This window comes from Xanthomonas euroxanthea (genome assembly GCF_900476395.1).
GTDB classification, from domain to species: domain Bacteria; phylum Pseudomonadota; class Gammaproteobacteria; order Xanthomonadales; family Xanthomonadaceae; genus Xanthomonas; species Xanthomonas euroxanthea.
In genome coordinates this window covers 921627-1036969 of record NZ_UIHB01000001.1, presented here as the reverse complement: position 1 = coordinate 1036969, position 115343 = coordinate 921627, and the positions used below count along the sequence as shown (strand labels likewise).

The following is a 115343-nucleotide window of genomic DNA, read 5'->3' as shown; positions in this document are numbered from 1 at the left end:
GCGCGGTGTATTCGGCGCCGCAGCTCAAGGGCATGCAGGAGGTGATCACGCTGCTGGTGTTCGCGGGCTTCTCCACGTTCTACCTGGGCCAGTCGTTGAAGTGGAATCACTGGGCCGCGTTCGGCTTGATCCTGGTCGCGGCGTTTTTGATGTTCAAGGAATAACGACCAAGCGCCGTCTCGCCGGTAGGAGCGCACCAGGGCGCGACCTCGCAGCAGCGTCCCGGGGCGCGGCGTGATGGGCGTGTCGGGCACGATGGGCATGTTGGGACATGTCGGGCGTGTCGGGAATGCCACGTCGCGCCCTGGTGCGCTCCTACAACCGAGGTGGCTAGTTCGCGGGCTCGACCCACTGCGCGAACACCGCGTCCAGCTGCGCGTCCTTGACCCGCTTGCCGTCCTGCACCGCCTCGGCCTGCTGGAACATCGGCATGATCATCGCCATGCCGTCCGGCTTGGTCTTCAGATGCACGCCTGGCGGCGTGTCAAGGAACCTGGCCCAGCGCGTGCGCACCTTGGCCCAGTAGCCCTGGGTGCCCTTCCAGTACGCATAGGCCGGGGCGAAGTCGACCTCGGTGGTCTTGCGGTAATCGTTGAAGCCGAACTCGCGCGCGATCGCCTCCTGGCTGCCGTCGGGCTTGCGCAGCACCTTGGTGTTGAACTGTTCGTGGGTCCAGCCGTTGGGCGTGAGGGTATGGCGATTGATCACCGCGAGCGCGTTGTAGTCGCTGCGCTTGGTGTACTCGCGGCGCGGCAACGGGCGCCAGCTCAGATCGCTGGTCCAGGTGGGATGGCCGTCGGCATAGTCCCAGCGACCGGTGCCGCAATAGCGCGGCGCGTCGCTGACCTCGTAGACGCACTGGGTCCAGGCGCCGGTGGTCACTGCCGGCGGCAGCGCATGCACCATCCAGGTCTGATCGGCGCTGAACTCGAACCGCTGCGGCGCTTCGTAGATCCAGTCCTGCCGCCAGTGCTTGGTCACATGCTTGCTTTTTTCATCCACCAGCAAATGCTGCAGCACCAGCTTGCGCGGTGAATCCTCCACCACGATCACCACTTCGCTGGCGCCGCTGCGCATGGCCGACGCACGCTCGTAGCCGGGCTTGAGCAGCACCGTTTCGTCGAAGGCAAAGTCCACCGCGTATTCGCCCTGCATCGCCAGGATGCTCTGGCGGTCGCGCTGGACGTCGGCGGCGGCGATCAACGGCAAAAGGCTCAGCGTCACTGCGATGCAACGGGGAAACAGTCGGCTCATTCGGAACTCTCGGGAGTGTTGGAGACCGTCAGCGGCGCAGGCGCACCAGCGCCGTCGTCATGTCGGATGGGTTGGTGTTGGCGGATGTGGCGGGGGCCGTGCGCAAGGCGGCAGCGCGTGCGCAGCAGCAATCGTCCACCGCCACGCGTCCGTCGATGCCCTCCTCGCGTGCCAGGCGTGCGGCAACCTCGGCGCCCAGCGCCGACACGCTCGCCAGGCTGGCGACAAACGGTTGCTCGCCGGTGGCGGCGGTCTGCAGCTGCAGCGCGCTCAATCGCCACGCCTGCCCCCGCATGCGTCCGGCCAGGCGACGCCACAGCCGCTCCCCGACGCCCAGCTCATGGGTTTCCACCGGCAGCGGCGGCAGGCGCGAGACCAGGCGATCCCAGACCAGGAAGTCGCTGTCAGGCAACAGGCAGATCCGCCAGCAGCACTGCCCTTCGGCATCGAAGAACCAGATGCTTTCGCGCACGCCATCGCTGTCGACCTGCCGGCACGCCGCCGCATCCACCGCGTGCTGCCAGCCGTCCAGTTCGTTGCCCAAGGCAGGCCGATACAGACACAGCACCGTGCCCAGCGCGGCCAGCTGCTGCGGCCGCGGCAACGCAGCGCGGGTGGCACGTGCATGCGACAACGACGGCAGCGGGCGGGCGATGGGCATGGCCGCTACCAGCTCACTGCCAGGCTGACCGAGGCAGTACGCCCGGCGCCGGTGAAGCGGTCGAGCACCGTGCTGCTGGCCAGCGTGCCGTTGGGCAGTGCGTTCCAGTCCACGTAGCGGCGGTCGGCGAGATTGAAGATGCCGGCGGTGACCTTGGCACCGGGTGCGAACTCCCAATGCCCCATCAGGTCCAGCGTGGCGTAGCCGGCCGGGGTGTAATAGCTGTCCAGCTGTGGGCGACGCTTGCGTGCGACGAAGGTGCCGATCAGCTCCGCGCCCCAGCCATCGCTGTCGAAGGCCACGCCGAGCGTGCCGCGCAGCGGGTCGACCGAGTTGAGCGGGGTGCCGTCGGTGAGGTTGTCGCCTTCCGAATACGCCACGGCGCTGTTGAGCGACCAGCCCTGCCAACCGGCCAGGGCGCCCAGATCGATTCCGCCGCGCGCTTCGGCGCCCTTGATCACCACATCGTCCACGTTGCGCGACTGGAACAGCATCAGCCCGTCGGCGTTGAAGCCGGCCGGCGCATAGGATTCGATGAAGTTGCGGTAGTCGGTGTAGTACACGCTGACGCCCAGATAGCCGATGGCATCATTGAAGCGCAGCCCCAGCTCGCCACCGCGGCTGGTTTCCGATTTCAGGTCCGGATTGGCGATGGCGGTGTAGCGCGCCTGCAGGTTGGTGAAGCCGATATTGACGTCGTTGTACGGCGGTGCGCGGAAGCCGTGCGCGTAATTGGCATAGGCCGACCAGGCGTCCGAAAACCGCCACAGTGCACCGAACTTGGGAGAGACCTGGGTCTGGTCGATGGTCTCGGCGGCAACGCCGGGATTGTCTTCGCGGAAGATGTCGTCCACCTGCGGCGACAGCCGGAAATAATCCACGCGCACGCCCGGCGTCAGCGACAGCTTGCCATCGAACAGGCCGATCTCGTCCTGCGCATACAACCCGAGCTTGGTGGTCTGGCTCTTGGGGAAGTCGCGCACCGGAAACACATCCTGCCCCACGCGATTGGTGATGGCGCCATTGGCCAGATTGACCGAGTAGCCATCGCGCTTGGCGCGGGTGTCGGTCCAGGTACCGTCCAGGCCATAGGTGATGGCATGACTGAGCGTGCCGGTGTCGATGGCCTTGTGTGCGTTGACCAGCAGGCCGTACACGCGCTGATCGAAGTTGTGTTCGTTATGCCGGCGGGTGTTGTTGCCACGCAACTCGTCGGTGCGCTGCAGGCTCTCGCTGTCCTGGCGATACAGCTGCCACTGCAGGTCGTCGGCCAGCGCCCAATCCAGTGCATCCAATTCGTGACGCAGCGAAACGCGCGCACGGGTCTGATGGTCGCGTCCGTCCTGCGACAGGATGCGCAACGATGGGGTGGTCACGCGCGGGTCGATGCCGGTCAATGCCTCGATGCTGCCGTAGTCTTCGTTGCCTTCCACGGTGAGCTTGAAGCGCTGCTGCGCGCTGGGTGCATACACCAGCTTGGCCAGCACGCTGCGGCCATCGATGCGCTGCGGGTTGGCCGCGGTACGGCTGAAATCGCGGCTGCGGTTGTCGCCCTGGTTCTGTGCTTCCTGGCCCTGGCGATGGCTCACCGCCACCATCCCGCTCCAGCGTTCGCCGCCGAACGCACCGGTGGCACCGGCGAACAGGCCGTTCCAGTCGCCTTCATAGCCGAACTTCAGGCCGACATAGCTGTGCCTGTCGGCGCGCAGGTAATCGGAGGGGTCCTTGGTGACGAAGGCCACCACGCCGCCCAGGGCGTCGGAGCCGTACAGGGAGCTGGCCGGCCCGCGCACCACTTCGACGCGCTTGAGCGTTTCCAGATCGACAAAGTTGCGGTTGGCGTTGAGGTAGCTGCCGAAACTGAAGGTGTCCGACACCGGCACGTTGTCGACCAGGATCGCCACGCGGTTGCCGTCCAGCCCGCGGATGCGGATGCCGTTGGCGCCGCTGAAGCGGCCGCTGGTGCTGGTGACCGACACGCCCGGCGTGTAGCGGAACAGATCCTTGAGCTCGCGCGCCAGTTGGTTGTCCAGCTGCTCGCGGTCGATCACATCCACCGTGCTCGGCACATCGACCAGGGCGCGCTGGGTACGGGTGGCGGTGACCTGCAACCGGCCGAAGTCGTGGACCTCGCGCGCGCCGTCATCCGCGGCAGCGAGGTCGGCAGCGTGGGCACACGACGAAACGGCAGGCAGCGCAAGCGATAGCGCGACCACCAGCGGATGCAGGCGACTCATCGGGAACCCTTGAAAGGACGTTCCCGGCAGCGTGTGCTGCAGACAAGGCCGCGGCCGGCCGCCGGGGAACAGCGTGGGGTGCGCGGACGGCGGCGGCAACGCCCGCGACAGACGGTCCGACCCTGCGCAAGGCGCGGATCGGAGCAAGGCGCTTACTTGGTCAGGATGAGCTTGTCGTTGCTGGTATGGCGCAGGCGATAGACGCGGTCGCCATGCTGGATCAGCACTTCGCGACGGCCCTTGAGCAGCGCCTCGCTGCTGATGAGGTCTTCTGCTGGGACGACACGCGGTGCAGCGCGGTCGCGCAGGTTGACCGGTTCGGAGCGGAGCAGCACGGGATGAGCGGTCATGATCTGGATCTCCAGTCGGTTGGCCAGACAAATAATAACCATTCTCATTTAATGATCAAGAGCCATTCTCATCTTCGCCACACGATCTTTGCATGGACTGAAAATTTTCGATTCACCAAATCTATCGAAATATTCCAGCCAGGCCATCCAGCGCTGTCTTCTGCGCGATGATCGCGGCTCGATCACATCGCTCTGGCATGCGTTTCTGGCCGAACGAGAAGCAGCCAGCGCCTGACGCCACAGCGACCTGGCTGGCGTGCACGACAGGGAGGACGCAGCCTCGCCGGCTCGGTCGACTAGCACGACAAAGCCCACAACCTTGCAGCCGCACCACCCCCAGTGCGTGGCGTGCTCTTAGCGCGTTACCGCCTCCACCTGCGCCCAGCCGGCGGCATCGACCTGGGTCAAGGTGTCCAGCGCGCCGAGATTTTCTTCCAGCTGGGCCACCCGGCTGGCCCCCAGGATCACCGTGGACACGTGCGGGTTGCGCAGGCACCAGGCGATGGCCAGGCGTGCGGGCGACTGGCCCAGCTCGGCGGCCAGTGCACAGAACGCGCGGGCGCGTTCCAGGCGGCGCGCTTCCGGCGCGCCCAGCACTTCGTCCTGCAGCCAGTGATTGTCCGGTTGGCCGAGGCGGCTATCGGCGTCTACACCGGCGTTGTACTTGCCGGTCAGCAGGCCCGAGGCCAGCGGCGACCAGATCGTGGTGCCCAGCCCGCCCTCGCACAGCGGCGCGTATTCGCGCTCCAGCCGGTCGCGGTGCAGCAGGTTGTACTGCGGTTGCTCCATCGACGGAGCGTGCAGGTGTTCCTGCTCGGCGATGGTGATGGCCTCGCGCACCTGCTCGGCGCTCCACTCGGAGGTGCCCCAGTACAGCACCTTACCCTGGCGGATCAGGGCATCCATGCTGCGCACGGTCTCCCGGATCGGCGTGTCCGGATCGGGCCGATGGCAGAAGTACAGGTCCAGATAGTCCACCCGCAGGCGCTTGAGTGCGGCATGGCAGGCGTCGGTGACATGCTTGCGCGACAGCCCGCGCTGGGTCGGGCGCGGGCTGTCCACCGCGCCGAAAAACACCTTGCTCGACACGCAGTACCCGTCGCGCGGCAGGCGCAGGTCGGCGATCACATCGCCCATCACCTCTTCGGCGCGGCCGCGTGCGTAGACCTCGGCGTTGTCGAAGAAAGTGACGCCGTTGTCCCAGGCGGCGGCAATCAGGTTGCGCGCTTCGCTGCGCCCGATCTGCTTGCCGAAGGTGACCCAGGCCCCGAACGACAGGGCCGACAGCTGCAGCCCGGTGGACCCCAGACGACGGTAATGCATTGGCAGACTCCTACAACCTCCGCGGCGCCCTGCCCCGGATCGGCGTGCGCAGTGTAGGACGTGGTGCTGCCGGCAAGACAGGGTTGCGCGGCATCCATGCCGCTCAAGGTCCCACGCCGACACCCGCGCAAGCACCACCAGTTATTGTCGGTTGCGGAAAGAAAATGCCGAGGGCCCGGTGGTCTGCAAGTCTTTGGGAGCGTCACCATCGCTGGCGACATGACTGTAGATGGATGGCTCACTGATTACATCGGCCACCAAGTCCACGGGCATCAACACCTGCTTGACGCATTGCTTGCCGATCAGCGGTGGCAATGTTGGGAGCGTGGTGCCGCGTCCGGGGGCGGGACCGTGTGCCGGCATGAATGCCGCCACCGAATCTCCAGGGACGGATTTACGGCGTGTCCCGACACCGGATGCGACGCCGCGACGCCGACCGACCCTGCGCATGAGGTCTGCCGGTGCTACGTGGAAGCTTCGGTTTACGGCGGGCGCTTGCACGCGTACCGGCGTGGGACACGCCGCAAGTACGTCCATGTAGGCTCTGGCGCGGCATCCATGCCGCTCAAGGTCCCACACCGGCACGCGCGCAAGCACCACCGGTTGCTGTCGGTTGCGGAAGGAAAAGCACTGCTTGGTTGAGTGGTCGTGGCTCGGATCGTGTTTTTAGCTGCCACTGCAAAGATCAAATGTTGAGGCGGTCTCAACGACATGAAGCGCCAACTCCGCAGGCACGATGAATGCCTGAAAGCAGTGCTCGCCGATCAGCACTAGCCATATTGGGAGCGTGGTGCCGCGCCTGGGGGCGGGACCGTGTGGCGGCATGGATGCCGCCACCGAGCCTCCAGGGACGGATTTACGGCGTGTCCCGACACCGGGTGCGGCGCCGCGCCGCCGACCGACTCCGCATACTGATCATTCTTGTGCACCACATCTAGAGTTCCACGCGAATGCTTCGGTCTGCTGCCGGCGATTGCCCGCGTACCGGCGTGGGACACGCCGCAAGTACGTCCATGTAGGCGCTGGCGCGGCATCCATGCCGGTCAAGGTCCCACACCGGTATGCGCGCAAGCACCACCGGTTTTCATCGATGGCTGAGGGGAAAAGCGGCGGCCGGTCGGGTGATCGCGCTTCGGGGCGCGGTCTTTGCGGGCGACGCACGGGCAGCGAATCAATGCCCCCCGATCCATGACCTTGCGCAAGCGCGGCTCGCCCGCCCGCGCGCAGGGAACTGCCCGCGCCCGCCCTGGCTCGCCTGCGGGTCAACGGGCGGGGCCTGAATGCTGCTCGCCTTGCCCGCGGTCACCCCCTGCTCTAGGCTTCTCGTTTTGCCGTCAGCAGCCCCGGGGATTGGAATGGTCGAAGGTTTGGGAAGGATCGGTTTCGGCCTGTTCGGTCTGGCGGTGCTCATCGGCATCACCTGGCTGTTTTCGAGCAACCGCCGCGCGATCGACTGGAGGCTGGTCGCCACCGGCCTGGCGCTGCAGATTTCGTTCGCCGCGCTGGTGCTGCTGGTGCCGGGCGGACGCGATGTGTTCGATTCGCTGGGCAAGGGCTTCGTCAAGGTGCTGAGCTTCGTCAATGAAGGGTCCACCTTCATTTTCGGCAACCTGATGAACATCGACAGCTACGGCTTCATTTTCGCGTTCCAGGTGCTGCCCACCATCATCTTCTTCTCGGCGCTGATGGGCGTGCTCTACCACCTGGGCGTGATGCAGGTGGTGGTCCGCGCGATGGCCTGGGCGATCACCAAGGTGATGCGCGTGTCCGGCGCGGAAACCACCAGCGTGTGCGCCAGCGTGTTCATCGGCCAGACCGAGGCGCCGCTGACGGTGCGCCCGTACATCCCCAAGATGACCCAGTCCGAGCTGCTGACGATGATGATCGGCGGCATGGCGCATATCGCCGGCGGCGTGCTGGCCGCCTACGTCGGCATGCTCGGTGGCAGCGATCCCGCGCAGCAGGCGTTCTACGCCAAGCATCTGCTGGCCGCCAGCATCATGGCCGCGCCCGCCACCCTGGTGGTGGCCAAGCTGCTGGTGCCGGAAACCGGTACCCCGCTGACGCGTGGCACGGTCAAGATGGAAGTGGAAAAGACCACCAGCAATGTCATCGATGCGGCCGCGGCCGGCGCCGGCGACGGCTTGCGGCTGGCGCTGAACATCGGCGCGATGCTGCTGGCCTTCATTGCGCTGATCGCCCTGATCAACGCACCGCTGACCTGGCTGGGCGAGATCACCGGCGCTGCCGCGCTGCTGGGCCGGCCGACCAACCTGTCGACGATCTTCGGCTACGTGCTGGCGCCGATCGCCTGGGTGATCGGTACCCCGTGGGTGGACGCGACCACGGTCGGCTCGCTGATCGGGCAGAAAGTGGTGATCAACGAGTTCGTCGCCTACAGCGAACTGTCGCGTATCGTGAAGGGCGAAGTGCCGGGCGTGGGCCTGAGCGCGGAGGGTCGGCTGATTGCCACGTATGCGTTGTGCGGCTTTGCCAACTTCAGCTCGATTGCGATCCAGATCGGTGGCATCGGCGGGCTGGCACCGGAACGCCGTCACGATCTGGCCAAGTTCGGGCTGCGCGCGGTGCTGGGCGGTTCGATCGCCACGTTCATGACCGCTACCATTGCCGGTGTGCTCTCGCATTTCGGTTGAGGGGCGCGGGTTCATCGGTGTGCCGGTCTAATCGCCGCACGCCACGTTTCATTCAGTCATTCAAGTCAAGGGTATTTATGAGTTCGGTCGTCGTTGTCGGGTCCTTCAATGTCGATCACGTGTGGCGCTGCGACGTGCTGCCTGCGCCGGGCGCCACCATCGCCGGTCGCTACAGCACCGGCCCGGGGGGCAAGGGCTTCAACCAGGCGGTCGCGGCTGCACGTGCCGGCGCCAGGACGCACTTCCTGTGCGCGCTGGGCGACGATGCCGGCGGTGCGCTGGCGCGCTCGCTGGCGGCGCACGACGGCTTCGCACTGATCGCCGAGCCCAGCAACGAGCCGACTGGCACCGGCGGGATCTACGTCGACGCGCACGGCCGCAACACCATCGTGATCGGTGCCGGCGCCAATTCGGTGCTGAGCGCTGCATTCGTGGACAACCAACGCGCACTGGTGGCCTCGTCCAGCGTGTTGCTGGCGCAGCTGGAATCGCCGGCGGAAACCATCGAGTCGGCGCTGGCACTGGCACGCGAGTGCGGCGTGCTGACCGTGCTCAACGCCGCACCGGCCAATGCACCGACCTCGATCGGCCTGCTCAAGCTGTCGGATGTGCTGACGCCCAACGAAACCGAGTTTGCCGCCCTGCTCGGCCGCCACGTCGGCGAACGCATCAATGCCGACGATGTGGCGGCGCTGGACGGCAACACGCTGCATTCGCTGTGCCGCAAGCTGTTGCCGGGCGGTACCGTGGTGGTGACGCTGGGATCGGTGGGCGCCTTCATCTCGCACGCGGAAGAACAGCTGCGCGGCGACACGGCCGCGCATTACCGGGTGGGCGCGGAAAGCGCGCAGACCGTGGACACCACCGGTGCCGGTGACGCCTTCAACGGCGCGCTGGTGGCCTCGCTGGCACAAGCGCCGACTGCCAGCTTCATCACCCACGTGCGTTTTGCCACCCGCTACGCCGCGCGCTCCACCGAAGTGGAAGGCGCCGCCACCTCGATGCCGCGCATGGCCCCCGAACCGGCCGTGTGATCCGCGCGCTTCAGGCAAACAACGAAGGCGACCGCAGCGATGCGGTCGCCTTCTGCGTTCAGGGCGTCCGCTATACCCATCAGACTGATTTGATCCGCGACCGGCATGTCGAGGCCTGTCCATCGACGGAGGCTGCGAGCCCCGCTGTGCCGGCGCTTCGATCTTCTTCATCTGATAGCAGGCTAGGCGGCGGCACCAGGCGTGATGCAGCGTCGGGCGCCCTACCCTCATCCGGCGCTGACGCGCCACCTTCTCCCGGCGGGAGAAGGAATAGAAGCCCCTCTCCCGTCGGGAGAGGGGTTGGGGTGAGGGGACGGTCAACCAGCAATCTTGCCACTGCCCTCGCTCTACCAGTCACGCGACCCGCGCAGCAACCGCGCAAGACCGAAAGCCGAAAACGCTCTTCCGACTCCCGACTCCCGATTCCCGATTCCCGATTCCCGATTCCCGATCCCCGATTCCCGATTCCCGATTCCCGATCCCCGATTCCCGACTCCCGATCCCCGATTCCCGACTCCCGACTCCCGACTCCCGAATCCCCCATTCCCCATTCCCCATTCCCCATTCCCGATTCCCCACCCAGCTACAATGCCGCCATGCAGATCGGCCCCTACTCCATCGACCCCAAGGTGATCCTGGCCCCGATGGCCGGCGTCACCGACAAGCCGTTCCGGCTGCTGTGCAAGCGGCTGGGCGCCGGGCTGGCGGTGTCGGAGATGACCATCTCCGATCCGCGTTTCTGGGGCACGCGCAAATCGCTGCACCGCATGGACCATGCCGGCGAGCCGGATCCGGTCAGCGTGCAGATTGCCGGCACCGAGCCGCAGCAACTGGCCGAGGCGGCGCGCTACAACGTCGACCACGGTGCGCAACTGATCGACATCAACATGGGCTGCCCGGCCAAGAAGGTCTGCAACGCCTGGGCCGGCTCGGCGCTGATGCGCGACGAAGCCCTGGTGGCACGCATCCTGCGCGCAGTGGTGCAGGCGGTGGATGTGCCGGTGACCCTGAAGATCCGCACCGGCTGGGATTGCGATCACCGCAACGGTCCGACCATCGCGCGCATCGCGCAAGACTGCGGCATTGCCGCGCTGGCGGTGCACGGGCGCACCCGCGACCAGCACTACACCGGCACTGCCGAGTACGCCACGATTGCGCAGATCAAGGCGGCGCTGCAGATTCCGGTGATCGCCAATGGCGATATCGATTCGCCGCAGAAGGCGGCGCAGGTGTTGCACGCCACCGGCGTGGATGCGGTGATGATCGGGCGTGCGGCGCAGGGGCGCCCGTGGATCTTCGGCGAGGTGGCGCACTATCTGGCCACCGGCGAGCTGTTGCCGCCGCCGTCGTTGGCGTTCGTGCGCGACACCCTGCTCGGCCACCTGGAAGCCTTGCATGCGTTCTATGGGCAGCCGCAGGGCGTGCGCATCGCGCGCAAGCATCTGGGCTGGTACGCCAAGGATCACCCGCAAAGCGCCGACTTCCGCGCGGTGGTCAATCGCGCCGAAACACCGGAAGCGCAGCTGGAACTGACCGGCGCGTATTTCGATGCCCTGATCGCCGGCGTGCCACCCGCGCTGTCGGTTGCCGCCTGAGTTTTCCTGCGTTGTTGGAGCTGCAGCGATGAGCGCACCGAGCGACACCCCGACCTATCTGCATGGGTTTTCGTCCACCGAACAGGCACGCCTGCTCAAACAGGCGCGCCTGCTGGAAGCCACGCTGTTCAACCAGATCGACTACAGCGGCGCACGCCGGCTGCTGGAGGTGGGCAGCGGCGTGGGCGCGCAGATCGAAATCCTGCTGCGCCGCTTTCCCGACCTGCATGTCACCAGCGTGGACCTGAGCGAGGCCCAGTTGGACGCGGCACGCGCCAATCTCGAACGGTTGGCATGGTGCCGCGAGCGCTACACGCTGCAGCAGGCCGATGCGAGCGACCTGCCGTTCGAGGCGCGGCAGTTCGATGCGGCATTCCTGTGCTGGGTGCTCGAGCATGTGCCCTCGCCTGCGCGCGTGCTCAACGAGGTACGGCGCGTGCTGCTGCCGGGCTCGCCGGTGTATGTCACCGAGGTGATGAACGCCTCGTTCCTGCTGCATCCGTATTCGCCCAACCTATGGCGCTACTGGATGGCCTTCAACGATTTCCAGTACGACCAGGGCGGCGACCCGTTTGTCGGCGCCAAGCTGGGCAACCTGCTGCTGGCCGGCGGCTTTCGCGATGTGCATACCGAGATCAAGACGCTGCATCTGGACAACCGCGAGCCGGGCCGGCGCAAGACCATGATCGGATTCTGGGAAGAAGTGCTGCTGTCGGCGGCCGACCAATTGCTTGCGGCCGGTGCGGTGAACGCAGACACCGTGGACGGCATGCGCCGCGAACTGGCACAGGTGCACAGCGACCCGGACGCGGTGTTCTTCTACTCGTTCGTGCAGGCACGCGCGACGGTGTATTGAGCCGGCGTGCTGCACGGAGCTGCGGCAGGCGCATTGCTGGCCAACCGCCTGGGCACGCCTACCTGGCCGCCGGTGCAGGCATCGCGGCGTGTTCCAGATCACCGGTCAGCACCGTCCCGGTGGGCTCGTGCCAGATGCGGCGCCACATCTGCGCCAGCACCTGGCCGATCTGATCGCGCGCCACCGGCGCGCGGTAGGCGGCCTGGATCTGTCGCGGCGCGATCGGCTGCCATTGCCCGTCTTCGCGGTGGGCCACCACGAAATTGAAGTTGTAGTCCGGCTCCAGGCCCATGCGCAGGTCGCTGAGCATCAGCTCGTCATCGACCAGGCGTGCGCGCATGAAACCGCGATTGAACCAGGTCAACCGGCGCACTGAATCGAACCGGGCCACTTCGCCCAGCGCCTGGGTGTTGCTGGAATAGCCACGAAACTGCATCGGGCCCTTGTCGGCCACCAGCGAGCGCTCGCCGATCACATAGCCGTTGGGCGTCATCGCCACCACGCGCCACAGCAGGGTATTGAGCGGCATCGGCACCGAGAAGCGCGGTGCATCCTTCAACCCGAGTGCGGCCAGCGCACGGTCCGCTTCCTGGTCGACCAGGTGCTTGGCCAGCAACGACCAACCCAGATAGGCGGAGCTGAGCGCCAGCCCGATCACCAGTGCGTGCTGCGCGATGGGCCGCGCGCGTGCAAACCATGCCACCGCGCAGGCGAGCAACAGCCATAGCGTGTAAGCCGGGTCGATGATGAAGACGCTCGACCACATCGCCGGATGCGGCTGCAGCGGCCACCACAGCTGGGTGCCGTAGACGGTGAAGGCATCCAGCAAGGGATGGGTGATCAAGGCCAGCTGGATCGCCCAGAACCAGCGCTTGGGCGCACTGGCCACGCGGCCGTTGCCGTAGCGGCGAAACAGCCACCAGATCAGCCAGCCCAGCAACGGCAGCACCAACAACGAATGGCTGGCGCTGCGATGCACCGTCATCAACGTGACCGGATCGTCGGTCAGCGGCAGCAACACCAGCGCATCGAGATCGGGCAAGGTGCCCAGTGCGGCGCCGGCCAACAGGGCCGCACGGCGCTGTCCAGCCGGTGCGATGGCAGCGGCGACGGCGCCGCCGAGAACGATCTGGGTCAATGAATCCATCGGCCGATGCTAGCAGGCCAGGCATCGTTCAGTGCCATCGCGTGCGTTACGACCGCGGGGCAGTCAGCCAGCAGGTGCGTTGCCCGCATCGCGCTGCGGTTCGCTGACAAAAAACGAGGCCGCTGCCGACGTCTGGATGCCCTGCACCAGGATGGCGGACGCTGCAGCCCGATGGCGGCTCCCGGCAGCCGCGGCCTGCCGACATGGGCTACGCATGACGACCTCACGCCGCGCGCTGCTGCGCGGCGTGGGGTTGCGGCGCCAGCTCGGCCAGCACCTCGCCGTGATGGTTGACCAGTTGCAGCACGCCGCACTGCGTCTCGCGCAGCGCCGTCAGGCTCTCCACCCAGTCGCCGGTGTTGGCGTACAGATGGCCGGCCTGCATGCGCAGTGCGGCGCGATGGATATGCCCACAGACGATGCCGTCCAGATCGCGGCGCACCACATCGGCCAGGCCGGCCGCCACGAAGCGGCCGATGTAACGCTCGGCTGCATCGCTGCGTCGCTTGAGAAACTCGGCCAGCGACCAGTAGCGCATGCCCAGCCGACGCCGCAGACGATTGGTCAGCTGATTACCGGTGAGGATGCGGTAGTAAAGCCAGTCGCCGAATCGTTCCTGCAGGCCGCCGAAATGGGTCTGCGCCTCGTAGTCGTCGCCATGGGTGACCAGCAGCCGGCGCCCGTCCAGCAAGGTGTGGACGCTGCGTCGGCGCACCTGCATGGCCGGCATCACCAGGCCGCAGAAGCGGCGGATGGCACGGTCGTGGTTGCCGGGCACGTAGATGATCTCGGTGCCGCGCCGGGCCTGCGCATGCAGGGCCGCGATCACCTGCTGATGCGCCGCATCCCAGACCGCGCGCCGCTGCGAAATCCACCACAGGTCGATGATGTCGCCCACCAGATACAGCCTCTGGCACCGCTGGCGGCCAATGAAGGCGGCGATCTCGGCGGCATGGCAATGCCGCGAGCCCAGGTGCAGGTCGGACAGGAACAAGGCACGGACCGGTGGATGCAACGTGGACAAGTGCATGCGGGCGTCTCCGGGGCAGGAATCTCGGCGCTGCGATCGGGCGCGGCGCAGGCAGGGTGCGTGCGCCGCCCGCAGGCGCCGGCAGCGCACTCACGCAGATGCGCGCCTCGCCGCAAGCCGCGACGCGCTGCCTCGGACACCGCATCGCGGGTCGTGGGCGCCATGGCAGCCATGCGCCCTCGCCCCGGCACGCTGTCCAACGGCATCGCTTATTCCCCTGCGGCGCCCCGGCCGCAAGCAGCCAAGGCGCCAGGTACGCGCGCATGCTGACCGCTCGATACGACCACTGCATGGCAAGCTGACGACACCCCGATGACCGTGCAAACCCGTGCCACGACACGGGTTTAACGCCACACCGGGCTGTTCAGGCGCACAATGCACAGGGTTGTCGGACGGTGTATCATCCGCACCCATCTTTTCATCCGAATCAAGGGATATAAGCCTGATGTCCAGCTACCTGTTCACCTCCGAATCGGTCTCCGAAGGCCATCCGGACAAGATCGCCGACCAGATCTCCGACGCAGTGCTGGATGCCATCCTGGCCCAGGACAAGCGCGCCCGCGTGGCATGCGAGACGATGGTCAAGACGGGCGTGGCGATCGTTGCCGGCGAAGTGACCACCAGTGCCTGGATCGACCTGGAAGCGCTGACCCGCAAGGTCATTCTGGACATCGGCTACAACAGCTCCGACGTCGGCTTCGACGGCGAGACCTGTGGCGTGCTCAACCTGATCGGCAAGCAGTCGCCGGACATCAACCAGGGCGTGGATCGCAAGAACCCGGAACAGCAGGGCGCCGGCGACCAGGGCCTGATGTTCGGCTATGCGACCAACGAGACCGACAGCCACATGCCGGCTGCGATCCATCTGGCGCACCGCCTGGTCGAGCAGCAGGCCAAGATCCGCAAGAAGAAGAACTCGGCGCTGTCCTGGCTGCGTCCGGACGCCAAGTCGCAGGTCACCCTGCGCTACGAAGACGGCGTTGCGACCGCGATCGACGCGGTGGTGTTGTCGACCCAGCACGATCCGGGCATCAAGCAGAAGGACCTGGTCGAGGCCGTGCGCGAGGAAATCCTCAAGCCGGTGCTGCCGGCCAAGTGGCTGCACAAGGGCACCAAGTTCCACATCAACCCGACCGGCAAGTTCGTGATCGGCGGGCCGGTGGGCGATTGCGGCCTGACCGGCCGCAAGATCATCGTCGACACCTACGGCGGCTGGGCGCGCCACGGTGGCGGCGCGTTCTCCGGCAAGGATCCGTCCAAGGTCGATCGCTCGGCAGCCTACGCCGCGCGCTATGTGGCCAAGAACGTGGTGGCTGCCGGCCTGGCCGACCGTTGCGAAGTGCAGGTTTCCTACGCCATCGGCGTGGCCGAGCCGACCTCGATTTCGGTCACCACCTTCGGCACCGGCAAGATCGCCGACGAACAGATCGAAAAGCTGATCCGCAAGCATTTCGACCTGCGTCCGTTCGGCATCATCCAGATGCTCGACCTGATCCACCCGATGTATCAGCAGACCGCCTCCTACGGCCACTTCGGCCGCAAGCCGAAGGACTTCTCCTACACCGACGCAACCGGGGAGCAGCACAACGCCACCGCGTTCTCGTGGGAAAAGACCGACCGCGCCGACGCGCTGCGCGCCGACGCCAAGCTGAAGTAAGCAGACTGCTCCTGCGGGAGCGGATGCAGTGAATTGCACATGGGCCGCTGATGCGGCCCATGTGCGTTTTGGTGGAATGGATGCTTCCAACCGAACCCCACGGCTGGATTCACTGCGGTCCGATTTTTGATGCGGCCACCGCTTACTGACGAAGCTGCGCGTTGGACATCTAGTGGGTTTGTGCGAATGCTCCAGTCACTGACGCTCTGTGACTGAAGGCTTCGGCCACTGAAGGCGCTTGCAAGCGTAATCGCCTGCCGATCAGCAGTGGCAACGCTGAGAGCGCGGTGCCGCGTCCAGGGGCGGGACCGTGTGGCGGCATGGATGCCGCCACCGAGCCTCCAGGGACGGATTCACGGCATGTCCCGACACTGGATGCGGCGCCGCGCTGCCGACCAACTCCGCACACCGACCACCCCTGCGCATGAGATCTGCTGGTGCTCTGTAGAAGCTTCGGTCTGCTGCGGGTGCTTGCGCGCGTACCGGCGTGGGACACGCCGCAAGTACGTCCTTGTAGGCTCTGGCGCGGCATCCATGCCGCTCAAGGCCCCACACCGGCACGCGCGCAAGCACCGCCGATCATCGTCGGCGGCTGAAAAAAGAAAAGCCCCTCTCCTGCGGGAGAGGGGTTGGGGTGAGGGTACGGGGCGTAGCCTCTTTGCATATTCGATGACACCAGGCGTCGCGCGTACCCTCATCCGCTTCTGCGGGGCACCTTCTCCCAGTGGGAGAAGGAACAACAGGTGGTCGCCTTTTCCAGATCAGGATTGCTGCTGCACGGTTACCGATCGAGCTGCAGCTGCTTCTCAAGCGCGTGTATAAACTCCGGCAACGGGCATGCCATGCGTTGCCCAGCTGTGCAAATGCCAAGCGCCAACGTCTGCTGCAACGGCGGGTGCGCCAGATCCAACGGCGCCAGCGTCCGCAGTTGATCCAGCGATTGCGCCAGATACTGCGCACGCACTACCTGCTGCCCGTTCGGCTCGCGCCATAGGCCCAGCACCAGCGCGCCACCTGGCGGCGGATCGTCGGCGCCGTAGCCGGGCAGATGGAAGTGCAGGCCCAGCAAACTGCTCAACGCGGCGATATGCGTATCGCTGCCGATGAAAACAGAGACCGTTGGCGCCTGCATATTGCCGAAGCGCTGCAGCACGTTGCGCGCCAGCGGTGCGCCCGAGCGTGAGGCCATGTAATGCGGACGTGCGTAGATATCAAACAACAAGGCATGCAGTCGGGACACCTGCGCCAGCCGCTCGGGTGTGGCACGGCCCCAGCCGACCTGCGCCAGCGGCAGGCCTTCGGCGTATTGCAGCAGCAACACCTCGCCGGTGCCGGAGGTCAGATCGATCGGCCCACCCAGCGCCAGGCCGCGCCCGTTGGCCGACGGCCTCAGCGTGGACGGCATCTGCGCAAAGTCGCAGGGCGTGCGCGTGCAGCCCAGGATCTGCTGCATCGCCTGCAACTCGGCCGCGTGCTCCCGCAACACTGCGGCTGGGCCACCGGTTTCTCTCTCGATCGCCGCAACTGCCGCCGCGCCATCGAACGGCACTGCGCCGGCTTCGATCGGTCGGAACAACGGATCGTTGCTGCCGGCCTGGCGATGCCCGGCGACGATCCCGCAGCCCGGTGCCAGCGCCGCGGCCAGCAAGGCGCCGCTGTCGATGGTGCGCTGGTCGGTATTGGCCCAGACCGACACGCTGCCTGGTACCGGGCACCCGCTCGGTGGCAACACGCCCTGCTGCACCAGCCACTGGCGCAGATAGTCGCCGCTCAATTGCACGCCGATGCGCCCACGCGGCGTCAGCAGGCTGGCCGCTGTGGACCATTGCGGCCATGGCGCGTCGGCGTAGTGCGCCGCGGCGGCTTCGCCCTGCAGCGGTGCGCGCACGCCGTGCCGAAAGACAACCACCACGCGTTCCAGTTGCGCGGCCTGCGCGGTCTTTGCGACTGCGGGCGATCCGGGCGGACGCGGCGTGCAGCCGATCAGCAACAGCGCGCCGAAGCTGAGCGCCGGCACCAGCCATCGCAGCCAAGACGCTGTCGTCGATGCCGGCCTGATACCTGCGCGCAACGGCGCGACGCCTCTGCAGGATGGCAACAACGCAAGCCAAATCGCGTCGCTGCCGTCATCGCCTGCAGGCGTCGGGTCACTACCCTGCGCCGTTGTCATCGCGTGCCCAGAACACATGCTTGGTGGTCATCCCGTTGGTCATGGCGGAATCTACGTTGCCAATGTGCAAGGCAGACGACATCCGGCGGAACTTCGCGAACATGTCCGGGCAAGCACCACGCGCCGATATGCTGCGCATCAGCCGCACGGCCACGGTAACGGGCGCGGCAGGCGTCCTTACGAATCGCACCGCGCCGCATGGTGCGCCACCTTGCGCGGATAGCCTTCGCACCGGCCGTCAGGACGCCCTGCACAGGGCCGCGGCACGATGACTTGCGATGGGCCGGCATCAACGCATCGGCACATCTGCCCGCAGCACGCGCATGCTGCGCCACCTGCACGGGATCGTCGTTGTCCTGCGTGCTTATGCAATCACGATCGACGGGACGGCTGGGAATCCGGGTAACGCTTGATCGGTCACGGGTGGCGCTGCGGATGAAGGCGCTGCGGTCTGTGCTGGCGGCGGCGTGGTGCCCGCGGGACCGGCCGCCTGCCGTTGGCCTTCGTCGCGGCCGCGGCCGGCCAATAGCAGGGGCACCCGGATCACTGCCGACCGCATCGTGCGCATTGCCTCTTCCCTGCTTCAGGCGTCTTCGGGAAACCGCCTGATAGCACGGGCCAGATAAACAATGCGCTAGTGCGGGACGCGCATCGGATGGCAGCGCGCATTGCCGGCCGCTGGCAAATTCCACATCCGCAGTGCGTGCCCTGTAAGCCACGCCTTTCGGCAGTGCGCTGCAGCGCGATCAGAATGTCGCGGGCGTTGCGGCCGCTGGCTTGCCCTGCGCATCCGTTGCGCCCGCCGCCTCGGAGCGCAATTGCTCGTGCAGGATGCGGCGGATCTCCAGAATCGCCTGCGGCGTTTCCTGCACGCTGTGCCAGGAGGTCACCACCAGTTCGGACTCGGCACCGTCCAGGTGCGCGCTGCGATATGGCACCAGGCCATCGTCGGAGTCGGCCAGCGGCACCTGCGGTTTTTCGCGTCCGACGATGGTGTGGTAATGCACCTGCGGGGAAATCGGCAGGTCCATGCTGGCGCGCACGAACGGATCGGTATCGCGCAGGTTGTCGATGCTGGTCGGCGGCAGCAGGCGCCGCTTGCGGCGCGGGTCGCCGCCCTGCCCGCCACGCTCGCTGCTGGCCAGGTCCTGAAACACATCGCCGAAGCGATCCAGCAAGGCGATCGGCAAACGCACCAGGCGGCCGACGAAACGCCCCAGCCCACCCTCGGCCAGGGGCGTGCCGCGATGCGGCGCGGCGATGAAGATGGCACGGTCGATCTGCGGCATTGGCGAAAAATGCAGCAGCGGCGACAACTTCGCGCGGATGCGTGCACCGCGCTCGCCGTCCAGGCGGTAGTTTTCCAGCAGGGAATTCCACAGGCGCTCGCCGGACGAGGACACCAGCAGGCGGCCGATCACCCCGCCCATGCTGTGGCCGATCAACACCATGTCCTGCGATGCGATCGCCGTACCGGCCGGATCGAAGTGCTGCAGGCTGCGCTCCACCAGGGCCTGGATTTCGGCGCGGTTGACCGCCACCGGCGCATTGGTGGGGTAGTACACCTGCCAGATCTGGTAGCGCTGGCGCAGCGCTTCATCGCCCATCACTTCGTTGGCGACATTGACCCAGGCTTCCGGGCTGCTGGCCAGCCCGTGCAGCATCAGCAGCACGCGCCGGTCCGGGTCGTAGGGCTGCATCAGATACAGATGCGGGCGGTCGATGCCGCGCGCGCGGCCCAGCATCGACCGCAGCGACTGCGCGGCAAACCCGGACCTGGCCAGCCACAGCCCATAGGCGGCGGTGAAATTGGCCGCCAGCGGCACGCGCTGGCCATGCAGCACCACCTCGTTCTGGCGATACGGATCGTAGGGCACCACGGTGGCGGCATGGCCACGCAGCACCGCATCCAGCGTCTGTCCATCGAAACGCAGCAGCAGCGTTGCCGGTGCGTACGGCATCTCGCTGAAGGTCGGCAGCGGACGCTCCGGTGCTGCGACGGCGGCGGTTGGTTGCAAGGCCAGCCCGGCGGGGTCGCCGACCACTTGCGGGTCCACCTCGGCCACCAGTTCGGCCCCGAAGCCGTCGCGTCGATACGTGCTGCGCAGTCCATCGAAGCGCAACGCCGAGGCGGCGAAGATCGCGCGCGGCGTGTTGCCACCGCCCGGCAAGCGATACGCAGACATGTCGATCCTGACCTGCCAGCGACCCAGTGTGGTGGGTTCGCGCTCGGTCTGGCCGGTCTGCTGCGCGCGCGCGAACAGGCGTTCGATCACCTGCTGCACGGCATAGTTGTAGTAGTCGCGTACCTGCGTCTGGCGATTCTCGAACGCACGCGCACTGGGCGCCCGATCGGTGAAGAACAGGTAGGCGTAGGCATGCCGCGCCGCTTCCAGCCAGGCGTCGACTGCCGCATCGCTCATCGTTGCCGGGTCGCGCCCGCCCAGGGCAATCGCCTGCGCCGTCCATAGCTCGGCCTGCGTCGCCAGCCGGCGCTCGTTGCCGATGCCTGCGAGGGTGGTGAGCTGCTGCAGGCAGGGCAGCGGGTCGCTGCGGCAGGCCTTGGGCTGCAGACCGGCCACCTGCACCGTCTCGCTGCTGGCCTGGCTCAATGCGCCGGTACTGAGCACATCGCCGCGCGTGCGCGCGATGTAGTCGCCGCTGCTGTGCGATTGCACCGTGACCATCGCGCAGCCGCTCAGCCACAGGCTCGCCAGCAGTCCTGCCAGCACGGCAGCGGCGCGGCATCCACGCAGCCGCGGCGTCATCGCACTGCGCTCCCGGCTGATGCTGGTGCTGGTGCTGGCGCCTGCGGCATGCCGGCACGGATGCGCTCGGAGAAATCCGCGGCCTTGTCGGCGGCGATCGCACGTGCGGTGAAATGCCCGCGCTGCTTCAGGGTGGCGAAGTCGTAGCCGGGCATCAGCCCATCGTGATCGTAGGCGTATTCGTCGACGTAGCCGGACAGCAACAGGCGATGATCCAGCGGCAAGGTGGGCTGCAACTGCCGCGCCAACGCAAACACGATCGTGGTGCAGTTGCTGGTGAGCGTGTTGTAGAACGCCGGCGCGCGATTCAGGTCGTTGGCCAGGCCCACGTAGCCCATGAACATGCGGCGCAGCCCGGCCTTGGGAAGCGCCAGCCGGTACAGGTACATGTCCTCGCCGCGCACGTTGGTGCGCACGCGCAGGATGTCGCGCTCGTCGGCGGCCACCAGGGTTTCTTCGAAACTGCGGAAGAACCCGCCCAATGCCGAGAACGATTCGCCACGCTCCTTGCGGATTTCCAGCGAGAACACCACGTGCGAGCCGTCGTCGAAACCGAACGACACCAACGTGTGCGCGATCGCCGGGCCCATCCAGTACGACAGCGCCAGGTCGGCGCTGACCAGGCGATCCAGGTCGTACTGGCGGGTTTCCCAGCGCGGCTGGTAGTCGGTTTCGCCATGCCAGTCGAAATTGCGCACGTTGTGCAGCGTGACGATGTTGCCGTGCACCTCCGGCTGCAGGCGCTGGGCGACATCGTCGGCCCAGTCGCGCTCCTGGCTGGGCTGCATCATCCACCACGACAGCGCCAGCACCGCGAAGGCGGCACTGAAGATGCCCACCAAGGCCCAGTTCTCGCGGCCACGCCGCAACCCCCACAACGCCGCGATTGCCATCGCGCACCACGAGCCCACCCACGCCGCGCGCACGAACGCATTGCCGGTCAGCGCGAAGTAGATCGCCAGCCCGCCCCAGAGCGCGGCCAGCACCAGCGCCCCCCGCAGCGCCCAGCGCCCGATGCGCGAACGCGTGGCCGGTTTCATCGGGTGCCGCCTTCCGGCACCTGCATGCCCAGTGCGTGCATCAACAGGTCGGCCGAGCGATGGGCAAGCCGTTTGCGTTCGGATTCGTCGTTGCCGCGCAGGCAGCTGCCCAGCATGTCGATCACCAGCAGCAGTTGCTCGTCATCGACATCGGCACGGCACAGGCCGGCGTCGCGGGCGCGATGCACGAACGGCAGGAAGATGTGCACCACACGCCGGTCGGCAGCGTCCACGGCCGGGTGCGCGCGTTCGATCGAACGCCAGAAATCCACCAGCGGCGCGGACTGGGCGATGTGCTCGGCCACATCGTGCAGCAGCACGGCCAGCCCGTCCGGGCGCTCGGCCAGATCGGCGGCCAGCCGTTCCAGGCCATCCAGGCCACGGGTCATCAGCGCCGTCATCAGCGCGAGCCGGTCGGGGAAATTGCGGTACAGCGTGGCGCGGCCAAGGCCGGCACGCTCGACCACCAGTTCCAGCGGGGCGTTGACGCCGTGTTCGCTGAACACTTCGTCGGCAGCATCGAGTATCTGCCGGCGGCGCAGCGCGGCATCAGGGCGGGAAGTCGTCATCGCGGCATTATCGGACAGATTTGTCCGGTAACACCAGAGCCCGCTTCACCAATCCGCGCCCTCTCCGACCAACGGTCTGCTCCGGCAGTCTGCTCCGGCAGCCGCCTCCGACGGCCGGAGCAGCGAACGGATCAGCCGGTGTTCTGCACGCCCTGCGAGACACCGTTGACGCAGGCCACCAGCGCGCGCAGCAATTCGTCGTCTTCGCCATCGGTGGCGCGCCAGCGTTGCAGCAGGTCCACCTGCAGCACGCTGATCGGGTCGATGTAGGGGTTGCGCAGGCGGATCGACAAGGCCAGCCGCGGGTCGTGCTGCAGCAGCGACTGCTGGCCGGTCAACGCCTTCACCCAGCCCTTGGTCAGCGCCAGCTCGGCGCCGATGCCCGGGAAGAACCGCGCGTGCAGGTCGCCCGACAAGCGCGAAAACAGCTCGGCGATGGTGAGGTCGCCCTTGGACAGCACCATCGCCACGTCGTCGAGGAAGGTGCGGAAGAATGGCCAGTCCTGCGCCATCTCGCGCAAGGTCTCCTCGTGCCCCGCATCCACTGCCGCCTGCAGGCCGCTGCCCACGCCGTACCAGCCCGGGATCACCGCACGCGCCTGGCTCCAGGCGAACACCCACGGAATCGCGCGCAGGTTGGACAAGGCCGCGTCCTGGCCGAGCCGGCGCGACGGACGCGAGCCCAGCGTCATGCGTTCGATCACATCGATCGGCGTGGCCAGGCGGAAGTACTGCATGAAATCCGGCGCGCCAACGAAGGCGCGATACGCCACGGTGCTGCGCTCGGCGACCAGATCCATCACCGGGCGCCAGCGCTCCTCGCGTGGCTCCGGCGCACGCGGACGCAGGCTGGACAGCAGCACCGCGCCGGTCATCTGTTCCAGCGAGCGCAGCGCCAGGGCACGGATGCCGTACTTGCGATGGATCACCTCGCCCTGCTCGGTCACGCGCAGCCGGCCATCGACACTGCCGCGCGGCGCGGCATCCAGCGCGCGGCTGGTCTTGCCGCCGCCACGCGCGATCGAGCCACCGCGGCCGTGGAAGAAGGTCAGCCGCACGCCGAGTTCGGCGGCAGCCTCCAGCAGTTCGACCTGCGCGCGTTGCAGCCCCCACCGCGAGGCGGTGATGCCGCCGTCCTTGCCGCTGTCCGAATACCCCAGCATCACCATCTGCGTATCGCCGCGCGCAGCCAGGTGCTGGCGGTAGACCGGGTCGGCGAGCAGGTCCTGCACGGTGCCGGTACCGCCGCGCAGATCGTCCACGGTTTCGAACAGCGGCACGATATCCAGCGGCACCGTGCCGGCGTCGTCGACCAGACCGCCGCGGCGCGCAAGCGCCAGCACGGTAAGTACATCAGCGCGGTTGTGCGCCATCGAGATGATGTAGCTGCCCAGCGCATCGGCGCCATGGCGGCTGCGCGCATCGGCGAGCGCGGCGAACACCGCATCCAGCCGCGCATTGCCTTCGTCATCCACGCGCGGCAATGCCTGTTCGCCAGATGCATACGGACCGAGCAATGCGGCGCGCTGGGTGGCGTCCTGTTCGTCCCAGTCCGCCTGACCCAATGCGTCGGCCACCGCGCGCGCATGCACGCTCGATTCCTGGCGCACGTCCAGACGCGCCAGGTGGAAGCCGAAGCTGCGCACGCGCCACAACAGGCGGCGCACCGCGAACCAACCGGCGTGCAGGCCCTTGTTGGCCTGCAGGCTGTCCAGGATCAATTGCAGATCGTGCTCCAGCTCGGACGGACTGGTGTAGGCGCCCTCGGCATCGTCCAGCGTGGCCTGCAGGCGAGCGCGCATCAGATCGTTGAGCAGCCGGTACGGCATGTCGCCATGGCGCGGACGCGAGCGTGTGGCGTCCTCCGGCAACAACGCGCGGTAGCGCTGCAGTTGCTCGCTCAACGCCGGGCTCACCGCCACCAGCGTGGTCGACTGGCTGAGCAGGCTGGCCAGTTGCCAGAGTTCCTTCTGATACCGGTCCAGCACCGCACGCCGTTGCGCATCCAGCGTGCCGGCAATGGTGGTGGCATCCACATTGGGGTTGCCGTCCATGTCGCCGCCGACCCAGGTGCCGAAGCGCAGCAGCCGCGGCAGGGTCGGCACACTGCCGTAGGTCTCTTCGATGGCGTGTTCGAGGGTTTCGTACATCACCGGCACCACGCGATAGAGCACCTGGGTGAGGTAGAACCCCACATGCTCGCGCTCGTCCTCCACAGTGGGACGCACTGGCGAGGAGTCGGCGGTCTGCCAGGAGGCGGTCAGGGCCATGCGGAAGCGCGCCGCGTCGGTGGCGCGCTCGTTGGGCGTGCGCATGCCGTCCAGGTTGTCGACCAGGCTGGCGACCATCAACTGCTCTTTTTCCAGCAGCGCGCGGCGCACCGCTTCGGTGGGATGGGCGGTGAACACCGGCTCCACGTCGATGCGCGGCAACCACGCGCTGAGTTCGTCCAGGCTCACGCCCTGTGCCTTGAGCCGACGCAATGCGTCGTGCAGGCCATCGGGCTGCGGCGTGTCAGTGCCGCTGCGCTGGTACTCGCGGCGGCGGCGGATGCGGTGCACGCGCTCGGCGATGTTGACCACCTGGAAATAGGTGCTGAAGGCACGCACCAGCGACTCGGCCTGGCGCGGTTCGCGCCCGGCCAGTTGCGCGCTCAGCGTGGACGGCGGCGCATCGCCCTCGCGCCGAGCAATCGCGGTGGTGCGAACGCGTTCGACTTCCTCGAGGAATTCCGCAGAGACCTGCTCGGCGAGCAGGTCACCGACCAGGGCGCCGAGCCGACGCACGTCGTCGCGCAAGGGCAGGTCGGGGGTAGCGAACACAAGACTGCTGCGGTACTCGTTCATCGGAAACGCACACCCTCTCAAGCGCAAAGTCGTCGAAGACTAACCCAAAAGGATTAGATGATCGCGACCGGCACGACGGTTTCATCATCAACCATCGTGTGGGCCTACCGACGACTCCGTAGGAGCGCGCTGGCGCGCGACGAGAGTTTGCAGGTCGGGCAAGCCGCGCCTACGAGGTGGGGCTGGCCTGGTCATGCCCATCGCGGGCAAGCCCGCTCCTGCGGGGTGGGGTTGTCCGGGTAACGCCCATCGCGGACAAGCCGCGCCTGCGGAGTGGGGCTGTCCTGTCATGCCCCCGTCGCGCCCGGGTGCGCTCCTACGGGTGATCGCGGCAATCGCGTGGGCGGCGCGGCGATGCGTCCCGGGACGCGCGGGCCGCATCCACGTAGGAGCGCACCCGGGCGCGACGACACTTCACCGCTAACCCCGCATCGCGCGCAAGCGCGCTCCTATCGGTGCCGGCCCACCATCGATCAACGCGTACGGGTCGCGCCGGTCTCCTTCATCGGTTCGCCGAGATGGGTCTTCAACCACTGCTCGCTCTCGGCCAGCATCTGCAGGATCGACTGCCGTGCGCGATACGCATGCGATTCGTTGGGCAGCAGTACCAGCCGCGCGGTGCCACCCAGACCCTTGATCGCGGCGAACATGCGCTCGCTCTGGATCGGGAAGGTGCCGGTGTTGTTGTCGTCCTGGCCGTGGATCAGCAGCAGCGGGTCCTTGATCCTGTCGGCGTAGTTGAACGGCGACATCGCCTGGTACACCGATTGCGCCTGCCAGTAGTTGCGCTCCTCGGCCTGGAAGCCGAACGGCGTCAGCGAGCGGTTGTAGGCGCCGCTGCGCGCGATGCCGGCCTTGAACAGCCGCGTGTGCGCAAGCAGGTTGGCGGTCATGAAGGCGCCATAGGAATGCCCGCCGATGGCGATGTGTTCGCGGTCGGTGACCCCGCGCCGCACCACTTCGTCCACCGCGGCCTGCGCATCGGCGACCAGCTGCGGCACGTAGGTGTCGTTGGGCTCGGCATCGCCCTCGCCGACGATCGGCATGGTCGGGTTGTTGAGCACCACATAGCCGATCGCCAGGAACGCCTGCGGGCCCCAGTAGCTGATCGCGTTGAAACGGTACGGCGAGTCGGTGACCTGGCTGGCGGTATCGGCACTCTTGAACTCGCCCGGGTAGGCCCACATCAGCAGCGGCCGCGGGCCGTCGCGCTTGGGGTCGTAACCGGGCGGCAGCAGCAGCGTGGCGGTGAGGTCCACGCCATCGGCGCGCTTGTAGCGGATCTGCTCCTTCTGCACGCCGCGCAACTGCGGCAGCGGGTGGGCGAAATGCGTCAACGCCCGCGGTGCAGGCGCTGCGTCGCCCAACGTCTGCACGACGTAGTTGGCCGGCTCCTCGGGCGATTCGCGGCTGAGCAGCAACTGCGTGCCCTGCGCGTCCAGCAACGCCAGCGGCGCGGAATAGCTCGGCGCCTGCGAATGGAACAGACGCGTGGCACGCTTGCTGCGCAGATCGAAGCGATCCACGAACGGGCGATCACCTTCCGGCGAAGCGCCCTTGCCGAGCAGGAACAGGCTGTTGCCGTCGGCGCCGGTCTGCAGCAGCGTGCGGCCCTTGCCGTCGGCCACGGTCGCCGGCGTGCCGGGATCGTTGTAGCGGTCCTGCGAGGAGCGGTCCCAGAGCAATTCGGGTGCGCGCTGTGGCTGGTCCGGTGCGATGCGCCACTGTTTGGTGCGGCGGGTCTTCCACCAGCTTTCGCTGAGGATGGCCAGATCGCCGCGGCCCCACTGGATGCCTTCATACCGGCTACCCAACCGTGCCAGCGTCACCGGCGCGCGCGCGAACGGCGCGGCCTGCATCAGCACCGCATCGCGGACCGTGCTCGCGCGGGCCGGATCACCGCCGTCCTGCGCCTCGGCCCAGACCAGCGTGGCCGGCGCATCGGCGCGCCAGGCGATGTCGCGCACGCCGGTGGGCACCGCGTCGTTGCCGGTCGGCAGGCCTTCGACCAACGGCAGCTGGGCGATCTGCCGCACCAGCTTGCCCTGCAGGTCCAGCACCTCGATGCGGCGGGCGAAGTTGTCCACCGGCACCACATATGAAAACGGCCGCTCGGCGCGTTCGCTCAGGAGGTAGCGGCCATCCGGCGATACCGACAGGTTGAGATAGATGCCGGGCGTGGCGATCGGGCGCACCTGCCCGGTCACGCCGACGATGATCGGCTGGCCGGTAGCGTAGTACTCGAACACGCGTGCGTCGGCCTCGTTGCGCAGCAGGTCCTGGTAGGTCGGCAGCGAGCGCACGCCGGCCGCGGCACTGGTCTGCTGGATCGCCGGGCCGGCCGGGTTCGCGTCGCGCGCCGGTGGCGTGCCCTGCCCGGCCACCTGCTGTTGCAGCAACAGGCCGCTGCCATCGGGCAACCAGTGCAAGGCGTCGTCGACGCTGGTGTTCAAGCCGGCGACCAGGCGCCTGGCCTGCCCGGCCGCCACGTCCACCAGCCACAGTTCGTTGGCCCCGCTGGCCGCGTCCTCGCGGCGGAACGCCAGATAACGCTGATCCGGCGACCAGCTCACCGTAGCCAGCGCCAACGGCGTCGGCAGACCGGTGATCTGCCGCTCGCTGCCATCGGCCACCGACAGCAGCCACAGCTTGTCGGCAAAGGCAAACCGGCTGCTGGCAACCGTCTTGGGATGGATGCGCAGGCCGGCCAGCTTGAGCTCGGGCTGGGCCACTTCGGCGATGTCCGGCAATGCCGGCAACTGCACCATCGCGCCCAGGTCGCGTTTGGGCGACAGGTGCAGCAGCGGTGCGCGCGGGGCATCCACCACCGCCTGCAGCGCCTTGGAGGGCAGCTGGTAGCCGGTGCTTGCCGCGGCAGCGGGCTGGGCGACCGGTGCGACGGCTGCCGCTGCAGCCAGTGGTGTTGCGCTCAGCGCCAGCGCGCCGACTAGGACCCATCGCTGCCGCCGCCTGCCGTGCCGTGCATCGGGTATCGCCTGCATTGTCCATCCCCAGTGTCGATCGACTCCGGACCATAGCAGCCGCCCGCGCACCGCTCCCCCTGCCGTTGGTTGGGTGCACACCAATTCATGCCGGAGGGGGGTGCTGCCGATATAATCGATGCTCTCGTCGAGGGGCGCTGCGACCGGTATGGCGGACTGATCTGCCTACTGCACCACAGGTGCAGGAAACTACGGCCAGGCTCGACCAGCATTCATCGTTCAACGGCGCCCGGAACTGCAGACATTTGTTTGCCTACCGGAGCTATTGCATGAACGCTGTCGCAAAAACCGTCGCGCAGACGGACTACAAGATCGCCGATCTTTCCCTGGCCGATTGGGGCCGCAAGGAACTGGACATCGCCGAGCACGAGATGCCGGGCCTGATGTCGATCCGCCGCAAGCATGCGCAGACCAAGCCGCTGAAGGATGTCCGCATCACCGGCTCGCTGCACATGACCATCCAGACCGCAGTGCTGATCGAAACGCTCAAGGACATCGGTGCCAACGTGCGCTGGGCCTCGTGCAACATCTTCTCCACGCAGGACCACGCGGCCGCCGCGATCGCCGCCTCCGGCACGCCGGTGTTCGCCTGGAAGGGCGAGACGCTGGAAGAGTACTGGGACTGCACCCTGGACGCGCTGACCTTCACCCTGCCCGACGGCACCCAGACCGGCCCGGAGCTGGTGGTGGACGACGGCGGCGACGTCACCCTGCTGATCCACAAGGGCTATGAGCTCGAAAACGGCAGCACCTGGGTCGACGAGCCGGCCTCCTCGCACGAGGAAGGCGTGATCAAGGCGCTGCTCAAGCGCGTGGCCGTCGAGCGTCCGGGTTACTGGACCCGTGTGGTCAAGGACTGGAAGGGCGTCTCCGAAGAGACCACCACCGGCGTGCACCGTCTGTACCAGATCGCCGAAGCCGGCAAGCTGCTGATCCCGGCCATCAACGTCAACGACTCGGTCACCAAGAGCAAGTTCGACAACCTCTACGGCTGCCGCGAGTCGCTGGCCGATGGCCTCAAGCGCGCGATGGACGTGATGCTGGCCGGCAAGGTTGCGGTGGTCTGCGGCTATGGCGACGTCGGCAAGGGCAGTGCCGCCTCGCTGCGTGCCTACGGTGCCCGCGTGATCGTCACCGAGATCGACCCGATCTGCGCCTTGCAGGCGTCGATGGAAGGCTTCGAGGTCAACACCATCGAATCCACCCTGGGCCGCGGTGACATCTATGTCACCACCACCGGCAACAAGGACATCATCACCGTCGAGCACCTGCAGGCGATGAAGGACCAGGCCATCGTCTGCAACATCGGCCACTTCGACAACGAGATCCAGGTCGATGCGCTGAATGCGTTGAAGGGCGTGGAGAAGATCAACATCAAGCCGCAGGTCGACAAGTACGTGTTCGCCAACGGCAACGCGATCTTCCTGCTGGCCGACGGCCGCCTGGTCAACCTGGGCTGCGCCACCGGCCACCCGAGCTTCGTGATGTCCAACTCGTTTGCCAACCAGACCCTGGCGCAGATCGACCTGTGGGAAAAGCGCGACAGCTACGAGAAGAAGGTCTACATCCTGCCCAAGCACCTGGACGAGGAAGTGGCACGTCTGCACCTGGAAAAGATCGGCGTCAAGCTGACCACCCTGACCAAGGACCAGGCCGAGTATCTCGGCGTGGACGTGGCCGGCCCGTACAAGCCGGATCATTACCGCTACTGATCAGCCGGGCGGTTGATTGCCCGGATGTCACCGCTTGAACAGGACGGGCGCCGCAAGGCGCCCGTTTTCTTTGCAGGATGCCGGATGGTGATGGCCATGCGTGGAAGCGGCCCCACACGGCGATCGACCTCCGCTCGCCGCATGCGGCGACATCGACAGGCCCGAGTTAAGCAGCAGCGCTCTTTTCCCTGCCGCGCGAAAAGTCGCACAATACGCTGCAGCTGGCGGCCTGCTACGGCCGCCAGTTCGCATTGCGTTCCCAGAACGCAACGCTGCGCCGGTACGCGTCGCGGTCCAGTGCCACACCGGAGCCGCCCTCGTCCACGCCCAGTGCATTGCGCAGCATGGTGATGGGCGCCATCGGAATTTCTTCCGGCTCGGTGGTGTAGAGGCAACCGACCACGCCCCAATCGGCGTCGATCGGCGCGCCTTCCCTGGCCAGTTGATCGCGGCTGTAGAGGATCGGCAGCAAGTACGTCGCCACCGGGGGCTCCACCCCTTCGAACCAGCGCACCAGCACCGGCAACTCCTGCGTGCTGCGTGCCTCATAGCCGGAACGCAACTGATGGCGGTTGTCATCGGTGATCGGCACAGTGAGGCAGCGCGTCGAGGTCCAGTTGCGGTGCACATGCAGCTGGCAGAACGGCGCATAGCCTGCGATCACGCGTACCGGCGTTTCTTCGTTGAGCCGCTGGATGAACTGCTCGGGCGTGCAATCCTGGATGGCGTTGCGACGACCATCGCGGGGAAACAGACGGGTGCGGGCAAACGGTGTGAGAACGATGGACATGACGGTGGTAAGTGGCAAAGAACGCCAGGGTAGCCTGCAGCCCTGCCATGCGACCACTTACCAGATCAGATCGTCCGGTACCTTGAACTGGCTGTAATAGTCGTCGTCGCTGTCCGGCGCCGATGGCGTGCTGCTACGGCCATGATCCAGCACCACAACGTCCGCATCGCGGCTGTAGACCTTGTCGGCAGCGGCGCGCGGAATCAGCTCAAAGCCATCGCCATGCCGCACGATCACCAGCGCGCCGCTGGCCAGCTGGCTGCGGAGCGCAGTGTTGACCAGCACGCTGCGGATGACGCTGCCGTCGTTGAAGCGGTAGTCGATCTCGCCCTCACGCTTGACCTTGTTGGTCTCCACGATCTGCCGGACCTGGGCCAGCAGTTCCTGCCGCCGCAGCTGCACCTTGCGCTCCTCGGCCAGTGCGCGATCACGCTCGGCGCGCTCGGCCTGCAGGCGCGCTGCATCCACCTTGTCGGCATCTGCGGGCAATGCCGCCCCGCCCTTGGCATGACGTTGCTTGACCTGCTCACGCGCCACCTTGTCCACCTGGGCCTTCTTGACCAGCCCGGCCTTGAGCAGTTGTTCTTGCAATGGATTACGCATGGGAAGGATCGGCAATGAACTGGCCGCTAGTTTAGCGCGCCCGGCACCCGGCTTCCGCGAGCTCCCGGCCGAAACCAAGCGCGGCGCCGTTCGCCGCTGCGCTGCATTGTGCGACCGGCCACCCTGTTGCCGCCGAACGCCGTGCGCAGTTCCGCGGTCCATTGCATTGAATACGTATGCACAACACCGATGTTGCGTCGCGATGCACGCTTAGCATCACCGCGCGCTGCACGCCGTGCGCGCGCTCTCCGGAACAGGGGCCGGAGGCCTTGCCGCGGGCAGCGTGATGCACACGCCGGCCTGCGCCTACCACTGGAGAACCACCCGATGCGCACCACACCTGCCCACTCTCCAACCTCGGCCCTGCAGCGCGGCGCCCGCGCATTGCTCACCGCGCTGGCCTTGCTGCTGGTGACAGCCAACGTCCAGGCCGATGTCATCCTGCATGCCTTCAACTGGCCGTATGCCACCGTGGAAGCGCGCGCCAGGCAGATTGCCGATGCCGGGTATCGCAAGGTCCTGGTTGCGCCGGCGTACCGCTCCGAAGGCAGCGCCTGGTGGGCGCGTTACCAGCCGCAGGACATCCGCCTGATCGACAACCCGCTCGGCGACACCATCGCCTTCAGGCGCATGGTGCAGGCATTGGCCAACAACGGCGTGGAAACCTATGCCGATGTCGTGCTCAACCACATGGCCAACGAGGCGGCGACACGTTCGGACCTCGATTACCCCGGCAGCGCCGTGCTCGCGCAATATGCTGCAGATTCGGGCCGTTACGATACGTTGCGCCTGTTCGGCACCCTGCAATCGAACTTGCTGAGCGCCAGCGATTTCGGCCCGGCACAGTGCATCACCAACTACAACGACACCTATCAGGTGCGCACCTATCGTATCTGCGGTGGCGGCAGCGATCCGGGCCTGCCGGATCTGGTCGGCAATGAGTGGGTGGTGCAACAGCAGCGCGCCTATCTGCAGGCACTCAAGGGCCTGGGCGTCACCGGCTTCCGGGTCGACGCGGCCAAGCACATGTCCTTCGACCACCTCAACCGCGTGTTCGATGCCGGCATCCGCTCCGGCGTGTATGTGTTCGGCGAAGTCATCACCGGCGGCGGCACCGGTAACGGCGATTACGATCAATTCCTGGCACCGTATCTGCAATCCACACCGCATGCGGCCTACGACTTCCCGCTGTTCAACGCGGTCCGCAATGCATTCGCCATTGGCGCGAGCCTGCAGCAGCTGGTGGATCCGGCATCCACCGGGCAGGCCTTGCCAGGCAATCGCGCGGTGACCTTCGCCGTCACCCACGACATCCCCAACAATGCCGGCTTCCGTTACGCCATCCTCGACCCGGTCGATGAGACGCTGGCGTACGCGTATCTGATCGGCCGCAACGGCGGCATGCCGATGATCTACACCGACAACAACGAAAGCGGCGACAACCGCTGGGTCAATGCCTATCGACGCGAGGATCTGCGTCGCATGATCGGCTTCCACAACGGCATGCAGGGCACCGACATGCAGGTACTGTCGTCCAGCGCCTGCCATATCCTGTTCCGTCGTGGCAGCCTGGGCATCGTTGGCATCAACAAGTGCGGCAATCCGGTCACCACCACGGTGGGCATGAACAACAGCGTGTTGTACTGGAATGCCGACTACACCGATGCGCTGGGCTCCGGCAACGTGGTCCGCATCACCGGCAGCTCCCACACCTTTACGCTGCCGGCGCGTGGCGCGCGCATGTGGCGTCGCTGAGCGATCGCCACGGTTGTTGAATCGGCCGCACGCAGGTGACCGTTGACCGGGCAGGTAAGCATTCGCACGCCTGTGCAGCACCGCGTCACCAGCCGCTCGATACGCGGCCTGCGCCGCAGCATGCGCGCGCAGGCCGCGTGCTTTCAGGCATCCGCATGCGGCCATGGCGGGCAGTCGTGCCGCGGCTGCCGCCTTTGTATCCAGTGGCCATCAACACAAACTTGGACAGGCGCTGAATCAAACCGGCACGGAGAGTCTGTTGATGCAACGAATCCTGCTGCGTCCCGGACCTATGTGGCAGCCCGATGCACGCCGTTGTCGTCTGCAGGCAGGCGTGCCGAGTGCAGCGAAGGGCGTTGCCCGGTCATCGGACAACGTTCTCGACCGCCGAACAATCGAGCAACCGGAGCAAGCCGATGCCTCTGTACTTCGTCCGCCATGGCGAGTCGCTCGCCAACGAGCAGAACTATTTTGCCGGTGCGCAGGATTCGCCGCTGACGCCACTGGGCCGCCGACAGGCCCGGCAGGCAGCCGACTTCGTTCGAGAACGCGGGCTGCGTTTCGACCAGGTGCATGTCTCGACGCTCGAACGCGCCCAGGCCACCGCGGCGATCATCCTGGAAGGCGTCCGCGACGCACCGCAGGTGCTGTACAGCGATGCGCTGAATGAGCGCGACTTCGGCATTTTCGCCGGCAAGAACAAGACGCTGATCAAGAAGTCGATCGGCCATGGCCTCTTCGATGCCTGTTTTCACGATGCCGATGGCGCACCGCCTGACGGCGAGCACTGGATGGACATGTACGCGCGTTGCAAGCACTACTACGACACGGTGCTGGCACCGCTGGACCGCCAGGGCAAGCAGGTGCTGGTGGTGGCGCACAAGTACATCGTCGAAGTGTTCGCATTGATCGCCTCGGGCCTGCCGCCCGCCGAGTACATGGACTTCCGGCTGCCCAATTCGCGCCCGTTGTCGTGGGAGGAGCTCAAGCGCATGACCGCGCGCAGTTCCTCAGGTCTGAACTACCTGGGCGAGCAGACCGAAATCCATTTGCTGCAATGGATGCTGATCGCCGCCGTGGCCGGCTTTGCGTTGTCGTGCGTGGGCCTCGCAGTGCCGCACGGGCTCACCTCCACCGCCATCGTGGCGCTGCTGGCGGTGAATGCGTTCTTCCTGTCGGTGCGTATCGAACCGGGTGCATTGCGCCTGACCGGAGGACCGGAGAACCTCGCATTGAGCGTGGTCAGTCTTGCACGCGCCGGGCTGGCCATGGTGCTGCTCACGCAGTCGCATAACGAGTGGGTGCATGTCCTCGGCTTGCTGCTGATCGTGCCACCAGCGCTGTCGGTGCCCACCTTCTCGCTTGCGCGCGGCGGCGATTACTTCTTTGCGGCGCGCTACACCCTGGTGCTGTCGATCGTGCTGCCGGCTGCATTGCTGTTGCTGTTCCTGGATCACCACGAGGTGCTGGGCAGTGCGCATGCACTGGAGCGCTTCTTCGTGGTGTTGCTGATCGCGCTGGCGGTGCCATCCCTGCTGGCACAGGGCTGGCGACGTGCGCGGCCGATCGCAGCCGGCAAACTGGCCACCAACTGGGGCTGGGCGGGCTCGCTGACGATGGTGCCGCTGGCCTTGCTGGTGGGGCTGCAAGCGGGTGGCAGGCCGTTGGCAGACGCCCTGGGGCATGGGGGTTGGCAGGCATGGGCCGCCTTGCTGCTGCCGTTTGCGCTGCTGCTGGCCTGCCGCCTGGGCAGCGCAGCGTATCTGTCCGCCTACCAGCGCGTGACGGGCAAGGCCGTGTCCGCGGCGATCGCCTCGGACATCCACCTGCTGCAGACCTCGCCGAACATCTTCCTGTGGCTGAGCCTGTTGCTGCCCGGCACGTTCGCACATGCACCCACGCTGGTTGCCGGCACGTTGCTGGGCTTTTTCGCCTTTGCGCTACTGGACGAGACATGGGTGGTACGGCGCTTCCGTGCGCAGATCACTCCCGCGCTGCACCAGCACGCTGCGCGCACTGCGACGCGCGCCAGGCCGCTGGATGCGAGCGGCGTGGCAGCTGGCACCGTGGCGCTGGACAGCAGGTAGGAGCGCAGGCACCATGCACATCGCTGCATGCGCCTGGTGCCGTGTCATTGCCCGGGTCGTCGAGACCTCAGTCGGGGTGTTGCGCACAGCGCACTTCCATTCCACGCCATGCTGGAACGCGAGCGATACCGCGCCGATTTACCAGGCAAATGGCGCGGTGACCTTGCGCGCGCCGAGCATGAACGCATCGGCCACATGCACGAACGGGGTGACGTCCACCTCCGACTCGCCGGCACGCACCAACTGTACGAAACGGCGGTACAAACCGTCGTACTCGCCGGCTGCCACCACTGGCTGCGGCTGGCCATTGATGCTCAGCCTGGCACCGCCCTCGCTGAGCATGAGCAGGCCATCGGTGGTGTCCACTTCGATATCCCAGCGCTGATGGCCGGTCTGCAGGAAGTCGAATTCTGCCGTCACCGGCACACCCGCGGTATCGACAAAGCCGAGCCTGGCGTACAGCGGTGCCTGACGGTTCTCCGGTGTGTGCAGCTCCGCCTCGCGCAGCGCGAAGGGGCGCGGCAACAGATGCGTGACGATGGACAGCGCGTTGATGCCGGGATCGAACACGCCCATGCCACCCGGCTCCAGGATCCAGTCCTGGCCCGGATGCCAATGGCGGATGTCTTCCTTCCAGGTGATATGCGCGCGCAGGATCTGCTTGTCGGCCAGCCACGCCCGCGCAGGCGCCACTGCGGCGGCGCAGCGCGAATGCCAGCTGGTGAACAGGCTGCGTTGCGCGCGCTGCGCCAATGCGCGCAGGTCGTGGATCTCGGCCAGGGTGGCGGCCGGGGGTTTTTCCAGGAACACATGGCGCCCGGCAGCCAGCGCGGCCTGTGCCTGCGTATGCCGCCCCACCGGTGGCGTGCACAGCGCGACCGCTTCAATCTGCGGATGCGCCGCGAAGGCCTCTTCCAGGGTGTGATAGGCCGGCACGCCGTCGACCGTGCCATGCCGGCTCACGGTGGCCACCAGCTGCACATCGGCGCGCGCGGCGATGGTGGGCACGTGCTGGTCGCGGGCGATCTTGCCGATGCCGACAAGGGCAATGCGCAATGCGTCTGGATGCTTCATCGAAACCTTCGGGCTGATGGTGAAGTGGCGGGACCCGCGATCGCCCGTTTCAGGCGCTTGTACGCGGACACTGCGGCAGCGGCGCGATGCACAAGCGCACGCAACGGCGCAGTGTACGGTCAGGCCGCGGTTCGCTGCGAGACATCGCTCCTGCTTGTTTTGCTATACCTGCGGCACCCGGCGGCCGTGCAAGGGCGGCCATTGCGGCAACAAGCGCAGCTGCAACGGCGCACCCGGCCTGCGACCGGATTACGGCGACGATTACTACGCCGCGTTCGTCATCGATCCCGATGGGCACCACCTCGAAGCGGTGGTCGACACGCCTGCATGACCTGCCGTGGCAGCCACGCCGACTGCAGACAGCTGCCTGGATGCGATGCGCTGGCCGGCAACCTCACGCTGCGACGGTCCGCGCCACCTGCCCGACACGCACGCGTCAGGCAGGCCGCCGCATGCACTCACATCTCCAGCACGACCTTGCCCAGGTGGCTGCCCTGCTCCAGATAGCGGTGCGCTGCAGCGGCTTCGCTGAGCGGGAAGCGCTTGTCGAGCAGCACGCGCAGCTTGCCCTGCGCGATCCACGGCCACACCACGCGCTCCACTTCCGCAGCCAGGCGCGCCTTCTCGTCGGCACTGCGCGGGCGCAGCGTCGAGCCGGTGAGGATGGCCTGCTTGCGCATCAGCAACGGAATCGGTACCTCGATGGTCGAGCCGGCCTGGGAGGCGATGTAGACGATACGTCCGCGCGGATTGAGCGCTTCCAGGGTGTCGGCGAATACTGCAGCGCCCACCATGTCCAGCGATACGTCCACCCCGCCGTGCGCCTTGGCCACGGTGACAAAGGATTCGGTGGTGGAGTCGATCGCCACATCGGCGCCCAGCTCGCGTGCCTGCGCCGCCTTGCCCGCCGAACGCGCGGTGGCCAGCACATGCGCACCGGCGGCCTTGGCCATCTGGATCGCCGTCACCCCGATCCCGGAGGTGGCGCCGTGCAGCAGCAGCCATTCCCCGGCGGCGAGCCGGCCATGCTCGAACAGGTTGGCGTACGCGGTAAAGACGGTTTCCGGCAGCGCCGCGGCATGCGCCATCTCCATGCCGGCCGGAATCGGCAGCACATGCCGCGCATCGACCGCTGCGTACTGCGCGTAACCGCCACCGCCCAGCAGTGCACATACCCGATCACCCACCTTCCAGCGGCCGGCCGGCTCCACGATCTCCCCGGCGATTTCCAGCCCGAGCGTCTGCGGTGCGCCGGGCGGCGGCGGATAGTGGCCGGCACGCTGGAGCAGATCGGGACGATTGATGCCGGCCGCATGCACGCGGATCAGCACCTGCCCCGGCGCGGGGCGGGGACGCGGCTGCTCGTCGGGGTAAAGCGCATCCGCATCGCCCTTGCCATCGCGGATGGCGATTGCGGTCATCGTGGTATCGCTCATGCGCAGCACTCCGTAGAAAGTGCGCCCAGTGTAGGGATCCCTGCGTCAAGGCATGGCGCACGCCCGGTCGCGACACCTCACCCACGCGCGGCGCGACCCCACTCTCAACCAACGCAGGGCGAGCGACTACGCGATGGCCGGCGCACGCGTTGAAGCGGTGTTGCAACGGACGCACGCCACCGCTGATGCCAGTCCGGGTGCGCCGCTGTGCGGCGACTGCCCGCAGGCCCGCAGGCCGGGCCGTCATCCGTTGCCGGCAAGCGCATCGCAAGACCACACCGCATCAGCACGCGCGCCTGCATTGCAGACGCACGTGGCAACGCATCACTGCGCGCTGGGCGCGGCGTCCTGGTCGATGTACTGGCGAATCGCCTCGAACACCTTGGAGGTGCCGTCATCCTGATCCGACGGCAGGCGGGCGGCGAAGTCCCTCAGCAACTTGTCGCCATCCACGCCGGGTTGCTCGGCCAGGGCAAGCGCCAGATCACCGACGCTGCGTGCCAACGCAACCCAGATGCGGCCCAGCGATTCGGCGATGACATCCATTTCCTGCTCTTGCATGTCGCGCTCCGATCAAGTGGCCTGGGGACTGGAGCTTACTGTGCACGCCGCACCCCGAGACTGGCGCCCGAAGCGGCCCCAACCCTGTCGCACATTGCGCAGGCATGCACGAGTTCCCCGAGGCAGCCGCATCCAGGACACCCGCAACCAAATATGCATTCATCGCGATGAAGCGATATTATGCCGGCACGATCCGCCGGACCCGCCGCGATGACGCCTCTCAGTTTCGAGTTCTACCCGCCCAAGACCGACGACCAGCGCGCACAGCTGGACCGCACGGCGGCCAGGTTGAAGGGCTACGCGCCGGAATACGTCTCGTGCACCTTCGGCGCCGGCGGCTCCACGCTCAGCTACACCTCCGAGACGGTGCGCCACCTCAAGCAGAAGCACGGTTTCGAGGCCGCCCCGCACCTGTCCTGCGTCGGCGGCAGCCGCCAGGAGATCCGCGAGCTGCTCAAGCTGTATCGCGCGATCGGCTGTACCCGCATCGTCGCCCTGCGCGGCGACCTGCCCTCGGGCATGGGCCATCCGGGCGACCTGCGCTATGCCTCGGACCTGATCGCCTTCATCCGCGCCGAGCATGGCGATGCGTTCCGGATCGAGGTCGGTGCGTATCCGGAAACCCATCCGCAGGCGACCGACGCACTGAGCGATCTGCGTTACTTCAAGGCCAAGGTGGATGCCGGCGCCGATGCCGCAATCACCCAGTATTTCTACAACGCCGATGCGTACTTTCATTTCCGAGACGCGGTGCAGCGCATGGGCGTGGAGATCCCGATCATCCCCGGCATCATGCCGATCTCCAATTTCTCGCAGCTGCGGCGCTTTTCCGAGCAATGCGGTGCAGAAATTCCGCGCTGGATCAGCAAGAAGATGCAGTCCTACGGCGACGATGCCGATGCGGTGCGCGCCTTCGGTGCGGAAGTGGTGGCCACCGTGTGCGAGCGCCTGATCGCCGGCGGCGCGCCTGCGCTGCACTTCTACACGCTCAACCTGGCCAAGCCGACCACGCAGGTGCTGCAGCTGCTCGGGCGCTGAGCCACGCCAGCGATGCCATGCCGTTGCTGGCTGTCTGTGCGGGCACGGCACCGGCAGGCGCGCGTGATGCGCAAGCGCCGTATAGGCTACCGCTGTCTCGGCGCGTTGCGCGCCGGCTCACGCACGGCCCGTTACGCTGCGTCGATGCCCCGCCTCCTGCTGCCGTTGCTGCTGCTGTCCTGCCTTTGCCCGGCCATGCGCGGGCAGGCGCAGGAGATCCGCCGATGCGTGACAGCGGACGGGCAGACCATGTTCACCGACCGCCGCTGCGAAGATGTCGGCGCCGCGGCGCGCCCGCCGCCGGCCACGCGCACGCAGGGCACTACCGGCCTGTCTGGCTACGGCTGCCCGCGCCGGCTGAGCGAACTGGTGTCGTTGCTGCAACTGGCGGTGGACAGCCGCGACGTCAACCGGCTCTCCAGCCTGTACCTGTGGAGCGGCCAGTCCGACGCGGCCGCCAGCCAGGTACTGAGCCGGCTGGAAGCCATCGTGCAACGCCCGTTGCTGGATATCGTCCCGATGTACCCGCAACGCGATCCGCCGACCTGGCAAGCCGATGCAGACACGTCGGCGGCGGCTCCATCACTGGACGGCAGTGCGACCGACACCCCACTCCCGGCACCCCCGGGCCGCCCACGCCCCTGGGGCCTGCGCCTGGAGCAGAATCTCGCCAGCGGCACGCCCGCGCGCAGCGTGTTGCGGCTGCGTCGGCAGTACAACTGCTTCTGGGTGACGTTCTAGCGCAGCGCCCGCCTTGACGGACGCCGGCGGATCGCAGTGGCGAAGTATCTGCGTCGGTGGAGCGTATCGGCTCCGAGAGTCCGTTGGACCCCGTGCCTCAGGTGGTGAGGCCTGCAGGCTACGCGGCGAGCCGGTCCATGATCTGCCCAGCCGCCTGCTGCGGGTCCAGCGCGGCGCTGTCGATCATCCAATGCGGCTCGGTCCACGCCACGTAGTCATGCGCGAGCACGGAGGACCAATCCGGCATGCGCAATCCGGGCACCTCGCTCTGCCGCGATTCCACGCGCTGCCGATGCATCTTGCGATCGCTGCACACTACTTCGATCTCCAACAGGCGGCTGCGTGTGCGGCGCGCCACATCACGCCACGCCTCACGGGTGACCGGCAGTGGGTTCACGCAATCGGCGACCACCACGTGACCCTGGTGCAGATTGGCCGCGGCAAGCGCATAGGCGGTCATGTAGCCGGCTGGTCCGACGTCGTTGGCGAGTGCACCACTTTCGCGCAGTGACTGCTCGATCGTATCGATACGCAAATAAAACGCAGTGCAGTGCGTCAGCAGCGCCTGGGCGATGGAACTCTTGCCGACGCCGGGCAATCCGCCGAACACCACCAAGGTCGCTGACGGCGCAGTCACTGCGGCCACAGTGCGCGAATCGCCGCGATGCCCTGCGCGCCATGCGCACGTGCCTCGCGCAGGTCGTCGACCTGCATGCCCCCGAGTGCGTAGATCGGCAAGGAGACCTGCTCGCGCAAGCGTTCGAACCCCTCCCATCCCAGGGGTGTCGCACCCGGATGCGATGCAGTCGCCTGCACCGGCCCCAGCACCGCGAAATCGCAGCCCAGACGCTGGGCGTGGCGCAGATCCTCCAACCCATGACACGAGGCGGCAACCGGCTGTTCGGCCGGCAACGGGCGCTCCTGCAGGCTGGCCAACTGCTCCGCGCCCAGGTGCACGCCGATGCCGAGTTCGCCGGCCAGTGCGATGTCGCGGTTGAGCAGCAGCTGCGCGCGCGTACGGCCGCGCAGGCGCAGCACCTGTTGCAGCAAGGCCTGCCAGCGTGCCGGTTCGGCCTGCCGCGCACGTAGCTGGATGCGCGTGATGCCGTCCTGCAGTGCACGCTCCAGGCCTTCCAGCCACAGCGCGTCATCGTCCGGCTCGGGCGTGATCAGATAGCGGTCGGGCTGGCGCAGCACGCCGACCACCGGCACGTCGGCCGGCGGCATCGAATACCGGGTCAGCTTGTCCGCGGCCACCCAGGTCATTGCCTGGCCTTCGCGGCCGCGCGGGCTGCCCTTCCAGGCGGTGATGTGGCGCACTTCCAGGCGCAGCCGCTTGTCCGGGTACAGCTGCGGCACGTCCATCAACCACTCGCCGACCTGCGCCTCGATACCGAGCTCTTCGTTGAGTTCGCGCACCAGGGCCTGTTCGGAGGTTTCGCCAGGTTCGCGCTTGCCGCCCGGAAATTCCCACAGGCCGGGCATGTCGCGGGTCTCGGTGCGGCGGGTCAGCAGGATGCGGCCGCGGGCGTCGGTGATCACGCCGGCGACGACGTGGATGGATCTCAGAGAATCGGGCATGGGCACAAGAGTGCCGCGAGTGAGCGGTTCAGCGCAATCGCTTGAGGGCGGGGAATGGAGATTCGGGAATCGGGAATCGTTTGAAGCACGCACCATGCCCGCCTTTGCAATTCCCCGTTCCCGATTCCCGATTCACGTCTACAGTGGATGGCCGATGCCAGAGCACTCCGCTGGGATCGTGCAGGGTGAAATCGCGTGCGCCCCATGGACGGTCTTCCGGCACGCTGCAGGTCACTGCAAACTGCGCGTCCAGGCCGGCATCGTGCACGTGCTGCCACCAGCTGTCGGCATCGTCCACCCACAGGTGCAGCATCAGGTTCTCGGCCAGCTCGCGCAGGTAGAAATCCTGCAGCAGGAACGCACAATGCGTGCCATGCCGGAAGCAGGTCACATTGCCCACCTCGTCCTCCTGCACGAAGCCCAGCGCGCGATAGAACCGCTGCGACAGCGCGTAGTCGCGCGCAGGCACGAACACCTTCAGTTGCTGGCTGGACAGCTGCGACATGACGCACTCCCCCGCAGGACGTGGATCGAGCATACGCCCCGCAGTGTCGCAGGCGGAAAAGCCTGCGTGCAGCAGGCATGGTTGCCACCGGCGCGCGATGGACAAGCGTGGGGCGAACCGCGCCAAGCCCAGGCTCACCAGGACAGCGCCCATCAAGCTGGTCGAACGCTTCTGGAGTCTATGCCACGGGTTGCAGACGTTGCCTGGCAACCACGCAAGCCAAGCCGTTGGCAGGGACTAGGCGGAGAGTTGGAAAAAGCGTGAGATTCAGTGGGGTCATTGCACCCCGCCGCCCACATTCCACGCCTGAGTATCAGCAGCTCCAACGAATCCCTCCGTCAGCAGAGCCCCCTTGGTAAGGGGGCGCGCCAACGGCGCGGGGATCGGAAGCAAGGACCGTGCACCAGGCGTCCGCGACGCGGATGCCTGGTGTGCAGCCCGCCAGGCGGGCTGCACCACGGTCAACTCAGCTCAGCTGAGCTGACCGTGGCAGTGCTTGTACTTCTTGCCACTGCCGCAGGGGCATGGATCGTTACGGCCTACCTTGGGCTCGTCGCGGGTCACCTGCGACACTGGCACCGGGGCGTTGCCGCCCTGCATCTGTTCCACTTCCTCGTCGGCACCGTAGCCGCCGGCGTCCTGATGCTGGAACTGCGAGGCCATCAGCCGCGCCTGCGCCTGCAGGCGTTCCTGCTCTTCCAGCTCGGCCACTTCCTCCTCGCTGCGGATGCGCACGCGCGCCAGCAGGTTGATCACTTCGCGCTTGACGTTCTCCAGCATCTCGGAGAACAGCTCGAAGGCTTCCTTCTTGTATTCCTGCTTGGGCTGCTTCTGCGCATACCCGCGCAGATAGATGCCCTGGCGCAGGTAATCCATCTTGGCCAGATGCTCCTTCCAGCCCTGGTCCAGCACGGTCAGCATCACGTGCTTCTCCAAGGCACGCATGGTGTCGCTGCCCACCGCCACTTCCTTCTCGGCAAAGTGCGCATCCACCGCCGCCTGCACCTTGGCCGCAATCTGCTCGGCGTCCAGTTCTTCCTGCGTGCGTGCCATCTCGCTCAGCGCCAGCGGCATGCCCAGCTCCGATTCCAGCGTGGCTTCCAGCCCCTTCAGGTCCCACTGCTCGTCGACCGAATTGGGCGGCACGAAGCGCGCGACCAGGTCGTAGATCACATCGCCACGGATGCCGTCGACGTTGTCTTTGACCGATTCGGCATCCAGCAATTCATCGCGCTGGGCGTAGATCACCTTGCGCTGATCATTGTTGACGTCGTCGAAATCCAGCAGGTTCTTGCGGATGTCGAAGTTGTGCGCTTCCACCTTGCGCTGGGCCTTTTCGATCTGCCGGCTGACCAGGCGGTCTTCGATGACGTCGTCTTCCTTCATTCCCATCATGCGCATCGCCTTCTGGACCCAGTCCGAGGCGAAGATGCGCATCAGGTTGTCTTCCAGCGACAGGTAGAAGCGCGAGGAACCCGGGTCGCCCTGACGACCGGCACGGCCGCGCAGCTGGTTGTCGATACGCCGCGACTCGTGCCGCTCGGTACCGATGATGTGCAGGCCGCCGGCCGCCTTGACCGCGTCGTGGCGACGCTGCCATTCGGTCTTGGCCGCAAGGCGCTGCTCGTCGCTGATGTCCTCGCCCAGGCCATGCAGCTCGGTTTCCAGCGAACCGCCCAGCACGATGTCGGTACCGCGACCGGCCATGTTGGTGGCGATGGTCACCGCGCCCGGCTGGCCGGCGTTGGCCACGATGGTGGCTTCGCGCTCGTGCTGCTTGGCGTTGAGCACTTCGTGCTTGACCCCGGCCTTGCGCAGGTGCTCGGACAGCATCTCCGAGGTCTCGATCGAAGTGGTTCCCACCAGCACCGGCTGGCCACGCTTGGCGCAGTCTTCGATGTCGGCCAGCACCGCGTTGAACTTGCCCTTGCGGTTGAGGAACACCTGGTCCGGATGGTCCTTGCGCACGGTCGGGCGGTTGGTCGGGATCACCACCACTTCCAGGCCGTAGATGCTCTGGAATTCGTAGGCTTCGGTATCGGCCGTACCGGTCATGCCGGACAGCTTCTTGTACATGCGGAACAGGTTCTGGAAGGTGATGCTGGCCAGCGTCTGGTTCTCGCGCTGCACCGGCACGCCTTCCTTGGCCTCGACCGCCTGATGCAGGCCATCGGACCAGCGACGCCCGGACAGGGTGCGGCCGGTGAATTCGTCGACGATGACCACTTCGCCATCGCGCACGATGTAGTCCACGTCGCGCTGGTAGATCGCATGCGCGCGCAGCGCGGCATTGAGGTGATGCACCACGCTCAGGTTCTGCGCGGCATACAGGCCGTCCTCGGCATTCTCGAGAATGCCGGCCTGCATCAGCAGTTCTTCGGCGTGGCCCATGCCCGCCTCGGACAGATGCACCTGCTTGCCCTTCTCGTCGATCCAGTAATCGCCCTCGCCCTCTTCGCTTTCCTGCCGGGTCAGCTGCGGCACGATGCGGTTGACGCGGATGTACAGCTCCGGCGATTCGTCGGCCGGGCCGGAGATGATCAGCGGGGTGCGCGCCTCATCGATCAGGATCGAGTCGACTTCGTCGACGATCGCGTAATGCAGGTTTCGCTGGTAGCGGTCGGCCCTGGACAGCGCCATGTTGTCGCGCAGGTAATCGAAGCCGAACTCGTTGTTGGTGCCGTAGGTGATGTCGCTGCCATAGGCCTCGCGCTTGTCGCTGTGCGGCATGCCCGGATACACCACGCCCACGCTCAGGCCCAGCCAGTTGTACAACTTGCCCATCTGCGCGGCGTCGCGTCGGGCCAGGTAGTCGTTGACCGTGACCACATGCACGCCCTCGCCCTGCAGCGCGTTGAGGTACACCGGCAGCGTGGCCACCAGGGTCTTGCCTTCACCGGTGCGCATCTCGGCGATCTTGCCCAGGTGCAGCACCATGCCGCCGATCAGCTGCACGTCGTAATGGCGCATGCCGAGCACGCGGCGGCTGGCCTCGCGGCACACCGCAAAGGCTTCGGGAAGAATCTTGTCCAGGGACTCGCCGGCGGCAAGTCGCTGCTTGAACTCCGGGGTCTTGGCTTGCAGCTCGGCGTCGGAGAGCTTCTCGATCGTCGGCTCCAGCGCATTGATCTGGGTGACGAGGCGGTTGAGCTGGCGCAGCTGGCGTTCGTTACGACTGCCAAAGACACGGGTAAGCAGACTGTTGATCATTGAAGAAACCGGTTGAAAAGGAACGGTTTGACCGACGCCGGTCCCCAAGACCCGGCCGCCGTAAACGAAACAGGGCGCACTGCGCCCTGTCGATGGCAACACCCTATTGTAGCTTGGGGCGGGCCTTCACGAATCAAGCACCACCCGCGCCGTCGTCAACCGCGCCCGCGGCGGCCCACCGGCGTATTGGTATCGCCGAGGAACTTGCGCGGATTGACCACCCGCCCGTCCGCCCACACTTCGAAATGCACGTGCGCGCCGGTGGAGCGGCCGCTGGATCCGGCCCTGGCCACCTGCTGGCCGGCGCGGACCAGATCGCCCACCTTCACCACCAGGCGAGAGTTGTGTGCATAGCGGGTCACGTAGCCGTTGCCGTGGTCCACTTCCACCACGTTGCCGTAGCCGCCGCGCACGCCGGCGTAGCTGACCACGCCATCGGCGACCGACATCACCGGGTCGCCCACGTTGGCGTGGAAGTCCACCCCCTTGTGGAAGGCCGAGCCGCCGTCGAACGGATCGGCGCGGCCGCCGAAGCCGGAGGTGATGTAGGTGTTGCGGATCGGCATCCGCGAGGGCACCGAATTCTGTTCGAGCTGATGATCGAACATCAGCGTGGCCAGCACGTTTAGTTGCTGGCCGGAGGCGGAGAACTGCTGTTCGACCTGCCCTAGCGTCTGTTTGAGCGATTCGACCGGCATGTCGCTGACCGGCTCATCGCCGCCACCGACGCCGACCGGCGCGTCGAAGTCGAACTCGCCGTCCTTCAGCTTGCCCATTTCGGTCAGCCGCTCGCCCAATGCATTGAGACGGGTGGCCTGCGCCTGCAGCTCGCCCATGCGCGCGGCCAGTGCGTTGACCTGCGCCTGCGAGGCGCGCTGCGCCTGGGCCAGCTCGGCCTGCTGCCGGGCAACCTTGGCCTGCAACGCGGAATTGGTCACCATGCCGGTGGCGGTGCTGGCACCGATGCCGATCAACATGCCCAGCCCAAGCACGGCACCGAGGACTACCATCGGTCGATCCGCAGCGAAGCCCTGGAACTGCCGGGCCAACCGTTGCGCCCGGGTTTCGCGAGATTTGATTACAACTTTCTTCAACGCCATATGAGTGTCATGTCCAAGCCCAAGTCCAACGCACGCAACCCTTCCGTCCCACAACCGGCCATCGAGGCCGCGTTGGGTGAAAAGGCTGGCGACCCCTTGCGCCGCGCCTTGTGGCTCGATGCGCTGGACCGGCAGTTGCGCCCCCTGTTACCGCCTCATCTGGCCACCCGTTGCCGGCTGGCCAATGTCAGAGACGAACAGCTGGTTTTTCTGGTTGATTCACCTGTCTGGCATGCCAAGTTGCGACTTGCCGAGACCCAATTACTGGATGCCGCCCGATCCATCGGACTGAAGGCCACCGCAGTGACCATCAAGACCACCACCACCCCGCTGCATTCCCCAACGCAGCAGAATCGCGAGCGTCCACGTGCTGTGTCGGAGGCCACGCACCGAGGTCTGCGCGATGCGCTGGCCTCCCTGCAGGACGTTCCACCCACCAAACGGTGAGTCGGTGTCGCCTGTTACGCGACGGCCATCGCGGCGTGAAAGAGTTGCGAAGGCCGCGCACGACCCGACGCATCCTAGCGGGCCTGGGCCGCGCAGGAGTTAGAGAAGTCTTAAATAAAAGTTAAGAACGGGCCGTAAATCCGACGCAGTTCACACTTCGAACGCCGATTACGGCATTCCCCGACATCAGGCGTAGACGGGGCTGGCGTAGGTGACCGGTGGCTGCACGCTGCCCTCGGGGAAGCTGACCCATTCCCAGGCGGCCTGATCCGCCAGCAGCGCGCGCACCAACTTGTTGTTGAGTGCGTGGCCGGATTTGAAGCCTTCGTAGGCGCCCAGGATGGCGCCGCCGGCCAGATACAGGTCGCCGATCGCGTCCAGGATCTTGTGCCGCACGAATTCGTTGGTGTAGCGCAGGCCGTCCTCGTTGAGCACGCGGAACTCGTCCAGCACGATGGCATTGTCCATCGACCCGCCCAGGCCCAGATTGCGCTCGCGCATATATTCGAGATCACGCATGAAACCGAAGGTCCGGGCGCGCGAGATTTCCTTGACGTAGGCCGAGGTGGAGAACTCGATTTCCTGGCGCGACTGCTTGGCCGGGATCATCGGGTGATTGAATTCGATGGTGAAGCCGAGTTTGTAGCCTTCGTACGGCTCGAAGCGCGCGACCTTGTCGCCCTCGCGCACTTCCACCGTCTGCTTGATGCGGATGAAGCGCTTGGCCTTGTTTTGCTCGACGATGCCTGCCGATTGCAGCAGGAACACGAACGGGCCGGACGAACCGTCCATGATCGGCAACTCGGCCGAGGACAGTTCGACGATGACGTTGTCCACACCCAGGCCGGCCAGCGCCGACATCAGGTGCTCGACGGTCTGGATCTTGGCGCCATTGCAGGTCAGGCCGGTGCACAGCGTGGTCTCGGTGACCAGCTCGGCATCGGCAGGAACTTCGACGATCGGCTCCAGGTCCACACGCCGGAACACCACGCCATGATCGACCGGGGCCGGTCGCAGCGTCATGTACACCTTGTCGCCACTGTGCAGGCCGACGCCGGTGGCGCGAATGGTGTTCTTGAGAGTGCGTTGCTGGGTCATATGCGAAGTCTGGATGAACAATGCAGACAGACGCTGAACCGGCTGTCTAATCCGTAGAGATTATCCGAATTTTAACAAGTCGCGCGTGACGGGAACTGTAATTCCCGGGTCACGCAACTGCAAAAGCTGCCGGATCGTGGCCGATCCGGCAGAAAGGACATGGCACAGCATCCCTGGGGCGAACCCCGGGGCGGGACGGACCGCGCCGCCGTAGCGACGCGGCCGACGCTCCTCAGTCGGCCTGGCGGCGCAGGAACGCCGGGATATCCAGGTAGTCGTTGGGCAGGTCTGCAGCCGGCGCAGCGGAGCCGCCACCGTTGTTGCTACCGCTGCCGCTGCCGACCGAGTCGCTGCTCGGACGACGCAGGCCCAGGCCCATGCTGCCGCCGACGGCCTTGGACACCGCATCGCCGCCGCTGGTGTCGAAATCGCCGAACTCCGGCTGGCCGGTGGTGGCGTTGCGTACCAGCTTGATCGGCGCGCGCTGGTCCGGACGCTGGGTCTGGCGGGCAACCGCACGGTTCAGGCCAGTGGCCACCACGGTGACGCGCACTTCGTCCTGCATGTCCGGGTCAAGCACGGTGCCGACGACCACGGTCGCATCTTCCGAGGCGAACGCTTCGATGGTGCGGCCGATCTCGTCGAACTCGGACATGGTGAAGTCCGGGCCGGCGGTGATGTTGACCAGGATGCCGTTGGCACCGGCCAGGTTGACGTCGTCCAGCAGCGGGTTCTGGATGGCGGCTTCGGCAGCGGCCTGCGCGCGATCGTCGCCGCGTGCCGAACCGGTACCCATCATGGCCAGGCCCATTTCCGACATCACGGTGCGCACGTCGGCGAAGTCGACGTTGATCAGGCCCGGACGCACGATCAGGTCGGCGATGCCCTGCACGGCGCCCTGCAGCACGTCGTTGGCAGCGCGGAAGGCCTGGATCATGGTGGCGTTGCGGCCGAGCACGGTGATCAGCTTTTCATTGGGGATGGTGATCAGCGAGTCGCAATGCTGGCTCAGTTCCTCGATGCCCTTCAGCGCGACCTGCATGCGGCGACGGCCTTCGAACGGGAACGGCTTGGTGACCACGGCCACGGTCAGGATGCCCATTTCCTTGGCCAGCTGTGCAACGACTGGCGCCGCGCCGGTGCCGGTGCCGCCGCCCATGCCGGCGGTGATGAACACCATGTCCGCACCCTGCAGTGCGTCCATGATGCGCTCGCGATCTTCCAGCGCAGCCTGGCGGCCGACTTCCGGATTGGCGCCGGCGCCCAGGCCCTTGGTCACGTTGGTGCCGAGCTGCAGCTGCAGCTTGGCGCCGCAGTTCTTGATCGCCTGCGAGTCGGTGTTGGCGGTGATGAACTCCACGCCATCGACATTGGTGTTGACCATGTGCGCGACCGCGTTGCCGCCGCCGCCGCCCACGCCAACGACCTTGATGACCGCGTTGGGAGCCATTTTTTCAATCAGTTCGAAATGTGCCATGTCAGTGTCCTCTTTAGATGCCGTGAATGGGGAATCGGGAATGGGGAATCGGATTGCTCCGTTCGCCAGCCCAACACCCGCATGTCGGCGAATGTTGTTGTTTGAATGCCGGGAATGGGGAGTTGGGAATGGGGAATCGCAACTGCGAGCGATCTCCACACCAACTTCACTTTCTCAGCGGAACCACAAAAGTATTTACGCCCTGCCCGCTCTCACCGCTCTCCACTCAAATCTGCCGCAACCGCTTTGCCTTTGCTTCAACCAATTCTCGAATCCCGATTCCCGATTCTTCAGAATTCCCCGCGATACCAATTCTTCAATTTCTTGAACAAACTGCCGGCCCGTCCGGTCGGGATCGACGGGCGGCGCGGGTGTTCGATCTGGCTGCCCATCAGCAACAGGCCCACGCCGGAGGCGTGCACCGGGTTACCGACGACTTCGCCCAGGCCGGTGACGTGCTGGGGAATGCCCACGCGCACCGGCATCTGCAACATTTCTTCGGCCAGTTCGACCACGCCTTCCATCTTCGACGCGCCACCGGTGAGCACCATGCCGGCGCGCACCATTTCCTCGAAACCGGAGCGGCGCAATTCGGCCTGCACCATCTCGAAGATTTCCTCGTAACGGCCCTGCACCGCCTGCGCCAGCGCATGCCGCGGCATGCGGCGCGGCGGGCGATCACCCACCGACGGCACCTGGATGCTTTCCTCGGCGGTAGCCAGCTGCGCCAGCGCGCAGGCGTAGCGCACCTTGATCTGCTCGGCTTCCGGGGTCGGCGTGCGCAACATGTGCGCGATGTCGTTGGTGACGTGGTCGCCGGCGATCGGCAGCGAGGCGGTGTGGCAGATCGCGCCCTGCACGTAGACCGCCAGGTCGGTGGTGCCGGCGCCGATATCCACCAGCACCACGCCCAGTTCGCGCTCGTCGGCGGTCAATACCGCCACGCTGGAAGCCAGCGACGACAGCACCAGGTCGTCCACCTGCAGGCCGCACTTCTGCACGCACTTGGTGATGTTGGCCGCGGCCGACTGTGCGCACACCACCAGATGCGCGTGCACCTCCAGGCGCACGCCGGTCATGCCGACCGGATTGCGGATGCCTTCCTGCGAATCGTCCAGCACGTATTCGCGCGGGATCGCATGCAGGATGCGCTGGTCGGCGGGAATGGCCACGGCCTTGGCCGCATCCAGCACGCGCTCCAGATCGCTCCAGGTCACTTCGCCGTCGCGGATCGGCACGATGCCGGGCGAGTTCTTGCACTGCACGTGGTTGCCGGAAATCGACGCATACACCGAACGGATCTCGCAGCCGGCCATCAGCTCGGCCTCTTCGACCGCGCGCTGGATCGACTGCACGGTGGATTCGATGTCCACCACCACGCCGCGCTTGAGACCGCGCGATTCATGCGAACCGATGCCGATCACTTCGATCGGATTGCCGGGCGAGTACTCGCCGACCAGCGCGACGACCTTGGAGGTGCCGATGTCCAGTCCAACGATGAGGGATTTGTCGCCTTTGCGGTTCATGTCTTAAAGCCGGGAATAGGGAATAGCGAATGGGGAATGGTCAACAGCGGTGCACGGATGCGGGGAGAGTTCAGGACAAGCGTGTGCGGCGCAGCGGGCGACACTGGCTTTGGCTTTTTGCCCATTCCCGACTCCCCATTCTCCATTCGCCGTTCCACCGTGAAGCCGTTGGTATAGCGCAGGTCGGCGCGGGCGATCGGGCGTTGCGGGTCGGCCAGTTGCGGCAGCACGCGGGCGAAGCGTTGCAGGCGGGCGCGGGCGTCGTCGCGGCCGATCACGATCTGCACGCCGTTGCTCAGGCCCAGCGACCAGCTGCCGCGTGCGTCCATTTCCAGACGTTCCACATCCAGCCCGGTCGGCGCGAACAGCGCGCGCGACTCGTTGTAGAGCGCCACCACGTCCTGGGTCTTGCTGTCCGGGCCGCCGAGCTGCGGCAGCTTGAAGTCCTTCAACAACGGCGGGGTGCGGAACAACCGGCCCTGCTCGGACAACATGCGGTCGGTGCCCCAGCGCGCGAACGGCTTGTGCTCGGTGACGTGCACTTCCAGCACGTCCGGCCAGCGCTTGCGCACCTGCGCACTTTCCACCCACGGCAGGCGCGCGATGGCGTCCTGCGCGTTCTGCAACTTCACCGCGAAAAAGCCCGCGCGCGCATACGGCAGGACCACCGCACGCAACTGCTCGGCCGGCACCCGCTTGAAGTCGCCCGACACCCGCAGCCGCGCCAACGGCCAGCGCTCGGCGCCGACCCAGCCATTGAGCACGGCCACCACCGGCAACGCGACCAGCGCCACCGCGAGCAACCACGCCAGGATGCGCAGGGTGGCGTTCATGCGCGCGCTCCGCGCGCGGGAATGGGGAATCGGGAATAGGGAATCGCAACGGCAACAGCGCAGCCGCTGTTCACGATTCCAGATTCCCCATTCCCCATTCCCGGCCTCACAGCGTCTGCTCCAGCACGCGCCAGACCAGTTCTTCGAAATCGATGCCGAGCTGGCGCGCGGCCTTGGGCACCAGCGAGTGACTGGTCATGCCCGGGGCCGTGTTGACTTCCAGCAGATACAACTGGCCGCTGGCGCGGTCGCGCATCACGTCCACGCGGCCCCAGCCGCGCGCGCCGGCGGCGCGGAAGGCATCGAGCGCGAGCTGGCGAATCTGTGTCTCGGCATCGCCGTCCAGGCCCGGGCACAGGTACTGGGTGTCGTCGGCCACGTATTTGGCGTCGTAGTCGTACCACTGGCCCTTGGGCACGATGCGGATCGACGGCAACGCGACCTCGCCGAGCACGGCCACGGTGAGTTCGTCGCCTTCGATCAGCTGCTCCATCAGCAGCGCGCCGTCGTAGCGCGCCGCCAGCACCACCGCCTCTTCGAGCTGGGACTGGTCGAACACGCGGCTGATGCCGACGCTGGAGCCTTCGTTGGCCGGCTTGACGATGACCGGCAGGCCGATCTGCCGCGCGGCGGCATGGATGTCATCGGCATGGGCACCGGCAGCCAGGCGCGCATAGCGCGGCGTGGGCAGGCCCAGCGACAGCCACACCTGCTTGGTACGGATCTTGTCCATGCTCAACGCCGAGCCCAGCACGTTGGAACCGGTGTACGGCACCTTGAAGGCTTCCATCAGGCCTTGCACGATGCCGTCTTCGCCGCCGCCGTTATGGCCGTGCAGCACATTGAAGACGCGATCAAAACGCTGCTCGACCAGGGCCTGCGCCAGGGCCTGAATGCCGTCGACCGGCTGCGCATCGACGCCGCGCGCACGCAATGCCTCGAGCACGTTGCTGCCGGAGTTAAACGACACCTCGCGCTCGGACGAGGTACCGCCGAGCAGTACGGCGACGCGGCCGAACGCGGCCGGATCGCTGATGCGTGCATTGGGAATCACCGCGCTCATGCGGTCGCTCCGGTGAAGCCGTTGTTGATGATGTGCTGTGCGACATAGCCGATATCGCCGGCCCCCATCATCAGCAATAGATCGCCATCCTGCAGCACGTCCGGCAACACTTCGGCCAGGCCGGAAATCTGCCCGACCACCACCGGTTCGCTGCGGCCGCGCGCACGGATCGCACGCGCCAGCGCGCGCGCATCGGCGCCCGGAATCGGCGCCTCGCCGGCCGGATAGACCTCGCTCAGCACCAGCGCATCGACAGTGCTCAGCACCGCGGCAAAGGCGTCGAACTGATCGCGGGTACGGCTGTAGCGATGGGGCTGGAACGCCACCACCAGGCGCTTGTCCGGCCAGCCACCGCGGGCGGCGGCGAACACCGCTTCCAGCTCGCGCGGATGGTGGCCGTAGTCGTCGACCACACGCACGCGCGCACCGGTGCTGGTGGTGACTTCGCCCAGGTCGTTGAAGCGGCGGCCGATGCCGGCGAAGTTTTCCAGCGCACGCGCAATGGTCTCCGGTGCCACGCCCAGCTGCCAGCCGATCGCGGCAGCGGCCAGTGCGTTGAGCACGTTGTGACGGCCCGGCAATGCCAGCGTCACCGGCGTGGTGGTGCCTTCGGGCAGACGCAGCGTGAAGCGCATGCGCGGGCCGTCCTGCACCACGTCCTCGGCGCGCACGTCGGCGTTCTCGCTCATGCCGTAGCTCATCACATGGCGCGGCGTCTTGCCGGCCAGCGCGGCCACTTCCGGGTCGTCGATGCACAGCAACGCCAGCCCGTAGAACGGCAGGCGCTGCAGGAACTCGGCGAATGCGGCCTGGATGCGTGCGAAATCGTTGCCGTAGTTTTCCAGGTGATCGGCATCGATGTTGGTGATCACCGCCATCAACGGATTCAGGCGCAGGAAGCTGCCATCGCTCTCGTCGGCCTCGGCCACCAGCCATTGGCCACCGCCGAGCTTGGCGTTGGCACCGGCGGCCAGCAACTGCCCGCCGATGACGAAGGTCGGATCCAGCCCGCCTTCGCTCAGCACGGCCGCCGCCAGGCTGGTGGTGGTGGTCTTGCCATGCGTGCCGGCCACCGCGATGCCGCGACGGAAGCGCATCAGCTCGGCCAGCATCGCCGCACGCGGCATGATCGGAATGCGCTGGCTGCGCGCCTCCATCAGCTCGGGGTTGTCTTCGCGGATCGCACTGGACACCACCACGCAATCGGTGCCGAGCACGTTGGCCGCCGAATGCCCGCGCATCACCCGCGCGCCCAGCTTGGCCAGCCGCCGTGTCGCCACGTTATCGGAGTTGTCCGAACCGGAGACTTCATAGCCCAGCGTCAGCATCACTTCGGCAATGCCGCTCATGCCGGTGCCGCCGATACCGACGAAATGCACGCGCGGGAATGCACGCACCAGATCGCCACTGTCCTGCAGGCGGCGGATCACGCGGCACCTCCTGTGGAGGTGCGAATCGGGAATCGGGAATCGGGAATCGTGTGGAGCGGAGCGCCTGCAGCGACGGATACTTGGTCGGTGCGCTTGTCTGCGTGCATCAATGTGTGTTCCTGCAATTGTTCTGAGCTTTGCCCATTCCCCATTCCCGATTCACCACTCCCGGCTTCCTGCAGAATGATGTCGGCGATGCGTTCGGCTGCATCCGGTTTGGCCAGGGTGCGGGCGGCCTGTGCCATCGACAGGCGGCGTGCGGGGTCGGCGAGCAGGGTCTGCAAGACCTGCTGCAGGCGCACGGCCAGGGTGTCGTCCTGCTTGAGCAGCACCGCGGCGTCGGCCCCGACCAGGTATTCGGCATTGCGGGTCTGGTGGTCGTCCACCGCTGCGGCAAAGGGCACCAGCACGCTGCCGATGCCGGCGGCGCACAGTTCGGCCAGCGTCGATGCACCGGCGCGGCACACGACCAGGTCGGCCCAGGCGTAAGCGGCGGCCATGTCGGCGATGAACGGTTCGACGCTGGCGTTGACGCCCGCCTGCGCGTACGCCGCCTCGGCTTCGGCGCGCAGCTTCTCGCCGCACTGGTGGCGCACGTCCACATCCGGGTGGCCGAGCGCGGCCAGTGCCGCTGGCACGGCCTGATTCAATGCGCGCGCGCCCTGGCTGCCACCGAGCACCAGCACACGCACGGCACCGCCACGGCCGACCAGACGCGTGGCCGGCGCCGGAAGCGCTGCGATTTCCGCGCGCACCGGATTGCCCACCGCTTCCTCGCCAGTGAAGCTGCCCGGGAAACCGGTCAGCACGCGGCGCGCAAACCGCGACAACACCTTGTTGGTCATGCCGGGCGCGCGGTTCTGTTCGTGCACCAGCAACGGCACGCCGAGCAGCCGCGCCGCCAGGCCACCCGGGCCGGCCGCGAAGCCGCCGAAACTGATCACCGCACGCGGCTGGCGCTTGCGCAGCACGAAACCGGCGGCGCGCACTGCGCGCATCACCCGCACCGGTGCACCGAGCAATTTCACCAGCCCCTTACCGCGCAGGCCGCTGATGGCCAGCGTGTCCAGTGGAATGGCGTGCTGCGGCACCAGCCGGGTTTCCATCGCGCCATCGGCGCCCAGCCAGGTCACCGGCACGCCACGCGCGCGCAGCACCTTGGCCACGGCCAGACCCGGGAAGATGTGCCCGCCGGTGCCGCCAGCCAGAATCATCACTGGTCGACCCCCCGCACCTGGATGTGCGGGCGTTTGCGAGGGATTCGCATGGGCACTCATGCAATCCTCCCGAAGGTCGGTTCCACACGCGGCTGCATGCGGCTGGTGCCGCGCAGGATGGCCGACGCCGGTGCCACCGATGCGGCAGCGACCGGTGCGGCTGCGGCTGCGGGTGCGGCGGCAACCGGGTCACGCTGCGGCTTGTGCGCCGGCGCATAGGCTGGCGCGACCGATTCGACCACCGGTTCGGCCGGCTCGGCCGACGGCGCGCCCGCGCCCTGCGGCGACAATTTGCTGCGCAGGCGCTCGGCACGATCCATCTCGTAGGACACGCGCAGCAGCAGGCCCATCGCCACGCAGGTCATCAGCACCGACGAACCGCCGGAGGAAATCAGCGGCAGGGTCAGGCCCTTGGTCGGCAGGATGCCCAGGTTCACGCCCACCGAGACGAAGCTCTGCAGGCTGATCCACAAGCCGATGCCGAAGGCGATGTAGCCGGAGAAGTGACGCTTCATTTCCACGCAGCGCATGCCCAGCCAGAACGCGCGGCCGACCAGCAGCGCGTACAGCGCGATCACCCCGCACACGCCGACAAAGCCGAGTTCTTCGGCAATGACCGAGAAAATGAAGTCGGTATGCGCTTCGGGCAGGTAGTTGAGCTTCTGCACCGAGGCGCCCAGGCCCACGCCGGTCCACTGGCCGCGGCCCACCGCCATCAAGGCGTTGGACAGCTGGTAGCCGGAGCCGAGCTGGTCGGCCCACGGGTCCAGGAACGAGGTGATGCGGCGCAGCCGGTACGGCTCCAGGATCGCGATGAAGGCGAACACCGGCAGGCCGAACACGATCGGCATCGACATGCGCGGCAGGTTCACCCCGCCCAGCACCAGCATGCCGGCGGTGATCGCCAGCAGCAGCGTGGACGAGCCGAAGTCCGGCTGCATCAGCAGCAGGCCGACCAGGGCGATCGCCACGCCCAGCGGCTTGAGCATCGCCGGCCAGGTCGCGTTGACCTCGTCGCGAAAGCGCACCAGATAGCTGGACAGCCACACGATGTAGAGCACCTTGACCGCTTCGACGGTCTGGAACTTCGACACGCCCAGGTTGATCCAGCGTTTGGCGCCGTTGACGCTGCTGCCCAGGCCGGGCACGAACACCACCATCAGCAGGCCGAAGCAGGCCAGCAGCAGCACCTGGTTGTACTGCTCGATGGTCTTGAGCTCGGTACGCATCGCCCAGAACGCCAGGCCCACGCCAATGCCCAGGAACAGCAGGTGGCGGGTCAGGTAATAGAACGGGTTGTCGGACAGCTCGATCGAGCTGGACGCCACCATCACCACGCCCAGCGAGGCGAGCGTGGCCGCGGCCCCGAGCAGCCACGGGTCGTAGCGGCCGCCGATGGCGTCCAGTCGCGTGGCCTGGCGGGACATGTCGTTCATCAGCGCACCTTCAACGTGGCAAGGCCGATCAGCACCAGCACCACCGAAATGATCCAGAAGCGCACGATCACGCGCGGCTCCGGCCAGCCCTTGAGTTCGAAGTGGTGATGGATCGGCGCCATGCGGAACACACGCTTGCCGGTCAGCTTGAAGCTGGCGACCTGGATCATCACCGACAGCGTCTCGATCACGAACACGCCGCCCATGATCACCAGCACCAGTTCCTGGCGCACGATCACCGCGATGGTGCCGAGCACCGCGCCCAGCGACAGCGCGCCGATGTCGCCCATGAACACCATGGCCGGATAGGTGTTGAACCACAGAAAGCCCAGGCCTGCGCCGGCGATCGCCGAGCAGATGATGATCAGCTCGCCAGCCCCCGGAATCAGCGGGATTTTCAGGTATTCGGCAAACACCACGTTGCCCGAGGCATAGGCGAACACGCCAAGCGCGCAGGCCACCAGCACGGTCGGCATGATCGCCAGGCCGTCCAGGCCATCGGTGAGGTTCACCGCATTGGAGAAGCCGACGATCCAGAAATAGGCGATCACCACAAAGCTCACGCCGGCCAACGGCAGCGCGATCGACTTGAACATCGGAATGTAGAAGGTGATCGCGGCCGGCACGTCGGCGGTGTAGTACAGGAACAGCCCCGCTGCCAGGCCGAAGATCGACTGCAGCAGGTACTTCCAGCGCGACTTCAGGCCGTTGGGATCGCGGCGCACGATCTTGATCCAGTCGTCGTACCAGCCGATGGCGCCGAAACAGATCATCACCGCCAGCACCAGCCACACGTAGCGGTTGCGCAGGTCGCCCCACAGCAGCACCGACAGGGTCACCGTCAGCAGGATCAGCGAGCCGCCCATGGTCGGCGTGCCGGCCTTGGAGAAATGCGTCTGCGGGCCGTCCTGGCGGATCGGCTGGCCACCCTTGAACTGGGCCAGCTTGCGGATCACCGCCGGGCCCATCCACAACGACAGGAACAGCGCGGTCAGCGCCGCCAGGATGCCGCGGAAGGTCAGATAGTTGAACAGCCCGAACAGGCTCTCCAGTTGCTGCAGCCAACGCGCCAGCTCAAGCAGCATGGGATGCGTCCTCCGCCGGGGCCAGCAGCGCGGTGACGATGCGGTCCATGGCGCTGCCACGGGAGCCTTTCACCAGCAGCGTGGGCGGGGTGTGCGCCGTGGTGGCGGCAGTTTGCGCCGCCGCACCGGTGTGTTCGTACATCGAAGAAGATTCCTGCGTTTGAGTCGGCGAAACGGCGAGCTGCGCCAGATCCGCCTGCAAGGCCGCGATCAATGCGGCATGGGTGGCGAACACGCGGCCGCCCTCGCCGAACGCCTGCGCGGCGGCGGCACTGAGCTCGCCCAGCGCGTATAGGCGCTGCAGCTTGGCCGCGCGCGCGCGACGGCCGGCGGCCGCATGCAAGGCCACGCCTTCCGGGCCGAGTTCACGCATGTCGCCGAGCACCAGCCAGCCCTGGCCAGATGCCGCGGCCAGCGTGTCGATGGCCGCGTCCAGCGAACCGGGATTGGCGTTGTAGCTGTCGTCGATCAGCACAGCGCCGCCGGGCAGGGTGTGGGTGATCTGACGACCGGCCACCGGGCGCGCCTGCGCCAGACCGGCGGCGATGACCGGCAGGGCGATGCCCGCACCCAACGCCAGGCCGGCCGCAGCCAGCGCGTTGAGCACGTTGTGGCGGCCCGGCAACGGCAGCGCGATCTGCGCCTGGCCTTGCGGGGTCACCAGCGTGAACTGCGCCCCGCCCGCCTGCAGCCGCAGGCCATGCGCGGTGATCTCGGCACTGGCCTGCAGGCCGTAGCGCAACACGCGGCGGCCCTGCACCGGCTGCGCCTGCAGTTGCTGCTCGAACCAGGCACCGAAGGCATCGTCGGCATTGATCACCGCCACGCCATCGGCCGGCAATGCGGCGTAGATGGCGCCCTTTGTGCGGGCGACGCCGAGCAGGCTGCCCAGGCGTTCCAGATGCGCGGGTGCGATGTTGTTGACCAGGGCCACGTGCGGCTGCGCGATCTCGGTGAGATAGGCGATATCACCCGGCTTGCCGGCGCCCATTTCATAGATCGCCAGATCCGCATCGTCTGGGGCGGCGATCACCGCCAGCGGCAGGCCGATTTCGTTGTTGCGGTTGCCCGGCGTGGCGTACACGGTGATGCCGTCGACACGCCCGGCCTCGCTCAGGATGGCCAGCAGCAGGGCCTTGACGCTGGTCTTGCCGTTGGAGCCGGTCAAGGCGATCACCCGCGTGGCGCGGTCGCGCTGCATGCCGGCGGCGATACGCGCCAACGCCAGTTCGGTATTGCCCACCAGCACCTGCGGCACGCTCAGCGCCGGCAGCAGCCGATCGACCAGCAGGCCGCTGGCGCCATGTGCCACCGCGTCTGCGGCAAAGTCGTGGCCGTCGAAACGCTCGCCGCGCAGTGCCACATACAGGCTGCCGTTGGCCAGCGTGCGGGTGTCGTTGCCGACGGTGTCGATCATGGCGTCCTCGCCATGCAGCTCGCCACCGGCCCAGTGGGCGATCAACGACAATGGAGTGAGCTTCATGCGCGCACTCCCAGCCCGGTCCGCGGCAACAAGGCCTGCGCCGCCACGATGGCGTCGTCGAAGGCATGCCGCACACCGGCCACTTCCTGATATGGCTCGTGGCCCTTGCCGGCGATCAGCACGATGTCGGAGGCACCGGCCATGCTGATGGCCTGATGGATCGCCGCGGCGCGGTCGCGCTGCACGATCGCCGCATCCGGACGCGCGAAGCCGCGCAGGATGTCGGCCACGATCACATCGCCATCTTCGCCCCGCGGGTTGTCGTCGGTGACGATCGCCACGTCGGCGTTGACCTCGGCAATGGCCGCCATCTGCGGGCGCTTGCCGGTATCGCGCTCGCCACCGCAACCGAACACGCAGATCAACCGGTCCTGCGCATGCGCGCGCAGGCTGGCCAGTGCCTGTTGCAGCGCATCGGGCGTGTGTGCGTAGTCGACGACCACCAGCGGTGCGCCATGCGCGCCACCGAGGCGGTTCATGCGCCCGTGGATCGGCTGCAGCCGACCGAGCACCTCGGCGATCCGTGCCGGCGCGATGTCCAGCGCAGACAACGCGCCGGCCACGGCCAGCAGGTTGTCCACGTTGAAACGGCCCAGCAGCGGCGAGTGCACCGGATGCACGTGACCGTCGATATGCAGCGCGAAATTGATCCCGTTGTGATCCAGCTGCAGCGCCTGTGCACGCACGCTTGCCTGGGCCTGCGCGCGCGAACTCACGCCGATCGCGCGCAGCGCGGGGTCGAGCGAGGCCAGCAGCGTGCGGCCGAAGTCATCGTCCAGGTTGACCACGGCGGCCTTCAATCCGGCGCGCGCGAACAGCCTGGCCTTGGCCGCGCCGTACTGCGCCATGTCGCCGTGGTAATCGAGATGGTCGCGGGTGAGATTGGTGAACACCGCCACGTCGAAATGCACCGCATCCACGCGGCCCTGGTCCAGCGCATGCGAGCTGACTTCCATCGCCACGGCCTGCGCGCCCTCGTCGCGCAGTTGCGCCAGCAAGGCATGCGTCTGCAGCACCAGCGGTGTGGTGAACCCGGTCGGCACGGCGCTGCCGTACAGGCCCACGCCCAGGGTACCGAGCGTGCCGGCGGGCGTGCCGAGCAGTGTCAGGGCCTGTGCCAGCAATTGCACCGTCGAGGTCTTGCCGTTGGTGCCGGTGACGCCGACCATGCGCATCGCCTGCGAAGGCTGGCCGTGGAACTGATCGGCCATCGCGCCCAGGCGCGCACGCAGACCGGGCACGGCGATCGCATCGACCGGTACCGGCAGATCGGCCGGCGCCGGCGGCTCGAACAACACCGCCACCGCGCCATTGGCGCGCGCCTGGTCGACAAAGCCCAGGCCGTGCGCGCCGAAACCGGCGATCGCCACGAAGGCATCGCCTGCACGCACCACACGGCTGTCCATCACCAGGCCCGACACCTGCACGTCGTGCGCAAGCCGCACGTCCGGCAACAGCTGCGACAGCGGCATGGCGCGGCTCACTGGCGGCTCTCCTGCAACGGCGCGGGCTGGGCGGTGGTGGGCGCGGCCGGCGGTGCGATCGCGGTCGGGATGCCGGCGGACACTTCGTCCACCGGATCCGGCACCAATGCCGGGTCCAGGTCGGCCGGCTGCGGCTTGACCACCGGCTGCCCGGTCTTGCCGGCAGCCTGCGCGGCCAGCCACGACTGGATGTCGTCCGGCGGCACGTCCATCAGCCGCAGCGCGCCTTCCATCACCCGATGGAACACCGGTGCCGACACCAGGCCGCCGTAATACACCTTGCCCTGCGGATCGTTGATCACGATGACGGTGGCAAAGCGCGGACGCGTGGCCGGCACCAGGCCGGCGAACAGCGCGTTGTAATGCCCGCGCTCGTATCCGTTGGCGCCGTTCTTGCGCGCGGTACCGGTCTTGCCGGCCACGTGGTAGCCCAGGATCGCCGCGCCCTTGGCGCCACCCTGGGTGACCACGGTTTCCATCATGTCGATGACCTGGCGCGCCACTTCGGGGGTGACCACCTGGCGGGTTTCGTTGTGCTGGCCGCGCACGAAGGTCGGCGGGGTCAGCTTGCCGCCATTGCCCAGCGTGGCGTACGCCTGCGCGATCTGCAGCGGCGTCACCGACAGGCCGTAGCCGTAGGACATCGTGGTCTTGGACGGGCCGCTCCAGCGCGCCGGCTGCAGCACCACACCGGCCGATTCGCCGGGAAACCCGCTATGCGGCGCAGCGCCGTAACCGAAGTTGCGGATCGACTGATAGAAGGTCTGGTCCGGCACCTTGGCCGCGATCTTGGCCGCGCCGATGTTGGAGCTGCGCGTGATCACGCCGGTGACGTTGAGCACGCCGTTGTTGCGCGGCACATCGCGGATGGTGAAGCGCCCCACCGACATGTAGCCGGGGTTGGTGTCGATGACGGTGTCCTTGGTCACCACGCCGGCGGTCAGCGCGGTGGCCACGGTCAGCGGCTTCATCGTCGAGCCCGGCTCGACCAGATCGGTGACCGCACGGTTGCGGCGCGCCGAGGGGTTGATGCCGGTGACCGCGTTGGGGTTGTAGGTCGGCAGGTTGACCATCGCCAGCACTTCGCCGGTGGCCACATCCATCACCACCATCGAACCGCCGGCAGCGTTGTTTTCGACCAGCGCGTTACGCAGCTCCTTGTAGGCCAGGAACTGGATGCGGCGATCGATGCTCAGCGTCAGGTCCTTGCCCGGCTGCGCCGGACGCACCAGATCCACGCTCTCCACGATCGCGCCGCGCGCATCGCGCACCACCTTCTTGGAGCCCGGCTTGCCGCGCAGCCATTCGTCGAAGGCCAGCTCCAGGCCTTCCTGGCCGCGGTCGTCGATATTGGTGAAGCCCAGCACGTGGGCCATCGCCTCGCCTTGCGGATAGAAGCGCCGGAACTCGCGCTGCGAGAACACGCCGGGAATCTTCAGATCGACAATCGCATGCGCCTTGTCCGGGTTGATCCGGCGCTGCAGGTACATGAATTCCTTGCCGGCCTTCTGCGCCAGCTTGGCGTTCAATTCGTCCAGCGGCTGGCCGAGCGCCTTGGCCAGCTCGGGAATGCGGTCCGGATTGCGCAACAGCTCCTGCGGATTGACCCAGATCGATTCCACCGGCGTGGACACCGCCAGCGGCTCGCCGTTGCGGTCGGTGATCATGCCGCGCGAGGTGGCGATCGGCAGCTCGCGCAGGTAGCGCGCTTCGCCCTGGCGCTGGTAGAAGTCACGGTTGACCAGCTGCACGAACGCCGCGCGGCCGATCAGCGTCACCGAGCACAGGCCCAGCGCGATGCCGACCAGCGTCAGGCGGCCACGCAGGTTGAAGTTGCTGCGTGCGCGGTTGCGGCCGGCCTTCATGGCGCACCTCCGTGTGCGCCACCCAGTGCGCCACCCTGCGGGCGGCTTCGCCGTGCAAAACGGTTGTCCTGCCGCACCGTCATGGGCGCACCACCACGATGTCGTTGGTCTCCGGGAACTTCATCCCGATGCGCGCACGCGCGACCTGATCCACGCGGTTGCTTTCCGCCCAGGTGGCCTGCTCCAGCTGCAGCCGGCCGAATTCGATATTCAATTCATCGCGCGTGTGTTCGAGCTTGGACAACTGCACGAACAGCTTGCGATGCATGTGGCGCATGTACACCACACCGATCGCCGAGGCGATGCTGCAGGCCAGCAGCACGATGAGCAGCAGGCGGCTCATGCGGCGTCTCCGTTCGGAGACGCCGGGAATCGGGAATCGGGATTCGGGAATCGGGAAGCAGCGCCGCTGTTGCCTTTGCCCATTCCCGATTCCCCATTTCCCATTCCCAGCTTTTCGGCCACCCGCAACACCGCGCTGCGGGCGCGCGGGTTGACGCTCAGTTCGGCGTCGTCGGCCTTGATGGCGCCGCTGATCAGCTGCAGCGTCGGCACGAAAGGCTGGGCTTCGGGCAGGCGGCGGTTGCTCGGCGGCGCCTTGGCGTAGCGGGCCATGAACTGCTTGACGATGCGGTCTTCCAGCGAGTGGAAGCTGATCACCGCCAGGCGGCCGCCGGGCTTGAGCGCACCCAGGGCGGCATCCAGGCCGGCTTCCAGGTCGTCCAGCTCGCGGTTGATATAGATGCGGATCGCCTGAAAGCTGCGCGTGGCCGGATGGGTCTTGCTGTCGCCGCGCGGCATCACCGAGGCGATCAGCTCGGCCAGTTGCGCAGTGCGCAGCAGCGGCTGTTCGGCGCGGCGCGCCACGATGGCGCGCGCGATGCGGCGGCTCTGGCGCTCTTCGCCATAGGTCCACAGCACGTCGGCGATGTCGCGCTCGCTGGCCTGCGCCAGCCACTCGGCCGCGCTCTGGCCGGCATCCGGGTCCATGCGCATGTCCAGCGGGCCGTCCTTGCCGAAACTGAAACCGCGCCCGGCCACATCCAGCTGCGGCGAGGACACGCCCAGATCCAGCAGGATGCCGTCGACGGTTGCCGCAGCGACCACCTGGCCGAGGCCGGCAAAGCTACCGCGATGGATGGACACGCGCGCATCGCCACCGAACGACTGTTCGGCCACGGCGATCGCGTCGGGGTCCTTGTCCATCACCAGCAGTCGACCTCCCGGGCCAAGGTGTTGCAGCACGCCACGGGCGTGTCCGCCACGTCCAAACGTGCCATCGAGATAAGTTCCGTTTTCGATCACCTGCAGGCCGTCCAGAACCTGCGTGTACAGCACCGGCACATGGGCCGCCGGCGGCTGCGACACCGGGTGACCGGGCTGCGCTTCACCGCGCATCCGGGCACCCCGGCTCACAACCTGAGATCGAGCAATTCATCGCCCAGATCCCCGTCAGACAATGTCTGCTGGATCAGTGCGCGATGTGCCTGCTCGCTCCAGAGTTCGAATTTGTCGCCCATGCCCAACAGCACGGCCTTCTTCTCGATGCCGACCGCGTTGCGGTGGCTGGCCGGGATGCTCAGACGGCCATTGGCGTCCAGCTCCAGCACTGCGGAAGAACCCACCAGTTTCTGCTGCAGCGTGCGGACCACGCGCTGGGTGTTGGGCTTGGACATCACATCGTCACGCACCCGCTCCCACTCCTTTTCCGCATACAGCCACAGGCAGCCGGCTTCGAACGGGTTGTAGGTGAGCACCAGGCGATTGCCGCTCACGCGCGTGACCAGGTCGCGGTACGCGGTTGGCACCGCCATACGCCCCTTGTCGTCCACCGTGATGGCAGTCTCGCCCTGAAACACCGAATACAACCTCGAATACCCGCTGGGGGATCATTGAACCACGAAAAACCACAAAACACCTGGTTTTCCCTCCGTTGCCCACCTTAGCAGCGCGTCAAAGGTTGTCAACAACTTTGAGGGCCACAAATCGCCAGTCGCATCAATGAGTTGCGGCACTCTTTAGAGACTTGTTCAAAGGTTATCCACAAGTTGCTGTTTCATCTCAGATTTTGAGATTGAACGAAAATTCAGGGGCGTGAAGGCCATGTAAACCCGACCGCAGTCTCACTTCACACTGCGCCAGCTGCACATGGTCAATGCGCAAACAGGCGACAATCGGCGGCATGTGCCTGGTCGCTCTTGCCTGGAAAACCCACCCGCGCTGGCGCCTGCTGCTGGTGGGCAACCGCGATGAATTCCACGAGCGCCCGACCGCTGCGCTGGCGCGCTGGCCAGCACCCGCCGACGGGGTGCTGGCGGGCCGCGACCTGCGCTCGGGCGGCAGCTGGGTGGGCCTGGGCAGTGACGGCCGCGCCGCGGTGGTGACCAACGTGCGTGACCCGCTCGCCAGCGCGTCCGGCCGCTCGCGCGGTCACCTGATTGCCGATTACCTGGCCGGCAGCCTGGACGCGGCCGTCTACGCCGGCGACCTGGCGGCCGCCGCGCACGAGTTCCCGCCGTTCAACCTGGTGGTGTGCGACGCCGAGCGCTGCGAACACCTCAGTAACCACCCGCCCCTGGCACGCACGCTGGCGCCTGGCATCCACGGCATGTCCAACGGCCCGCTGGACGCGCACTGGCCCAAGACCGCTGCGTTGACCGCGGCCTTGCACGACTGGTGCGCCGCAGGCAGCGACGACCTGCAACCGCTGTGGACCGCCCTGGGCAACCACGCCATCGCGCCGGACCACGCCCTGCCCCACACCGGCGTGGACCTGCCCACCGAACGCCTGCTGTCGGCCGCCTTCATCAGCGGCGCCAGCTACGGCACCCGCGCCAGCACCATCGTCGCGGTGGACCACCACGGCAACGGCTTCATCCACGAACGGCGCTTCGGCCCGAACGGCATCTTCCAGGGCGAGACGCGGCTGGAGATTTAGAGACACCGGTACTGCGTGGCGGGACGATGAGGCGAGAAACAAAGGGTCTGGCCCACGCATCGCTCCCCGTAGGCCGGACAAATGCAGATCGCCCAGCCCTCCTTCTCCCCGCCTGCGGGAGAAGGGGGCGCGCAGCGCCGGATGAGGGAATGGGTACCCCGTCCCCACGGCGCCCCCATCCGCCCTTCGGGCACCTTCCCCCGCAAGCGGTGGAAGGCAAAGATCTCCGGGACCGCTCTTCCCCTTCCCGCAAGCCGGGAGGAAGCAGACCGCATCGCTCTCCTTCTCCCGCCCGCGGGAGAAGGTGGCGCGCAGCGCCGGATGAGGGTGGGATCCGCCACGCATTCCCGCGCTGCCCCCATCCGCCCTTCGGGCACCTTCCCCCGCAAGCGGTGGAAGGCAAAAAAGGTCTGGACCCGCCCGCCCCCCTCCGTAAGCCGGGAGAACAAAGCAGCAGTCATTACCAAGCAATTCCATCGACAGCAGTTCCATCGATGGCGGACGACCCGACGCTCCAGCAGTGCACCCGAGTGCAAGCCCCCTTGAGTCAAGGGGGCGCGGCGACAGCCGCAGGGGTGTGGCATGCCCGGAGCGGGGCCCGCGGTTCGTACCGCCACCGGCGGTACGAAGCGTGGGTGTCTTCTTTGGGCGAACGCCCGAAGAAGGCAGCGAACAGCCGCAGGGATTTGGAATGCCCGGAGCGGGGCCCGCGTTTTGTACCGCCAACGGCGGTACAAAGCGTGGGCACCTTCGAGAAGGGCGAACGCCCGAACGAAGGTGGCGGAGCCGGCCGGTAAGCCGGGTTCTGTCGTGGACAGTCATTCGTCTAGGCGCTACGTCACCGCAGCGCTCAAGCAACCTACCCGGATCCAGCGCGGGCCACGCCAATGGATCCCTATTTGGTCTTGCTCCAGGTGGGGTTTGCCGTGCCGGTCCGTTACCGGACTCGCGGTGCGCTCTTACCGCACCATTTCACCCTTACCGGCCCCTCGCCACCCCTCTGCAGCCTCTAAACGCACTTGGCGATGCTGCGCATCGCCGACACGCTTCAGTGGCGGCAGAGGGGTGACGAGGGACGTAGGCGGTATCTTTCTGTTGCACTTTCCGTCGGCTCGCGCCGCCCAGGCGTTACCTGGCACCTTGCCCTATGGAGCCCGGACTTTCCTCGGCACTCTTGCGAGTGACGCGACTGTCTGGCCGACTCCGCCGGGGCGCACTATACGCTATCGCCACCTTTCAGAACGGCGCCGCGAGCCGGCCCCTCCATCGCCGGCAGGCCCGCAATTGCCCGTAGGAGCGCACCCGGGCGCGAGAGGCCTTACCGAGAAAAATCCCACTACAGGTCAACGTGCTCCTGCAACAACACACCTAGCCGCCATACAAGGCCTTGCGCGGCGCACCGGTCAGCTCGGCGGCCAGCTTGGCGGCGGTGGACGGCGGCAGGTGTTCGGCCAGCTTGGCGTAGACGCGGCGGCCTTCGGCCAGCTGGCCTTCGGCGGCGTCGGCGGCGCCCTGCACCATCACCACGAACTCGCCCTTGCGCTGGTTGTCGTCGGCTTCGACCCTGGCCTGCAGCTCGGCCAGGGTGCCGTCGAGTACGGTTTCGAACAGCTTGGTCAGCTCGCGCGCGATCACCGCCGGGCGCTCGTCGCCGAAGGCCAGGCGCAGGTCGGCCAGCGATTCGACGATGCGGTGCGAGGACTCGTAAAACACCAGGGTGCGGGTTTCGCCGGCCAGGTGCGCCAGGCGCTCGCGACGCGCGGCGCTCTTGGCCGGCAAAAAGCCCTCGAAGCCGAAGCGGTCGCTGGGCAGGCCGGCCACGCTGAGCGCGGCGATCGCCGCGCAGGCGCCGGGAACCGGGCTGACCCGGATCCCGGCGGCGCGGGCGGCGCGCACCAGCTTGAAGCCAGGATCGCTGACCAGCGGGGTGCCGGCATCGCTGACGATGGCCAGCGACTCGCCCTCGCGCAGGCGCGCGACGATGCGCTCGGACATGGCGTCTTCGTTGTGGTCGTGCAGGGCCAGCAGCGGGCGGTCGATGCCGAAGTGGCCGAGCAGCTGGCGGGTGTGGCGGGTGTCTTCGGCGCAGATCGCGGCCACGCCACGCAGCACCTCCTGCGCACGCGGCGACAGGTCGGCCAGGTTGCCGATCGGCGTGGCGACCACGTGCAGGGTTCCAGGGGAGGTCATCGACGGTATTCCGTAGGGCAAAGGGTAGAATCGTAGCGTTTTTAACGGTCCGCCCCGGCGGGCCCCGTCCAATGGATCTGAAATGAACAAGCGTGTTGCAAGGATCTCCGCCCTGTCGCTGATGGTGATGCTGGCCGCCGGTTGCGCCACCAGCAGCGTCACCCAGACCGCCTCGCCGACCCAGAGCGCGGCGCTGGCGTTGCTGGACCAGGGCAAGCCGCGCGAGGCGGCGCAGCAACTGGAAGCCGAGGCCGCCGGCGCCAGCGGTGCGCAGCGCAGCCGCCTGCTGGCCGCGTCCGCGTTCGGCTGGCACGACGCCGGCGATGACGCACGTGCGCGCACGCTGCTGGCGCAGGTCACCGCGCGGCATCTCGGCGGCGAAGACCGCGCCCGCTTCGCGCTGCTGACCGGCGAGCTGGCGGTGATCGACAAGCAGGCCGCGCAGGCGCTGCAGGCCCTGGGCGACAGCCCGCAAGGCCTGCCCCAGCCGCTGCAGACCCGCTGGCTGCTGGCACGCGCCGCCGCACTGGAAGGCACCGGCGACCTGTTCGGCGCCGCCGCCGACCGCGCACGCGCCGATGCCAGCCTGACCGGCACCCCGCGCAGCGAGAACCAGCGCGCGATCGTGCGCCTGCTGGCCGCACTCGACGACGCCACGCTGAAGGGCCGCACCGCGGCGCTGCCGGCGGGCGATCCGCTGTACAACTTCGCCGGCCGCGCCCTGATCAGCCGCGGCCTGGCGCTGCCGCGCGCGTTCGACCGCGACGCGCAATGGGGCTTTGACACCAGCAAGCGCCCGCCGGCCGAACGCGATGGCTATCGCCCGCCGATCAAGCTGGGCGTGCTGCTGCCGCTCAGCGGCAACCTGGCCACCGCCTCGGCGCCGGTGCGCGATGGTCTGCTGGCCGGCTACTACGCCGAAACCCGCCGCCGCCCGGAACTGCGCTTCTTCGACACCGCCGGCACTGCCGCCGGCGCCAATGCCGCCTACGACAAGGCAGTGAGCGCCGGGGTGGATTACGTGGTCGGCCCGCTGGGGCGCGACGAAGTCAGCGCCGTGTTCGCACGCGGCCAGCTGGCGGTGCCGGTGCTGGCGCTCAACCGCCCCACCGACAACAAGGCACCGCCCAGCGGCAGCGCCGGCTTCTCGCTGGCGCCGGAAGACGACGGCATCATGGCCGCCGAATACCTGCTCTCGCGCGAACGTCGCAACGTGCTGATCGTCGGCACCAGCGACGACAACGGCAAGCGCACCATCAAGGCCTTCCGCGACCGCTTCAGCGAACGCGGCGGCACCATCGCCGGCAGCATCAGCGTGGCCGAGGTGCCGGGCGACATCGGTGCGCAGCTGCGCAACTACGGCACCGCCGATGCGGTGTTCCTGGCAGTGCGTGGCAACACCGCGCGCGCGCTGGCGCCGCAACTGGCCTTGAGCGGGTTCGCCGGCAAGTCGCGCGTGGGCACCTCGCAGCTGGTGGCCGGCACCGGCAAGGTCGAAGACGACCTGGCCCTGGACGGCATCGTCTACCCGAGCGAGACCTGGACCGCCCTGGGCGTGTCCGGGCTGCCGGCCTCCACCCAGGTCGCCAGCACGTTGCCCAGCGCACGCGGACCGGGTGCGCGCCTGTTCGCGTTCGGCTACGACGCCTGGAAGATCAGCGCGTACCTGGAAAAGCTCGCCACCGGCACCGATGGCGGCCTGCGCGGCGCCACCGGCACCCTGCATCTGGACGGCTTCGGCAATGTGCTGCGCACCCCGGCCTGGTCCACCTTCAACGGTGGCCGCCCGGTGCCGATCGCCGACGGCCGCTGACACCATGCCGGCGGCGCGTCAGCAACGTGGTGCGGCGGTGGAAGCGGCCGCCCGCGCGCTGCTGGAGCAGGCCGGGCTGCGGTTGGTGGTGGGCAATGCCAGCTACCGCGGCGGCGAACTGGATCTGGTGATGCGCGACGGGCAGGCGCTGGTGTTCGTGGAGGTGCGTTATCGCCGCGACAACCGCTTCGGCGGTGGCGCGGCATCGGTGGATGCGCGCAAGCGCCGCAAGCTGGTGCTGGCCGCGCAACTGTTCCTTGCCTATCACCCGGCACTGGCGACACTGCCGTGCCGCTTCGACGTGGTGGAAGCCAGCGGCGAGCCGCCGGTGCTGAACTGGATCCGTGACGCCTTCCGCGCCGACGACTGCTGACAACGACCCACGCGCGATGCCCACCATCATCACCCACGCCGCCGTGCCGCTGGCGCTCTGGTGCGCCAGTGAACGCGGCCGCCTCTCGCCACGCCTGCTCGCTGCCGGCATCGTCGCGGCGATGTTGCCGGATGCCGATGTGCTGGCGTTCGCGTTGCATGTTCCGTACGCCGATGCGTTCGGCCATCGCGGCGCCAGCCACTCGTTGCTGTTCGCCGGGCTGATCGCGCTGCTGGGCGGTGTTGCACATCGCCTGTTGCGTGCGGACGCGCTGCAGGCAGCAACGTTCTTGTGCGTCTGTGCCGCCTCGCATCCGCTGCTGGATGCGATGACCTCCGGCGGATTGGGCGTTGCGCTGGCCTGGCCATGGAGCGAGGCACGCTGGTTCGCACCGTGGCGGCCGATCCGCGTGTCGCCCTTCGTCAATGGTTTCTTCAATGCGCGCGGCCTGGCCACGCTGCTCTCCGAGCTGCGCTGGGTCTGGCTGCCGCTCACCGCCGCCGCGCTGGGATGGAGATGCATCCAGCGCGCGGCACCACAGGATCACCTGTCATGACCGATGTGCTTCCCACTGCCCTGGCCGACTTGCTGGCCGCGCGGCTTGGCCCCGATGGCTGGCTGACCGGCGCCGACGCGCGGCGCCGCCATGGCGAAGACGATTCGCGCCGCTGGGCCTTGCCCGCCGCCGTCGCGCTGCCGCGCGATACCGAGGAGGTGGTGGCGATCGTGCAGGCCTGTCGCGCCCATGGCGTGCCGATCGTGGCGCGTGGCGCGGGCACCGGCACCACCGGCGCGGCGGTGCCGTTTGCCGGCGGCGTGGTGGTGTCGATGGCGCGCATGAATCGCATCGTGGCCTTGCGCCCGGAAGACCGCTGCGCCGTGGTGCAACCGGGCCTGCTCAACGGCGAACTGCAGCAGGCCCTGCAGCCGCACGGCCTGTTCTGGCCGCCGGACCCGTCCAGCGCGGACATCTGCAGCGTCGGCGGCAACCTGGCCACCAATGCCGGCGGCCCGCGCGCGGTGAAATACGGCGCCACCCGCGACAACGTGCTCGGCCTGGTCGCAGTGACCGGCACCGGCGAGGTGATCCGCTGCGGCGGTGCATATACGAAAAATTCCACCGGCTACGACCTGACGCATCTGCTGGTCGGCAGTGAAGGCACCCTGGCGATCATCGTCGAGGCGACCTTGAAGCTGACACCGCGTGCGATCGCACAAGCCGGTTTGCGCGCGCTGTATCGCGACGCGGCCAGCGCCGCGGCAGCGGTGTCGCGCATCATGGCGCAACCGACCACGCCGACAATGCTGGAATTCATGGATGCCAGTGCGATTGCGCTATTGCGCCGCAACGGCAGCGATGTCCCCGAGGCCGGCGCGATGCTGCTGATCGAAGCCGATGGCGATCACGACACCCTGCCCTACGCACTGCAGGCCTTGCACGCTGCAACCGATGGCGAGGGCGTGGTGAGCCTGGACGTGGCCGCCGATGGCAGCGCGCGCGACAAGCTGTGGGCGGCACGCCGCGCACTGTCGCCGGCGCTGCGCACGATCAAGCCCGGCAAGATCAACGAAGACGTGGTGGTGCCGGTCTCGCGCATCCCCGACCTGGTGGCCGGCGTGGAAGCGCTTGCGGCCGAATTCGCCTTGCCCATCGTCGCTTTCGGCCATGCCGGCAATGGCAACCTGCACGTCAACATCATGTACGACCCGGCCGATGCCGACGAAGACGCACGCGCCCATGCCGCATTGCCGCGCCTGTTTGCGCTGGTGCTGGCGCTGGAAGGCACGCTCTCCGGCGAGCACGGCATCGGCGTGGCCAAGCGCGATTTCATGGCCCAGGCCTTCAGCGCACCGACGCTGGCGGCGATGCGTGCGATCAAGGCCGCGCTGGATCCGGACGGGATCCTGAATCCGGGCAAGGTGTTGCCACCGCTCGAGTGACGCTGCCGCCTCAGCGCGTCACCCCGATGAAGCGCAGCCCCACGCCCGGTTCGGTGACGATGTAATGCGGGGCGGCGGCATCGTCGTGCAGTTTCTGGCGCAGCTTGCCGACCAGGATGCGCAGGTAATGGGTGTCGTCTTCATGGGTGGGGCCCCACACCTCGCGCAGCAGCTGCGGCTGGGTGACCACGCGGCCGGCGTGCTTGAACAGCAGCGCGAGCAGGGCGTATTCCTTGCGACTCAAGGGCACCGCCTCGCCATCGAGGGTGACCTCGCGCAGGCCCAGGTGGATGTGCAGGCGGCCGTCGTCGAACACGCTCTCCTCCACCGTGCTGCCGGCGCCGGCCTGGCGCAGCAACGCGCGGATGCGCGCCATCAGTTCCTGCACGCCGAACGGCTTGGTGACGTAGTCGTTGGCGCCGGCATCGAGCGCGGCGACCTTTTCGGTTTCGCCGGCGCGCACGGTGAGCATGATCACCGGCACGCTGGACCACTGGCGGATTTCGCGCAGCACCTCGTGGCCGTCGCGATCGGGCAGGCCGATGTCCAGCACCACCAGTTCGGCGCCCTGCCCGGCCAGCATGGCCAGGCCTTCCTCGGCGGTGCCGGCCTGCAGCACGCGATACCCCTGTGCGCGCAGGCTGATGTCGAGAAAGCGGCGGATCTGCGGCTCGTCGTCGACGATCAGCACGCGGGCAGGCGGGATGGCAGTGGGGTCAGTCGGCATCGTGGCGAGGTGGCGCGGCGGGAACGAGCAACGGCAGCGTAATGCGGATCGTGGTGCCGTGACCATCGGCGCCGGCCAGCGCCTCCACGCTGCCGCCATGCGCGCCGATCATGCCCTGGCAGATGGTCAGGCCCAGCCCGGTGCCATGGCGGCCGCGGTCGCCACGCTCCACGCTGTAGAACATGTCGAAGATGCGCGCGCGCTCGTCCTCGGGAATGCCGGGGCCCTGGTCGCCGATATCGATCTGCAGGGCGCCGGCCTGCAGCCGCGCCTGCACGGTGACGGCCACGTCGGCTGGCGAGAATTTCGCCGCATTCTCCAGCACGTTGAAGATCGCCTGCTCCACCAGTGCCGGGTGCACCCAGATCGCCGGCAGGTCGACAGCCAGCTCCAGGTGCAGGCGCACCGCCGGCTGGTAGCGCTGCAGCCGCCGCGTGGCCGAGCCGATCAACTCGTCCACGCCGATCCAGTCACGCTTCAAGGTCAGCCCGGTATGGCCGAGCCGGGTCATGTCGAGCAGGTTCTGGATGTAGCGATCCAGCCGCTCGCCTTCCAGCTGGATGGTATCGAGCAGGCTGTGGCGGTCCTGCGCGTCCATCGCATCGCCGTAGCTGGCCAGGCTGCTGGCCGAGCCGATCATCGAGGCCAGCGGCGAGCGCAGATCGTGCGAGACCGAGGACAGCAATGCCGAACGCAGGCGCTCGGTTTCGCCACTGACGCGCGCGCCCTCCAGATCGGCGACCAGGCGCGTGCGCAGCGCTGCCTGGCCGATGTCCTCCACCATCGCTTCGGCCAGCCGACGTTGCTCCAGGCCGGGCCGCTGCACGCTCTGACGAAAGCGCAGCGCGGCCACGCCCAGGCTGCCACGTTCGTGCCGCACCGGCAGGCACCACCACTGCGCGCCGGCCAGCGTATCGGTGAAGTGGCCGGCCGGCTGCCCGTGGCGCTGGGTCCACTCCGCCGCGCTGCGATCGAGTGCGCCGAAGCTGGCCGGCGCATCGCTCTCGCGTTGCTCCAGCCGCAACCAGGCCTCGGCATCCAGTGCAGTGGCCAGCGCACGGCGGCCGGCTTCCAGCACCTGCCCCAGGTCGGCGGCGGTGCTGAGCTCGCGGGCCAGCGCCTGCAGTGCATTGGCATGCGCGTTGGCGGCGCGCAGGGCCAGCACCTGGCTGCGCAGGCGCGAGGCCAGGCGGCCGGCGACCAGCGCGGCGATCAGGAACAGGCATACCGTCACCACGCCCTGGCGCGCGCTGATGTGCAGGGTGAAGCGTGGTTCGATGAAGAAGAAGTTGTAGGCGACAAAACTCAGCAGCGCGGCGATCACCGCCGCGGCCATGCGTGTGCGCGAGGCCACCAGCACCACTGCGACGATGAACACCATCGACAGGTCGTCGATGTCGGTCCAGCGCTGGATCACCCACGCCACCGCGACCGCTGCAGCGGCGGCGATCGCCGCGAACGCCAGGTCGTAGCGCTGCAGCCACTGGCGCGGATTGCGCCAACGCTGGCGCGCGCGTGCACGCGCATCGGCGGAGCTGACGATGACCAGCTCGTAATGCGCGCCACGCTGCAGCAGTTGCTGGGTCAGCGTGCGGTTGAACATGCGCGCCAGCGGGCGTTCGCGCGTACGCCCCAGCACCAGCGTGGACACGCCGTTTTGCGCAGCGAAATCCAGCAATGCCTGCGCGACGTTGGCGCCGTGCAGCAGCGCGGTATCGCCCCCCAGGCGGCGTGTCAGTGCGAACGCGCGGTCGATCTCCAGCTGCCAGGCGGCATCGGCCACGGTGCGCGTCTGCACGGTGACCACCGTCCACGGCGCATCGCGCCGCTCGGACAGCCGCCGCGCCACCCGCACCAGATAATCCGAGCCGCCACGCCCATCGATGGCCACCACCACGCGGCGACGCAAGGCGGCGGTGCCGGGCAGGCCGCGCGCGGCCTGGGTGTCGCGCAGATCGCTGTCGACGCGGTCGGCCGCGGTCTGCATCGCCAGCTCGCGCAGGGCGGTGAGGTTGGAGGGCGAGAAGAATGCCTGCAAGGCCTGCGTGGCCTGTTCGGGCAGATACACCTTGCCCTGCTGCAGGCGTTCGATCAGTTCGCGTGGCGGCAGATCCACCAGCACGATGTCGCGCAGGCGATCGAACACCGCATCGGGCACGGTCTCGGACACGCGCACCCCGGTGATGCGCAGCACGATGTCGTTGAGGCTTTCCAGATGCTGGATGTTGACCGTGGTGTAGACATCGATGCCGGCATCGAGCAGTTCGACGATGTCCTGCCAGCGCCGCTCGTGCCGGCTGCCCGGTATATTGCGATGCGCAAGCTCGTCGATCAGGGCCAGCTTCGGCTTGCGCGCGAGCAAGGCATCCAGGTCGAGCTCTTCCAGCTGCCGGCCCTGGTAGCTGATGCGGGTACGCGCCAGCAACGGCAGGCCATCCAGCAGTGCGGCGGTCTCGCTGCGGCCGTGCGTTTCCACCACTCCGGCCACCACGTCCATGCCCTGGCGCAGGCGCTCGCGCGCGCGCGACAACATGGCGTAGGTCTTGCCCACGCCCGGCGCGGCGCCCAGAAAAACGGTCAGACGCCCGCCGTGTTCGCGCTGCAGTTCGCCGATCAGCGCGTCGGCTTGTTGGGTGCGGGCGTCGATCATCGGGAATGGGGAATAGGGAATGGGGAATCGCAAAGCCTACAGCTGCCCGCTGATCCTAGTGCTTTTGCTTCATCCCATTCCCGATTCCCGACTCCCCATTCCCGGCGCGATCCAGCGCCAGGTTCAGCGCCAGCACATTCACCCGCGGCTGCCCGAACAGGCCGAACTGTGGCTGTTCGGTGGCGGCCTGGACCAGCGCGGCGACGCGCCGTTCCGGCCAGCCGCGCGCGGTGGCGACGCGGCGCAGTTGCACCTGCACCGCGGCCGGGCTCAGGTGCGGGTCCAGGCCACTGCCGGACTGGGTCAGCAATTCGCCGGGAACTGCCTCCGGCGCGATGCCGTCGCGTGCCGCCACCTCGGCGCGCGTGGCGGCAATGCGGGTCTGCAGGTCGGGATTGGAACGCGCCTGGTTGCTGCCGGCCGCCGCGGTCGGGTCGTACTTGGCGGCCGAGGGGCGTGGCTGGAAATAGCGCGCATCGGCAAACGGCTGGGCCACCAGGGCCGAGCCGACCACCCGCGCGTCATCGCGCAGCAGCGAGCCATGCGCCTGCACCGGGAACAGCGCGCCGGTGATGCCGGTGGCGACCAGCGAATAGCTCAGGCCCAGACCCAGCAGGATGAACAGCGCCAGCATTACTGCCCCGCGCAGGGCGCCGTCGTCGCGCAACGGCAGCGCAGCGGGTGTACCGGTTTTCGAAGAAATCGTCATGACTCAGTTCCCCAGGGTGGCGACAAGCGCCAGGTCGATCAACTTGATGGCGGCAAACGGCAGCAACACGCCGCCCACGCCGTACATCAGCATGTTCCGGCGCAGCAGGGCCGTGGCGCTGGACGGACGAAAGCGCACGCCGCGCAAGGCCAGCGGGATCAATGCCGGGATGATCAACGCATTGAAGATCAAGGCCGCCAGCACCGCATGCCGCGGGTTGGACAGCTGCATCACGTTGAGCGCGGCCATCGACGGAATTGCCGCGGCAAACAATGCCGGCAGGATCGCGAAATACTTGGACACGTCGTTGGCCAGCGAGAACGTGGTCAGCGCACCGCGCGTGATCAGCTGCTGCTTGCCCACTTCGACCACCGCCAGCAGCTTGGCCGGATCCGAATCCAGGTCCACCATGTTGCCGGCCTCCTTGGCGGCCTGCGTGCCGGAGTTCATCGCCAGGCCCACATCGGCCTGGGCCAGCGCCGGCGCATCGTTGGTGCCGTCGCCCACCATCGCCACCAGCCGCCCGCCGGCCTGCTCGGCGCGGATGCGGGCCAGCTTGTCTTCCGGGCGCGCCTGGGCGATGTAGTCGTCCACGCCGGCTTCGGCGGCAATCGCGGCGGCGGTGAGCGGGTTGTCGCCGGTGATCATCACCGTCTTGATGCCCATCGCACGCAGCTGCGCGAACTTCTCCTTGATGCCTTGCTTGACCACGTCGCTCAGCTCGACCACGCCCAGCACATGCCGGCCTTCGGCCACCACCAGCGGAGTGGCGCCACCGCGTGCGACCTCTTCGATACGTCCCTGCAGTTCCGGCGACACCGTCGCGCCCATGCCCTGCACATACGCCACGATCGAATCGCCAGCGCCCTTGCGGATGCTGCGCCCGGCCAGATCGACGCCGGACATGCGGGTCTGCGCGGTGAAGGCGATGAAATGCGCGCCCTCCGGCTCGACAGCCACGGCACCCTGCTGGCGCGCCAGCTTGACGATGGACTTGCCTTCCGGCGTCGGGTCGGCCAGCGAGGCGAGCATGGCCGCATCGCGCAGCTGCGCACGGTCGATACCGGCCAGCGGATGGAACGCGGTGGCCTGGCGGTCGCCGTAGGTGATGGTGCCGGTCTTGTCGAGCAACAGCACGTCCACGTCGCCGGCCACTTCCACCGCCTTGCCGGATTTGGCCAGCACATTGGCCGACAGCGCGCGGTTCATGCCGGCGATGCCGATGGCCGGCAACAGCCCGCCGATGGTGGTTGGAATCAGGCATACCAGCAGCGCGATCAACAACAGCGGATCCAGCGTGACCCCGACGAAACCGGCAATTGCCGGCAACGAGGCAACCACGATCAGGAAGGTCAGCGTCATCGCCGCCAGCAACAAGGTGAGCGCGATTTCGTTCGGCGTCTTCTGCCGGTTGGCGCCTTCCACCAGGGCGATCATGCGATCGAGAAAACTCTGCCCCGGTTCGGCGGTGACCTTGAACACGATCTCGTCGGAAAGCACGCGCGTACCGCCGATCACGCCACTGCGATCGGTGCCGGCCTCGCGCAGCACCGGTGCCGATTCACCGGTCACCGCCGCTTCGTTGATCGTTGCAACACCGCGCACGATTTCGCCATCGGCCGGGACGAATTCGCCTTCGGACACCATCACGTAGTCGCCCGGGCGCAGTTCGGCCGCCGGCACGCGGGTCTCGCGGCCACCGAGTGCGGTTTCCACCCGGCGCGCGACCAGATCCTTGCGCGCACGGCGCAGCGATGCGGCCTGCCCACGCCCGCGCGCTTCGGCGATGGCCTCGGCAAAGTTGCCGAACAGCACGGTCACGAACAGGATCGCCGTCACCGCCCAGCCGAACCCGGCATTGCCATGCCCACTGGCGGTGATCACCGCCGCCAGCACCGTGCCGCCCATCACCACCGCCATCACCGGGCTGCGCAGCAGATGCCGCGGCGCCAACTTGCGGAAGGCTGCGCGTATCGCCGCCACCAGCACGGCGGCGTCGAACAACGCTGCGTCACCGCGCTCGCGTTTTTCAGTCGTATCGATCGTAGACATTGCTCAAACTCTCAGGACGCCGCCAGGGCGAGGTGTTCAGCGATAGGACCCAGCACCAGTGCCGGCATGAACTGCAGCACGGTGAGTACCAGCACGATCGCCATCAGGGTCAGCGCAAAGGTCGGTGTTTCGACCTGCAGGCTGCCGGCCGACTCGGGCGCACGCCGCTTCACGGCCATGCGCGCGGCCACCATCAGCGGCAGGATCAATGCCGGATAGCGCCCCAGTGCCAACACCACCGAGCAACTCAGGTTCCACCAGTACGTGGCATCACCCAGCCCCTCGAAACCGGAGCCATTGTTGGCAAAGGCAGAGGTGTACTCGTAGAACACCTGGCTGATCGCATGGAAGCCGGGATTGGAATTGGCCGTCCATGCAGGCACCGCCAGCGCCACCGCGGTGAAGCCCAGCACCACCAACGGCTGCAGCAGAATCAGCAGCGCAAGCAGCTGCACCTCGCGCGCTTCGATCTTGCGGCCGAACAGCTCCGGCGTACGCCCGGTTATCAAACCGGCCAGAAACACGCTCAGCAGCAGATACACCACGAACTGCTGCAAACCGCAGCCGACGCCGCCCCAGATCGCGTTGATCAGCATGTCCACCAGCGTGACCAGGCCGCTCAACGGCGCCAGCGAATCGTGCATCGCGTTGACCGAGCCGTTGGAGGTCTGTGTGGTCAACGCCGCCCATAACGCGGACGCATCCGCGCCGATGCGCACCTCCTTGCCTTCCATCAGGGCAGGCGAGCTGGCGCTGGCCGAATGCGCTTCGGACCACACCAACAGCGCGGTGGACGCGGCCGACATCGTCAGCATGGTGCCGAATACCAGGGCGGTGAGACGTTTGCGCCCGGTCAGGTAGCCGACCATGAACACCACGCTCATCGGCAACAGCACCAGCGCCAGCGTCTCCAGCAGATTGCTCAGCGGCGTGGGATTTTCCAGCGCCACCGAACTGTTGGGGCCGTACCAGCCGCCGCCATTGGTGCCGAGCTGCTTGACCGCGACCATCGCCGCAACCGGCCCGACCGGTATGGTCTGCTTGGGCATGCCGGCACTGCTGTCCAGCGGTACGGCAGTGGCCGCACCCTGCAACGTGGAGGGCACGCCCTGCCAGCCAAGCAGCACCGTCCACAGCAGGCACAACGGCAGCAGGACGCGCACGCTGGCGCGGATCACATCGGCCCAGTAATTGCCGACATCCGCGTCCGGCAGGTCCTCCACGCCGGAACCTGACGGCTGCCGTCCCTGGCGCGGCATGCCCAGCTCCGGCTCGTCCGGCCCAGCCGCCAGTGACTTGGCGCCCGCCGCCGCATGAGGCAGCAGCGAGGCATCGGACACCGTTGCGGCAACTCGCCCACCGAACAATGCACGCAAGGTCGCCACCGCCAACGCCAGGCCCATCATCGGCGTCACCACCTGCAGGCCGACGATGCCGGTCATCTGCGCCAGATACGACAACTGCGCCTGGCCCGAGTAATGCTGCTGGTTGGTGTTGGTGACGAACGACACCATGGTGTGCAGCGCGGTATCCCAGCGCATGTTCGGGACGGCGTCCGGGTTGAACGGCAGCCACGCCTGGGTCATGAACACTGCCCAGGTGAGCAGGCCGACCACCAGGTTGCTGAGCAAAAACGCCACCGCATAGCCGCGCCACGACATGCCCTGCTGCGGGCGGGTGCCGAGCAGTGCATACAGCGGCCGTTCGATCCAGCCGAACAGCGCATCGCCACGCATCGGGGCGCCGCGCATCACCGCCGCCAGATAGCGGCCAAGCGGCCAGGCCAGCACGATGGCCAGCGCATAGACAAGGAGAGTTTCAATCATTGGAGCGCACTCGCATCAGAAGTCTTCGGGGCGCAGGACCACGTACAACAGGTACGCAGCGGCAACGAGCACGGCCACGCCGCACAACAGGGACAACCAGGCAGGCATGTCGGCTACTCCTAGAGACGCGCGCAACGCGGCGCGATGGAGACGGTGTGCGGCGGCGCATGCAGCATCTGCGGGCCGACGAGGCAAAGCGCTGCCGCACCGCGCGCGCAGCGGCGATGGAGCAGACAGGTCAAGGGATGCATCGGAATCGTCCAGGGCGGAACCGCTCCGCCAACCTGCGCAGTGTCTTCCCCGGCTACGTAAAGTCGCTATGGACCTGCGACAGCCCTCGCGTAAATTCCGCATAAATGCTGCGCAGCGACGGTGTGCAGTCGGGTATCCCGACCATGCAGCCGTTCCAGGCAACCACGACTTCTGGCTCATCCACACCCTCCGGCGCCAACTCAGGACGACCAGCTTTTGAGTCAGGGGCGTTATGAAGCTGTAGCAACGCTCTGCCGGTCGAGGGCGCGGCGCTCATCTGAAAAGCTGTCTGTCGTGCGGTGTGCATCAGATCCGGAGCCGATGCTTCATGATCGAGCAAGGCACACCCAGCACTGCTCTTGCCATGCACACCGACCAACTCGCTTGGTCCTTGCCCGCTCACCATCGCGGGACCTTACGCGGCATGGATGCCGCGTAAGAGCCTACAGGGACGTACTTGCGGCGTGTCCCGCGACGGTGGGCGGGCAAGGGCCCCGCAGCAAACTCGCAGCATCGAGGGCGCGGCGCCCTCACCGCTTGCGGGACACGCCGTGAACCCATCCCTGGGGGCTCGGTGGCGGCATCCATGCCGCCACACGGTCCCGCAACCGGCAAGGACACCGCACCAGACAAGTGGTCGGCGCTCATCTAAAAAAGCTGTCTCTCATGCGGTGTGCATCAGACCTGTAGCCGATGCTTCAATGATCGAACAAGGCGCATCCAGCACTGCTCTTCCATGCACACCGACCAACTCGATAGGTCCTTGCCCGCCCACCGTCGCGGGACCTTACGCGGCATGGATGCCGCGTAAGAGCCTACATGGACGTACTTGCGGCGTGTCCTGCGATGGTGGGCGGGCAAGGGCCCCGCAGCAAACCCGCAGCGTCGAGGGCGCGGCGCCCTAGCTACTGGCGGAGCAGGCCGTAACTGCGCACCTGGAGGCTCCCACGTGTGCGGCCTGTCGACGGAACGCTCACTGCCGCTGCACTAACGTGCCGGCGTCATCCATCAGAGTCCTTGCACATGCCTGTCAGCTACTCGATCAGCCTGCCCGACCCCAAGCTCGCCCGTGGCGGCGATGCGAGCGTGAGCTTCACCGCCCATGGTGCCGAGGCCTTTGCCGAACAGTTGCAGGCCGCCTTGCGTGATCCGGCCTGGTTCGATCGCTGGCGCCTGCTGCAGGCCGACCCGGATGCGGTGGACCCCAGCCTGGGCGTCACCGATCCCTCGGCGACGGTGACCGGCAAGCAGGGCGACCTGCGGATCGACCTGGTCGCCACCACCAGCATCCCCGGCGACCTGCTCAAGCAGCGCATGCAGGCCCTGGCCGGGCACCACTGGGAACTGCGCGACGTGCGTTGACTGTATTGCCGCCGTGCGTACAGCGCGGCGGCAACATCCTCAGGTCGGTGCACTGTGTGCCACCCGCCGCGGCCAGCGCCATTTCAGATTCACCGCCAGCGTGCCGACCACGATCAGCGCCAGGCCCAACCACTGCACCGGCACCAATGCGTGGCCGTAGAGCAGATAGTCCAGCAATAGCGTCACCAGCGGATACACGAACGCCAGCACCGCGATCGTGGCCACATGCAGATGGCGATAGGACGAATAGAACAGCACATAGACGATGCCGCTATGGATCACGCCCAGGCCCACCAGCCACAGCCAATGCAGGCCCGGATGCAATACGGCGCCGCTGGAAAACCCGGCCAGCAGGAACGTGCCGACCCAGCACTGCACGGTCACCACCGCCAGCGGCCGCTCACGGCTGATGCGACGCGACATCAGCAACGAGGCACCGCATAGCAACGCTGCCAACAGCGTGAGCGCAATGCCGATCAGGTAGCCACGATCCGCCGCCTGCCACAAGCGTGCCGGATTTGCCGAGCAGGCCACGCCGACGAATGCCAGCAGCGTCCAGCCCAGATCGGCACGCCGCGTGCGCTCGCCCTGCAACAATGCGGCCAGGAGCAGCATCACGAACGGGAACACGTGGTAGACCATGGTCGCCACGCCGATCGACGAGCGCGCCATCCCCGCGAACAATGCCACCCAGTTCAACACCAGCAGCACGCCGCTGATGGTGGCATCACGCAACAGCGCACGCTCGCGCCATAGTCCTCGCAGCTGCCCACCGATCACCCCGCACACGCTGAGAAACAGCGCGCCGAACAGGCAGCGATAGAACACCGCCGTCACCGGATCCTGCCCGCTTTCGTGCACGAATACGCCGACCGATCCGATCAACACTTCGGCAACCAGCAATTGCCAGATCGCACGTCGCCCAGCGCCGGCCGATGCCGCTTGCACAGGCACGGGCGTGCTCATGGCGCAATGGTTCCCTGCAGATACTGGACGGCACTGCCGCGCACGTTGACGTGCCGCGGTGCGACCCGGCACTGCAGTTCGCCGCCCCGCGCAAGGCCCTGCAGCGCAGTGAGCCACGTGCTGACCAGCCGCTGTGCCCAGCGTGGTGCATGCGCGGCATCGATCGATTGGGTGAGCGGACCCTCGCCACCGCCATCGGAAGGGCGGAAATAGCGGGCAACAACAAACGCAGCAAGCAGCACGGCCAACCTCACAGAAGGGAACACACACCCGACGTACTCACCGGGCACACCCAGTCTGCAACGTGCCACACGACCATGACAGATTCAGATACGCTGCAAATCGACCAATACAGATGGGAGGTATCCTGCAGATGCTGCTGTATGAATCGCTGGCCACGCAGCTGCGGCAGCAGATCGAAGGCGGCACCCTGCGTGCCGGCGAGCGCCTGCCCTCGATCCGGCAACTGGCTGCCAACCACGGCATCAGCACCGCCACCGCCGTGCAGGCCTGCCTGCAACTCGAACGCGAAGGCCGCGTGCAGGCGCGCCCGCGCTCGGGCTACTTCGTGCGCGGCACGGCATCTGCATTGCCGGCCGCAGCCCTCCTCCCGCGTCGGCGCAAACCGGGCATGGTCGACAACCCGGCCTTGCAGCGCGTGCTCCAAACCCTGGCGCGTACCGACCTGGTGCCGCTGCACACCGCCACGCCCGCGCCTGCGCTGTTGCCCACCGCGCACCTGGCCGCAGCCCTGGCGCGGCAGTTGCGTCGCCAGCGCACGGCTGCGTTGGATTACGCACCGCCGCAGGGCCACGCCGCATTGCGCCGCCAGATCGCACAGCGGTATGCACACTGCGCAACCACCGTCGATGCCGACGAAGTGGTGATCACCGCCGGCGCGATGGAAGCGATCAGCCTTGCGCTGCGCACGCTCACCGCGCCAGGCGATGTGGTGCTGGTGGAAACACCCACCTATCACGGCATCCTGCAGGCGGTGGCTGCACTGCGCCTCAAGGTGCTGGAGGTACCCAATCGCCCCGGCCACGGTATCGATGTCGCACGTGTGGATGCGCTGCTGCAGCGCACCCCGGTGCGTGCGGCAGTGCTGATCCCCAACTTCAACAATCCAAACGGCAGCCTCACTCCCGACAGCGCCAAGTGCGCATTGCTCGACAGCTGCGCCCGCCATGGCACGGTGGTGATCGAAGACGACATCTATGGCGAACTGGATTGGTCGGGCCAGCGCCCGCGGCCGCTGCGCCACTTCGACACCCATGCCAACGTGATCACCTGCGGCTCGTTCTCCAAGGTGCTGTCGCCCGGCTTGCGTGTGGGCTGGTTGCTCGGTGGCGACTGGACCGACGCCCTGGTGCGCGCCAAGTATTTTTCCACTGTCGGCAGCGCCAGCCTGCCGCAACTGGCACTGGCCGATTATCTGGCGCAACACGATCTGGAACGGCACCTGCGCAAGCTGCGCCGCACGCTGGCCGACAACGGGCAGCGGCTGCGCGATGCGATCGTGCGGCATTGGCCGCAGGACACACGCGTGGGCGACCCGGCCGGCGGATTATCGCTATGGCTGCAATTGCCCGACGCCGGCAGCGGGCAAGCCCTGTTCGAAGCCGCGCTGGCAGAACGCATCGGCACCTCGCCCGGCCATCTGTACTCCAGCCGTGGCGACTACGCAGATCACCTGCGCCTGACCTGTGGCCAGCCGTGGAGCGATACGCTGGAGCGCGCGATGCGGCGACTGGGCAGGCTTGCGGCGCAGGTGGCGCGTTAGCCGTTCTTGGTGGTTCGCATCAACCTGCGCGCTGGCTGGACGCGCGGTCATCCAGGCAACGCCGTCATGCCCTGCTTGCACCATGCACAGCGACCATCCTGACTGGTCCTTGCCCGCCCACCCTCGCGGGACCTTACGCGGCATGGATGCCGCGTAAGAGCCTACACGGACGTACTTGCGGCGTGTCCCGCGAGGGTGGGCGGGCAAGGGCCCCGCAGCCACGCGCAGATCGGCTGCTCTGCAAGGCCAGCTACCCGCTCCACCGGGCGTCGCCCGTCCCTCATCCGCCCCTGCGGGGCACCTTCTCCCCAGGGGAGAAGGGAGCCAGGCCGCACGTCAGCCGTTTTACCAGCTGGCCTCCCCTCCGCCGGGCTTCGGCCCTCCCCTCATCCGCCCCTGCGGGGCTCCTTCTCTGGGGGGGGAGAAGGGAGTTCAGCTCGACACCTTACTCATGCCACGGCGCGCGCAATACGGCAGCGCGGCAACGCAACGCGATGCGCACCACCGCCATGCGCCGTCTCATGGCACGCAGCACCACCCGCTTGCCCAAAACGATCAACCACGCAACGCCGCGGTATGGTGTGCGATGTGCTCGCCGATAAAGCTGGCGATGAAGTAATAGCTGTGGTCGTAACCGGGCTGCAGCCGCACCGTGACCGGATAACCGGCGGCCTTGGCGGCCTGTTCAAACAGCGACGTCTTCAGCTGGTTCTCGAGAAATTCATCGCCATCGCCCTGGTCGATCAACAACGGCAGGCGCTCCTGTGCCTGTGCGATCAACGCAGTGGCGTCGTACGCTTTCCACGCTGCGCGGTCCGGCCCCAGATACTGGCCAAACGCTTTCTCGCCCCATGGCACCAGGCTGGGCGCGACGATCGGCGAGAACGCCGACACGCTGCGATAGCGGCCCGGATTCTTCAATGCGATGGTCAGGGCGCCATGGCCGCCCATCGAGTGGCCGCTGATCGCGCGCGCACCGGTGGTGGCAAAGTGCGCTTCGATCAACGCCGGCAATTCGTTCACCACATAGTCGTACATGCGGTAATGCGCCGCCCACGGTTGCTCGGTGGCATCGACGTAGAAGCCGGCGCCCTTGCCGATGTCGTAGCCGTCCGCGTCGGCCACATCGTCGCCACGCGGGCTGGTGTCGGGGGCGACCAGGATCACGCCATGCTCGGCCGCGTAGCGCTGCGCGCCGGCCTTGCTGATGAAGTTCTGTTCGGTGCAGGTCAGGCCGCTGAGCCAGTACAGCACCGGTAGCGGGCCATCGGCGGCCTGCGGCGGCAGATAGACGCCCACCTGCATGCTGCAGTTCAAGCTCTGCGATTGATGCCGATAGACATCTTGCCAGCCGCCGAAGCAGGCATGGTGTTCGATACGTTCCATGAGATTCCTTCGATAAGAACCTGCGGCCGGCATGCGTGCCGGCCGCGGGGTGGGGCGATCAGTGCAGCAGGCCCTTCTTGCGTGCCACGTTGGCAGCCAGTGCATCCATCAATCCCGGCGACAGGCAGTCGTACGGGGTAAGCCCGAGCTCGTTGAGACGGGCGCGCACGCCGTCCATGGCAGCCGGCGGCGTGCCGGTTTCGATGATGGAGGACACGAACGCCGCAAAGCCCGGCGGCGACCAGCCCGACTGCTGCGACAACTCGGTATGGATGAAGTCCAGACCGTAAAACGCGTGCTCCTTGTCTTCGATGCGACCGAACATGTGCACGCCGCAGCCGGTGCATGCATGCCGCTGGATCGCCGCAGTTTCGTCGACGACCTTGAGCTTTTCCGCATGCGCGGTCACCGTGACCTTGTCGCGCGGCACCACTGCAATCACCGAAAATGTCGCGCCTTCCGGCTTCCAGCATTTACTGCAGCCGCAGGCGTGGTTGTGCGCGGTCTGCGCAGCCACGTCCACGGTCACCTTGTCGCTGGCGCAGTGGCACGCAAGGGTTCCGCCCTGAAAACTTTCCGCACCTCCACGCGCTATACCACTGTCTACCGAAGGATGAATCGAGACGCTGGTCATCATGCACCTCCCGGAGTATCGGGTACCACGTGCGCGGAAGCGGCCGCGCGCCGATTCTGGCCGTACGGTCAGAAATGAATCACGGTGCGGATCGACTTGCCTTCGTGCATCAGGTGGAAGGCCTCGTTGATCTCTTCCAGCGGCATGGTGTGGGTGATGAACGGATCGAGATCGATCTCGCCCGTCATCGACTGCTCCACCATGCCCGGCAACTGGGTACGCCCCTTGACACCGCCGAAGGCCGAGCCGCGCCACACGCGGCCGGTCACCAGCTGGAACGGACGGGTGCTGATTTCCTGGCCTGCACCGGCCACGCCGATGATGACGCTCTCGCCCCAGCCCTTGTGGCAGCACTCCAGCGCCGACCGCATCACATTGACGTTGCCGATGCACTCGAAGCTGAAGTCCACGCCGCCATCGGTCAATTCGACGATGACCTCCTGGATCGGCTTGTCGTAGTCCTTGGGGTTGATGCAGTCGGTGGCGCCCATGCTGCGCGCCAGGTCGAACTTGCCCGGGTTGGTGTCGATGGCCAGGATGCGCCCGGCCTTGGCCTGCACCGCGCCCTGGATCACCGCCAGACCGATGCCGCCCAGGCCGAACACCGCCACGCTTTCGCCCGGCTTGACCTTGGCGGTGTTGTGCACCGCACCGATGCCGGTGGTGACGCCGCAACCGAGCAGGCAGACCTTTTCCAGCGGCGCGTCCGGGTTCACCACGGCCAGCGAAATCTCCGGCACCACGGTGTACTCGCTGAAGGTGCTGCAGCCCATGTAGTGGTAGATCGGCTCGCCGTTGTAGGAGAAGCGCGTGGTGCCGTCGGGCATCAGGCCCTTGCCCTGGGTGGCGCGCACCGCCTGGCAGAGGTTGGTCTTGCCGGACAGGCAGAACTTGCACTTGCGGCATTCGGCCGTGTACAGCGGGATCACGTGATCGCCCACCTTGACGCTGGTCACGCCCTCGCCCACTTGCTCGACAATGCCCCCGCCTTCGTGGCCCAGCACGGACGGGAAGATGCCTTCCGGGTCGTCGCCAGACAGGGTGAATGCATCGGTGTGGCACACACCGGTGTGGGTGATGCGGACCAGCACTTCGCCGGCCTTCGGCGGTGCGACGTCGATCTCGACGATTTCCAGCGGCTTGCCGGGTCCGAATGCAACTGCTGCACGGGATTTCATGTGATGGCGCTCCTGACGATGAGATTCAAGGACGGGCACGGCATGCGCCGGCCCGGTGGGAGTTCATTTGAGGTAGGACCGGACCAGCCCGAGCAATTCCTGCACCCGCTCGGCACGCTGCGCATCGGAAGCGGCGGCGTGGCCGAAGTCTTCGCGGATATGCGCTTCGAGCACCTGCGACATCAGTCCATTGACGGCACCCCGGATCGCGGCGATCTGCTGCAGGACGGGCGCACAGTCTGCGCCCGCCTCCAGCGCGCGCTCAAGCGCGTCGCATTGCCCGCGCAGGCGCCGCACGCGCGCAAGCGCCCGCTTTTTCTCCTGTGGCGAATGCGGCATGGCGCCCCCGGTCAAATACTGGGGGGTAGTATATGGATCTGCTCGAAAAAAGCCACGCCTGCGAACACGCCTGCCCGAACAAAGCCCGGTCCGCCGCAGCCGGGGCCGGTCGTCCGCTGCGACACCTTTCGCGTCAGCCATGGCGCTGCACGTCCACCCAGGCGCTGCAGGTGGTCGACGCGTTGTATCGGGGTGCTGCGGATTCCGCGCGCCGGCAGCCGCTGTCGTCGCACTGCAGCACGGCACTGGCCGGCATGTGCAGGCGCAGCACGCAGCACGCAGCACGCAGTGTCAGCCCTCGTCGCTGTCCAGGCGCATGCTCTCCGACACCGGGAGTTCGATGGTGCAGCGCACCCCGTCCGGCCCCATCACGTAGGTGGTCTCGGCCTGCAATTGGTACGGCAGCGCACGTTCGATCAACTCGCGGCCGTAGCCGGACCCTTGCGGCGCCTCGCCAGGCGCCGGCATGTGCACGCCGGTCTCGCTCCACTCGATGCGCAGGCGGGTGCCCTGGGCCGGACGCAGCAAGCGCCAACGCACCTGCAACTGTCCGCCGGCCTGTGCAAGCGCGCCGTATTTGGTGGCGTTGGTGGCCAGCTCGTGCAGGGCCAGTGCGAAGGTCTGCACGGTGCTGGAGCGCAGACGCACGCCGTCCGGGCCGTCCAGGGTGACGCGGTCGCCATGGCCGTGCGCATCGATCGCGCCCATCGCCGACAGCTCGGCCCGGATCAATTCATCGAACAGGATGCGATCGCCTTCGTTCAGGCGCGACAGCAGCCCCTGCACACGCGCCAGGGCGTCCAGGCGGTCGTTATAGATCAGCGTCAGCTCGGCGATGGTCGTGCTGCTGCGTTGCGTGCGATTGAAGACCACACGCACCACCCCCATCAGATTGCGGGTGCGGTGCTGCAGCTCGGCCAGCAGCACCTGCTGGCGATCTTCCCACTGCCGTCGCCGGGTCACGTCCTGGCCGATCTTGAGATAGCCCAGCGGCTCGGCGCTGCCGTCGCGCAGCGGCCGCGTCGCCCCTTCGATGAACACGCGCCGGCCATCCTTGCGTTGATGCCAGCGAACATTCGGCGCGCCGCCGGTGTAATGCGCCTGCTCGATCTCGCGCTGCGGCACACCGGTGAGACGGTCCTCGGCCACGAAGGTCATTGCGATGTGCTGGCCGATCGCCTCCTCGGCGGTCCAGCCGAAGACCGCTTCGGCACCCGGCGGCCAGGTCTGGATATGCCCGCGCGTATCGGTGGTAAAGATTGCGTAGTCGAGCGCGCTCTCCACGATCACCCGGTAGCGCTCTTCGCTTTCGAGCAGCGCGGCCTGTGCGCGCGCACGCTCCAGCGCCGCCCAGGTGCGCTCGGCGGTCTCCTCCGCCAGGCGAATCTCGGCCGCACTCCAGTTACGCGCGGTCCGTTGATTGACCACGAAGGTGGCCACCAGCTGGCCGCCCTTGATCAGCGGCACCACGATCAGCGCGCCGATCTCGTGGCCCGCATCGGCCGGGCGCCGATCGTCGGGCAATGCAGGGTCAGCGACGGCATCGCGCACCACCCAGGTCTGCGCGTCGAGCAGCCAGGGCATCGGCCAGTCCGTCGACGCGAAGCGACGCGCATGACTGGTTTCATCGGGTTGATGCCAGTCGCGTTCGACCACGTACTGGTGCGCCCTGGCATCCACGTCCACGTAGTAGGCGCGGCCGGCGTTCAAATGCTCGCCGAGCACGCGCGCGGCCTCGGCCTGGATGGCGGCCGGATCGGGCAGCGGCCGCAAGGCGTCGGAGAGTTTCAGCAGGAAGGCATTGCGGTCCTGCACCTCGCGTAGCGCCGCCTCGGTGAGCTTGCGGTCGGTGATGTCGAGTACAAACTCGAAGCCGGTGCCATCCGGCAGGCACTTGGACGCAAACAGGGCCCAGCGCCGGGTTCCGTCCTTGCACAGATATTGGCGCTCGTAAGGCGTGGCACTTCCCTTGCTCTTGAGCTCCTCGAAGGCCTGCTCGCACACGCCCCTGAATTCGGGTGGCGTCAGCGCCTGCCAGGAAAGCCTGCCCGCTTCCACGTCGGCACGGCTGTAGCCGCTCATCTTCAAGAACGTGTCGTTGGCATCGGTGAGGCGACCGCCCATGTCGAAATACGTCGCGCCGACGGTTTCGATCGTCAACGCGGTGCGGAAGCGTTCTTCGCTGGCACGCAGCCGCTCGTCGGCCCGGCGCTTGTCGGAGATGTCGCGAAAGTAGACCGACATTCCGCCATCGTTGGTGGGGTAGATGCTGACATCCACCCAGTACCCCAATGCCGGCGACACGGTTTCCAGCTTGACCACCTGGCGGGTCTGCGAGGCCTGCACATAGGCCTGATACGGCAGCGACCCGATCGAATCGGGGAATTGTTCCCACAGCAAGGTCCCGAGCAATTGATCGCGCGCGCGCCCCCACAGCAACTCGGCCTTCTGGTTGATGTAGGTGAAGCGTCCGTCCGCATCGACGCCATAGAACGCGTCGGAAATACTTTCGAGAATGTCGCGATTGCGCTCGGCAAGCGCACCCACTTCCATCTGCACCCGGCGTTGCGCAGTGACATCCTGCAACACTGCAACGCCACCGGTGACGCGGCCGGCTTCGCGCAGCGCCACTGCGGTAATCCGCAACCAGCGCTGTGCAGCGTCATGGGGGTCGAGGAAATCCACCGGCGCGATCGTGTCTTCGCCACGCAGCGCGCGGGCGCAGGGAAAGTCCTGGATCGCGACCGCCTGCCCTTGCTGATCGACACCGGCGCGCGGCTGCTCCAGCGGCGGCGCGCACGAGGGGACCCGCGCAGCCAGCTGGTCCCGCAGTTGTGGATTCCGGTAGGTGAAGCGACCTTGCAGATCGAACAGGCCGATCCCGATGGGGACCTGGTCGAGCACGAACGTCAGCCGCGCCTCGCTATCGTGCAGGCATTCCTCGGCCTGCTTGCGCGCCGTGACGTCGGTTCCGGCACCGAACCACTCGGTGATGCGTCCCTCCGCATCCAGCGCCGGGACCGCCTTGGTCGCCATCCACGCAATGCTGCCATCGGCGCGTCGTACCCGGTGCTCGAACACGATCGCGCTGCGCGAGCGGATTCCTGCATCGATCCTGCTGCGCACCAGCGCCTGATCCTCTGCGGGAATGTAATCCATGATCCACGAACGGCTGGTCGCCGGCGCATCGACGGCACGCGTGCCGGCGGTCAGCTGGTGCATCTCGTCCCAGTCCGCGCTCATGCGGTAATGCACCTCGGAACTTGCCGCCGACAGCGCGGCCAGCCGCGACTCGCTGGTGCGCAATGCCAGTTCGGCCCGATGGCGCTCGATGTAGTCGGCCGCCGTCCATGCGAGCAGTTCGAGCAATCTGAGTTCGTGTTCCGCGGGCCGATACGGCACGGTGAACTGGGTTCCGAGCAATCCCAGCAGGCCACCGGCACGATTGAACAACGGGGTGAACTGGGCAGCACGGATGCCGCTGCACAGCGCTGCCTCGTAATCGGGCGTTCCCTTCAACGGGGTGAAGGTTTCGATATCCTCGATCACCAACTGCCGGCGTTCGCGCCGCACGGTGTCGCAGGTGGCCTGGAAACCGTCTTTCAGGAATTGCTGGACGAAGGCGCTGCGTTCGTCATGTCCGCGATAGACGCGCAACTCCATCTCACTGTTGTGTGCGCTGACCAGTTGCACGCAGCCGCAGTCGGTACGCGCGAAGACGCAGGCAAGCGCTGTGATGTCCTGCAGCGCGATACGGGCGTCGGCCTGTGCCGCCAGGCTGACCTGCAAGGCATGCAGGCGACGCATGCCGGCGAGTTCGTCCTGCAGTGCCGCGTTGTCCTGCCTGGTGTTGTCGGGCATGGCACTCATCGTGTCCGGCCCTGGCCTGCGCCCATCGTGATCGATCATTCGTACCGGGTGAGCCCCCACAGTGCGCACTCGATGGCGAAGGGCTTGTCAGTAGCGTGCTCGACACAGCGGGTTGTTGCCGGTGCCGCGCGTGCGGACAAGACGGCTGAAGCGAAGCCGAGGGGAATCGTTTAATTCGGCCTGCCGGCTGCCGGACCTCCGGTGCAGAGACCGCCAAGCGCGGCAAGCGTCCGCTTCGCTCGGGTCGCGCATTACAGCGAGCAGGGCGACTGTCGCACGTGCGAAGTTCACCAGCTGCAGCATCGCCGCGGGTAGCTGGCAGCGACGGTGGACGTGATCTCCAAGACCAGCAGGATCAGCCATGCCGGGGCGGCGGCCCGAATCCTTGGGCCTGCAGGCATTGCAACAGCGCTGGCGATGGCGGGCCGAGGGACGATGCGTCAGGCGCAGCCCATGCGATGCCTTGCACGGTGGCACAGGCCTGCAACGCGGCGTCGAAGTCGGAATCATGGGGTGGCGGGCCACGCTGTGCCTGTGGCGGCGCAGGCGGCGGCGGTGGCCCGCCGGCAGGCGCGCCGCAGACACTGGCGCAGCCGCCCAGGCCGAGCACTGCCAGCAGTGCGGTGATGGCGGCTGTGGTGCGTGTCTGGACCATCGTCGATCTCCCTGGCTGGATGGCGCACATGCGCGTCCTGCACGCACATGGCACTGCGGGACGTCCCCGCTTGGTCAGGGAGAGCCTCGCATCGCGCCATGTCGTGCATTTGCCGCTGCGCGCCGCCCGCTGGCGTACGCCGTCACGCAGCGCACAAGGCCTGCAACCACGCGGGCACCGGGCGCTGCAGGCGATATGCCCGGACCGTGGTGAAGGCCAGGCCGGGCGAACGTGTCAGTTTTCGACGATTGCCGGGGCCACGCCCGCGCTGACGTCCGCCACATCTGCGGGCAACGACGCCAGCACCGCACTGCGAAAGCGCGCTGCGAATGCGGCATTGTTGGCCTGGTAGAACGCGCGCGCATTGGCCGACAACCGATCCAGCTGCGCCTGCGGCAACGCCAGCGCGGTTTCCACCGCCTGCGCGATGCCCGCCGCATCCACGTAGTAGTACGACGCCAGACGCCGCTGGCGCACCTCGGCCACCGGGATCAACACGCCGTGCTCGGGCCTGACCAGTTCGTTCATCGGCTCACCGTCGGTGGCCAGGGTCACCGCGCCCACGCTCAGCGCTTCCATCAGGTAATGCCCGAAGCCTTCGGCCTCGGACGGACACAGATGGAACAGATGCGCGTTCTGCAGCCGCCGCAGTTCGGCATCGTCGAGATAGCGGACGCGGTGGTCGATGTTCGGCGCCACCACCGGCTTGCCGGCGGTACGCGGGCTCTGCACCACCGTCAGCAGCGGCCACTCCGGATGCCGTTGCCAGGTCTCCAGCAGCACCTGGGTGCCCTTGGCGGTGCTGCGCCCGGCCAGGTGGAAGAACGCACGCTGACGCGGGACCTGCGCATCGTGGCGATCCGGGCTGGTGAAGCCGATGAAGCGCGTGGTGCAGCCCAGGCTGCGAAAAATCCGCTCCGCGTGATGGGTCTTGCACAGCACCGCGTCGAACTGCGGCAGCCGTGGCAGCCACTTGGGCAACAACCACTCCGGATTGGGCACCAGCAGGTTGGTCTGGCCCAGCGGCAGGCAGCGCGCATACACACGCTCGGAAAAGATCTGCACAGGCACCCGCCCGAACAGCGCGCGACTGGCCCACAGACGGGCTTCGCGCGCGGTGTCGTGCAGCCGCTGACTGGTGAAGCCCACTTCCTGCACCGGGATGCCGCCGGCGCGCAGCGTCTGCGCCATCAGCACCATGTCCCGGGTCAGGCCCACGCCGTTGTCGCGGCTGATCACCCGCATCATCGGAAACGCCTTGTCATGCGTACACTCGCCATTGCAGCGGCGCAGTGTCGTTTGCCCGGTTTCCTGCACGATGTTCCGTTCTGTCATGGTGCGTCACGCGTGTGCCAAAGGTTGACAAATTCAATCATTATGATGCGTGCTCCAGCCTTGCAACTGCGAGCACCATGTATCCGGTAGCCACCACCCTGCGCGGGCCAAGCTCCGCGCCACCGACGATGACCTCCATGGACATGCAACAACCCTGCGTTCTTGTGGTCGACGACGACCCGGACCTGCGCAAGCTGATCGGCGAGTTCCTCAGCGCCCACGGCTACCAGGTCGAGGTTGCCGAAAACGTGGCGGAGATGCGCAAGCGCATCGCGCAGCGCCGCCCGGACCTCATCGTACTCGACGTGATGATGCCGGGAGAAGACGGCCTGAGCGCAGCGCGGGCGCTGGCCAGCGAGCGTGGTTCACCTGCGGTCATCATGCTCAGCGCGCTGGGCAACGACACCGACCGCATCATCGGCCTGGAAGTGGGTGCCGACGATTACCTGGCCAAACCCTGCAATCCGCGCGAGTTGCTGGCGCGGGTGCGCGCCCTGCTGCGCCGCAGCCAGGCCAGCAGCGAGCAGGCCGACCAGCGCGGCAACGTCTACGAGTTTGCCGGCTGGCGGCTGGACGTGGTCCGCCGCGACCTGCGCGACCCCACCGGCATCTTCATCAACCTGTCCGATGGCGAGTTCGCGCTGCTGCGCACCTTCGTCGAGCATCCGCAGCGGGTGCTGAGCCGCGACCAGTTGCTGGACTACGCCCGTGGCCGCGACACCGACGTCTACGACCGCGCCATCGACAGCCAGATCAGCCGCCTGCGCCGCAAGATCAACGAGCGCGTGCATACCGAGTTGATCCGCACCGTGCGCAACGAAGGCTACATGCTGCTGCCGGGCGTTTCGCGTCTGTGAGCAAACCGGCACGTCGCGGGCTGTCGATCTTTGCCCGGACCTTCGTGTTGCTGGCGGTGGCGCTGCTCACCGCCCAGGCGGTCGGCATCGCGCTGCTGGTGATGCGCACCCCGGTCTACGAGCCGCCGGTGCATCCACCGGAGGTGGTGGCGCTGCTGTCCACCCGCATGCCGGCCGGCACCCAGACCCTGACGGTACGCGAATCGGCCCAGGCCCCGCTGCCGCCGGCAGGCCATGTGCGCGATGGGTTTGCGGAAATGCTGCTGGCCCATTGGCTGGATGTCCCCGAACAGCGCGTGCGCTTCTACCGCAGCGCCGACGATCGCCAGGGCCCGCAGCTCGGCATGGCGCGGCCGCAAATGCCCGACCAGCCGCAGCGCCCCGGGGCCGCTGGCGGCGATGCCAGCCCCGCCGGCAATCGCCGCGATGCCGCGCAGCGATCGCCGCCAGCGGCAGGCGCCTGGCCGGGCGATCGTGCCCCCGGCACCCCGCCGGTCGGCAACAGGCTGGGTCCGGACGCTCCCCCTGCCGCCTGGGAAAGCGAGCGGCTGACCCCGGGCGTGCCGTTGCTGGATGGCTTCACCGCCGCGCTGCAGCAGCCCGATGGCCGCTGGCGTACGGTCGAATCGCCGCCACGGCAGCTGTCGGCCGAGTTCAAGACCCACGTGGTGCTGCTGTTCCTGGCCGGCCTGCTGGCCAACGTGCCGCTGGCGTGGTGGTTCTCGCGTGCGCTGTCAGCGCCGATCAAGCGCTTTGCCGAGGCCGCCGACCGGCTGGGCCGCAATCCGGATGCGGCCGCACTGCAACGCAGCGGCCCGCCGGAGATCGTGCGCGCGGCCGACTCGTTCAATGCGATGCAGGCGCGCCTGAATCGCCTGATCAACGAACGCACCCACATGGTGGCGGCGATCGCGCACGACCTGCGCACGCCGCTGGCACGCCTGTCGTTCCGCCTGGACGGTCTGCAGCCGCCGTTGCGCGACAAGGCGCTGGCCGACATCGACGAGATGAAGGCGATGATTTCCGCCGCGCTGGATTTCATCCAGAACGATCGCCACCGCGGCAAGCGCGCGCCGCTGGATCTGCGCCTGCTGGTGGAGAGCGTGGTCGACAATGCCACCGACATCGGTGCCGATGCCGAACTGCTGCCCGGCCCGGAAATCACCCTGGATGGCGACCCGCTGGCATTGCGTCGGGCGGTGATGAATCTGCTGGAGAACGCGCTGAAGTACGGCAAGCGCGCGCGCCTGCAGCTGCAGCGCGATGGCGAGGACGGCGTGCTGTGGATCGACGACGACGGCCCCGGCATCGACCCGACCCAGCGCGACCAGTTGCTGCTGCCCTTCGTGCGCGGCGAGTCCTCGCGCAATCGCGACACCGGCGGCATCGGGCTGGGCTTGTCGGTGGCGCACAGCATCGTGCTGGCGCATGGCGGCGACCTGCGCCTGGACAACCGTGCAGCAGGTGGCGGCCTACGGGTGACGGTGCGCCTGCCGTGCATGCCGGAGCGGCGCTAAAGCCGGGCGGGAATGCGGTCTTGCGCACGCGCGCTCGGCGGTACCGCCGCGCCCGGGTCCATGCCTGCCAGCAACGCGCCGCGCGACAGCCCGGCGAGGCGCTACGGCTGCGGCACTCCGCAAGCACTCAGTACGCGAACTCGCGGAACACCCGATCGATGTCGCCGTTCCATGCGCCGTGATACAGCGCCAGCTTGCGCTCGGCGGCGGTCACACCGCTCTCGGCGATCTCGGCGATTACGTCCACAAAGCCGGTCTCGTCCTGGCCATCGGCATTCAGCCGCGCACGCCGGCGCAGGCCCTCGCGGGCGATCTTGACCGCTTCCACGGCCAGCTCGCGCAGCGTGCCGTCGCGGAACGGCAGGCCGAGTGCCTGCCTGGGCACCCCGTCGCGCAGCGCGTGACGCTCGGCGGTGCTGAAATCCTTGACCAGATCCCAGGCCGCATCCAGCGCGGTGTCGTCGTAGAGCAAGCCGACCCAGAATGCCGACAGCGCACACAGCCGATCCCACGGGCCGGCGTCGGCGCCGCGCATTTCCAGGTACTTCTTCAGACGCACTTCCGGGAACGCGGTGGTCATGTGATCGGACCAATCGCGCAGCGTCGGCAACGCGCCCGGCAGTGCCGGCAACCGGCCCTGCATGAAATCGCGGAAGCTCTGCCCGCTGGCGTCGACATAGACACCGTCGCGGTAGGAAAAATACATCGGCACATCGAGCAGGTAATCGACGTAGCGCTCGTAGCCGAAGCCGTCTTCGAACACGAAATCCAGCATGCCGGTGCGATCGGCGTCGGTGTCGGTCCAGATGTGCGAGCGGTAGCTCAGGTAGCCGTTCGGCTTGCCTTCGGTGAAGGGCGAATCGGCGAACAACGCGGTGGCGATCGGTTGCAGCGCCAGCGACACGCGGAACTTCTTCACCATGTCCGCTTCGGTGGCGTAATCCAGGTTGACCTGCACGGTGCAGGTGCGGGTCATCATGTCCAGGCCGAGCGAGCCGACCTTGGGCATGTAGTTCTTCATGATCTGGTAGCGGCCCTTGGGCATCCACGGCATTTGGTCGCGGCGCCACTTCGGCTGGAAACCCATGCCCAGGAACCCCAACTGCAACTCGCCGGCCACCTGGGCCACTTCGTCCAGATGGGTGCCGGTTTCCACGCAGGTGTGATGCAGGGTTTCCACCGCCGCGCCGGAGAGCTCCAGCTGGCCGGCCGGCTCCAGCGTCACCGAGGCGCCGTCGCGCAGCAGCGCAATGGTGTGGCCGTTTTCCTGCACCGGCTCCCAGCCGAAGCGGGTCAGGCCGGTCAGCAGCGCCTGGATGCCGCGCGCGCCTTCGAACGTGGGCGCGCGCAGGTCGTCGAGCTGGAAGCCGAACTTTTCGTGCTCGGTGCCGATCCGCCAGTCAGCACTGGGCTTCTCGCCGGAGGCCAGCACCTGGACCAGTTCCGCGCGTTCGGTGATCGGCGTTTCGGCAACGTGGCTGGGACTCGACAAGGGCAGGCTCGCAGGAAAAATTTAGGGGAACGATGTGGGGATCCTCCCCTGCCACCGCAAGGCCCGCACTATAACCGCAGGGCATGGAAAGAATTGCTGCCATCGACCGGGTCTGAGATTTCCATCCATGCGCACGGCGTGGCCGACGCAGCAGCAAGCGCGACACCACCGCCCGAGGGCAGGCATGACGGAGGGTGCGGCAGGCCGCAGCCGTTCACGCTGAACGCGGACACCCGCAAATCCCCGCAGGCAGGATGCACGGCGTTCGATCACCCAGGCCGCGCACCCGCGATCCTGTAGCATCGCCCGGCCATGACCGTTGCGCCCACCCCCACCGACGCCCTGCTCGCGCAGATGACCACTCTGATGCACTGCGAGCGCGCCGACGGCTACGCCTGCGTGAGCGCACGGCGCGAACACGGGGCGCGCTCGGTGGACCTGACCCAGCCGCAGTTCGCGATTGTGCTGCAGGGCCGCCAACAGGTGCGCAGCGCGACCCAGTCGCTGCAACTCGTGCCGGGCGATCTGTTCCTGGCAACGCGCCGTTGCCGGATCGATCTGATCAACACGCCCGACCCGCAGACCGGGCTCTACATGAGCGCGGTGGTACCCCTGTGCGAGGAGGCACTGGCCGCTGCGCGCGCGTTGTGGAACGAGCCGCTGCCCGAGGCGGGCGCCGACATCGCGCGGCTGCCGGCGATCGATGTCGCACTGCCGCTGCGGCAATGGCGCGATGCGCTGCAACGCGGCCTGTATACCGAAGCACGCCTGGCGCTGGCCTCACTGGTCATCCACGTCTGCCGTCGCGGCCATGGCGGCCTGCTGCTGCCGCCGGCGCCAAGCATCGCCGAGCAGGTGCGTACGCTGATCGTCGCGCAACCGCAGCGGGCGTGGCGCTCGCGCGATATCGAAGACAGCCTGGGCATCAGTGGCGCCACCTTGCGCCGGCACCTGGCCGCCGAACAACGCTCGCTGCGCGAACTGATCACCGATGCGCGGCTGGCGCACGCGATGGCCCTGCTCTACAGCACGCGCTGGCCGCTCAAGACCGTGGCCGCGCGCGCCGGCTATCGCTCCACCCGCAGCTTCAGCCAGCGCTTCCAGCAGCGCTACGGGCTGGACCCGGCCAGCATCGGCAATAGCCGCTAGGGCGCCAACGCGAGCGCTTGGCGCAGCGCATTGAGCGAATCGCGCAGCTCGCTGCCGCCAGCATGGCGACATCGCGGCGGTTGCCGCCTGTCCTGGAGTTGCTCATGTCTGTTTCCGTCCTGCGTACGCTGGTGCCGCTGCTACTGGCCGCAAGCGCCACGCTGGCGCACGCCGCTGCGCCCGCATCCCCCCACGCGCAGGTTCCCGGCTTCTACCTGCAGCGCATTGGCACGCTGCGCGTCACCGCGTTGTTCGATGGCCGCGTGGGGCTGACGCGTCAACAACTGTCCAATGTGGACCCGGCAGAGCGCGACCGCCTGCTTGCGCGAGGCTACGTGCCTGAAGACGCCAAGGGGCTGCAGACCGCAGTCAACGCCTACCTGATCCAGGACGGCAGCCACCTCAGCCTGGTCGATACCGGCACCGCGCAGTGCCTGGGGCCCGGCCTGGGCCAGGTGCTGGCCAACCTGCGCGCCGCCGGTGTCGACCCCGCCCAGGTCGACGATGTGCTGCTCACCCACGCGCATCCGGACCACCTGTGCGGCCTGCTCGATGCGCAGGGCACACCGGCCTTTGCCAACGCCACGGTGTGGCTGTCCGACGCCGATGCCGCGTACTGGCTGGATCCCGCCTCGGAGGCCGCTGCCGCGCCGACGCTGCAGTTCGCCTTCCCGTTGGCGCGCGCGGCCGTCGCGCCCTATCAGGCCCAGGGTCGGCTGCGCCGTTTCCAGCCGGGCAAAACCACATTGCCGGCCGGCATCACCGCCCTGGACAGCCAGGGCCACACGCCCGGCCACGTCTCCTACCGCTTCGACGGCGGCGCTGGCAGCACCCTGCTGGTGTGGGGCGATGTGTTGCACTACCACGCCGTGCAGTTTGCCCAGCCGGACGCATCGTTCGAGGCCGACAGCGATCGCACCAAGGCAATCGCCTCACGGCGTCGCCTGCTGGCGCAGGCCGCCGACGGCCGCTGGTGGGTGGCCGGCGCGCATCTGCCGTTCCCGGGCCTGGGCCATGTCCGCCGCGAGGGCGCCGCGTTCGCCTGGGTGCCGACCGAGTTCGGCCCGGTGCCACAATGAAAAAACGGCGAGCCCTGGCTCGCCGTTATGGGCTGTCTGCAAGGCCAGGCGTCATCCGCCAGCCCGGCCCGGCTCACTCTGCGGCAGGCGCCGCTACGTCCAGGCCCAGCCAGCCGCCGACGATGCCGCGCAACTCGTCCACGCCCTGGCGCGACTCGCCGGAGTAGGTCTGCACGGTCACGCTGTCGCCGAAGCGCGAGGTCACTTCCTTCTTGACCTTCTGCAGGGTCTGCATCTGCTGGCCACGGCCGAGCTTGTCGGCCTTGGTCAGCAAGCCGTGCGCGGGCAGGCCGCGTTCGGCGGCATAGCCGAGCATCTGCAGGTCGTAATCCTTGAGCGGATGGCGGATGTCCATCACCACCACCAGCCCGCGCAAGGCCTCGCGGGTGCGGAAATAGCGGTCGATGAAGGCCTGCCAATGTGCCTGCAGGTCCTGCGGCACCTTGGCGTAGCCGTAACCGGGCAGATCCACCAGATAGCGCTCGGGCTGGATCTGGAAGAACACCAGCTGCTGGGTGCGGCCAGGGGTCTTGGACACGCGGGCCAGGGCGTTCTGGCGGGTCAGCGCATTGAGCGCGCTGGATTTCCCGGCGTTGGAGCGGCCGGCGAAGGCGACCTCGTAGCCGCCATCGTCCGGCAATTGCCGGGCGTTATGGGCGGACAGGTGGTAGCGGGCTTGTTCGATAAGGAGCGACATCTCCCTAGGATCGCACGTTCGGGGCCTGACGGTTTTGCTGCACTGTTCGTTGACCCTGGCGCAAAGGCGTGTCGATAATCAAAGCACGCCTGCCACAGCCAGCACCCAACGCGCGCGGGCCGGGTCCATACGGAGCTTTAGCTGATGCGCCATGCTCGTGTGCTAGTCCTCGCCGCCGTCGCCGTGCCGGTCATTGCCGCCGTGGCGTTTGCGCAATCGGCAGTCACGCCGATCCCCGATCCGCCGCCGGTGCGCATTGCCCCGCTGGAGGTGGACCTGTCCAAGACCACCTGGGGCGATGCCAAGGCCGGCCAGGCCAAGGCCGCCGCCTGCGCGGCCTGCCACGGCCCGGACGGCAATCCGGCGGTGGCCATGTACCCGCGCATCGCCGGCCAGACCGAGCGCTACGTGGCGCACCAGGTCGCCCTGATCGCCAGCGGCGAGCGCAATACCGGCATGTCGGCGGTGATGGTGCCGTTCGTCAAGGACCTCACCGCGCAGGACATGCGCGACCTGGGCGCCTATTTCGCCACGCAGAAATCCGCAGCCGGCGTGGCCGACGACGCGGTGGTCAACGAGGGGCCGTACCAGGGGCTGAAGTTCTACGAGGTCGGCGAGAAGCTCTACCGCGGCGGCGACATCGCGCGCGGCGTGCCGGCCTGCATGGCCTGCCATGGCCCGGCCGGCAGCGGCAATCCGGGCCCGGCGTATCCGCGCCTGGGCGGCCAGCATGCCGAGTACGTGGCGCGGCGCCTGAAGGAATACCAGGCCGGCACCACCCAGGAGCGCAACCCGGCGCTGTTCAATATCATGGCGCAGGTGGCGCACCCGCTCACCGAGCAGGAGATCCAGGCGCTGGCCAGCTATCTGCAGGGTCTGCACGACCGCGCCGACGATGCGGCCGCCGCGCAGCAACCGCCCGCAGCAACGCCCGCACGCTCATGAACTGACTGCCGCAACCGCCACACCGTGTCACGACGCCGGTCCCGCGACCGGCGTCGTCGTTTCCCGCTCTCCCCTCCCCATCCCCACGGAGCCCGCATGAATCTGCTTTCCCGTCTGTCCCTGCTGCTGTTGGTGCTGCTGCCGCTGGCGGCCTGCGCCGCCGACAAGAACGCCCCACCGGTGGAAGGCGACGACTACATCGTGATCGACGGCGGCCAGCCGTACGCGCCACTGGCCGGCAAGGTCGAAGTGACCGAAGTGTTCGGCTACACCTGCCCGCACTGCGCGCACTTCGAGCCCACCCTGGAAGCCTGGGTGGCCAAGCAGCCGTCCTATGTGCGCTTCACCCCGGTGCCGGCGGCGTTCGGCGGGTTCTGGGATGCGTTCGCACGCGCCTACTTCGCCGCCGACATCCTGGGCGTGGCCAAGCGCAGCCATCGCGCCATGTTCGAGGCCATCCACGAAAAGCAGACCGTGCCGACCCAGAACGTCGCCCCGGAGGAACTGGCCGCGTTCTACGCCGGCTACGGCGTGCCGCAGCAGCGCTTCATCGAGACCTACAAGAGCCAGGCGGTGGATGCCAGGCTCGATGCGGCGCGCGAATTCGCCAAGCGCAGCAAGCTCCCGGGCACCCCGGCCATCATCATCAACGGGCGCTACCTGATCGGCGCGCGCAATTACCCGGACATGCTGCGCGTGGCCGATTACCTGATCGCCCGCGAACACGCCGCGCCTGCCAAGCGCTGAACCGCGTAACCGCCACCAACGGCCGCCCGTGGCATCATGCGCCCCGCGGCCGTTCGGCCCTTTCCTCGCCCCACGCTGGAGATCCAATCCGATGAAGACCCGCTTCGCCCTGACGCTGATGGCGCTGCTGCCGATCCTGGTCGCCTGCAAGGCCCAGGACGGCTCGTCCGATACCGCACCTGCCGCCACCACGCCGGCCGCCGAGACGGCACCTGCTCCGGCCGCTGCCACGCCGGCCGCCGACCCCGCCGCGCCGCCTGCCGTAGGCGAGAGCGCCAGCACCGCGCCGGCCGCCGCGCCCAGCGCCGCACCGCGCGCACCGAACGGCCCCGAGCCGGTCGCCGGCACCGACTATCTGGATATCGAAGGCGGCCAGCCCTACCAGCAGGCTGCCGGCAAGATCGAAGTGGCCGAAGTCTTCGGCTATGTCTGCCCCGCCTGCAACGCGTTCCAGCCGCTGATCGGGCCGTGGAAGGCCGGCCTGCCGTCGGACGTGCATTTCGTCTACGTGCCGGCGATGTTCGGCGGCCCGTGGGACGACTACGGCCGTGCGTTCTACGCCGCCGAAACCCTGGGCGTGCAGGAGAAGACCCACGAAGCGCTGTACAAGGCCATCCACACCGAGCAGACCCTCAAGGGCGAGCGCGGCAAGGATTCGGTGCAGGACATCGCCGCGTTCTACGCCAAGTACGGCGTGGACCCCAAGACCTTCATCGACACCATGAGCAGCTTCGGCGTGTCGGCCAAGACCAACCGTGCCAAGCAGTTCGCCACCCGCAGCAAGCTCACCGGCACCCCGTCGCTGATCGTCAACGGCAAGTACCTGGTCAAGGGCCAGAGCTTCCCGGACATGCTGCGCATCGCCGATCACCTGATTGCGCGCGAACGCGCCACGCTGGCCAAGTGATCCTGTCGATCGCCGCCCTGTGAACGCTTCGGATTCGCGCACCCTGCGGGTGCTGACGGCCAATATCCAGGCCGGCTCCAGCACCCGCCGTTACAGCGATTACGTCACGCGCAGCTGGTCGCATGCGTTGCCGCTGGGCAGCAAGCGCACCAGCCTGGACAGCATTGCCAAGCTGGCCGGCGAGCGCGACATCGTCGGCCTGCAAGAGGCCGACCCGGGCAGCCTGCGCTCGGGCTTCACCAACCAGACCCACTATCTGGCCGAGCGCGCCGGCTTCCACTACTGGAGCCACCAGCCCAACCGCCGCATGGGCGGGGTCGCCTCCAGCGCCAACGGCTTGCTGAGCAAGCTGGAACCGCTGGAAGTGCAGGACCATGCCCTGCCCGGCCGGATCGGCGGGCGCGGCATCCTGCTGGCCAAGTTCGGGCAGGGCCGCGAAGGCCTGGCGGTGGCAGTGGCGCACCTGTCGCTGGGCGCCAATTCGCGCATGGCGCAGCTGGCCTTCATCGCCGAGTTGTTGTCCGAGCATCCCAACGCGATGTTGATGGGCGATTTCAACTGCATGGCCGACCGGCCGGAAATGCAGGCGCTGTATCGGCATACGCGCTTGCAACCGCCCAGCTGCGAGGTGCATACGTTTCCGAGCTGGCGTCCGGACCGGGCGATCGACCATATCCTGGTCAGCGACAGCCTGACGATCGAACATATCGAAGCGATTCCCGCAGCGTTCTCCGACCATCTTGCGGTCGGCATGGATATCCGCGTGCCGCTGCACCTGCTGCGCTGACAGCCACGCAAAGTGGCTACGGGTTCGCACTGGCGGACTCGACCGATGACACCCCCTCGACGCCGCCTGTGCGATAACGCAGGCGGTTTTTCGTTGGGAGCACAGCACGTGATACGCATCTTATGAGTGTGTCGGCATGAGTGCGGTAGCGCCGCAGCCTTTGCCGGTGCGCACCCTGCGCCCGGTGTTCGTGCTGGCGGCAACCGTGGTCTGCACGTTTGCGTTGCTGGTGTCGTTGTTTCCGCTGGATGCAGGCCGTGTGCTGCTGGACGCGCAGACCTGGGCCTCGCGCAATGTCGGCTGGTACTACCTGCTGGCGATGACGGTGTATCTGGTGTTCGTGCTCGGCGTGGCCTTGTCCAGCTACGGCAACATCAAGCTCGGCGCCGATCACGACGAGCCGGAATTCAGCTATCTCTCCTGGGCCGGCATGCTGTTCGCTGCGGGCATCAGCATCACGCTGTTCTTCTTCTGCGTCTCCGAACCGCTCACCCATTACCTGCAACCGCCGCAAGGCGGCACCGGTAGCGGTGAAGCCTCGGCGCGGCAGGCGATGCAGTTGCTGTTCCTGCACTGGGGCCTGCATGGCTGGGGCGTGTTTGCGCTGGCAGCGATGGCGCTGGCGTATTTCGCGTTCCGCCACAATTTGCCACTGGCCTTGCGTTCGGCGCTGTATCCGCTGATCGGCAAGCGCATCAACGGGCCGATCGGCTACACCGTGGATGCACTGGGCATCGTGGCCACCGTGTTCGGCCTGGGCGCGGACATGGGCTTTGGCGTGCTGCATCTCAACGCCGGCCTGAGCACCTTGATGGAGGTGCCGCACGCCCATTGGGTGCAGGTGGCGCTGATCGTGGCGATGATGGGTGCGGCGATCGTGGTGGCGGTGTCCGGCGTGGAAAAAGGCGTGCGCTGGATGTCGGACATCAACATGCTGCTGGCGATCGCGCTGCTGCTGTTCATGCTGTTCGCCGGCCCCACGCAGTACCTGCTCAACGCGCTGATGCAGAATCTGGGCGACTACCTTGGCAGTGTGGTCAACAAGAGTTTCGATGTGTACGCCTACGGCGGCCGCAGCGACTGGCTCGGCAACTGGACGGTGTTCTACTGGGCGTGGTGGATCGGCTGGGCACCGTTCGTGGGCCTGTTCATCGCGCGCATTTCGCGCGGCCGCACCATTCGCGAGTTCGTGCTCGGCGTGCTGCTGATCCCGCTCGGCTTCACCCTCGCGTGGCTGTCGATCTTCGGCAACAGCGCGCTGGACCAGGTGCTGCATCACGGCCAGGGTGCGCTGGCGCAACAGGCCATCGCTGCACCTGAGACGGTGTTGTACGCGCTGCTGCAGGGCTACCCGTGGAGCCGCACGGTGATCACGGTGACGGTGGCGATCAGCTTCGTGTTCTTCGTGACCTCTGCCGATTCGGGCACGGTGGTGTTGTCCACGCTGTCCTCCCACGGCGGCGAACCGCACGACGATGGCCCGCGCTGGCTGCGCGTGTTCTGGGGCGTGCTCACCGCGGTGGTGACCGGCGGCCTGTTGCTGGCCGGCAGCATGGACGCGCTGAAATCGGCCGTGGTGCTGGCCTCGCTGCCGTTCTCCGCGGTGCTGCTGCTGATGGCCTGGGGCCTGTCGCGCGCGCTCAGCCAGGAATCGCAGCGCAAGCGTGCGCAGCTCTACAGCCCCAGCCCGCTGATCGGGCAATCGCGGCACCACCGCGGCTGGCGTCAGCGCCTAGGCCAGGCGATGCACTTCCCGGCGCGCGATGAGGTCTATCGTTTCATGCACGACCAGGTGCGCCCGGCGATCGAAGCGGTCACCGCGCAGCTGCAGGAAGAAGGCTGGCAGGTCAGCAGCCGGCTGGACGACGACGACATGGAGATCAGCGTCGACCACGGCGAGCAGCAGGGCTTCCGCTACCAGGTGGTGATGCGCGGCTACCTGACACCGTCATTTGCCGCGCAGCGCCTGCGCAACCAACGCTATTACCGCGCCGAAGTGTATCTGTACGAAGGCAGCCAGGATTACGACCTGGTCGGTTACAGCCGCGAACAGATCATCAACGACATCATCGATCAATACGAGCGTCACCTGCAGTTCCTGCATCTCACGCGCTGAGGTGCCGCCGCTGCCGCGTGCGCCCCACAGGAGGTTTGCCATGCCACGTTTCCCCGACCAGTTGCTGTATATCGGCGGCCGCTATGTTCCCGCCCGCGGTGGCCACACCTTCGAGGTGGTCAATCCCGCCACCGGCGAGGTGCTGGCCAATGTGCACAATGCCGGCGCCGACGACCTGGATGCTGCAGTCGACAGCGCCAAGGCCGGCCAGCAGCAATGGGCGGCACTGACCACGGTGGAGCGCTCGCGCATCCTGCTGCGTGCAGTGGCGCTGCTGCGCGAGCGCAACGACGCGCTGGCCGAACTGGAAACGCTCAACACCGGCAAGCCACTGAGCGAGACCCGCAGCGTGGACATCGTCACCGGCGCGGACGTGCTGGAGTACTACGCCGGCGTGGCGCAGGCGCTGCAAGGCGCACAGGTGCCGTTGCGCGAAGGCAGCTTCTTCTACACGCGGCACGAGCCGCTGGGCGTGGTCGGCGCGATCGGCGCATGGAATTACCCGATCCAGATCGCACTGTGGAAAGCCGCGCCCGCGCTGGCGGCCGGCAATGCGATGATCTTCAAACCCAGCGAGGTGACCCCGCTCACCGCGCTCAAGCTGGCCGAACTGTTCACCGAGGCCGGCCTGCCCGATGGGGTGTTCAACGTGCTGCCCGGCGATGGCGCCAGCGTGGGCACCGCGCTCACCGAGCATCCGCAGATCGAAAAGATCAGCTTCACCGGCGGCACCGCGACCGGGCGCAAGGTGATGGCCAGTGCCTCGAGTTCGTCGCTGAAAGACGTGACCATGGAACTGGGCGGCAAGTCGCCCTTGATCGTCTGCGCCGACGCCGACCTGGATCTGGCCGCCGACATCGCGATGATGGCCAACTTCTACAGCTCCGGGCAGGTGTGCACCAACGGCACGCGCGTGTTCGTGCCGCGCGCGCTGCGCAACGCCTTCGAGGCGCGGCTGCTGGCACGCGTGCAACGCGTCCATATCGGCGACCCGCTGGACGCGCGCACCACCTTCGGCCCGCTGGTCAGCGCCGCGCACATGCAGCGCGTGCTGGACTACATCGAACAGGGCAAGGCCGAGGGGGCGCGCCTGCTGTGCGGTGGCGAACGTCTGCGCGATGGCGCGCTGGCACAAGGTTGCTATGTCGCACCGACCATCTTCAGCGACTGCACCGACGTGATGACCATCGTGCGCGAAGAGATCTTCGGACCGGTGCTGAGCCTGCTCACCTACGACGACGAAGACGAAGCGATCGCGCGCGCCAATGCCACCACCTACGGCCTGGCCGCAGGTGTGGTGACGCCCGACCTGGCGCGCGCGCATCGCCTGATCCATCGCCTGCAGGCGGGCATCTGCTGGATCAACACCTGGGGCGAGTCGCCGGCAGCGATGCCGGTGGGCGGCTACAAGCAATCCGGCGTGGGTCGCGAGAACGGCCTGGCCACGCTACAGGCCTATACCCGCACCAAATCCATCCAGGTCGAACTGGAACGCTACGCGTCGGTGTTTTGACCGGCCGACGCCACCTGGCAGGCCGTCGTCGGCGACACCGGCGAGCTGCGCGAGCTGAAGCCTGTAGACCGCGCTGCCATTTCGAACAAGAACAGCCGCCCACCGCGCAATCGTCTTGAAAGCCGCTTCACACCGGCACCGCAACAAGGAGAACCCCATGCAACGCGAATACGACTACATCATCATCGGCGCCGGCTCGGCAGGTAACGTGCTGGCCGCGCGCCTGACCGAAGATCCGGGCGTCAGCGTGTTGCTGCTGGAAGCCGGCGGGCCGGATTACCGGCTGGACTTCCGCACCCAGATGCCGGCGGCGCTGGCGTTCCCGTTACAGGGCCGTCGCTACAACTGGGCCTACGAGACCGAGCCGGAGCCGCATATGGACAACCGACGCATGGAATGCGGGCGCGGCAAGGGATTGGGCGGCTCGTCGTTGATCAACGGCATGTGCTACATCCGCGGCAATGCACTGGATTTCGACCATTGGGCCAAGCGGCCGGGCCTGGAAGACTGGAGCTACCGCGACGTGTTGCCGTACTTCCGCAAGGCCGAGACACGCGACATCGGCGCCAACGATTATCACGGCGGCGAAGGCCCGGTCAGCGTGGCCACGCCGAAGAACGACAACAACGTGCTGTTCCATGCCATGGTCGACGCCGGCGTGCAGGCCGGTTACCCGCGCACCGACGATCTCAATGGCTATCAGCAGGAAGGCTTCGGGCCGATGGACCGCACGGTGACGCCGCAGGGGCGCCGCGCAAGCACCGCGCGTGGCTATCTGGACATGGCACGCCCGCGCGATGGCCTGCACATCGTCACCCACGCCACCACCGATCGCATCCTGTTTGCCGGCAAGCGCGCAATCGGCGTGCATTACCTGGTCGGCAACAGCAGCGAGGGCATCGACGCGCATGCACGCCGCGAAGTGCTGGTGTGTGCTGGCGCGATTGCCTCGCCGCAGCTGCTGCAACGCTCCGGTGTCGGCGCGCCCGATCTGCTGCGCGCACTCGACGTGCAACTGGTGCACGACCTGCCCGGCGTTGGCCAGAACCTGCAGGACCACCTGGAGGTCTACATCCAGTACGCCTGCACCAAGCCTGTGTCGTTGTATCCGGCGCTGCAATGGTGGAATCAACCAGCCATCGGCGCGCAGTGGTTGTTCACCGGCACCGGCACCGGGGCCAGCAACCAGTTCGAGGCCGGCGGCTTCATCCGCACGCGCGAAGAATTCGACTGGCCCAACATCCAGTACCACTTCCTCCCCGTCGCGATCAATTACAACGGCAGCAATGCGGTGAAGGAACACGGCTTCCAGGCGCATGTGGGCTCGATGCGCACCCCCAGCCGCGGGCGCGTGCATGCCAAGTCGCGCGACCCGCGCCAGCATCCGTCGATCCTGTTCAACTACCAGTCCACCGATCAGGACTGGCAGGAATTTCGCGATGCGATCCGCATCACCCGCGAGATCATCGCCCAGCCCGCACTGGATGCCTATCGTGGCCGTGAAATCAGCCCGAGCGCGGACTGCAAGACCGATGCCGAGCTGGACGCGTTCGTGCGCGCACGCGCAGAGACCGCGTATCACCCGTCCTGCTCCTGCGCGATGGGCACCGATGACATGGCGGTGGTCGACGGCCAGGGCCGCGTACACGGCATGGAGGGCCTGCGGGTGATCGATGCCTCGATCATGCCGCGCATCATCACCGGCAACCTCAACGCCACCACCATCATGATCGCCGAGAAGATCGCCGACCGCATGCGTGGCCGCACGCCGCTGCCGCGCAGCACGGCCGACTACTACGTGGCCGGCGATGCGCCCGTGCGCGGGTGACGCTGGAAAACGCGGCGCACCGCCCCGGGTCGAGTGCGCGGCGCCCTCACCGCTCGCGGGACACGCCGGAAGTACGTTCTTATAGGCTCGGTGGCGGCATCCATGCCGCCACACGGTCCTGCAATCGGTGAGGACACCGCGCCAGAAAGTTTGCAGGTTGTTTGCTAAAAGCCCGTCTTCTGATCTCGTTGCGTTGCGAAGCTGATCGGATGCCCCATTACCGAACAGCGCACGTCATGCATTGCTTGCAACCATGCACACCGCCCAACTCGACTGGTCCTTGCCCGCCCACCGTCGCGGGACCTTACGCGGCATGGATGCCGCGTAAGAGCCTACAAGGACGTACTTGCGGCGTGTCCTGCGATGGTGGGCGGGCAAGGGCCTCACAGCAAACTCGCAGCGTCGAGGGCGCGGCGCCCTCACCAGACAGTTGGTCGGAGCTTGTTTGAAAAGCTGTCTGTGTTGCGGCGTGCATCACGTGGAGCCGATGCTTGATGATCGAACGAGGCGCATCATCACCGCTCTTACCCTGCACACCGACTATCTCGACTGGTCCTTGCCCGCCCACCGTCGCGGGACCTTACGCGGCATGGATGCCGCGTAAGAGCCTACATGGACGTACTTGCGGCGTGTCCTGCGATGGTGGGCGGGCAAGGGCCCTGCAGCAAATCCGCAGATCAGCCGCTCTCCGCTTTACGACTGCCCAGACAGACTAAAACTTCAAGTCGACCCGCGCATACCAGAAGCGCCCACCAGGGATGTCGTAAGTGGACGCGTCATAACCATTGAGAGAGCACGACAGGCACAGCGGCGGATCCTTGTCGAAGACGTTGTTCAAGCCGGCCGTGAGTTGCAGGCCTTTGAGCCAATCGACGCGATAACCCAGCTGTGCATCGTGATAGGTGATCGCATCCAGGCGATTGATGCCCACTGCAGGATCGGAACACACCGCAAATTCCACCGCATCGCCGCATTGCTCGGTGAGCTTGGAAATGTGGCGCGCGGTCCATGATGCAGTCCAGCGGCCCAGCGACCAGTCCAGCACCGCGTTGCTGGTCCATTCCGGGATCGCGCTGTCCACCACTTCGATGCCTGGCCCCTGCGGCTGCCGTTGCCCCGCCGCACCGAGCGCCTCGTAGCGGCCCACGAAGGTGTTCTGCCAGGACACCTTGAAACGGCCAAACGCCGTTTCCGGCAATGTCCAGAACAAATCCACATCCCAACCGTCAGTCTTGATCGAGCCCAGATTGGTCAAGCGATTGTTGAACGCATTGATGCCGCCGGTGGACGCGCGCCCGATGCCGTTGCAATACAGCGCGTCCAGGGTGTCCACACACAGGTCCAGCTGCGTTTGCGCGTTGATCGCCTGGATCGCGCCATCGACATGGTGCCGATAGAACGTCATCTCCAGATCGAGGCGATCGGACCAACTGGCATTGCTGGCGAAGCCCGGGCTGAACACGAAGCCGGCGCTGAAGCTGCGCGAGCGCTCCGGATCCAGCTGCTCGTTGCCGCCGGTGGTGACCGAGATCTGCTGGTTGGCCTGTTGATAGCCGGCCGGTACGCCGAGCGATGCGCAGTTGGCGGCGCTGCCGCGCGGCGCGGTGCCGCCCAACCCGATCGAGCATGGATCGGACAACTGCAGGTCGGCACGCGCCGCCGAACCGAACAACTCGCCGATGGTCGGCGCACGGAAGCCCTCCGCGTAACTGGTGCGCAACACCAACTCATCGGTGACCTGCCAACGCAAGCCGTATTTTGGTGTGAACTCACCGCCGAAGGTGGAGTAATCCGAATAGCGGCCAGCGATGTTCAAGTCGAGTTTGTCGCCCAGCGACGAGTTGGCGAAGATCGGGATATTGAGTTCGAGATAGGCCTCGTTGACGTCGTAGCTGCCCGAGGTCGGCAATGACGGCACACCGTTGTAGCGCCCCGCCACGGTGAGCGGATCGGGTTGGTAGGACCCTTCGTACTTGCGGTACTCGTAGCCGGTGGCGAACGACACCGCGCCGCCGGGCAGCTGGAACAACTCGCTGCTGAGGTTGGCGGTGAACAGGCTCAACTCGTTCTGGCTGCGGTCGCGCACCACCGGCTGGATCCAGCGCAACATCTCCGGCGTGATGCTGCCGGCGCCGCCGAAGATATCCAGCGGCACGCAGCCGGCCACCGCCGCACATGCGGCCGGATCGCCCAGGCCCAGATTGATGTTGTAGAGGTTGTAGCTGCCGTAGTTGGTCTGTTCGGCCTTGTTCTTGCTGTACATGCCGTTGACGTCCCAGAACCAGGTCCGCGCCGCGCCTTCGAAGGTGCCCACCAGGCCAGTGCCGAAATACTGCGTGTCGACCTGCTGCTCGAACCGGCGCGCACCGCCTTCCACCGGGCGGCGGCCGATCTGGATCAGGTTGGTGGCCGAGTTCAACGCGAAGCCGAATGGATTGAAGGGATTGAGCGCGGAAATCACGATGTTGTCGGCCAGCGGATTGCCGGTGCCGGCATCGGGGCCCAGAAAGATCGGCTCGGGCGCGGCCTGGTTGGTCGACTCGCGGCGGTTGCCCAGCGCCTTGACGTACCACTGCACGTCGTCGTTGAAGTAATAGCGAAATTGCGCGAACACGCCCTTGCGCTCGGACGGCGTCAGCAACAGATTCTGTTCGGCGAAGTTGTAGCGGTCAGCGGTGCCGAAACAGTGGTAATCGTCGCTGCGCGTACAGCCGGCACTGCCATCGTATTGCGGCGTGCCAACGCCGGCGTTGGGCGTGAGGTTCTGGCGCACGCCGGTGTTGGGGTCGACGAACTGGAAGCGGCCATCCGGCGTTGCCGAACTGGCGAAGGTCAGCCCGGTGCCCGGAATCGGGAAGCGGGCCTGCGCACGATCGCGCGCGTAGATCGGATCCTGCTTGACGTAGCTGGCCCCCAGAAACAGGCTGAAGTCCTCGCCGCTGGTACCCCAGGCCAGGTCCATGCCCTGGTTGGCGCCGTCGCCCTTGCCGTATTGCCCGTAGTTGAGCGTGACCTGCGCACCGTCGAAGCTGCGCCGGGTGATGATGTTGACCACGCCGGCAATCGCGTCCGAGCCGTATAGCGACGAGGCGCCGTCCTCGAGCACCTCGATGCGCTCCACGATCGCCAACGGAATGGTGTTGAGATCGGTCGACGAGCCCACGCCCGAGGCCGAGGATTCGTTGACCCAGCGGATGCCATCGACCAGGACCAGCACGCGCTTGGAACCGAGATGGCGCAGATCCACCTGCGCCGAGCCGGCGCCCACACCACCGCCATCGGGCGGAAAGCCGAAGTTGCCCGACGAGTTGAACTTGGCGTTGAGCGCCGACCCCGAGGCGGTGAGTTCCTGCAGTACCTCGCCGATGGAGGTCAGGCCGGTGCGTTCGATGTCGGCGCGGTTGAGCGTCTGGATCGGCACCTGGCCCTGCAACTCTGCGGTCCGGATGCGGGTGCCGGTGACCTGCACGCTGTCGAGCGTGCGCGTGCTCGGGGCGGCCTCGGGCTGTTGCGCCCAGGCGAGTGAGGGAACCAGACACAAGGACAACGGCACGGCCAGGCATGACCGACGGGGGCCAATCAGACGCTTCATCCTTTCTCTCTCCAGAAGGATTCTTGAGTGTCCGCACGCCCCCGTGCCCTGCGGTCCGCCCCCACTTTTAAACGAAACCTTAACGGCCCGCAAGCCGGCTATGCCGCAATGAAAAGTAGTCTGCGCCGCTTCGCGGCGGCAGGCCACGAGTGCGCACGAGCGTTACGCACCTGTACCGCACTGCACGCCCATCGCTGCCGTCAGCGACGGTCGGCACCGGTCTGCTGCGCATTCACTCAGGCGCGCCGGCGTGCTTCGGTATCATCGCGCAATGACCTATACCCCCCGTCTTGCCACTGTTTTCGTCGGTTTGCTGTGCCTTGGCAGTACTGCGCTGCATGCCCAGAGCCTGGACCCGCAACTGACCGCCATGCGCGATGCGATCGCTGCTGCAGAGGGCGGCCAGTCCGATGCCGGTCAGCTGGCCGCGTTGAACCGCCACCCGCTCTATGGCTGGCTGGAATTTGCCACGCTCAAGCGCAACATCGACAACGTCTCCACGGCACAGGCGCAGGGATTCCTGCAGCGTTATGCAGGCCAGCCGGTGGCCGAGAGCTTCCGCGGCACCTGGTTGCCGGCGGTGGCACGCCGCAAGGACTGGAACACGTTGCTGGCCAACTGGAAGCCCACCGACAACCTTGGCCTGCGCTGCGCGCAGCTGACCGCGCGCCAGGCGACCGGCAAGCTGGATGCACAGTGGAGCCGCGACGCGTTGACCCTGTGGCGCACCGGCAAGGGCCTGCCCGATGCCTGCGATCCGGTGGTTGCCGGGCTGGAAGCGCGGGGCGAACTCACCCCGGCGCTGCGCTGGGAGCGCGTGGAGGCGGCGGCCGATGCACAGCAGCCTGCGGTGATGCGCACGGCTGCGCGCGGCTTGCCGGCGGCCGATCTGGCATTGGCTAACGATTACGCCGCGTTTCTGGACAAGGTGCACCCGCGTGCACTCGGTTGGCCAAAGACCGAGCGCAGCCGTCGCATCGCCGTCGACGGCCTGGCCAAACTGGCCAAGAGCGATCCGGACGCGGCCGAGCAGCAGCTGCCACAGCTGGCTAGCGCACTCGGCTTCAGCGAGGCGCAGCGCGGCCAGGTGCTGTACCAGATCGCGCTGTGGACGGTGGCGTCCTACCTGCCGGATTCGGCACGGCGCCTCAATGCAGTCCCCGATGCCTCATACGACGAGCGCCTGCACGAATGGCGCGCGCGCGAAGCGATGTCGCGTGGCGACTGGCCGGCGGCCCTGGCCGCGATCCGCAAGATGCCGGCGACCCAGCGCAGCGATTCGCGCTGGCAGTACTTCGAAGCGCGCCTGGCCGAGAAGACCGGCGCGGCCGCAGCCGCACAGCCGCTGTATCGCGCAGCCGCGCAATCGCCGACCTTCCACGGCTTCCTGGCCGCCGACCGCCTGCAGCAGCCCTATCGGCTGTGTCCGTGGGAGCCCAAGGACAATCCGCAAACAAAGGCCGCCGTTGCACGCGATCCGGCGTTGATCCGCGCCATCGCCCTGTTCCAGATCGACCGGCCGGGTTGGGCGGTGGCCGAGTGGAACGATGCCGCGAGCCGCTTCGACGACACCCAGCGCCGGCTGGCGGTGCAGGTAGCCAGCGAAAACGGCTGGTTCGATCGCGCAGTGTTCGCGCTCGGCAAGCAGCCGGACGAACAACGCCTGTATGCGTTGCGCTTTCCGCTGCATCACGACGACAGCATTCGCCGCGAAGCGGCCAAGAATGCGATCGACCCGGCCTGGGTGGCAGCAGAGATCCGTGCCGAGAGCATCTTCAATCCACGCGCGCGTTCGCCTGCCAACGCGATGGGCCTGATGCAGGTCTTGCCGGGCACCGGCGCGGCGGTGGCAAAGGGCATCGCCCTGCCCGGCTACGCGGGCGCCACCAGCCTGTACGAGCCGGACACCAACATCGCCATCGGCACCGCCTATCTGCGCCAGTTGCTCAATACCTACGGCCGGCCCTACCTCACCATCGCCGCCTACAACGCCGGCCCCGGGCCGACCGGCCGCTGGCAATCGCAACGCCCCAACTTCGAGCCGGATTTCTGGATCGAGACCATCAGCTACAAGGAAACCCGCGAGTACGTCGCACGCGTGCTGGCTTTCAGCGTGATCTACGACTGGCAACTCAACGGCGACATGCTGCCGCTGAGTGATCGCCTGATGGGCAAACTGGTGGACAAGCGCCTGAAGCCGGTGTGCACGCCAGGCCAGGCGACCACCAACGCGGCGCAGGACTGAGCTTCAAGTCAGCCGCCAAGCACCACCGCCGGATGAAGTGGTCGCGCTTGCGCGGTTGCGGGT

At 67.1% G+C, this 115343-nt stretch carries 84 protein-coding genes, 1 other RNA gene, 4 pseudogenes and 1 riboswitch (1 of these 90 only partly in view); of the genes and pseudogenes, 33 read left to right on the top strand and 56 right to left on the bottom strand.

The genetic code is table 11. The annotated features are described in order from the left end of the window. Positions 1-164 carry the final stretch of a DMT family protein gene (locus CPBF1521_RS04425; RefSeq protein WP_024938302.1) on the top strand. Its footprint begins 190 nt before the window's first position, so the window shows 164 of its 354 coding nt (coding positions 191-354); the start codon falls outside the window, past its left edge; it ends in the stop codon at positions 162-164. Positions 165-330: 166 nt separating this feature from the next. Here the strand turns inward: CPBF1521_RS04425 and CPBF1521_RS04420 are convergent, their stop codons facing one another. The 5 genes from CPBF1521_RS04420 to CPBF1521_RS04400 form a co-directional block, all read right to left on the bottom strand. Further along, a complete protein-coding gene (locus CPBF1521_RS04420) occupies positions 331-1254 on the bottom strand; it encodes a DUF6607 family protein (RefSeq protein WP_115676152.1) in 924 nt (307 codons plus the stop codon). A gap of 28 nt (positions 1255-1282) precedes the next feature. Further along, a complete protein-coding gene (locus CPBF1521_RS04415) occupies positions 1283-1915 on the bottom strand; it encodes a ChuX/HutX family heme-like substrate-binding protein (RefSeq protein WP_115676151.1) in 633 nt (210 codons plus the stop codon). Between the two features lie 5 nt (positions 1916-1920). Further along, positions 1921-4152, bottom strand: a complete 2232-nt coding sequence (locus CPBF1521_RS04410) for a TonB-dependent hemoglobin/transferrin/lactoferrin family receptor (RefSeq protein WP_115676149.1) — start codon at positions 4150-4152, stop codon at positions 1921-1923. Between the two features lie 152 nt (positions 4153-4304). After that, the gene (gene hemP / locus CPBF1521_RS04405; protein WP_181901136.1) at positions 4305-4544 is read right to left on the bottom strand and encodes a hemin uptake protein HemP; all 240 of its coding nucleotides are present in this window, start codon (positions 4542-4544) and stop codon (positions 4305-4307) included. A 312-nt stretch (positions 4545-4856) separates the two neighbouring features. Beyond that, on the bottom strand, positions 4857-5825 hold the full coding sequence (locus CPBF1521_RS04400) for a potassium channel beta subunit family protein (protein WP_115676145.1): 969 nt from the start codon (positions 5823-5825) through the stop codon (positions 4857-4859). Between the two features lie 1355 nt (positions 5826-7180). Between CPBF1521_RS04400 and CPBF1521_RS04390 the strand changes: the two genes are divergently transcribed. The 4 genes from CPBF1521_RS04390 (at position 7181) to CPBF1521_RS04370 (ending at position 11964) form a co-directional block, all read left to right on the top strand. Further along, complete coding sequence (locus tag CPBF1521_RS04390) at positions 7181-8479, top strand: NupC/NupG family nucleoside CNT transporter (protein WP_016903833.1); 1299 nt, start codon at positions 7181-7183, stop codon at positions 8477-8479. 77 nt (positions 8480-8556) lie between these two features. Continuing rightward, on the top strand, positions 8557-9513 hold the full coding sequence (locus tag CPBF1521_RS04385; RefSeq protein WP_104584613.1) for a ribokinase: 957 nt from the start codon (positions 8557-8559) through the stop codon (positions 9511-9513). A 596-nt stretch (positions 9514-10109) separates the two neighbouring features. Then, complete coding sequence (gene dusB, locus CPBF1521_RS04375; protein WP_115676139.1) at positions 10110-11108, top strand: tRNA dihydrouridine synthase DusB; 999 nt, start codon at positions 10110-10112, stop codon at positions 11106-11108. A 28-nt stretch (positions 11109-11136) separates the two neighbouring features. Continuing rightward, a complete protein-coding gene (locus tag CPBF1521_RS04370) occupies positions 11137-11964 on the top strand; it encodes a methyltransferase domain-containing protein (RefSeq protein ID WP_115676137.1) in 828 nt (275 codons plus the stop codon). Between the two features lie 58 nt (positions 11965-12022). On the opposite strand, the gene CPBF1521_RS04365 is transcribed toward CPBF1521_RS04370, so the two are convergent. Continuing rightward, positions 12023-13111, bottom strand: coding sequence for a metal-dependent hydrolase (locus CPBF1521_RS04365; protein WP_104584607.1), 1089 nt, complete (start codon positions 13109-13111; stop codon positions 12023-12025). Between the two features lie 223 nt (positions 13112-13334). After that, positions 13335-14141 carry a UDP-2,3-diacylglucosamine diphosphatase gene (locus CPBF1521_RS04360; protein ID WP_115676135.1) on the bottom strand — a complete coding sequence of 269 codons (807 nt, stop codon included), beginning with the start codon at positions 14139-14141 and terminating at the stop codon, positions 13335-13337. A 445-nt stretch (positions 14142-14586) separates the two neighbouring features. Here CPBF1521_RS04360 and metK point away from each other — a divergent pair, with 445 nt between their 5' ends. Further along, a complete protein-coding gene (gene metK / locus CPBF1521_RS04355) occupies positions 14587-15798 on the top strand; it encodes a methionine adenosyltransferase (RefSeq protein ID WP_104584603.1) in 1212 nt (403 codons plus the stop codon). Between the two features lie 781 nt (positions 15799-16579). On the opposite strand, the gene CPBF1521_RS04350 is transcribed toward metK, so the two are convergent. The 6 genes from CPBF1521_RS04350 to CPBF1521_RS04320 all read right to left on the bottom strand — a co-directional run bounded on the left by CPBF1521_RS04350 (position 16580) and on the right by CPBF1521_RS04320 (position 28193). Next, positions 16580-17815 (bottom strand): histidine-type phosphatase, encoded by a 1236-nt coding sequence (locus tag CPBF1521_RS04350; protein ID WP_181901098.1) that lies wholly within the window; start codon positions 17813-17815, stop codon positions 16580-16582. Positions 17816-18714: 899 nt separating this feature from the next. Then, positions 18715-20736, bottom strand: coding sequence for an esterase/lipase family protein (locus CPBF1521_RS04340; RefSeq protein ID WP_104584597.1), 2022 nt, complete (start codon positions 20734-20736; stop codon positions 18715-18717). Beyond that, positions 20733-21776, bottom strand: coding sequence for a DUF4105 domain-containing protein (locus CPBF1521_RS04335; protein WP_115676131.1), 1044 nt, complete (start codon positions 21774-21776; stop codon positions 20733-20735). The genes CPBF1521_RS04340 and CPBF1521_RS04335 overlap by 4 nt, the downstream gene beginning before the upstream one ends. Then, on the bottom strand, positions 21773-22345 hold the full coding sequence (locus CPBF1521_RS04330) for a TetR/AcrR family transcriptional regulator (RefSeq protein ID WP_115676129.1): 573 nt from the start codon (positions 22343-22345) through the stop codon (positions 21773-21775). Before CPBF1521_RS04330 ends, CPBF1521_RS04335 begins: the two co-directional genes overlap by 4 nt. Positions 22346-22476: 131 nt before the next feature. After that, positions 22477-25191, bottom strand: coding sequence for a phosphoenolpyruvate carboxylase (ppc, locus tag CPBF1521_RS04325; protein WP_115676127.1), 2715 nt, complete (start codon positions 25189-25191; stop codon positions 22477-22479). Positions 25192-25664: 473 nt separating this feature from the next. Continuing rightward, positions 25665-28193, bottom strand: a complete 2529-nt coding sequence (locus CPBF1521_RS04320) for a S9 family peptidase (protein WP_115676126.1) — start codon at positions 28191-28193, stop codon at positions 25665-25667. Positions 28194-28316: 123 nt separating this feature from the next. After that, positions 28317-28431, top strand: a riboswitch (S-adenosyl-L-homocysteine riboswitch). Positions 28432-28462: 31 nt separating this feature from the next. On the opposite strand from CPBF1521_RS04320, the gene ahcY reads away from it, so the two are divergent. Continuing rightward, entirely contained in the window at positions 28463-29905 is a 1443-nt protein-coding gene (ahcY, locus tag CPBF1521_RS04315) for an adenosylhomocysteinase (protein WP_115676125.1), read from the top strand. A 232-nt stretch (positions 29906-30137) separates the two neighbouring features. On the opposite strand, the gene CPBF1521_RS04310 is transcribed toward ahcY, so the two are convergent. Together CPBF1521_RS04310 and CPBF1521_RS04305 are read right to left on the bottom strand one after the other, a co-directional pair. After that, positions 30138-30695 (bottom strand): DUF3228 family protein, encoded by a 558-nt coding sequence (locus CPBF1521_RS04310; RefSeq protein WP_115676124.1) that lies wholly within the window; start codon positions 30693-30695, stop codon positions 30138-30140. A gap of 57 nt (positions 30696-30752) precedes the next feature. Continuing rightward, positions 30753-31298, bottom strand: coding sequence for a DUF2058 domain-containing protein (locus CPBF1521_RS04305; protein WP_115676123.1), 546 nt, complete (start codon positions 31296-31298; stop codon positions 30753-30755). A gap of 384 nt (positions 31299-31682) precedes the next feature. Here CPBF1521_RS04305 and CPBF1521_RS04300 point away from each other — a divergent pair, with 384 nt between their 5' ends. Further along, positions 31683-33053: an alpha-amylase family protein gene (locus CPBF1521_RS04300; RefSeq protein WP_181901135.1), complete on the top strand. Its 1371-nt coding sequence runs from the start codon at positions 31683-31685 to the stop codon at positions 33051-33053. 416 nt (positions 33054-33469) lie between these two features. After that, on the top strand, positions 33470-35140 hold the full coding sequence (locus tag CPBF1521_RS21625) for a histidine phosphatase family protein (RefSeq protein WP_235858397.1): 1671 nt from the start codon (positions 33470-33472) through the stop codon (positions 35138-35140). Positions 35141-35278: 138 nt separating this feature from the next. On the opposite strand, the gene CPBF1521_RS04285 is transcribed toward CPBF1521_RS21625, so the two are convergent. Beyond that, positions 35279-36214: a Gfo/Idh/MocA family protein gene (locus CPBF1521_RS04285; protein ID WP_115676121.1), complete on the bottom strand. Its 936-nt coding sequence runs from the start codon at positions 36212-36214 to the stop codon at positions 35279-35281. Between the two features lie 220 nt (positions 36215-36434). Between CPBF1521_RS04285 and CPBF1521_RS21765 the strand changes: the two are divergent. Next, a pseudogene (locus tag CPBF1521_RS21765) lies at positions 36435-36545 on the top strand (VOC family protein); the annotation flags it as partial. 127 nt (positions 36546-36672) lie between these two features. On the opposite strand, the gene CPBF1521_RS04280 reads toward CPBF1521_RS21765, so the two are convergent. Together CPBF1521_RS04280 and CPBF1521_RS04275 are read right to left on the bottom strand one after the other, a co-directional pair. Then, positions 36673-37650, bottom strand: coding sequence for an NAD(P)H-quinone oxidoreductase (locus CPBF1521_RS04280; protein WP_115676120.1), 978 nt, complete (start codon positions 37648-37650; stop codon positions 36673-36675). Positions 37651-37974: 324 nt separating this feature from the next. Beyond that, a complete protein-coding gene (locus CPBF1521_RS04275) occupies positions 37975-38211 on the bottom strand; it encodes a hypothetical protein (RefSeq protein WP_115676119.1) in 237 nt (78 codons plus the stop codon). A 210-nt stretch (positions 38212-38421) separates the two neighbouring features. Here CPBF1521_RS04275 and metF point away from each other — a divergent pair, with 210 nt between their 5' ends. Next, positions 38422-39249: a methylenetetrahydrofolate reductase [NAD(P)H] gene (gene metF / locus CPBF1521_RS04270; protein ID WP_104560694.1), complete on the top strand. Its 828-nt coding sequence runs from the start codon at positions 38422-38424 to the stop codon at positions 39247-39249. A 66-nt stretch (positions 39250-39315) separates the two neighbouring features. Then, positions 39316-39990, top strand: coding sequence for a hypothetical protein (locus CPBF1521_RS04265; protein WP_370659361.1), 675 nt, complete (start codon positions 39316-39318; stop codon positions 39988-39990). 118 nt (positions 39991-40108) lie between these two features. Here CPBF1521_RS04265 and CPBF1521_RS04260 read toward each other — a convergent pair whose 3' ends face one another. The 5 genes and pseudogenes from CPBF1521_RS04260 to CPBF1521_RS04240 all read right to left on the bottom strand — a co-directional run bounded on the left by CPBF1521_RS04260 (position 40109) and on the right by CPBF1521_RS04240 (position 46386). Then, positions 40109-40627, bottom strand: coding sequence for a P-loop nucleotide/nucleoside kinase family protein (locus CPBF1521_RS04260; RefSeq protein ID WP_115676523.1), 519 nt, complete (start codon positions 40625-40627; stop codon positions 40109-40111). Beyond that, entirely contained in the window at positions 40624-41571 is a 948-nt protein-coding gene (locus CPBF1521_RS04255) for a Nudix family hydrolase (protein ID WP_104649683.1), read from the bottom strand. The genes CPBF1521_RS04260 and CPBF1521_RS04255 overlap by 4 nt, the downstream gene beginning before the upstream one ends. A 138-nt stretch (positions 41572-41709) precedes the next feature. Further along, positions 41710-42076 (bottom strand): annotated as a pseudogene (locus CPBF1521_RS04250) (VOC family protein). A gap of 471 nt (positions 42077-42547) precedes the next feature. Beyond that, complete coding sequence (secA, locus tag CPBF1521_RS04245) at positions 42548-45286, bottom strand: preprotein translocase subunit SecA (protein WP_115676116.1); 2739 nt, start codon at positions 45284-45286, stop codon at positions 42548-42550. 155 nt (positions 45287-45441) lie between these two features. Continuing rightward, complete coding sequence (locus CPBF1521_RS04240) at positions 45442-46386, bottom strand: M23 family metallopeptidase (RefSeq protein WP_104649684.1); 945 nt, start codon at positions 46384-46386, stop codon at positions 45442-45444. On the opposite strand from CPBF1521_RS04240, the gene CPBF1521_RS04235 reads away from it, so the two are divergent. After that, positions 46387-46833 carry a DciA family protein gene (locus CPBF1521_RS04235; RefSeq protein WP_115676114.1) on the top strand — a complete coding sequence of 149 codons (447 nt, stop codon included), beginning with the start codon at positions 46387-46389 and terminating at the stop codon, positions 46831-46833. 186 nt (positions 46834-47019) lie between these two features. On the opposite strand, the gene lpxC is transcribed toward CPBF1521_RS04235, so the two are convergent. From lpxC to mraZ, 15 genes are all read right to left on the bottom strand, one after another. Further along, positions 47020-47931: a UDP-3-O-acyl-N-acetylglucosamine deacetylase gene (gene lpxC / locus CPBF1521_RS04230; protein WP_104584571.1), complete on the bottom strand. Its 912-nt coding sequence runs from the start codon at positions 47929-47931 to the stop codon at positions 47020-47022. 232 nt (positions 47932-48163) lie between these two features. Continuing rightward, complete coding sequence (ftsZ, locus tag CPBF1521_RS04225; RefSeq protein ID WP_104584569.1) at positions 48164-49408, bottom strand: cell division protein FtsZ; 1245 nt, start codon at positions 49406-49408, stop codon at positions 48164-48166. Between the two features lie 290 nt (positions 49409-49698). Then, on the bottom strand, positions 49699-50934 hold the full coding sequence (ftsA, locus tag CPBF1521_RS04220; RefSeq protein ID WP_003485272.1) for a cell division protein FtsA: 1236 nt from the start codon (positions 50932-50934) through the stop codon (positions 49699-49701). After that, complete coding sequence (locus CPBF1521_RS04215; protein WP_115676112.1) at positions 50931-51767, bottom strand: cell division protein FtsQ/DivIB; 837 nt, start codon at positions 51765-51767, stop codon at positions 50931-50933. Before CPBF1521_RS04215 ends, ftsA begins: the two co-directional genes overlap by 4 nt. Before the next feature lie 106 nt (positions 51768-51873). Further along, entirely contained in the window at positions 51874-52830 is a 957-nt protein-coding gene (locus CPBF1521_RS04210) for a D-alanine--D-alanine ligase (RefSeq protein ID WP_115676110.1), read from the bottom strand. Beyond that, on the bottom strand, positions 52827-54260 hold the full coding sequence (murC, locus tag CPBF1521_RS04205) for a UDP-N-acetylmuramate--L-alanine ligase (protein WP_104584564.1): 1434 nt from the start codon (positions 54258-54260) through the stop codon (positions 52827-52829). The genes CPBF1521_RS04210 and murC overlap by 4 nt, the downstream gene beginning before the upstream one ends. Then, positions 54257-55537, bottom strand: coding sequence for an undecaprenyldiphospho-muramoylpentapeptide beta-N-acetylglucosaminyltransferase (gene murG, locus CPBF1521_RS04200; RefSeq protein WP_115676108.1), 1281 nt, complete (start codon positions 55535-55537; stop codon positions 54257-54259). The genes murC and murG overlap by 4 nt, the downstream gene beginning before the upstream one ends. Continuing rightward, a complete protein-coding gene (gene ftsW / locus CPBF1521_RS04195) occupies positions 55534-56913 on the bottom strand; it encodes a putative lipid II flippase FtsW (RefSeq protein WP_115676106.1) in 1380 nt (459 codons plus the stop codon). The genes murG and ftsW overlap by 4 nt, the downstream gene beginning before the upstream one ends. After that, a complete protein-coding gene (gene mraY / locus CPBF1521_RS04190; RefSeq protein ID WP_104538520.1) occupies positions 56913-57998 on the bottom strand; it encodes a phospho-N-acetylmuramoyl-pentapeptide-transferase in 1086 nt (361 codons plus the stop codon). Before mraY ends, ftsW begins: the two co-directional genes overlap by 1 nt. Continuing rightward, positions 57988-59481, bottom strand: coding sequence for a UDP-N-acetylmuramoyl-tripeptide--D-alanyl-D-alanine ligase (locus CPBF1521_RS04185; RefSeq protein WP_104584556.1), 1494 nt, complete (start codon positions 59479-59481; stop codon positions 57988-57990). The genes mraY and CPBF1521_RS04185 overlap by 11 nt, the downstream gene beginning before the upstream one ends. Further along, entirely contained in the window at positions 59478-60953 is a 1476-nt protein-coding gene (locus CPBF1521_RS04180; RefSeq protein ID WP_181116520.1) for a UDP-N-acetylmuramoyl-L-alanyl-D-glutamate--2,6-diaminopimelate ligase, read from the bottom strand. Before CPBF1521_RS04180 ends, CPBF1521_RS04185 begins: the two co-directional genes overlap by 4 nt. 8 nt (positions 60954-60961) lie before the next feature. After that, a complete protein-coding gene (locus CPBF1521_RS04175) occupies positions 60962-62830 on the bottom strand; it encodes a peptidoglycan D,D-transpeptidase FtsI family protein (RefSeq protein ID WP_104584549.1) in 1869 nt (622 codons plus the stop codon). Between the two features lie 79 nt (positions 62831-62909). Beyond that, positions 62910-63173 (bottom strand): cell division protein FtsL, encoded by a 264-nt coding sequence (gene ftsL / locus CPBF1521_RS04170; RefSeq protein ID WP_005991913.1) that lies wholly within the window; start codon positions 63171-63173, stop codon positions 62910-62912. After that, complete coding sequence (gene rsmH, locus CPBF1521_RS04165) at positions 63170-64228, bottom strand: 16S rRNA (cytosine(1402)-N(4))-methyltransferase RsmH (protein ID WP_167765997.1); 1059 nt, start codon at positions 64226-64228, stop codon at positions 63170-63172. The genes ftsL and rsmH overlap by 4 nt, the downstream gene beginning before the upstream one ends. Positions 64229-64242: 14 nt before the next feature. After that, on the bottom strand, positions 64243-64698 hold the full coding sequence (mraZ, locus tag CPBF1521_RS04160; protein WP_016903087.1) for a division/cell wall cluster transcriptional repressor MraZ: 456 nt from the start codon (positions 64696-64698) through the stop codon (positions 64243-64245). A 314-nt stretch (positions 64699-65012) separates the two neighbouring features. Here mraZ and CPBF1521_RS04155 point away from each other — a divergent pair, with 314 nt between their 5' ends. Continuing rightward, positions 65013-65768 carry an NRDE family protein gene (locus tag CPBF1521_RS04155; RefSeq protein ID WP_115676521.1) on the top strand — a complete coding sequence of 252 codons (756 nt, stop codon included), beginning with the start codon at positions 65013-65015 and terminating at the stop codon, positions 65766-65768. Positions 65769-66546: 778 nt separating this feature from the next. Here the strand turns inward: CPBF1521_RS04155 and rnpB are convergent. Both rnpB and rsmI read right to left on the bottom strand, forming a co-directional pair. Next, an RNA gene (gene rnpB / locus CPBF1521_RS04150) (RNase P RNA component class A) lies at positions 66547-66973 on the bottom strand. Positions 66974-67136: 163 nt separating this feature from the next. Next, a complete protein-coding gene (rsmI, locus tag CPBF1521_RS04145; RefSeq protein WP_115676104.1) occupies positions 67137-67958 on the bottom strand; it encodes a 16S rRNA (cytidine(1402)-2'-O)-methyltransferase in 822 nt (273 codons plus the stop codon). A gap of 82 nt (positions 67959-68040) precedes the next feature. Between rsmI and CPBF1521_RS04140 the strand changes: the two genes are divergently transcribed. Genes CPBF1521_RS04140 through CPBF1521_RS04125 form a run of 4 tightly spaced genes read left to right on the top strand, consistent with a single transcriptional unit; the run spans position 68041 to position 72085 of the window. After that, positions 68041-69771 (top strand): penicillin-binding protein activator, encoded by a 1731-nt coding sequence (locus CPBF1521_RS04140; protein ID WP_104584544.1) that lies wholly within the window; start codon positions 68041-68043, stop codon positions 69769-69771. Positions 69772-69775: 4 nt separating this feature from the next. Beyond that, the gene (locus CPBF1521_RS04135) at positions 69776-70144 is read left to right on the top strand and encodes a YraN family protein (RefSeq protein WP_104584541.1); all 369 of its coding nucleotides are present in this window, start codon (positions 69776-69778) and stop codon (positions 70142-70144) included. 16 nt (positions 70145-70160) lie between these two features. Beyond that, positions 70161-70700, top strand: a complete 540-nt coding sequence (locus tag CPBF1521_RS04130) for a metal-dependent hydrolase (protein ID WP_115676102.1) — start codon at positions 70161-70163, stop codon at positions 70698-70700. Further along, positions 70697-72085 (top strand): FAD-binding oxidoreductase, encoded by a 1389-nt coding sequence (locus CPBF1521_RS04125; RefSeq protein WP_115676100.1) that lies wholly within the window; start codon positions 70697-70699, stop codon positions 72083-72085. The genes CPBF1521_RS04130 and CPBF1521_RS04125 overlap by 4 nt, the downstream gene beginning before the upstream one ends. A gap of 10 nt (positions 72086-72095) precedes the next feature. Here the strand turns inward: CPBF1521_RS04125 and CPBF1521_RS04120 are convergent, their stop codons facing one another. Genes CPBF1521_RS04120 through CPBF1521_RS04095 form a run of 6 tightly spaced genes read right to left on the bottom strand, consistent with a single transcriptional unit; the run spans position 72096 to position 80157 of the window. After that, positions 72096-72812 (bottom strand): response regulator, encoded by a 717-nt coding sequence (locus CPBF1521_RS04120; protein WP_104584534.1) that lies wholly within the window; start codon positions 72810-72812, stop codon positions 72096-72098. Next, the gene (locus CPBF1521_RS04115) at positions 72802-75462 is read right to left on the bottom strand and encodes a sensor histidine kinase (RefSeq protein WP_115676098.1); all 2661 of its coding nucleotides are present in this window, start codon (positions 75460-75462) and stop codon (positions 72802-72804) included. The genes CPBF1521_RS04120 and CPBF1521_RS04115 overlap by 11 nt, the downstream gene beginning before the upstream one ends. Positions 75463-75517: 55 nt before the next feature. Continuing rightward, the gene (gene kdpC, locus CPBF1521_RS04110) at positions 75518-76171 is read right to left on the bottom strand and encodes a potassium-transporting ATPase subunit KdpC (RefSeq protein ID WP_115676097.1); all 654 of its coding nucleotides are present in this window, start codon (positions 76169-76171) and stop codon (positions 75518-75520) included. Positions 76172-76174: 3 nt separating this feature from the next. Further along, positions 76175-78223 carry a potassium-transporting ATPase subunit KdpB gene (gene kdpB / locus CPBF1521_RS04105; protein WP_115676095.1) on the bottom strand — a complete coding sequence of 683 codons (2049 nt, stop codon included), beginning with the start codon at positions 78221-78223 and terminating at the stop codon, positions 76175-76177. 11 nt (positions 78224-78234) lie between these two features. After that, positions 78235-80049, bottom strand: a complete 1815-nt coding sequence (gene kdpA, locus CPBF1521_RS04100) for a potassium-transporting ATPase subunit KdpA (protein ID WP_115676093.1) — start codon at positions 80047-80049, stop codon at positions 78235-78237. 15 nt (positions 80050-80064) lie between these two features. Continuing rightward, positions 80065-80157, bottom strand: coding sequence for a potassium-transporting ATPase subunit F (locus CPBF1521_RS04095; RefSeq protein WP_006452907.1), 93 nt, complete (start codon positions 80155-80157; stop codon positions 80065-80067). A 1167-nt stretch (positions 80158-81324) separates the two neighbouring features. Between CPBF1521_RS04095 and CPBF1521_RS04085 the strand changes: the two genes are divergently transcribed. Continuing rightward, positions 81325-81663, top strand: a complete 339-nt coding sequence (locus tag CPBF1521_RS04085; protein WP_161960113.1) for a hypothetical protein — start codon at positions 81325-81327, stop codon at positions 81661-81663. A 39-nt stretch (positions 81664-81702) separates the two neighbouring features. Here CPBF1521_RS04085 and CPBF1521_RS04080 read toward each other — a convergent pair whose 3' ends face one another. Next, the gene (locus CPBF1521_RS04080) at positions 81703-82629 is read right to left on the bottom strand and encodes a DMT family transporter (RefSeq protein WP_115676091.1); all 927 of its coding nucleotides are present in this window, start codon (positions 82627-82629) and stop codon (positions 81703-81705) included. 373 nt (positions 82630-83002) lie between these two features. On the opposite strand from CPBF1521_RS04080, the gene CPBF1521_RS04070 reads away from it, so the two are divergent. Continuing rightward, positions 83003-84412, top strand: a complete 1410-nt coding sequence (locus CPBF1521_RS04070) for an aminotransferase-like domain-containing protein (RefSeq protein WP_115676520.1) — start codon at positions 83003-83005, stop codon at positions 84410-84412. Between the two features lie 555 nt (positions 84413-84967). On the opposite strand, the gene fghA is transcribed toward CPBF1521_RS04070, so the two are convergent. The 6 genes from fghA to CPBF1521_RS04030 form a co-directional block, all read right to left on the bottom strand. After that, positions 84968-85798: an S-formylglutathione hydrolase gene (gene fghA, locus CPBF1521_RS04055; RefSeq protein ID WP_115676085.1), complete on the bottom strand. Its 831-nt coding sequence runs from the start codon at positions 85796-85798 to the stop codon at positions 84968-84970. A gap of 58 nt (positions 85799-85856) precedes the next feature. After that, the gene (gene gfa / locus CPBF1521_RS04050) at positions 85857-86432 is read right to left on the bottom strand and encodes an S-(hydroxymethyl)glutathione synthase (RefSeq protein ID WP_104649739.1); all 576 of its coding nucleotides are present in this window, start codon (positions 86430-86432) and stop codon (positions 85857-85859) included. A 68-nt stretch (positions 86433-86500) separates the two neighbouring features. Next, positions 86501-87610: an S-(hydroxymethyl)glutathione dehydrogenase/class III alcohol dehydrogenase gene (locus CPBF1521_RS04045; protein ID WP_104585998.1), complete on the bottom strand. Its 1110-nt coding sequence runs from the start codon at positions 87608-87610 to the stop codon at positions 86501-86503. Positions 87611-87673: 63 nt separating this feature from the next. Further along, positions 87674-87949, bottom strand: coding sequence for a formaldehyde-responsive transcriptional repressor FrmR (frmR, locus tag CPBF1521_RS04040; RefSeq protein WP_016902624.1), 276 nt, complete (start codon positions 87947-87949; stop codon positions 87674-87676). Positions 87950-88240: 291 nt separating this feature from the next. Further along, the gene (locus CPBF1521_RS04035; protein ID WP_235858396.1) at positions 88241-91810 is read right to left on the bottom strand and encodes a PAS domain-containing sensor histidine kinase; all 3570 of its coding nucleotides are present in this window, start codon (positions 91808-91810) and stop codon (positions 88241-88243) included. An 898-nt stretch (positions 91811-92708) separates the two neighbouring features. Then, positions 92709-93809, bottom strand: a complete 1101-nt coding sequence (locus CPBF1521_RS04030) for a glycosyltransferase (protein ID WP_115676080.1) — start codon at positions 93807-93809, stop codon at positions 92709-92711. Positions 93810-93946: 137 nt separating this feature from the next. Between CPBF1521_RS04030 and CPBF1521_RS04025 the strand changes: the two genes are divergently transcribed. The 3 genes and pseudogenes from CPBF1521_RS04025 to CPBF1521_RS04020 form a co-directional block, all read left to right on the top strand. Beyond that, complete coding sequence (locus CPBF1521_RS04025) at positions 93947-94666, top strand: response regulator (RefSeq protein WP_104649706.1); 720 nt, start codon at positions 93947-93949, stop codon at positions 94664-94666. Further along, positions 94663-95026 (top strand): annotated as a pseudogene (locus CPBF1521_RS21860) (two-component sensor histidine kinase); the annotation flags it as partial. The gene CPBF1521_RS04025 and the pseudogene CPBF1521_RS21860, both read left to right, overlap by 4 nt. A 137-nt stretch (positions 95027-95163) precedes the next feature. Beyond that, positions 95164-96183 (top strand): annotated as a pseudogene (locus CPBF1521_RS04020) (ATP-binding protein); the annotation flags it as partial. A 127-nt stretch (positions 96184-96310) separates the two neighbouring features. On the opposite strand, the gene CPBF1521_RS04015 reads toward CPBF1521_RS04020, so the two are convergent. Then, positions 96311-97675 (bottom strand): glutamate--cysteine ligase, encoded by a 1365-nt coding sequence (locus CPBF1521_RS04015; protein WP_115676078.1) that lies wholly within the window; start codon positions 97673-97675, stop codon positions 96311-96313. A 312-nt stretch (positions 97676-97987) separates the two neighbouring features. On the opposite strand from CPBF1521_RS04015, the gene CPBF1521_RS04005 reads away from it, so the two are divergent. Together CPBF1521_RS04005 and CPBF1521_RS04000 are read left to right on the top strand one after the other, a co-directional pair. Continuing rightward, a complete protein-coding gene (locus CPBF1521_RS04005) occupies positions 97988-98824 on the top strand; it encodes a helix-turn-helix transcriptional regulator (RefSeq protein WP_104649709.1) in 837 nt (278 codons plus the stop codon). A gap of 104 nt (positions 98825-98928) precedes the next feature. Then, the gene (locus CPBF1521_RS04000; protein WP_104649740.1) at positions 98929-99903 is read left to right on the top strand and encodes an MBL fold metallo-hydrolase; all 975 of its coding nucleotides are present in this window, start codon (positions 98929-98931) and stop codon (positions 99901-99903) included. A gap of 73 nt (positions 99904-99976) precedes the next feature. Here CPBF1521_RS04000 and yihA read toward each other — a convergent pair whose 3' ends face one another. After that, on the bottom strand, positions 99977-100600 hold the full coding sequence (gene yihA / locus CPBF1521_RS03995; RefSeq protein WP_024939454.1) for a ribosome biogenesis GTP-binding protein YihA/YsxC: 624 nt from the start codon (positions 100598-100600) through the stop codon (positions 99977-99979). Positions 100601-100744: 144 nt separating this feature from the next. Here yihA and CPBF1521_RS03990 point away from each other — a divergent pair, with 144 nt between their 5' ends. From CPBF1521_RS03990 to betA, 7 genes are all read left to right on the top strand, one after another. Next, the gene (locus tag CPBF1521_RS03990; RefSeq protein WP_164739813.1) at positions 100745-101545 is read left to right on the top strand and encodes a c-type cytochrome; all 801 of its coding nucleotides are present in this window, start codon (positions 100745-100747) and stop codon (positions 101543-101545) included. A 96-nt stretch (positions 101546-101641) separates the two neighbouring features. Continuing rightward, the gene (locus CPBF1521_RS03985) at positions 101642-102292 is read left to right on the top strand and encodes a thiol:disulfide interchange protein DsbA/DsbL (RefSeq protein ID WP_104586010.1); all 651 of its coding nucleotides are present in this window, start codon (positions 101642-101644) and stop codon (positions 102290-102292) included. Positions 102293-102383: 91 nt separating this feature from the next. Then, complete coding sequence (locus tag CPBF1521_RS03980) at positions 102384-103199, top strand: thiol:disulfide interchange protein DsbA/DsbL (protein ID WP_115676077.1); 816 nt, start codon at positions 102384-102386, stop codon at positions 103197-103199. Positions 103200-103248: 49 nt separating this feature from the next. Further along, positions 103249-103986, top strand: coding sequence for an endonuclease/exonuclease/phosphatase family protein (locus CPBF1521_RS03975; RefSeq protein WP_104533297.1), 738 nt, complete (start codon positions 103249-103251; stop codon positions 103984-103986). 136 nt (positions 103987-104122) lie between these two features. Continuing rightward, positions 104123-106102: a choline BCCT transporter BetT gene (gene betT / locus CPBF1521_RS03970; RefSeq protein WP_115676076.1), complete on the top strand. Its 1980-nt coding sequence runs from the start codon at positions 104123-104125 to the stop codon at positions 106100-106102. A 40-nt stretch (positions 106103-106142) separates the two neighbouring features. Continuing rightward, complete coding sequence (betB, locus tag CPBF1521_RS03965; RefSeq protein ID WP_115676075.1) at positions 106143-107615, top strand: betaine-aldehyde dehydrogenase; 1473 nt, start codon at positions 106143-106145, stop codon at positions 107613-107615. Between the two features lie 157 nt (positions 107616-107772). Further along, positions 107773-109443: a choline dehydrogenase gene (betA, locus tag CPBF1521_RS03960; protein ID WP_115676074.1), complete on the top strand. Its 1671-nt coding sequence runs from the start codon at positions 107773-107775 to the stop codon at positions 109441-109443. Between the two features lie 712 nt (positions 109444-110155). On the opposite strand, the gene CPBF1521_RS03950 is transcribed toward betA, so the two are convergent. Further along, the gene (locus CPBF1521_RS03950) at positions 110156-113035 is read right to left on the bottom strand and encodes a TonB-dependent receptor plug domain-containing protein (RefSeq protein ID WP_115676073.1); all 2880 of its coding nucleotides are present in this window, start codon (positions 113033-113035) and stop codon (positions 110156-110158) included. 271 nt (positions 113036-113306) lie between these two features. On the opposite strand from CPBF1521_RS03950, the gene CPBF1521_RS03945 reads away from it, so the two are divergent. After that, positions 113307-115280 (top strand): transglycosylase SLT domain-containing protein, encoded by a 1974-nt coding sequence (locus CPBF1521_RS03945; RefSeq protein ID WP_181901097.1) that lies wholly within the window; start codon positions 113307-113309, stop codon positions 115278-115280. The last annotated feature ends 63 nt before the right edge of the window (positions 115281-115343 follow it).

Coding starts and splice junctions, on each gene's coding strand:
- CPBF1521_RS04420 (WP_115676152.1), bottom strand. CDS start 1,254: ATGAGCCGACTGTTTCCCCGTTGCATCGCAGTGACGCTGAGCCTTTTG.
- CPBF1521_RS04415 (WP_115676151.1), bottom strand. CDS start 1,915: ATGCCCATCGCCCGCCCGCTGCCGTCGTTGTCGCATGCACGTGCCACC.
- CPBF1521_RS04410 (WP_115676149.1), bottom strand. CDS start 4,152: ATGAGTCGCCTGCATCCGCTGGTGGTCGCGCTATCGCTTGCGCTGCCT.
- hemP (WP_181901136.1), bottom strand. CDS start 4,544: ATGGTTATTATTTGTCTGGCCAACCGACTGGAGATCCAGATCATGACC.
- CPBF1521_RS04400 (WP_115676145.1), bottom strand. CDS start 5,825: ATGCATTACCGTCGTCTGGGGTCCACCGGGCTGCAGCTGTCGGCCCTG.
- CPBF1521_RS04390 (WP_016903833.1), top strand. CDS start 7,181: ATGGTCGAAGGTTTGGGAAGGATCGGTTTCGGCCTGTTCGGTCTGGCG.
- CPBF1521_RS04385 (WP_104584613.1), top strand. CDS start 8,557: ATGAGTTCGGTCGTCGTTGTCGGGTCCTTCAATGTCGATCACGTGTGG.
- dusB (WP_115676139.1), top strand. CDS start 10,110: ATGCAGATCGGCCCCTACTCCATCGACCCCAAGGTGATCCTGGCCCCG.
- CPBF1521_RS04370 (WP_115676137.1), top strand. CDS start 11,137: ATGAGCGCACCGAGCGACACCCCGACCTATCTGCATGGGTTTTCGTCC.
- CPBF1521_RS04365 (WP_104584607.1), bottom strand. CDS start 13,111: ATGGATTCATTGACCCAGATCGTTCTCGGCGGCGCCGTCGCCGCTGCC.
- CPBF1521_RS04360 (WP_115676135.1), bottom strand. CDS start 14,141: ATGCACTTGTCCACGTTGCATCCACCGGTCCGTGCCTTGTTCCTGTCC.
- metK (WP_104584603.1), top strand. CDS start 14,587: ATGTCCAGCTACCTGTTCACCTCCGAATCGGTCTCCGAAGGCCATCCG.
- CPBF1521_RS04340 (WP_104584597.1), bottom strand. CDS start 20,736: ATGACGCCGCGGCTGCGTGGATGCCGCGCCGCTGCCGTGCTGGCAGGA.
- CPBF1521_RS04335 (WP_115676131.1), bottom strand. CDS start 21,776: ATGAAACCGGCCACGCGTTCGCGCATCGGGCGCTGGGCGCTGCGGGGG.
- CPBF1521_RS04330 (WP_115676129.1), bottom strand. CDS start 22,345: ATGACGACTTCCCGCCCTGATGCCGCGCTGCGCCGCCGGCAGATACTC.
- ppc (WP_115676127.1), bottom strand. CDS start 25,191: ATGAACGAGTACCGCAGCAGTCTTGTGTTCGCTACCCCCGACCTGCCC.
- CPBF1521_RS04320 (WP_115676126.1), bottom strand. CDS start 28,193: ATGCAGGCGATACCCGATGCACGGCACGGCAGGCGGCGGCAGCGATGG.
- ahcY (WP_115676125.1), top strand. CDS start 28,463: ATGAACGCTGTCGCAAAAACCGTCGCGCAGACGGACTACAAGATCGCC.
- CPBF1521_RS04310 (WP_115676124.1), bottom strand. CDS start 30,695: ATGTCCATCGTTCTCACACCGTTTGCCCGCACCCGTCTGTTTCCCCGC.
- CPBF1521_RS04305 (WP_115676123.1), bottom strand. CDS start 31,298: ATGCGTAATCCATTGCAAGAACAACTGCTCAAGGCCGGGCTGGTCAAG.
- CPBF1521_RS21625 (WP_235858397.1), top strand. CDS start 33,470: ATGCCTCTGTACTTCGTCCGCCATGGCGAGTCGCTCGCCAACGAGCAG.
- CPBF1521_RS04285 (WP_115676121.1), bottom strand. CDS start 36,214: ATGAAGCATCCAGACGCATTGCGCATTGCCCTTGTCGGCATCGGCAAG.
- CPBF1521_RS04280 (WP_115676120.1), bottom strand. CDS start 37,650: ATGAGCGATACCACGATGACCGCAATCGCCATCCGCGATGGCAAGGGC.
- CPBF1521_RS04275 (WP_115676119.1), bottom strand. CDS start 38,211: ATGCAAGAGCAGGAAATGGATGTCATCGCCGAATCGCTGGGCCGCATC.
- metF (WP_104560694.1), top strand. CDS start 38,422: ATGACGCCTCTCAGTTTCGAGTTCTACCCGCCCAAGACCGACGACCAG.
- CPBF1521_RS04265 (WP_370659361.1), top strand. CDS start 39,316: ATGCGCAAGCGCCGTATAGGCTACCGCTGTCTCGGCGCGTTGCGCGCC.
- CPBF1521_RS04255 (WP_104649683.1), bottom strand. CDS start 41,571: ATGCCCGATTCTCTGAGATCCATCCACGTCGTCGCCGGCGTGATCACC.
- secA (WP_115676116.1), bottom strand. CDS start 45,286: ATGATCAACAGTCTGCTTACCCGTGTCTTTGGCAGTCGTAACGAACGC.
- CPBF1521_RS04240 (WP_104649684.1), bottom strand. CDS start 46,386: ATGGCGTTGAAGAAAGTTGTAATCAAATCTCGCGAAACCCGGGCGCAA.
- CPBF1521_RS04235 (WP_115676114.1), top strand. CDS start 46,387: ATGAGTGTCATGTCCAAGCCCAAGTCCAACGCACGCAACCCTTCCGTC.
- lpxC (WP_104584571.1), bottom strand. CDS start 47,931: ATGACCCAGCAACGCACTCTCAAGAACACCATTCGCGCCACCGGCGTC.
- ftsZ (WP_104584569.1), bottom strand. CDS start 49,408: ATGGCACATTTCGAACTGATTGAAAAAATGGCTCCCAACGCGGTCATC.
- ftsA (WP_003485272.1), bottom strand. CDS start 50,934: ATGAACCGCAAAGGCGACAAATCCCTCATCGTTGGACTGGACATCGGC.
- CPBF1521_RS04215 (WP_115676112.1), bottom strand. CDS start 51,767: ATGAACGCCACCCTGCGCATCCTGGCGTGGTTGCTCGCGGTGGCGCTG.
- CPBF1521_RS04210 (WP_115676110.1), bottom strand. CDS start 52,830: ATGAGCGCGGTGATTCCCAATGCACGCATCAGCGATCCGGCCGCGTTC.
- murG (WP_115676108.1), bottom strand. CDS start 55,537: ATGAGTGCCCATGCGAATCCCTCGCAAACGCCCGCACATCCAGGTGCG.
- ftsW (WP_115676106.1), bottom strand. CDS start 56,913: ATGAACGACATGTCCCGCCAGGCCACGCGACTGGACGCCATCGGCGGC.
- mraY (WP_104538520.1), bottom strand. CDS start 57,998: ATGCTGCTTGAGCTGGCGCGTTGGCTGCAGCAACTGGAGAGCCTGTTC.
- CPBF1521_RS04185 (WP_104584556.1), bottom strand. CDS start 59,481: ATGAAGCTCACTCCATTGTCGTTGATCGCCCACTGGGCCGGTGGCGAG.
- CPBF1521_RS04180 (WP_181116520.1), bottom strand. CDS start 60,953: ATGCCGCTGTCGCAGCTGTTGCCGGACGTGCGGCTTGCGCACGACGTG.
- CPBF1521_RS04175 (WP_104584549.1), bottom strand. CDS start 62,830: ATGAAGGCCGGCCGCAACCGCGCACGCAGCAACTTCAACCTGCGTGGC.
- ftsL (WP_005991913.1), bottom strand. CDS start 63,173: ATGAGCCGCCTGCTGCTCATCGTGCTGCTGGCCTGCAGCATCGCCTCG.
- rsmH (WP_167765997.1), bottom strand. CDS start 64,228: ATGCGCGGTGAAGCGCAGCCCGGTCACCCGGTGTCGCAGCCGCCGGCG.
- CPBF1521_RS04155 (WP_115676521.1), top strand. CDS start 65,013: ATGTGCCTGGTCGCTCTTGCCTGGAAAACCCACCCGCGCTGGCGCCTG.
- rsmI (WP_115676104.1), bottom strand. CDS start 67,958: ATGACCTCCCCTGGAACCCTGCACGTGGTCGCCACGCCGATCGGCAAC.
- CPBF1521_RS04140 (WP_104584544.1), top strand. CDS start 68,041: ATGAACAAGCGTGTTGCAAGGATCTCCGCCCTGTCGCTGATGGTGATG.
- CPBF1521_RS04135 (WP_104584541.1), top strand. CDS start 69,776: ATGCCGGCGGCGCGTCAGCAACGTGGTGCGGCGGTGGAAGCGGCCGCC.
- CPBF1521_RS04130 (WP_115676102.1), top strand. CDS start 70,161: ATGCCCACCATCATCACCCACGCCGCCGTGCCGCTGGCGCTCTGGTGC.
- CPBF1521_RS04125 (WP_115676100.1), top strand. CDS start 70,697: ATGACCGATGTGCTTCCCACTGCCCTGGCCGACTTGCTGGCCGCGCGG.
- CPBF1521_RS04120 (WP_104584534.1), bottom strand. CDS start 72,812: ATGCCGACTGACCCCACTGCCATCCCGCCTGCCCGCGTGCTGATCGTC.
- CPBF1521_RS04115 (WP_115676098.1), bottom strand. CDS start 75,462: ATGATCGACGCCCGCACCCAACAAGCCGACGCGCTGATCGGCGAACTG.
- kdpC (WP_115676097.1), bottom strand. CDS start 76,171: ATGACGATTTCTTCGAAAACCGGTACACCCGCTGCGCTGCCGTTGCGC.
- kdpB (WP_115676095.1), bottom strand. CDS start 78,223: ATGTCTACGATCGATACGACTGAAAAACGCGAGCGCGGTGACGCAGCG.
- kdpA (WP_115676093.1), bottom strand. CDS start 80,049: ATGATTGAAACTCTCCTTGTCTATGCGCTGGCCATCGTGCTGGCCTGG.
- CPBF1521_RS04095 (WP_006452907.1), bottom strand. CDS start 80,157: ATGCCTGCCTGGTTGTCCCTGTTGTGCGGCGTGGCCGTGCTCGTTGCC.
- CPBF1521_RS04085 (WP_161960113.1), top strand. CDS start 81,325: ATGCCTGTCAGCTACTCGATCAGCCTGCCCGACCCCAAGCTCGCCCGT.
- CPBF1521_RS04080 (WP_115676091.1), bottom strand. CDS start 82,629: ATGAGCACGCCCGTGCCTGTGCAAGCGGCATCGGCCGGCGCTGGGCGA.
- CPBF1521_RS04070 (WP_115676520.1), top strand. CDS start 83,003: ATGCTGCTGTATGAATCGCTGGCCACGCAGCTGCGGCAGCAGATCGAA.
- fghA (WP_115676085.1), bottom strand. CDS start 85,798: ATGGAACGTATCGAACACCATGCCTGCTTCGGCGGCTGGCAAGATGTC.
- gfa (WP_104649739.1), bottom strand. CDS start 86,432: ATGACCAGCGTCTCGATTCATCCTTCGGTAGACAGTGGTATAGCGCGT.
- CPBF1521_RS04045 (WP_104585998.1), bottom strand. CDS start 87,610: ATGAAATCCCGTGCAGCAGTTGCATTCGGACCCGGCAAGCCGCTGGAA.
- frmR (WP_016902624.1), bottom strand. CDS start 87,949: ATGCCGCATTCGCCACAGGAGAAAAAGCGGGCGCTTGCGCGCGTGCGG.
- CPBF1521_RS04035 (WP_235858396.1), bottom strand. CDS start 91,810: ATGCCCGACAACACCAGGCAGGACAACGCGGCACTGCAGGACGAACTC.
- CPBF1521_RS04030 (WP_115676080.1), bottom strand. CDS start 93,809: ATGACAGAACGGAACATCGTGCAGGAAACCGGGCAAACGACACTGCGC.
- CPBF1521_RS04025 (WP_104649706.1), top strand. CDS start 93,947: ATGGACATGCAACAACCCTGCGTTCTTGTGGTCGACGACGACCCGGAC.
- CPBF1521_RS04005 (WP_104649709.1), top strand. CDS start 97,988: ATGACCGTTGCGCCCACCCCCACCGACGCCCTGCTCGCGCAGATGACC.
- CPBF1521_RS04000 (WP_104649740.1), top strand. CDS start 98,929: ATGTCTGTTTCCGTCCTGCGTACGCTGGTGCCGCTGCTACTGGCCGCA.
- yihA (WP_024939454.1), bottom strand. CDS start 100,600: ATGTCGCTCCTTATCGAACAAGCCCGCTACCACCTGTCCGCCCATAAC.
- CPBF1521_RS03990 (WP_164739813.1), top strand. CDS start 100,745: ATGCGCCATGCTCGTGTGCTAGTCCTCGCCGCCGTCGCCGTGCCGGTC.
- CPBF1521_RS03985 (WP_104586010.1), top strand. CDS start 101,642: ATGAATCTGCTTTCCCGTCTGTCCCTGCTGCTGTTGGTGCTGCTGCCG.
- CPBF1521_RS03980 (WP_115676077.1), top strand. CDS start 102,384: ATGAAGACCCGCTTCGCCCTGACGCTGATGGCGCTGCTGCCGATCCTG.
- betT (WP_115676076.1), top strand. CDS start 104,123: ATGAGTGCGGTAGCGCCGCAGCCTTTGCCGGTGCGCACCCTGCGCCCG.
- betB (WP_115676075.1), top strand. CDS start 106,143: ATGCCACGTTTCCCCGACCAGTTGCTGTATATCGGCGGCCGCTATGTT.
- betA (WP_115676074.1), top strand. CDS start 107,773: ATGCAACGCGAATACGACTACATCATCATCGGCGCCGGCTCGGCAGGT.
- CPBF1521_RS03950 (WP_115676073.1), bottom strand. CDS start 113,035: ATGAAGCGTCTGATTGGCCCCCGTCGGTCATGCCTGGCCGTGCCGTTG.
- CPBF1521_RS03945 (WP_181901097.1), top strand. CDS start 113,307: ATGACCTATACCCCCCGTCTTGCCACTGTTTTCGTCGGTTTGCTGTGC.